Source organism: Psychroflexus sediminis (genome assembly GCF_900099815.1).
GTDB lineage: Bacteria > Bacteroidota > Bacteroidia > Flavobacteriales > Flavobacteriaceae > Psychroflexus > Psychroflexus sediminis.
On record NZ_FNCW01000009.1, the window covers coordinates 1 to 115,343 of the forward strand.

Here is a 115,343-nt window from a genome sequence, read left to right on the forward strand (position 1 = left end):
TGGACAATTTCTTTAGTTGTTTTGTCCAGCCATCTACGTCGTTTTAAGTGAAGATATACCGTATTTCCACGCAATGGGAAGTCTTGGATGGTTATCTCTTTGTGAAAGCCATGGGCTGTTAACACACGGGAGATCTGTTCTGTGGGTGGCGTTTTACGCTCTTCAAAATAAAGATGTATGACTTCTCCGTTTTTAGTATTCCTTACCAGATCAAAATGAGTAATCAAAAGTTCAGGTAGGATGAGTTTGAGTAGGTCTAGATATGTGTCCAATGATTCTTTTTATTGACAAAAATCTAAATTCTATTTCAATTCACACACAACTTTTGAGATTGATCCCTTTTAAAACGGTTGATTTTCCTGTACTTGGGCCTCCTATCAGCAAATTTTTGACGGGTTTTGATTTAGACATAGATTATTACTACTAGAATTTATAAAAATAGGTAATAACAGTATATTTGCATAAAACTATTGAGAATGAAGTCCGATAAATCTTCTGATGAATTTTATAAAACATTGCGCAAAAGGCTCAAAAAAACAAGCGATTGGCCGGCTCCTTACTTATATAAATTTATTGTTCCCTCTTCAGATCAAAAAAATCTAGATCAACTGATCTCAATTTTCGACAATCTTGGAGCTGTTATTTCAACTAAAAAATCTTCAAAAGGCAAATATACCAGCGTTTCTATAAATGTCACACTAAAATCTCCGGATATTGTCATAGAAAAATATAAACAAGTAGGTGAAGAAATTGATAATGTGATTTCTCTGTAATCAGAGTGAAATTAAATGCTTATTTTGCAATTCTTATAAAAAACAAAGACCATTGATAACTTATCTCGAGTATAATTCTGAAAGAAACGAATTAAAAATTCCTGAATACGGAAGACATATCCAGAAAATGGTGGAGTATGCCAAAACCATTGAGGATGACGAAAAAAGAAATAATATTGCTAAAGGCATTGTAGATGTCATGGGTAATATGAATCCTCACCTGAGGGATGTTCCCGATTTTCAGCATAAATTATGGGATCAACTTTTTATCATCAGTAATTTCGAATTGGAGGTAGACTCTCCATTTCCGAAACCATCTCGTGATGAACTTTATGCCCGACCTGAGCCTTTGGCCTATCCTCAGAACTTTCCCAAATATAGATTTTATGGTAATAACATCAAGCGAATGATTGATGAAGCCATCAAAATTGAAGATGGTGAACTGAAAGACGGACTTATGTTCAATATTGCAAACCATATGAAAAAATGTTATTTGAACTGGAATAAAGACTCCGTTTCAGATAAAATTATTTTTGATCATCTGAGAGATCTGAGTAACGGGGAATTGGATTTGAAAGCCGATACAGAAGAACTGAGCGATGCTAATGCTTTGGTTAGACAGGTCAAAAAATATTCAAAACCTCAAAAGAAAAGTTTTAAAGGCAACAACCGCAACCGTAAACGAAAATACTAAATGGCTACTTTCCAAATAGAAGGAGGTCACCAACTCAAAGGTGAAATCCACCCCCAGGGCGCAAAAAACGAAGCTTTACAAATTCTGTGTGCTGTTTTATTAACTCCCGATGAAATTGTAATTCACAATGTTCCGGACATTCTTGATGTCAATAAATTGATTGGAATCTTAGGGAATCTTGGCGTTAAAATTCAAAAACTAGGCAAGGGAAGTTTTTCTTTTAAATCGGATGAGCTCAACCTGGATTACCTAGAAAGTCAGAAATTCAAAGAGGAAGGAAGTAGCCTCAGGGGTTCAATTATGATTGTTGGTCCACTTTTAGGTCGTTTTGGAAAGGGCTATATTCCGAGACCTGGTGGAGATAAAATCGGCAGAAGACGTCTGGATACACATTTTGGTGGATTTATAAATCTTGGTGCCAAATTTCGATATAATAAAGAAGAACGTTTTTATGGGGTAGAAGCCCCTGAAGGATTGAAAGGAGCAGAAATGCTTCTTGAAGAAGCCTCTGTAACGGGAACAGCAAATATTTTGATGGCTGCTGTTTTGGCTGAAGGAACCACTACAATTTATAATGCTGCCTGTGAACCTTACATACAGCAATTGTCCAAAATGTTAGTTTCAATGGGAGCTAAAATTGATGGCATCGGTTCAAATTTATTAAAAATTGAAGGTGTAAAAGAATTAACTGGCTGTACGCACAGAGTGCTGCCAGACATGATTGAAATAGGCTCATGGATTGGTCTAGCTGCTATGTCTCAAAGTGAGATCACCATCAAAAATGTAAGCTGGGAAAATCTGGGAATTATTCCGGTGACCTTTAGAAAGTTGGGAATTCAGTTAGAGAAACGGGGGGATGATATCTATATCCCCGCGCACACCGATGGTTACGAAGTCGCTAATTTTATCGATGGATCTATCATGAATATCAGCGATGCGCCCTGGCCAGGATTTACGCCAGATTTACTGAGTATTATGCTGGTGGTAGCTACCCAGGCGAGAGGGAGTGTTTTGATTCATCAAAAGATGTTTGAAAGCAGGCTTTTCTTTGTAGACAAACTCATTGACATGGGCGCAAAAATTATCCTTTGCGATCCTCACAGAGCTACGGTTATAGGTCATGATTTTGAATCTCAGCTGAAAGCAACCACGATGACAAGTCCCGACATAAGGGCTGGTATTTCATTGCTTATTGCCGCCTTATCGGCCAAAGGTACTTCTACCATTCATAATATCGAACAGATTGATCGTGGGTATGAAGATATCGATGGTCGTTTGAAAGCGATTGGAGCAAAAATTTATCGCCATGATTAATGCGTAAATCTTTAAGTTCTAAATCTTCGGAGTCTCAAACCTGTTAAGCTGACTTTAGACAGAGATCCGGGTGATTTTTTTATCGCTTTTCTAAATGATATATTATTTGTGAGAAAATGGCCAGAACTTTTGTTTTGGTCTTTTTTTTATGCTCAGATTCTGTTTATGAAACAAGTCTTCCCACTGCGTTTCAGATTTATTGGTATGAGGTATGGCCTTTAAATTCCATATTGACTAAAGAATCCATGACCAGGATAAATGTTTCATTACCCAGGAGGGATACACATCTTCCAGGACTATGATTTTCTTTTTGGAAACGCGAACCGCTTCATCAAAAACCTGTTCAGGATTTGGGCAATGATGTAAAACAGTGATCAACATAGAGGCATCAAAACTTTCGTTCTCAAGAGGAAGGCGGTAACCATCATAGACAATGGGTGTGATGTCACGGTAAACCGTTTTATCTGTAATATCCACAGCAGTAATTTCAAAATTATGCTGTGATAAATAATTTGCCAAACCACCGCTTACTGTCCCAACATCCACAATAGTTTTACTTTGATTTAAAAAATCGCCTATCAGCTTTGCTTTAGAGGCATTTCTGTGCTTATGTTTTAGACGAATGAAAATATTGTTGAGAGGCATTCTAAATTTTTATGCGATCTAAAAAGACCGGGCATAAACGCAGCAAAAAGTTTACATTTAAATTTTAAACAGAAATTATGGGGAAAATAACGTTTTTATGGCAGGAACTCAAAGGCAGTTTTTGGTTTGTGCCCATACTCATTATTGTTTTTTCTATTGGATTGGCAACTTTGCTGATTTACATAGACCGAACCGTTAACGCCAGTTCCATCAAATACCTGAGTTATATCCTTACTGAAAGTGCAGATTCTGCAAGAAGTATTTTATCCACCATTTCTGGCGCTATGATTGGCGTAGCAGGAACTGTATTTTCCATTACACTTGTTGCCTTAACCCTTGCTTCGTCTCAGTTTGGTCCACGTTTGCTTAAAAACTTTATGCACGAGCGCCTCAATCAGGTGGTTTTAGGAACTTATGTGTCTACCTATGCCTACTGCCTCATCGTTTTAAATGTTGTGAAAGACAATGAAGCTCAGGTTTTCATTCCCTCCTTATCGATCTTATTAGCCATTTTGGCTGCTATTGGGAATATTATTCTTTTAATCATTTTTATACATTCGATTTCGATTAGCATACAGGCAGACCATGTGGTCTCTGATATTTCTGTGACCTTAATGAAAAATATAGAGCGGATTTTTTCTGAAGAACTAGAAGATGAGGATCCTTCTTTTGAAAAAAACACTAAACCTTTAGACTATTATCTAAAGGACTTTTCATATTCTAAAACTCTGAAATCTCCTGAAAGCGGTTATTTACAGTATCTTCAAAATATATCTCTTTTCGAAGCAGCCAAGGAACACGACTATCTAATTGTTTCGCATCATAGAGTTGGTGGCTACATCGTAAAAGGTGAGCCTATTATTAGCGTTCATTCCAAAACTGAATTTACGGATGAATCCTCTATAAATTTTGAAAGCAATTATGTCCTGGGAAGTTCCAGAACTACTCAGCAGGATGCAGAACATTCTATTCACCAAATGGTGGAGATCGCTTGCCGCGCTTTATCTCCCGGTATAAACGATCCTTTTACAGCTATTGCCTGTGTAGATAATCTTACATCTACCTTATGTTACCTCACTCGCGTCAAATTTCCATCCAAATATAAATTTGATGAGGATGATGAGCTTCGGTATGTGTTTGAACCTTTAACCTATCAGGGCATGCTGGATGCGGCGTTTTTACAAATCCGACAGTTTTCCAAGGGCAGTCCTGCTGTTGTGATAAGACTTATGGAAGCCATGATCAAAATACACGATTATACCTCCTATAAGGTTTACAAAGAAGCGGTAAAAAAGCATGCAGAAATGATTTTGAAAGTCGCCGAAGATTCTTTTGAAGACAGCCATGATCTTGAAGATATGCGCGAGCGAAGCCGATGCATTTTGGATACTAATGAGGATTAAAACAGATTATAGTGGGTGATTTTTTTCTGCTGAACCTGCCTGCCTGTCCATGACTCGCAGGCAAATTCACCTTTAATAAAACATCAATTCTACGAATGTTAATTAACTTGGATATATTCCAATATTATGGAATATATCCTAAATTTGTAGAAAAAATACTATGCTACATTTGGTTCATCAGGCACATCGCGCTTTGGAAATCTATCCTCCAGACTTATCCAAAAGTCTGGATTTGCCATTTGTAAACCAAGGCATTAGTGCGGGGTTCCCCAGTCCTGCCGATGATTTTCTGGACATTAAAATTGATCTGAACAGGGAGTTTATCAAAAACCCTAATTCCACCTTTTATGCTCGCGTGCGTGGGAGTAGTATGCTAGGTGCAGGGCTTCGGGATGGAGATTTACTGATTATTGACAGAAGCCTGGAACCCGAAAACAAAAAGATTGCCGTGTGTTTTATCGATGGAGAGTTTACCGTTAAGCGCATCAAAAAGGAAAAAGACAATATCTGGCTTATGCCGGAGAACAAAGACTATCCGCCTATAAAGGTCGATGAAAGCAACGACTTTGTCATTTGGGGGGTGGTGACTACTGTTATCAAAAAAGTAGACTGATGTTTGCTTTGGTAGATTGCAATAATTTCTATGCGTCCTGTGAGCGGGTTTTTAATCCCAGTCTTCGCGACAAGCCCGTGGTGATTCTATCCAATAACGACGGCTGTGTGATTGCGCGAAGTAACGAGGCTAAAGCTTTGGGAATCCCTATGGGAGCACCTACGCACAAGTTTGAAAAGATATTCAAGCAGCATAAGGTTCAGGTGTTTTCTTCCAATTATGCCCTGTACGGAGATATGAGTGCTAGAGTCATGAATATTTTGTCAACTTTTACACCAGACATTGAAATTTACAGTATCGATGAGTCGTTTTTGGAATTTACGGGCTTTGGGAATTACAACATGCAGGCCTACTGTGAAAAGATGAAGTATGTGGTCGAAAAATCAACAGGTATTCCCATAAGTATTGGCCTGGCGCCTACAAAAGCCTTGAGTAAAATAGCCAATCGCATTGCTAAAAAGTTTCCCGAACGTACCAAAGGTGTCTTTGTTATGAAAGATGATAGTGCCCGGATAAAAGCTTTGAAATGGCTGAAAATCGAAGACGTTTGGGGCATTGGTCGTCAGCATGCCCTGCGTCTTAAAAAACACAATATCCACACGGCCTATAGCTTTTCTGAACTCCCCGACGACTGGGTAAGAAAGCAAATGAGCGTCGTCGGTCTGCGACTCAAAAAAGAACTGCAGGGCCGACGGACGCTGGAGCTGGAAACCCCTGCCCATAAAAAAGCCATCGCTACTACGCGTTCATTTGATAAGCAGTACAAAGAATTTGGCTACATCCGGGAGCGGGTGAGTAGTTTTGCCATCAAATCGGCAGAGAAATTGAGAAGGCAGAGGAGTTGCTGCCAGATGGTGTACGTGTTTTTAAAAACCAATAAATTTCGGCAGGATTTACCGCAGTATCAAAACAGTATTGTCGTGCAAACGGGTTATCCGACTAATTCCAGTATAGATCTTGTCAAATTTGCCGTAGAAGGACTTAAGAAGATTTATCATCCTGATTACTACTATAAAAAAGCGGGAGTCATCGTAATGGGCCTGGTGCCTGAAGACCAACGACAACTGGCGTTTTTTACGGCAGAAAATCCAAAGCATAAAGAGCTGATGCAGAAGATCGACAGGCTAAATGGTGTCTATGGTACAGGCGCTGTACGCCTGGGGAGTCAGGATTTGGGCAGGGTCTGGAAAATGCGTAGAGAACGGCTTTCTCAGGCTTATACCACAAATCTAAACCATGTGATAGAAGTGAAAGTAGGCAAGGAAGAGAAGGACAAAGCCAAAAGCGATAACAATTCTGAAAGGTTTGTGGGTTTATTTTAAACTAAGAAATTATAAAATATTACTCAAATCTTGCTTGCCAATGATAGTCATTATCTCAACAGTATCATTATTTATTCTATAGTAGATACTATCAGATCCACAGACACAGCGTCTGTATCCTTTCTTGATGAAGTCAACAGATTCAAATGAAAAGGGGTGTTTGGAAATAATCTCAAAATACTCAAAGAAAGAATCAAAATATTTATCAGCTTGAGTCAATCCGAATTTTCGAACACCAAACTGATGAATTCTTATCAAATCATCTTTCGCAACACGACTTAATTTATAATTAGCCATTTAGCGAAGACTTAGATTCTGCTAATATTTGTGCCTTAGTAGCATTGGTAAATCCGCTATTTTCAGCTTTTTCAAGCTTGGCCTGAATCCAATTCACTTGAACTTGCTGATTTCTGGCTTGGCGAATCAAATCGTTAATGAGTTCACTTTTGCTAGAGTATTCCTTACTTTCTACTTGATTTTTTAACCAGTCATCGTTGGGTTCTGTAAGTGAAATACTTTGTCTGCTCATAATTAAAACATTTGATGCAAATTTACACCAAATTAGCACCAAATAAAAAGTTTTTTAACTATTTGATATACTTCAAGAATTTGATATTAATTTGAAACAGGATTGACTTGGGTTAGGCTAACAGCTCTTAAAACTTTCGTGATTTGAAATTCACCTTAAAGCCTTCAGTCAAAACCTTTACGGCCCGGACGGAGGAACAAATGAACGCCGTACTTCAAGCTAACCGGTATGTATCCTGAAGATTTTCAGTATCAAAATCAAAAGAAAAAATAATCCTGAATTTGCCAATTGCAAATCGAATGTAGTATGCTCAAAAAAGCTTAGCTTTGCAGCTTGAAAAAATTGAAGAATACTTGATATGAAAGCAGGAATTGTAGGCTTACCCAACGTAGGAAAATCGACTTTATTTAACTCGCTCTCCAATGCCAAGGCGCAGAGTGCGAACTTTCCATTTTGTACGATAGAGCCCAATATCGGGGTGGTAAACGTGCCGGATCCACGTCTTGAGATGCTGGAATCCCTTGTAAATCCTGAGCGTGTGGTGCCTGCAACTGTGGATATTGTGGATATTGCCGGCCTTGTAAAAGGAGCAAGTAAAGGTGAGGGCTTAGGCAATCAATTTCTTGGAAACATACGAGAAACCGATGCGATTTTGCACGTCTTGCGTTGTTTTGACGATGATAATGTGGTTCATGTGGATGGGAATATCGACCCGATACGGGATAAAGAAACCATCGATATTGAACTGCAGTTGAAAGATTTGGAATCGGTGGAGAAAAAAATGGATAAAACCAAGCGTGCCGCAAAAACCGGGAACAAGGAAGCGCAACGCGAATTTGCAGTTTTAGAACAATTGAAGACGGGTCTGGAAAGCGGAACTTCCGTACGAGCACTAACGATTACTGAGGAGGACAGAACTGATTTTGTTAAACCGATGCAGCTGATTACCGACAAACCTGTGATGTATGTATGCAATGTGGACGAAGGTTCTGCAGTGTCCGGAAATGCACATGTGGATCGTGTAAAAGAGGCTGTAAAGGATGAAAACGCCGAGGTTTTGGTACTTGCTGTTGGCATTGAAGCCGATATTGCTGAGCTGGATGATTATGAAGAGCGGCAACTATTTCTTGAGGATATTGGCCTTGAAGAAGCCGGGGCCGGAAAGTTGATCCGTTCGGCTTACAGGCTGCTAAATCAGCAAACCTATTTTACCGCCGGTAAAAAAGAAGTACGGGCCTGGACGGTGAGAGTGGGTGCAACTGCTCCACAGGCAGCAGGAGTGATCCATACGGATTTTGAACGTGGTTTTATTCGTGCAGAAGTCATTAAATATGACGATTTTGTGCATTACGGCAGTGAAGCTAAGGTGCGCGATGCAGGAAAACTGAATGTGGAAGGCAAAGAATATATCGTAAAAGACGGCGATATCATGAATTTTAGGTTTAATGTTTAATGAGTAGTCAGTATTAAGTAATAAGTATTGAGTAATTATTATGATGACAGTACTATCTTTACTTGCTATGTCATACTGTCCCTAAGCTTCGGGATCAGGGTCCAAGTTCTCTCTAATGAAGATGCTGACGTAAATTCAGCATGACAAGATTATAGATTCATAGGCACTGACTCAGTTCGTTAAACTCAATCTCAAGTGTAACTTCTGAAAAACAGAAAACCAATAACTGCCTCCTGCTTAGATTCATAATTAACCTGAAGGTTTTTTAAGACTTGCAAAGCCTTACCTTTGCAAAAATTTCCCCATGTCAAAGCAGTTTTCAGAATTAAACATAGATGAGTCCTTACTAAAAAGTTTAGCGGACTTACAGATCAGCATACCTACAGAGGTTCAGCAGAAAACCATACCCAGTATTTTACATCAAACCGAAGATCTCGTGGTTTTATCCAAAACGGGAACAGGGAAAACAGCGGCGTATGGTTTACCCTTACTTCACTTACTCAGGTTAAGAACTTCTGAGATGCAGGTGCTTATACTGGCTCCCACCAGAGAACTCGCTCAGCAGATTCATGAGCAGCTAATTGCATTTGCTCAGTATTCCGATCTATTGCATATGGTCTGTTTAACCGGCGGAACGCCTGTAAAACCTCAAGTAGAAGCGCTAAAGCAGGCACCCGCGCTTATTGTGGCTACACCTGGCCGTTTATTGGATCTTGTAAAACGAGAGGCTATAGATTTGAGCCGCATTACACATTTGGTTTTAGATGAAGCCGACGAAATGCTGAGTGCTCTGAAGACAGAAATGGATTCAATCCTTAAAATTCTGCCTAAAACGAGAAGAACTTTCCTGTTTACAGCTACGCTTCCGGGAAGCCTTAAGCAAATCGTACAAAACTCCATGTCCCCGGATGTACTCCAAATCAATTCAGAGATGTCCACCCTAGGTCATCAGGGGATTGAACATCATTATGTCGTTGTCGAACCCATAGAAAAGCTGGAGGTGTTATTGCATTTTTTAAATTCCAGAGCAGGGGAGAGAGGTATCATTTTTTGTAAGACTAAAGCGGCGGTCAATAAACTGGCGAAAAAACTGGCCATCAATAAATTTTCATCGGGAGCCATTCACGGGAGTCTTACCCAGGGGATAAGGGACCGTATTTTAGGACAGTTTAGGGAGGGTCATATTGATATATTGGTCGCTACCGATCTCGCCGCTCGGGGTATTGATGTAAAAGCGGTATCCTTTGTGGTCAATTACCACTTACCGGATACCTGCGAAGCCTATGTTCACAGGAGCGGGCGTACTGCCAGAGCAGGAGCAGAAGGACTATCATTTACGGTGTTACAGCAAGATGAAGTCGTGGAAGTGGCTAAATTTAAAAATGAATTAGGCATAACCTTTCATCAAGTGCCAAAAGCAGATCCTCAAAGTCTTGAAGAAAACAATGCCTTATTATGGGCTAAAAAGGTATTCAAAACCAAACCCAATCGGGAGGTCTCTTCCGAATTAAAATCAAAAATCCAAACGGTGTTTCATCATTTGACCAAAGAAGAGCTCATCGATAAAGTACTTGCCTATGAGTTGAAGCAGGCAAAGACTGAGCATACATCCACTGAACCTACTAAAAAACAATAAGCTTATGGCCAATTCTATAAAGTCACAGGAAGAGATTTTACAAAAACTAAATATACAGATATTGAACCCTATGCAGGCGGAAGCTATTCCTTTAATCGAAAGCAAAGCGAATACCCTGCTGTTGTCGCCAACAGGAACCGGCAAAACCTTAGCCTTTTCATTGCCTTTAATGAATATGCTGGATCCGGAATCTCCTGAAGTTCAGGCTTTAATTTTGGTGCCTTCCAGAGAACTGGCTATTCAAATTGAACAAGTGATACGTTCGATGGGATCCGGTTATAAAGTCAATGCGGTGTACGGGGGCAGACCTGTGTCCAAGGATAAAATAGAAATCAAACACAATCCTGCTATTCTTATTGGAACACCGGGAAGAATTTTAGATCATTTTAACCGCGATAACTTTTCTAAAGCAAGTATAAAAACCCTTGTTCTGGATGAGTTTGATAAATCTTTGGAAGTCGGCTTTGAAGAAGACATGAAGTCGATTTTAAGTCAGTTGCCCAACCTCTCCAGGCGGGTTTTGACCTCGGCTACCCAGGGGGTTAAAATTCCGAATTTCGTCAATTTGGATAAACCCACTATAGTTAACTATTTAGATCAAAAAAACAAGTCTAAATTAAGCCTTAGAACTGTGATTTCTCCAAGCCAAAACAAATTAAAAACCCTGGTAGAACTGGTCCGGCATTTGGGCAATAGTCAGGGCATTGTCTTTTGTAATTTGAGAGAAAGCATAGATAATGTGAGTGCTTATCTTAGTCAGCATCACATCAGCCACACCTGTTTTTCAGGGATGATGGAGCAGAAAGACCGGGAACGGGCGTTGATTAAATTTAGAAATGGAAGCGCACAGCTGTTGGTGGCTACCGACCTGGCTGCTCGAGGAATCGATATTCCGGAAATGCAATTCATTATCCACTACGAGCTCCCGCGTCATGAGGAAGAATTTATTCACAGAAATGGGAGAACAGCCAGAGTAGATGCTAAAGGAACGGCCTATATCTTAAAGTGGGAACGCGAGGCTTTACCTGAATTTATTGGTAAGGTGAGCAGTGCCGATATTTCCAAAAAAGCAGTCCTGAAACCCAGGCATTGGGAAACCCTGTTTATTTCCGGAGGCCGCAGAGATAAGATTTCAAAAGGAGATATTGCCGGATTGTTTTTTAAACAAGGCGGACTGCATCAGGATCAGCTAGGCACGATAGAACTAAAACCCGATTGTGCTTTTGTAGGGGTTCCTTCACATTTGGCCGATACGCTGGTTGATAAATTGAATAACTCCAGATTGAAAACTAAAAAAGTGCGCATCAGGGTTCTTGACTGATGGTAGAAATAGAGAGAAAAGAACCAGGAACTAAGAGAAAGGACTATTTGACAGTAGTGATAAATTCAAATAAACAGTCACTCAAAACTATTAATAAAGAACTGAAAACTGTCAACTATTTAACTTGAGACTATTCTCCTATCTTTGTTACCTTAAACTCAATACATGGCTAAAGCTCGCGAGAAAAAAAGCAATTTTGCATCTCTTAAATTTATTCCCCGATTTTTAAGCAAGGTGTATCACACGCACCCCGGGCTTTTTATAGCAAACGTCCTCCTAAGGCTCCTCAAATCCTTGATTCCAATTGCCTTGTTATGGGTGGGTAAGGAAATCATCGATGAAGTCATTCTGCAAGTGGATCTTGACAATAAGGACTTAACGGGTCTGTACTGGTTAATCGGTATCGAATTGGTTCTGGCGATTTTCAGTGATGTATTTAATCGATTGATTGCCCTTACCGACGGCCTTTTGGGCGATTTATATTCCAATTCATCTTCTATAGAACTCATCCAGAAAACAGCCAAAGTGGAACTGGCCAGTCTGGAAGATTCCGAGTTTTACGATAAACTCGAGCGTGCGCGACAGCAAACCACCAGTCGAGTCACGTTGATGTCCAATGTACTGGCACAGATTCAGGACCTTATTACCATCATTTCACTGGTTACAGGCTTGATTTACTTTTACCCTATTCTGATTGTGCTGCTGGTCATTTCTATTATTCCCTCTTTTATCAATGAATTGAAATACAGCCAGTCCAGCTATTCTCTGCAAAAGAGCTGGACCCCGGAACGGCGTGAGCTCGATTATATGCGAATGATTGGGGCAAGCGATGTGACTGCCAAGGAAATCAAATTGTTTGGTCTGGCAGATTTTATCAGTAATACCTTTAAACGGATTTCAGATAAATACTACAAAGCCAACAAAAAGCTCTCTATCAAAAAAAGCCTGTGGGGTGGTACGTTTCATGTTTTTGGAGACCTGGCTTATTACGGGGCCTATGTGTTTATCGTCCTGAAAGCCGTTGCCGGATTTGTGACTATCGGGGACTTAACATTCCTGGCCGGTTCTTTTAGCCGACTTCGAAGTCAGCTGCAAACTGTGTTTTCAAGATTTTCGAACATCACAGAAAGCGCGATGTATCTCCAGGATTATTTTGAGTTTATCGATATGGATTTCAGCGGTGATCATCCGGAGCAGTATCGCGAGGGACGAACCGAGTTTGAACACAGCATTCGGTTTGAAAATGTAAGCTTCCATTATCCAGGTTCAGAAAAAAATGTACTGACCAATATTTCTTTTGAATTGATCAAAGGCGAAAAACTTGCGCTGGTAGGGGAGAACGGTGCCGGAAAAACAACGCTGATCAAATTATTGCTGAGATTATACGATCCTACTAAAGGTCAGATATTGATGGATGGCGTTCCTGTTCAGGAGTATCGTAAACCGGATTACCAGAAGATGCTGGGTGCTATCTTTCAGGATTTTGTCAAGTATTACCTAACGGCTAAAATCAATATAGCGGTAGGAAATATCGATGAAGAGCATAATCTGGATAAAATCAAAAATGCCGCCGTGCAAAGTCTGGCCAACGATGTCATAGAAAGTCTGCCCGAAGGATATGATCAGGGACTAGGCAGGCGTTTTCGAAAAGGAGCAGAACTTTCCGGCGGGCAGTGGCAGAAAATAGCTCTCGCCAGAGCCTATATGTCGGATGCACCGATTATTATTCTAGATGAACCTACTTCTGCTTTGGATGCACGGGCGGAATCTGAAGTCTTTCAGCGGTTTATTGGTCTTACTGAAGACCGGACCAGTATTATTATTTCTCATCGCTTTTCTACGGTAAGAATGGCTGACCGAATTTTAGTCTTACAAAACGGTCAGATCCTGGAGATTGGAACACACGAAGAATTACTGGCCAAACCACAGTTGTATGCAGAACTGTTTGAGTTACAGGCTGAAGGTTATCGGGAGTAACTTGAAATGGGTTTTATTTGAAATTCACCCCTTGCTGCAGATTCCATTTTCTGTTTTCCGGCAAAAGATCCATTTTAAACTCGATTAAAATCATAATCATCTCATTTTCATTGATTTGAGTTCGCTGGCATTATTTCAATCTGGCCGTAAAGTTTATGTTTTTCGTCTGCTATTAAAGCCTACTTTTGCCAACTTATTTGATATAGAATTAAAATTTCCGAATGAAACGCATTGGTGAATACAAAAAACTCTTTGGAGTTGAAAAAGACATTGAATTAAAATCTTTGAAAAAGGCCTACCGTAACCTGGTAAAGGAATGGCATCCCGATAAATTTCAGGCAGGTGACGAACGTCAGGCTGAAGCTGAAATCCAAAGTAGAAAAATCATTGATGGCTATCACTTTTTAGTCAGTATTGCTCCAGAAACTATCTTAGCTAACGCCGATCAGTATGCAGAAAGCATAAGCTCTGGTATTGCAGATTTTCAGCATAAAGGCAATTTACTGGAAATCACTTTTATGGATGGAACAACTTATGAATACTTTGGTGTTACCAAACCTGTCTTCATCAAAATGATCAACAGCTCTAAGCTGAATCGCTTTGCCAAACGCTCTATTTATCCAAATTATACCTTCAGAATGGCTAAGCGAGAAAATGTGGAGGCTTAGATTTCTAATTTTTATTAAAGTAAAATAACCATAAAACCAGCCTGCGCTTCACTTTGGAAGGCAGGGGCCCTGAGTTCGCAAAGAAAAAAACTCTGCGTTCTCTGCGACTCCGCGGTTATCTCTTTTTCGGATTCTGAATTCATAAAAGCTCAATTATAGTTTATTTACTATTCTTTTTAAACCATTTTTCAACAGCACCTGATTGAAATTAATAAACAATCCTAATCTTAAATCTTTTAATTTTAGATAAGTAAGTAATTGAGCCGTGTGTATATCAGCTAAAGCATCAACACTTTTAATTTCTATGATAACTTTATTTTCTACTAATAGATCTATTCTATAGCCTGCATTAAGCTTAACTTCTTTATAGATAACTGGTAAAGCTAATTGATGTTGCACACTTAAACCCGCTTGTCTAAGTTCATAGGCTAAACAAGTTTCATAAGTGCTTTCTAAAAGACCAGGACCTAATTGCTTATGCACCTCCAGTGCTGCTCCTATTATTTTACTAGCAAAATCATTTTCGTGCATGGTTTAAAAATTTGAGAACTATCAAATTTATAGATAATATTTAAAAAATTTATTGTCTATTAAATGCACAAAAGATAATTTGCGCCGCAAACCTGCCTGTGTTTTACTTTAGAAGGCAGGGTCACAGAGGCCAATTAAGGAAAATATAATCCTTAAAACACTAATATTCAATAATTTAAGTCCTGTTTTTCATAAATTAGGGCTAATTCGAGTCCCTTAAGATGTAAAACGTACTAAGATTTCACAGGTCTTAAAGACCTGTGAGGTCTGGTGTTAATTCATTTAAAAGTGATAATTACTTCAATATGAAGGCATACCCTTTGCCTGCAGGCATTTCCCTCAAAGAGAAAACAGATGAAATGACTATTAGAATTTAAAATGGATTGCATTTAGACATAGTCCGCAAAATCTATCAGTCCCTAACTTTTATAGGCTTCAATTGTATAAGGCCTAAAGCATCCAGGACTCTTATAATTAAATACGTGATATCGATTTCATACCACTTTTCACCGAAATTGGCACGGCTTGCATATTTATGATGGTTGTTGTGGTAACCTTCACCCATCATTAAAAAATCAAAGCGAAAGAGGTTTTTGCTGGTGTTTTTCATTTGGTGGTTTACATAACCAAAAATATGACCAAACCAGTTGATAATGACGCCATGAATCGGCGCCATCATAAAGGTTACCGGCAATAATGCCCATTCCCACCAGGTCGTTGCAAAAAACGCAAAGAAAGCAATATAGGCTGAAACCCAAAACAGACGGGATAGTCTGGAACTGGCAAACAAGTCAAAGCTTTCCCATTGAGGTACATTTTTGGTAAATCGCTGATCTACAGCTGTCTTTTGCGTATTGATATCCTGGTAGATTTTTTTGGTCTTCCACATCATCGCAAACAAGTTAGGATCATGAGAAGGGGAATGGGGATCCTTTTCAGTATCGGTATAAGCATGGTGCATGCGGTGCATGATACCATAACCATAGGCACTCAAATAACTGGGGCCCTGAAAAATCCAGGTTAGTACATAGGTGAGACGTTCCATAAACTTAGACATCGTAAACACCTGATGAGCTGCATAGCGATGTAGAAAGAACGATTGAAAAAACAAACCGCTATACCAGAGTACGGCGACGAAAAGAATAATCCACATAATTTTTTATGCAAAGGTAGGGGCTTATCAACCTGAATACAATGAACCTAGATCAATAAATAAAGCTCAAAGCCGCTTTCTTATTCGGCTTAAGGCTTGTGAAGTCACCCCTATATAGGAGCTGATGTATTTCAAAGGGACTTCTTTCAAAAGTTCGGGACGTTCTTTGAATAAATTTAAATACCGCTCTTTTGCAGAAAGGTTGAGCAGGTTTTGCTCCCGTTTAGATTTAATCAAAAAAAGACGTTCTGCAGTGAGCCGACCGATGAGATTTCCAATCTGGGTGTGTTTATAAACTAGCTGCAAATCTTCGTAAGTGATGCTCATCATTTTCGTATCCGATAGGGTTTGCAACTGGTAGGCCGAGGGTTTCCGGGTTAGAAACGAATCATAGGCACTTACAAATTCGTCTTTAAAACAAAAACCAAAGGTGATTTCCTTATCGGGATCTTCTTTGGGAATGTACAAACGAACAACTCCCGATTCTATAAAGGAGATGTGATTTTCAACCTCGTTTAGCTTTAAAAAATCAGTCTTTTTGGGAAAGGAGCGGGCGTGTAGTTTTGAAGTGAAATAGTCCCAGTCCGCTGGGGAAATGTCAACAATTTGATTTAAAAAGGCTTTGATTTGTTCCACAGTATTGAATCCGAATTTGAAATATAAATATAATTCTTTGCGAATCATTCTAAAAAGGAATTAACAAATGTACTGTTTTGTTGGGAATTGTTTTTTCTCTTCAAATTAGACCGTCAACTTACCTGTGTTTCACTTTGGAAAGCAAGGCTGCAAAGTTCGCTAAGAGAAATCTCTGCGTTCACTGCGACACCGCGGTTATTTTCATTAAGTGATTTTATAAAACAAAAAATACAGAAGAATCCCTAAACTTCGTGATTACGGTGCCTTCTGAAAGGAAACGCAGGCAGATCCGCGGATAATTTTCAAATGATTTTTTTACCACAAAGGCACAAAGAACACAAAGAACACAAAGTAGAAAGTTCTCAGTGACCTCTGTGATTCCGTGGTGAATTTAACTCAGCGTCCTCTGCGACACTGCGGTGAATACTTTTGAATTTATATCAAACTTAATAATTTTTTACCTTCAGGACCTTAACTTAGTAACTCACTTAATTTTAAGACCATGATGATGAAAAAAGCACTATTTGTATTCTCCCTGTTGATCTTGATATGCCCACTCACTGAAGCTGAGGCTCAAACCAATTCAAAAAACTCCCCATACGAATTCAAAAATGGCGATCCTTCGGGGATTGGAAAGTGGTATAAAGGACGCGAAATCTCTCACGTTATGGGTTATCAGGGCATGAACTGGCTGGAACGTCCCGAACGCGAACAGGAAGAAAACACCGGCAAACTTTTGAAAAACATGAATTTGCAACCTACGGATGTAGTTGCCGATATTGGCGCCGGCTCGGGTTATCATGTGTTTAAAATAGCGCCGAAAGTCGATGAAGGTCTGGTCTATGCCGTGGATATCCAGCCCGAAATGCTGCAAGCCATAAAATCAAAAAAGCAGGAACTGAACCAGAACAACATAAAACTGATTAAAGGCAAAGAAAAAAGTGCCAGCCTGCCGGAAAATTCTGTAGATAAAATCCTGATGGTCGATGTCTATCACGAATTTGAATATCCCATAGAAATGCTGATGTCCATGAAAAAGGCCTTAAAATCTGGAGGAAAGATTTATCTTATCGAATACAGAGCCGAAGATCCTACGGTGCCCATCAAACGCCTGCATAAAATGAGCGAAGCCCAGGCTGTCAATGAGTTCAAAGCCAACGGATTTGAATTGATCGAGAATATCGATAATCTGCCCTGGCAGCATTGTATGGTGTTTGGAGTAGAATAGGAGTGCACCTATTTTTAATTTTTAAAATTTGACCATAAAGAAATTCTTAAACTTTGTGACCTCCATGACTCCGTGGTGAATCCAACTCTGCGGATCATATTAATGTTTCATATGAATTTTCACCGCCAAGACGCTAAGTTCCAAAGAGAAATCTCTACGCACTTTTCGACTCAGCGGTTTAATATTGGAGAGGCAATTCTTAGTAGATATTTAAAAATAGTTTTATTCACCGCGGTGGCGCTAAGAATGCTAAGACTAAAATTGATGTGAGTTTAAAATATAAGCTTTAAAACTCGTACTTGCATAAAATGTCATAAGCTTAGACCGTAAAGGAAGTGAAAGCCTTGGGTTTCAACAAAGACATCGATAATCTCCAGTAGCAGCACTGTATGGTGTTTGGAGTGGAGTAGGTGGGCCATATTTAAAAGTAACATCTGAATTTGCTTGAAAAATTTATTTTCAAATGTTTCTTCTGTAATGTTAGTGGAACACTTTTTATGATACGACGTAGGATGGAAACATTATGCTTGTAGAAAGGATGTTCTACTAAAATAAAAAGCGTAAAAAGTAATTTATCATTTTTCAAAATTCTATATTAATGATTTTAAATTTACACAATAATATTTTGCATGAATATTAATACAAGAAATAGGCACATTAGAAATGTATTATTTATAGAGGAAGATTATCCTTTTGATAAACTATATGATTTAATAATGAATTGCAATGGCCTTTGGGGCGGAAGATATACACCCATAATCCCTATTGTTGGTGGTCAAATTGAATCAAAATATCTTGATATAGTTCAATACTACGACCCTGACTATGTATATCATACTGAAAAGGTTTCCATTGACTATATAAAAGAACTGGATATGTTTTCACCTATTGATTATTTTAATATTGATTTAGCTATAAATAGATTTGAGGGACTTGGCTCCTTCTTTTTAATATCTAAAATACCTAAAGAACATTCAATTATTGATTTGGTATTAAGCAACGGTTTTAGGACTAGCTTGAAAAATTTTCTAGAGCTTAATTTGGGAATCACTAGAATGCATATGACGGAATCCAAATTAGCACAAGATTATGAAATAATAAAAGTTGATGACTCTAATTTTAATGATATACCTAAGCTTATACACACAAAAAAGGTGTTCAATAAGAGCTTACTCTCAACCCTAAATATTAATACCCAAGTTTTACGTAACAAGGGCAGGAGCCCCTTTGAGCACTTTCAATTGGTCATTTCAGAAGATAAAGGTAAAAATGAAGACTTACTATATTATTGGAATCGTCAACTTTTTATTTTCAATCATTGGGTTAGGCCATCTCAATTTTTTATAACAGAGACGGAATTTCAAGAATTAATTAATTTACCTGTTATTGATGGGTTACTTTATAGTATTTCTAGAGATAACGAGATTGAAGTAATCTCAAAATCAATTGAGGACAAAAAATTAGAAGAATTAAGAAAACAACTTCAAAGTAAAACTCTAAGTCATAGAATTTCAATATCCAAAAATGACTTCCCGTTTGATATTATGGACAATAATGGAATTGGTCCTTATCAAATTGGAGAACCGCTTGTTCAACAGCATTTTACTTCTATTAAAGATGATGTTTTTCTCAACATACCAGATGTTTCTTTTAATCAAAAGAAACATCCTCCATCAAATACTTGGTTTCTGGATATTGATGTTTATAATTCAGATAGCACTTCGTCAAATATGAGATTTTGTAAGACTGAAGACCCACAGTTTTTTCTACGTACCAAATCTAGGATTAATAAAAGGAATAGCATCTCCATGGAAGTTAATTTTGCCACCACCACAAATAATTTTGTTTCTTTTAAAATTCCAGATTTTTTCTCAAGAGTAAAAATGATGGTACAAAATCCAATTATTCAGACCCAAAGAGTTACCACGAAATATCAAAAAATAAAACTAAATGATGAAAGCTATCGATTGAAGTCATTAATCAAGCTATTCGGAAACAATTTTCATGAAATAAGCGATTTCATTGAGGATAAGTTTTGGTTTGAAATTATTAAAGAACTTTCAATCAATAACAGAGTAGAAGGTGATTCAATAACTTATTTAGAAGTTCTAGAAAGGTGTAAAAGATTACTACCCTCCTTAGGAATAAAATTAGACCCAGATAAAATAAAATATTACAGTGAAGAGGATTTGAAGAAAGGATTAAGAAATACTTTGTTTGAGTATTGTGAAAGGAAGATTTTTTTTAAAGGTTTTACTGCTAAATGTCCAAATTGTTCCTCTAAGTACTGGTTTTCTCTATCCGAAATAACAGATACAATAAAGTGTAAAGGATGTGAAGAAAAGTATTCTTTTCCAATCGAACACCCATACTCTTATAAATTAAATAGTTTAATTCAAAACAACTTTTTCCTAAATAATGGTACTAAAAAAGAATCTTTTGCAGGAAATTACACAGTATTAAAGACATTAAACTATTTAAAGAACATTTCTAGAGTTTCTTTTCAATATAATCCACAAATTGATATATATGATTCCTATTTAGCTAGTAAACCTATAACTGATATTGATATCATTTGTGAATCAGACGGTCATTTGATTATAGGAGAAGCTAAGCATGATAGCAAGCAATTACTTGAAGAAAAAGATAAAAAAAGTCTAAATAACCTCGTAAAAATTGCACAAGAGATTAAACCTTCGAAATTAATGCTGGCTTGCACAATAGACTCTCATTCCAAATTGGATAAATCAAAAAAATATTTGGAGCATCACATCAAAAAATGGGATTTTGAAGTTGAAGTCTTAACTTATATTTCTTCTGAGCCAGACTATTTTAGTCTTAGTGGGAACGCAATAAAATATTTCGGATATAATTAATGAGACCATCAAGAAATGCATTTATCGGCTATACATACCAAGAACAAATAACTTTTTTGTTTTTGGCACTTATGGATGCCGAAAGAAAAATTGACCGTTTAGAGATTGAGGCAGATGTAAAAAATAATTTTGACGATGTTAAAATTTCAATAGAGGACAATTTGATTTATAGTCAAATAAAAGATTTTGATGAAGTAGAACTTACCGATTTAAAATTTTCGGAAAAACAAGTATCAATTAAAGGAAAAAAACATAGTCTAGCCAATAACTGTCTAAACGTTCTCTTTTTTAAGAAAATTGATATTAACTCAAATTGTAATTTTCTAGGAATACCAGCTCTAAAAACAAATAACGTTCTTATTATATCATTATCTAGAATAGAAGCTAACGAAGCGATTGAAGATTTATATAAGAATAATGAAATAAGAAAAATTACAATAAATAAATTCTTCTCTGATTGCCTTGACAATCGAATACTAGCAATTAAAAGAGAAGATCTGCCCATTATAAATATATTTGAAACTAAGTTGTTAGAGGAAACCATAGATGTTGGAAAACGACATTTAGAATTTTCAAATATTCTACATATTGAAGGAAAACCGGGAATAGGGAAAAGCCATTATGTCAATAAACTTTCGACTATTCATAATAATAGTTTTGTCTATAGATTATGGATTTCAAATCAGGACAAAGACTACAAGAAACGGTTAGTATATTCAAACTTCATTTCTGATATCACTAAAAAATTGTTTGGAGATTATGTAAACAGAAATGAAACTGAAGTAATTGATAAACTACGAGAAAATGGACATGTATTCATAATTGATGGATTAGACCATGTAGAAAACTATAATAGCGAGGATTTAGAAAAATTTGTAGATTTTATAAACCAACTTATTCCTAATTGTAAAACTATTGTCCTATCAAGACCTTTAAAACTGAAGACAATTTGGAAAAAACAAATACTTAATAATTGGAATGAAAATGAAACCAAAAAGGTACTCGATGAGCTTTATCATATTAACAAATACTCTATCTGTAGTAGTATTTATAGTATAACCGATGGCTATCCAATATTAGTCAAGTTTTTTGGTGAGCACTATAAAGCCTTTAAGGAAATACCAAATCTTGAAAAATTAAAAGATGTTGAAGATTATTATAATCAAATTCTTGAAAGCGTAAATACTAAAACCGCATTAACTCTATTTCTGAGTTCTCAAAGTTTTTTTATGGAATCAGAATTAAAACTATTCCTTAAAGATGAACTTTTCGACAATTTGCAAGAATTTATTACTGCCTATCCTTACTTGTTTGAAAAAAGACTTAACAGAATTTCATTATTTCATGATAGTCTGAATAAGTATTTGAGAGAACAAGGCATAAATTATTTAAAAAGAAAAGATACTGTAGGTGAAATAGTGTCGTCCTCAATCCTAAAGAGGGAAAAGAGATTTATGTCCAGATTTGCTCATTTTGAGCTTAAAACTGAGATGAAATTGAAAATCATAAAACAATTCTCATCAATTGAGGTTTTTAAAGACATCATGAAGGATTGTATTGATTTTGAAGCGATAAGAGCATTCTATAATCAACTAAGAGAAGCATTAATGGAAATTTCTTGTGATGACTTGGAAATAACTCATTACTACGATTTATCTCTAATCATCAATATTGTAAATAGAGACCACATCTCTACATTAAATCAGTTTTTATATACTTATACTAAATGTCTTTTCTTCAATGGTTATACAGCAGAGGATGTAACTAGTTCTGAATATTTGTTCGGAATGCTAACTTATGTTATTGGGCAAGATTCTATTCCTCTCCATGATATAACAAGTGATTCGTTTTACAGCACAACTCGTTTTTTAGAAGAATTAGAGAATGATGTTTTAAACGAAGAGCAATTCTTTATAAGGTATAATGATTTACTTAATTTAATTAAACCTATTGACACCTACTTAAAAGATGATTTTCATTGGAGAGAATATTTAACCGAAATCCTTACCAATTTATATATTCATAAAACCGAGTACGAGTCATTACTCGAGTTACAAAACTGCGTAGATATTTTCATAGATATTGATGAAGGCCGAGGAATTGCGGAGTTAAAAAAAATATTGGATAGACAAAGTTCTGAAAGAAGATTTCCCCATTGGGTTTTAAATGATGTTAGGAAGAATCTTCTAGCATTGGGAAAACTTCCTGATAATAATCCATATTTGAATCTTAGCCTAAAGGACTATATAAACCAATATAGTTCAATTGGGTCTTTTGATATGTGGACTAATATTCTTAGTTATATACGTTTATCAGTTGAGCAGGAGAGAAGAATTGATATCGGAAGTATTGGATTTTTCTGGTCCATGTACTACCGAAGAAAGGACTACTCGGTTATCAATATATATGTTGCGCTAAAAGTTTTTGAGAAAAAGGAACTTATTGATGAGGAGACTGGAATTAAAACAATTGTTTTAGCCCAAGAAATGTCGGAGAAGGGAATTAGGAATTTATTAGCTGACTACATTAGTATTCATCCCCCTTCAATCATAAAGAAAGTTATAAAACTATATGATTTAGATGAATTGAATATTTCATGGTTTGATTTACCTCCAAATCATATTAGTGCATTTCCGGAAAAAGTATTTAATTATGCTGTGAATACATTGTGGAGGCAAAATAGATTTAACAATGAGATTGATTTCAATGGTATTTCGAACGTTTTTTATTCCTCAAAATGGACAGATTTATTAAAAAATTTAAATTTTTTCAGATTTAAAATTCGTATATCGGATAATGCAAAAGAATTGGAAACACTTGAAAAAAGTGGAATAACAGTTTTGAAACAGAAAGGAGAACATGAAAAGACAAATCCGAGTGGCTATAGATACAAACAAGGAATTTTAGACTCAAGGGATAAAAAATTTATAATCGAAAAAGGATTAAGTTCTACGGAGGTTTCCGGATATCTAAATGGTAATTATGCTGCTCTTGAAGATTTGAAAATTTATCAAATCTACCCTAAAGAAGATATTGCTCAAAATTTAAAAGAAATTATATACAATGCGGTCTTGGGAAAAATAAATAGTATTAATAGTTATGGGAGTTTGTATTATCTGGTAGGTAACTTACCTAAACTAATAAATGATTACGGTAGTGAGGAGGATATTCATGAGTTACACAAAAGCTTTGAAGGTTTCTTAGAGCTATCTTTGCTTAAAAAATGAGTTAAAATGGCTAGAGAATTATGGAATAAAATAATTCAACTGATTATAAAACAATTACATGCTATTATCTGCATCTATGTAAAATAGGCCTTTAAAAAGTTCTATTCGCTATATGGCGTAAATCATACTTTTGTCTTATAATTTATATTATGTAAAATAGAAATAAATTAAACTTAAGTGATATGGTGAATTATTTCTATCTACTTCTCCTCTGTAATTTTTAAATCGTTTAGATGTCCACGATAACTGATTGGATTTCTTTGGGAGCTCGAGATGTTAAGTGTTGATTTGAAGTTTGGATATACTATTAAAAGAATTTTGAAGTTTTCAGTGTTTTCAGTGATATTGAATTTAATGAGGTACTGATTTTTAGTCTTTTCTTTAAGGATCTCCAATTCTTCTGGCTTAGCCTCAAATTTAATTCCGGAACTGTTATTATAACCTCCGCCCATTTGTCGTTCTCCAAAATAGGGTAAATCTGCTATTACAGTAACCCCTTGGAATCTCAAGTGACTGGATTCGCCTGAAATATTAATTTGTGAAGCGTTATCCCCTGGAGCAAACAAACCAACATTATCCAGCTGAATTAATGCACTGGTCACTAAAGGCCTTGCCCATTCAGCTTCAATCTCAAAATAATGATCTTGAATGATTTGATCTAATTTTTTAAAATCATCGGAAGTATATTCACGCGAGTTCCCACATGAAGTAAAAATCATTACTCCTGTGAACATTAGTATAGAACTGATTTTTAAATATTTAAACATCATACTTAAAGTTAAGGTTTAATACTGACTTAAACTAATAGATCCATCCTTAATTTTGGAAATGACCGCCTGAGCTGCAGATTCTCCGTTGAGCATAGCGGCATTGATGGACCCGTTAGCCAGATAATCTCCTGCTAAAAACACCTGATCCTTTAGCTGTGTTTCCGTTTTAGGCAACATATAGCTGACTGTTTTAAGAATAGGCAGAGCTTTTTCGATATGGTAGAATTGTTTAAAATCAATGGTATCGATTTCGGCATAAGACTTCAAATCTTGAGTTATTGTTTCCTTAAGCTCCTCCTGTGATAAGACATGTGGTTTTACAATACTTACAGAAAGCACATGTTCTTCAGCATCGGGTTTAGAAACATAATATATATTGTTGACCAATGCGTTTTCATCTGCAATAAGCGCTATCATGGGTTCTTTAAAATTCCGCTGTTTAACGCTTACGTAATAATTATCGACGCTTTTCCAAAGCGTCTGCTGGTTCTTTAAATTTGAGATCAAATGTGATGCCTCAGTAGCAATAATGACAAAATCAAAAGTTTCTATCGATCCATTTTTAAAGGCGATCTCCTGATCTTGAATAGATTCTACAGGAGTATTAAAGTGAATTTTGGTATGCTTTAGCTGTGCCATTAATTGATTGGGTATGGCTTGAATGCCTTTTTTGGGAATGGCCGCACTCCCCTCGCCAAACATCTTATAGACGAATTCGAATTTTCTTGAAGAAGTTTTCAGTTCATGCTCCAAAAAAATGCCAGTAAAGAAGGGTTTAAAAAAGTTTTGAATGATTTTATTTGAAAACCCATAATCCTGAAGATACTGAAGCGTTGTTTTTTCTTCAGCTAAAAAAATATCATCAAAAGACTTTTTTTTAAGTTCAGTATTAAGTTTTAAAACCTTAAGCTTATCAGCAACACTGCCAATTTTGGAAATTAAGGTTGGCCATAGTAAACTGACCTGACGTAAAGGATCTCCGATTTTGTTTTGATGACCCTCCTTGTAAATGACAGCACCGGGATAGAAATCCTGCAATTCTAATAAATCATAATTTAAATATTTTTGAGTTGCCGGATATTGTTTCAGTAAGACTTGAAAACCATGGTCAAATATATGCCCATCCCTATAGTCAGTTTTTACGCGACCTCCTACTCGATCTGTTGCTTCAAAAATTTGAGGTTTAAATCCAGCCTGTTCCAGATTGATGGCAGCTACGAGTCCACTTAGGCCTGCACCAACTATAGCTATCTTTTGTTTTTGCATTAACATCGTATTTTGCTCTAAGGTCGAAAATCTTAATGTTTTTAAACCTCAAAATATTCCTAAAAATTTCTAAGACCCTAAATTAATTTATACTTTAGAAAAAAATATTAACCATGAGCAAAGAAGATAAAGAAGATATGGGAGTTATAGCCAAAAGTGATCATGAATTAAAATTATATTATCATCCTGGTAATAGAATAGCTAAGCAAAGTATTGCTGTGGCTGAAGCTTCAAAAGCTAAAAAAGTCTTGGTGAATCTTGCGGAAGAAAACCTTACTGAAACCCAGTGGGGAGAACTATCAAGATTACTGGATAAGGATCCTACCGAACTAATCGATACCTCACATCCTTTTATAAAAGAAACTTTAAGTAAAAATCCAGATTTAAATCCTAATCAAGCCGTAAAGATTCTTAAAATGAATCCCGAAGTTCTCAAGCATCCTATAGCTATGAGAGGAGATAAAGTGATTCAGGTGAAAGGTATTAATGATATAATGCACTTACAGGAAGCAGACTCTAAGGATGCTAAGTTACCTTAGGATACTTAAACTAAACCATACCAAAAGCGGCTCACTACAACAGTGAGCCGCTTTTGGTAATGCTTTTATGTTTTATAGACGCTCTTTAAAATCATTGATGATACCTCCTTTGATAAGAACATCAATTTGGCGCCCGCTTAATGTATGTTTTGTCTTGATAGATTTACGCTCTCCACTCGGTTTATGGATTACGACATCAATCGGTTCCTTTGACTTTACTGAATTGATGACATCTTTTAACTCAATGTCGTCTCCTTGTTCAATAAAGTCATAATCAGTTTCACTGATGAATTCAAGCGGCAAAATACCAAAATTGACTAAATTTTGCCAGGCAATTCTAGCGTAGCTTTTAGCGATAACCGCAACCTGTCCCAGGTATTTTGGTGCTAAAGCGGCATGTTCTCTACTCGATCCCTGGGCATAGTTTTCTGCGGCAACAACTACATGACCGCCCCTGGTGTCTTTGGTTTGCATGGCTCTGTCATAAAATGTTTCGTCAATAACCGAATAGGAATATTTGCTAATTTCAGGAAGGTTACTCCTAAAAGGTAAAACTTCTGCTCCTGCTTTTAAAATCTCATCTGTAGAAATATTATCTCCCATTTTTAGCAAAACAGGAACTCTATATGATTTTTTAAGCTTTGGAATGTGTGGAAGGGTTTTAATATTTGGTCCTTTTTCCAATTCTACAGATTTGTTATCCTCAACTGGAGCTACCAGCATATCTGTATTGATAATCTCATAAGTAGGATATTCAAATTTGGGATATTCCATATCGAATTCCTTTTCCATATCTCTTGGATCTGTAATTTTCCCCATCAGCGCAGATGCTGCAGCAGTTTCTGGACTACATAAATACACTTGATCATCTTTCGTTCCGCTTCTATCTGGAAAATTGCGAGGCATGGTTCGTAAACTTATAGTTCCACTTGCAGGCGCTTGCCCCATACCAATACAACCCATACAACCTGACTGGTGAAATCTTGCCCCGGATTTTATAAGATTTCCAAAGGTTTTATTTTCAATCATATTTTGCATGATTTGTCTTGAGGTTGGATTAATATCTAAACTGACCTCAGAACTCACACTTTTATCTTTTACAATTGCACTCGCTACCCAAAAGTCACGTAGACCTGGATTAGCAGAAGAGCCTATCACTACTTGACCAATGTTTTTTCCAGCGACTTCAGAAACAGGAACCACATTCCCAGGACTCGTTGGAAGTGCAATTAATGGAACTAATTCATCTAGAATGATTTCTTCATGAAAGTCATAATCACAAGCCTGATCTGCTACCAATTCCGTCCAGTCTTCTTCTCGATTTTGGGATTTTAGGAAGCGCTTGGTTTCCTCATCACTTGGGAATACGGAGGTGGTCGCCCCAAGTTCTGCCCCCATATTAGCAATAACATGACGGTCCATGGCGCTCAACTCTTTGAGACCGTCTCCATAATATTCAATTATCTTACCTACACCGCCTTTTACATCGTGACGTCTTAGCATTTCTAAAATCACATCTTTTGCGCTCACCCAGTCCGGAAGTTTTCCGGAGAGCTTCACTCCCATCACCTTTGGCATTTTTACAAAATAAGGTTGTCCAGCTATGGCTGCAGCTACATCTAATCCCCCGGTACCAATAGCTAGCATGCCAAGCGATCCAGCAGCACAAGTATGAGAATCTGAACCTACCATGGTTGTTCCAGGTTTTCCGAAACGTTCCATATGTACAGGATGACTAACCCCATTTCCAGGACGACTAAACCAAAGCCCAAAGCGCTGAGCAGCAGACTTTAGAAACTTATGGTCATCTGCATTCTTAAAGTCGGTTTGAAGTAAATTGTGGTCCACATATTGTACAGCCACGTCTGTTTTTGCTCTATCTAAACCCATTGCTTCAAGTTCAAGTTGCACTAAGGTACCTGTTGCATCCTGAAGTAAAGCTTGGTCTATTTTTATCCCAATTTCTTTTCCAGGCTTCATATCACCTTCTATTAAATGAGATTCAATTAATTTTTGAGTTACATTTCTTGCCATGGTTGTTTGTGTTGTTTAAGTTGATTTCAAAATACTAATAACAGGGGAGATTTTAAATTCAATTAACAAAGATTAAACTCTTAATTTCAGTTGTGTACAATCTTTAAAATCAATTACTTTTGAAAAAAAAATCTTATGACAATTCATAATTTAAGCAAAACCAATTCCATTTTAAATCATTTTCTACACCAAATTCGAGATGAGGACATTCAGAAGGATCGGATGAAATTCAGAAGAAATATTGAACGCATAGGCGAAGTTTTGAGTTATGAAATGAGTAAATCCTTAGACTTTGAAACACGTGATTTTAAGACTTCACTAAGTCCGGCAACATTTGATGAAGTAAGTGAAAATATAGTAATCTGTTCTATTTTAAGAGCTGGGATTCCACTTCATAATGGTGTGCTCAATTATTTTGACGAAGCCGATAGCGCCTTCGTATCTGCATTCCGAAAAGAATCTTCTGCTTCTGAAGTAGATTTTGAAATTGTGGTTGAATATTTATCTACTCCCAGTCTTGAAGGCAAGACACTTGTGCTTGTTGATCCCATGCTAGCTACCGGACTCTCTATGCTTAATGTTTTAAAAGCTCTGGAAAAAATCGGTCAACCCAAATCTATTCATATTATGTCTGTCATTGGAGCCCAACCAGGTGTAAGTTTGATCAAAAACTATCTTCCAGCAAGTGCTCATCTATGGATTGGAGAAATCGATGGAGAATTAAATGAAAAAGGATATATTATTCCGGGCTTAGGTGATGCAGGCGATTTAGCTTATGGAAAAAAATTGTAATTATTCTAATAAAAATATTTACATTTATCTCAAATCTAACCAGTTATGTATAAAATTGCTACTATTTCATTATTATTTACTATTTTATTAACTTCTTGTGTTTCAAAGAAAAAATTTAACCAAGTTGAAAATCAGAAAATAGCATTACAGGAAGAAATTTCTAACTTAAAATCTGAGCGGGAAGCCTGTAATGAAAATTATGCTGATCTTAAAGATGAAGTCCTGTCCTATAAACAAAAAATCGCGGAACTTCAAGGGGATTCAGAGGACAAAATAGAACTTACCAGTAATGGTCAGTTAGTTTCTGAAGATATGAAAACTAATATACGACGAGTTTTTTCAAAAATGCCTGTAGAGCAACGCTCTGACGCTAAAACCCTGGAAGACTCTATCAACTTAGCCGTAGCCTATAATATAAAGTCAAATCTTCTTAAGCAAATGAAAGAAGAAGACCGCATAGCAGACGAAGCTATTGAAGTCGATGTTTCAGAACCAATTGTAAGAATTACACTCACAGATAAAGTATTATTTAAAAGTGGCAGCTATTGGGTAGATAAAAAAGCCTACAATCTTTTGGCAAGAATTGCAGAAGTCATCAATTCTGAACCAAACATAGATGTTCGCGTGGAAGGTCATTCAGATAATATCAAAGTTGCTGAAGAATCTTACATAGTCGATAACTGGGATTTGAGTATTCGTAGAGCCGCCTCTGTCGTAAGAACTTTGGAAAACGAGTTTCAGGTAAGCGGAGACAGATTGATTGCATCTGGTAGATCTCATTATAAACCAGCTGCAGATAATTCTACAAGTGAAGGCAGAGCAAAAAACAGGAGGACTACGATTTTATTACTTCCTAAAATTGAGAGGTATCAAGAATTGTTAAATAAATAAATATTTTCATATCATTAAAAAAGCCTGCTTAAACTCATTTAAGCAGGCTTTTCGTTTTCAACAAACTTAACTAGTTACTATAAATCTTTTCAAAAAACATACTCATTTTTTCCCATGATTTTTCTGCTGCATCTTTGTCGTAAGCCAGCGGGAGATCATATTTTTTGGCAATGCTATCGGCATCTTTATTGGTAAATGAATGTTTCACCCCTTCATATGAGAGATACTGATAATCTGCGTCTACTGCATCTAGCTGGGCTTTAAAATTTTTAACCTGTTCCTCAGTTATCATAACATCCTCGGCTCCATTTTGAATTAAAAGTTTAGCTTTTAAATCTTCAGTGGGCATTACAGGTAATCCTAAACCACTGTGGAAAACCGCAACTGCATCAAGATTTATACCGGTATTTGCCATCGCCAAGGCAACACTTCCGCCAAAACAAAAACCAACAGCAGATATTTTTTCAGGATTCACATTTTCATTTGCTTTTAAAGTTTTCATAGCTGCCTTAAAGCGTTTTTTTGCAGTATCAAAATTATTCATAAGCGTACTGGAAAACGCCATAGCTTCTTCAGGATGTGCTGCTTGCTTACCCTGGCCATACATATCTACAGCTAACGCAACATAACCTAATTCAGCAAGCTTTTCAGCTTTATCTCTAGCAAATTCATTATGGCCCCACCATTCGTGAACTACAAGTATACCGGGCCTCTTGGCCTCTAAGTTCTCTTTATAAGCTATATAGCCCGTCATGGTTGTAGAGTCGGTTTCGTAAGAAATTTCTTTTCCAATTATTTTTATGTCGTTTGCTTCAGCAACAACATTAATCCCCTTTTCGGTTTTATCTTTTTTTTCCGATTTACATGCTGTTGAAATAACAACCAAGGCTAAAAGCATAAGTTTATAAATTTTCATAGCTTCTATTTTATAGATTTTTGATTTGCTTGCGCATCCAAACGGATCCACATTTTATCTTCATTTAACTTGAAACTACCCTTAAATTGAAAATTACATTCGTTAGGAGAAATGATGGATAAAAAAATATTCCCGTTCTTTTTCTTATACAAGTGATAGATTTGACCAACGATGGGTTCAAAACTAAATTCTGCACTGTAAATAAGGTTGTTGTATTCAAATTGAGCCATCAATTTTTCATATTGATGTTTAAGCTCTTCATATTCCGTTTTGATTTGATGATTGACTTTGCTTACATTTGAATTCTTCCAACCGGTCAAATCTGTTGGAGTAATTTTGGGAGCTCCAGAATTTGTTGCGTAGGGCAATAATCCGGCGTCATATTTATCGGTTTTTTCGTTATAAACGACTTGGTCTGGCTTTTTGGACTTCTCTCCCATTATTTGCAATTAGTTTTAGATCAACGAAATTAAATTCAATTCTTTCAATAATCCTCCTAGCTAAGGTTAAAATTCCTTTAAAATACCGAAATTGTTGCCTTTATAATTGGGTTTGGTGATGTAAATCATACCTTTGCAGTGAATTTAAGTAGAAATCTAATTAATTAGAAATCAATAAATTAATATTATGAGTCAAGTTAAAGAAAAAGACACAGTAAAAGTACATTATACTGGTAAGTTAGCTTCAACAGGTCAGGTTTTTGATAGTTCTTTGGAAAGAGAGCCAATCGAATTTACCCTCGGTGAAGGAACTATTATTCCAGGTTTTGAAACTGGTGTTCTCAATATGAAAGAAACTGAGAAAAAAACTATTGAAATACCAAAAGAAGAAGCTTACGGAGAAGTAAGAAAAGATCTCTTTCAAGAAGTACCAAAAGACCAACTTCCTGAAGAAATCAAACCAGAAGTTGGAATGGGTTTAGTATCTCAAAATCCAGATGGAACTGAGCGACAGTTAAGAGTTGCTGAAGTTAAAGATGACCACATCGTTGTAGATGCCAATCATCCACTTGCTGGGCATGATCTTACTTTTGAACTAGAACTGGTTGAAATCAAAAATTAATTCTGTCAAAACATAAAATACTGCTTAAAACCACTCAATCGAGTGGTTTTTTTGTAAGTAATACTTAGTTTTATCGACTACTCAAATGAATTAAAAACTATAACTATGAAACTTTTAGAAATAAACGAAGCCAAGAAAGAAGCCAAAGAAATTTTAGAAGCTACAAAATCAAAAATGGGAGCTATTCCTAATTTGTACAAAATGATGGCTAACAATCCGTCATTGTTGATAGCTTATACACAAGCAGACGATACCTTCAGGAATAACTCAGGCTTTACTTCACAGGAACAGGAGGTTATCTTGTTATCAGTTGCCATTTATAATAACTGTCATTATTGTGTGGCTGCACATAGTTTTATTGCAAAAAATCAAAGTCATGTATCTTCTGATGTCCTGGAAGCTCTGAGAAATCAGGAAAAATTACCTGATGATAAACTTAATGCCCTTTCAACATTTGCAAAGTCTGTGGCAAAAGAAAGAGGTTATCCTACAGATGAAGCCACAAAAGCACTCAAAGATAAAGGCTATGGAGATGAGCATATCGCTGGAGTCGTTACAGGTGTTGGTATGAAAACGATGAGTAATTATATCAATCATATTGGTAAAACTCCAGTTGACGACATGTTTTCAGAATTCAAATGGGAAAAATAGAATCAAAATTCATTTGCTTTTCAAAACGCTCAAAAATCTGTTGAGCGTTTTTTTTTGTTTAAAGTATTTAATTAAAATTTAAACTTGTTCATCTCCGCTTGAGTATTTTTGCTTTCATGAAATTAACCTTACAATTAGCATCTATTTACAATATACTTTGGGGAGCTTGGGTTGTCATTTTTCCTAATCACTTTTTTGAACTTGTAGGTATGGAACTCCCCTCCCAGCCTATGATCTGGCAAGGCATGGGCATGGTGATTGCTGTTTTTGGATTAGGATACTGGTGGGCCTCGTACGATGCTTTGAGACACTGGCCAATTGTTGCTGTTGGCTTTCTTGGAAAAGTTTTTGGCCCTCTGGGTTTTGTATTAAATTATCTAGAAGGAAAAGTTCCATTTGAATTTTTCTATACTTTGATCACTAATGATTTTATTTGGTGGATTCCTTTTTTTCTTATTTTAAAAAATGTACACCAGGACTATAATTGGAAACTTAAGGAGAAATGAATTCAGTCTTAGAACATATACATTCCATAAGAATAACCATAGATTTTGGCCTGGTGGTGCTCATTTGGATGGTTCAGCTTATCATTTATCCAGGATTTACTTTCTATAAAGATTCAGATCTTTTAAAATGGCACAAGTATTACTTACCCAGAATAAGCTTTGTTGTGGCTCCTTTGATGTTTATTCAACTGGCAATTGCCATTTATTTATCTGTTTTTGAATTTTCACTCTTAAACTTTATATATTCATTATTAGTCCTTTCAACCTGGATAAGCACATTTCTTTATTTTGTTCCGCTTCATCAAAAAATCGAAGATAATATAGACCTTAAAATATCTGCGACAAAATTGATCAGTATAAACTGGGTGAGAACTTTTCAATGGACTTTTATCTTCATTTATGGGTTATTTCTTTTTACTTCTTAATTATATAATAAAATACTGAGTTTGACTCACATATAAGTCTAATATACTTGACTTTGTTAGTTTTAAGTCGTATTATAGCAAGATTTCAGTTATTAACAATTATACTATTATATAAAAATTATATATGAGACAGCTTAAAATTACTAAACAAGTCACCAATCGTGAATCTAAATCATTAGACAAGTACCTTCAAGATATAAGTAAAGTTGACTTAATTACCGCTGAAGAAGAAGTGGAATTAGCACAACGAATCAGAGAAGGCGATCAGGCGGCTTTGGAGAAATTAACTAATGCAAATTTAAGGTTTGTCGTCTCAGTTGCAAAACAATATCAAAATCAAGGTTTAAAACTTCCTGATTTAATCAATGAAGGTAATGTTGGTCTGGTGAAAGCAGCCAAAAGATTTGATGAAACCCGTGGTTTCAAATTCATATCTTATGCGGTTTGGTGGATCAGACAATCTATTTTACAGGCTCTAGCAGAGCAATCCCGAGTGGTCAGGCTTCCTTTGAACAAGATTGGTGTGATCAATAAAATCAATAAAACATTTTCACACCTGGAGCAAGTTAATGAGCGCCCCCCTTCTGCAATTGAAATTGCAAAAGAATTGGATATGAGTGAATCTCAGGTAAAAGTCGCTCTTAAAAATTCCGGACGTCACCTTTCAATGGATGCTCCATTTAAAGAAGGAGAAAATGACTCTAATCTATATGATGTACTCAGTTCCGGAGATTCTCCTACCCCAGATGATCAGTTGATGAGGGATTCTTTGAGTATAGAAATTAACAGAGCTCTTGAAACCTTATCACAACGGGAAGCAGATGTCATTCGCCTTAATTATGGAATCGGAAATCAACCAGCGATGACGCTTCAGGAGATTGGAGACACCTTTGATTTGAGCAGAGAACGAGTCAGACAAATAAGAGAAAAAGGAATTAGACGTTTAAAGCATCAATCCAAAAATAAAATGCTTAAAAAGTATCTAGGTTAATACCTTATGTATAATAAAAGACCCCATAGGCAAGAAGCCTATGGGGTCTTTTATTAAACACTATTTATTATTTTTTTGAAGGCTGTGAGGGTCTTACTTCTATTTTGCTTGGTAATGTTCTTGGATGCATTTTAAACAAATCCACGACAATTTCACCTAAGTCTTCAGGTTGAATTTTCCAGGAATCGCTTTCATCCGGGGTATTTCCGTTAAAATGAGTCGCTACCGAGCCTGGCATAATCGTAGAAACATTGACGCCATGATCTCTTAAGTCTAACATTACAGCTTGTGTGAAGCCAGTTAATCCGAACTTACTTGCATTATAAGAAGAACCTTTCGCGAAAAAGTTGGTTCCAGCCAGACTAGAAATCGTTATAAAATAACCTTTGCTTTTCTTTAGGGCCTCTACACTAGCTTTTATAGAAAAAAATACCCCCGTCAGGTTGGTGTCAATGGTCTCATTCCACTGCTCTTCGGTTAAATCTTCAATGCTGTGGTAATGACCTATACCGGCATTAGCAATGACATAGTCAAGTTGGCCAAATTCTTTTAAAATCTTATCGACTGCTTCTTGTTGAGAAGACATACTTCTGACGTCGGCTTCAATTCCTATGGCTTTTGCTGCTGAATTGGAACTTTTGAGTAATTCTACGGCTTCGTCTGCAGAAGATTGAGATCGGCTCGTAATTGCAACGTTTACTCCTTCTTTCATCAGGGCATCTGCAATTCCAAATCCAATACCTTTGCTTCCTCCTGTAATATATGCTACTTTATTTTTCATGGTATATACTTTTTAATTCACTTTAAAGTTACATTCTATAAAATAAGTTAATCTCCATTTTAAATAGTTTTAACGCGAAGATTCCTACATTTAAAATTACTTTTGAATCAAATTTTAGTTCATGTCCAAATCCAAACCAAAAATAAGAAAGTTTAACCGAATCATTAGAGTTTCCATCATCGGGATTTCCTCTAGCCTACTTCTTTTTTTATTATTTTTTGGCAGCGTGTATTTGGGCTTTTGGGGGAAAGTTCAAAATAAAAAAGATTTAGCCAATATTCAACAATCTGAAGCTTCAGAGATTCTGGACCACACAGGAGAAATCATTGACAAACTATATAAGTACAACAGGCAGTCGATTTCTTATTCTGAAATTCCTAAGCATCTTATTCAGGCTTTGATAGCCACAGAAGATGCTAGATTTTATGAACACGATGGCGTGGATAAATATAGCCTGTTACGCGTATTTTTTAAAACCATACTCTCTGGGGATAAGACCTCTGGAGGCGGCAGTACGATCACTCAGCAATTAGTCAAAAACATATATGGCAGAGAATCTTACGGGATTTTTAGTTTGCCAGTGAACAAACTAAAAGAAAGCATAGTCGCCAAACGAATTGAAGATCTGTATTCAAAAGAAGAAATTTTGGAATTGTACCTGAATACAGTCCCTTTTAGCGGCAACACCTATGGGATAGAAAGCGCAGCTCGATTATTCTTCAATAAAAAAACTTCGGAATTAGATTTGAAAGAATCTGCAACCTTAGTAGGCACTTTGAAAGCTAACCACTCATATAACCCCAGGTTGTTTCCAGAGCGAAGTCAGTTAAGACGTGATGTTGTCATCTCACAAATGGAAAAATACGACTACTTGACATCGAGAGAGGCTAATAAAGCCATGTCTGAACCTATTCAGCTGAATATTTCAGAAAAAAATACATTTCAAAGGCAGTATTTTATCGACTTGGTAAAGGATAAAGCTGAAAAGATTTTAAGCGATTATGAGAAACCAGACGGAACAGCTTACAGTATTGATGAAGATGGATTACAGATTTACACCACTCTGGATTTAGACCAGCAAAAGCTTTTGGAAAATTCAGTTAACAATCAAATAGCCCACCTACAACCACTTTTTGAAGCAGAACATGGAAATACTCCTCCCTGGAAGAATGAAGAACTTCTCCTGAAATTGGCAAAAAAAACAAAGCAATATGACAGTTGGAAAACTCAAAACTTATCCTCTGAACAAATTCTAGATAGTTTGAAAACGACAAGACCTATAGAAATTGTTAAGAATGGAAAATCAACTGTTTTGCAGTTATCTATATTGGATAGCTTAAGCCATAACTTAAAGCAGATCAATGCGGCAAGTTTAAGTATTGATCCTGCTACAGGTAAGATTTTAGCTTATGTTGGCGGTGCAGATTACCGACTTTCAAAATTTGATATCATTGAAAATGCCGAACGTCAGGTTGGATCAATATTCAAGCCCGTGGTTTATGCAAGTGGTCTTAAACATGGATTGAGACCCTGCGATTATATTTCTGCTAAAGAAGTCACTTATACCAATTTAGACAATTGGAGTCCACAAAATTCAAGCAATGAGGAAAAAGATCCATATTTGAATTACTCTCTAAAATATGCTCTTACTAATTCCATCAATACTGTAAGTGTCAAAGTCTTGGAGAAAGTTGGAATCCAAAAGACTATAAGACTGGCGAAAAGCATGGGTATCACCTCTGAATTAGTAGAACAACCCTCCCTGGCCTTAGGAACAGCTGAATTGAATATGAAAGAGCTGGCAAAGGTTTATTCTAGTTTTGCCAATCAAAGCAAGGTCCCGGAGCTTTATTTCATCACCAAAATAACTTCAAAAACCGGAGAAACCATCGCTGAATTTAATGCTGAGCCTCCCCAGCCATCGAACTTGAGCCCTAAACAAAATCGACTTTTGTTAGCTATGCTGGAAAATGTGGTGAATAAAGGCACAGCTAAGCGATTGAGAACAACTTATGGGTTAACTCAAAATATCGCTGGTAAAACGGGTACAACACAAAACAATAAAGATGGCTGGTTTGCAGCAGTTACCCCTAAACTGGTTAATATCTCATGGGTTGGTCACAATAATCAAAGCATTGGATTTAAGTCCACCAGACTGGGTCAAGGGGCCAATACAGCTTTGCCTATTTTTGGCAGACTCTATCAAAAAATGACTAAAGATTCTCAATTTGATTCTGTTACTAAAGCTAAGTTTTCAAAATTAAGTCCGCAACAAGAAGAAGCTATGGATTGTGTCAACGAAAAAAGAGATGGCTTTTTTAAACGCCTGTTTTCCGATGATGACGATGAAAAAAAATTCGATAAAAAGAAAGAAAAAGAAAAGAAAGGTTTTTTTGAACGCTTATTTGGCAAGAATAAAAACTAGACTCCCTTATACTCCACCAACTGAATATTTTGCCGGTTAGAATTCCCCTCTTCATTAGATATATACATCCTACCCTTAGAATCAAAGGACAAGCCTTCGGGTTGCTGAAACTGTTTTGGGTTTAGTAAATGAAATTCTTTTGGCAAACCTTCTTTACTAATCACTAGTAATTGTGGAGGTTTCGAAGACAATATAAAAATTTCACTCGTGTGGGGATGAACACTAAGTTCTGAGGCATGGAAATCCGATGCCTTAAACTTGGGTCTGTGTGTTTTAAAAAAAGCCTGTTTGTTGGTTAAAGTCAAAAAACAATCCTCAGCAATTTTGAAATTTTTGGCATTCATCTTATAAATGCTAAAGGCCTTACATTGTTTTGACAGATTTTTTTCTTTGGGAATTGTCAAAAATGAATTTGTTATAGGATGAAAATCCAGGCTCTCCATGTCATTTGATGAATTAAATTCAGTTGTAAACTTTTCAATTTGTCTTCTATCCGATTCAAAATTCGAGACTTTATAAACACTACCCTTACTTTCCATGATAAACGCAGTAGAATCAATAACTCTAATGGATTCATAATCACCACGCAGTCCAAATTCAATTTCGTTAACGACCTGACCAAGGTTTAAATCATAGATAAAAATAATCCCGTCCTCATCTTGTATACAGGCCATTTTTGAATCGCCTAGGTAGCTTATTCCAGATATTTCCCGAAGTGAATCTGGCAGCTCCCAGGTTTTTAAAACGATAAGATCACTGGAATAGGTTTTACTGGGTTGAATATACATATACAGGGCTCCTGCTAAAAGGAGAATTCCACCGATTATAAAAATTACACGTAAATTTTCTTTCATGCTTCTAATGAGATGTCCTTTAAAGTTAATAAATGACGCTAAATGTGTAAATTTGCAAAAATTTCACCCATGAATAAAACGGAGATAGCTAAATATTTTTACGAAATTTTAAAGTCTTCAGATTACTTTGGAGAAACTGCCTCCATTTATCTCAATGCTGTATTGAATGCTCTAGTCCTGCTTATATTGAGTTATGTGGCTTTTAAAATTTTCAGATATATAGCTATACGGTTTGTTAAAAATCTCGCTAATAAAACCAAAACTACCTTTGACGATTATCTGGTCAAGAATAAAGTCTTCGTATACCTTGCCAATATTGCTGTATTATTTTGCATTCATGAGTTAATTCCACTTGTTTTAATCGATTTTCCAGAATCTGAAATTTATTTTGAAAAATTAATTGAAGTCCTTATCATCTTTGTCAGCATCTGGATCTTAAGGTCAATTTTTATGACTTTTAAAGATTACCTGAGAACATTTGATACGTTCAAAGACAAGCCGATAGAGAGTTATATCCAGGTTTTTATGATAATCATCTGGATTGTGGGTATTATCATTGTATTTTCAGCTATAACCGGTCAACCTCTGTTTAAATTTTTAACTGCCCTTGGTGCTTTTTCGGCTGTTTTACTTTTGATTTTTAAAGATACCATTTTAGGTTTTGTTGCCAGTATTCAAGTGACAGTGAATGATACAGTAAGGCTTGGAGATTGGATAACCATGGAAAAGTATGGGGCCGATGGAGATGTCTATGAAATAAACCTAGCCTCTGTAAAGGTTAGGAACTTTGATAATACCATCACTACCATTCCAACCTATTATCTAATTTCGGATTCCTTTAAGAACTGGCGAGGGATGAGTATCTCCGGGGGAAGACGAATCAAGCGCTCTATCTTGATAAAAGCAAATAGTATTAAATTTTTATCTGAAAGAGATATTGAAGAATTTAAAAAAATAGCACTGATTTCAAAGTACATACAAAATAAGCAACAGGAAGTCAATGAATACAACTTGAAGCATGAGGTGGATAAATCAGTTCAGATCAACGGCAGAAATCAAACCAATTTTGGAGCATTCAGAGTTTATATAGACCATTATTTGGATCAACATCCTGATATCAATAAAGATATGATGATGATGACAAGACAACTTGCCCCTACTGCCGAAGGTATTCCTTTGGAATTATATGCCTTTTCAAAAGACAAAGTCTGGGCCAATTATGAGCGTGTTATGGCTGGAATTTTCGATCACTTACTGGCTGCAATCCCATATTTTGATTTGGAATGTTTTGAATACCCCTCTGGAAGAGATCTCAAGTCACTTTCATCAACATTTGAACCTCAGAAAGATTCATGAGAGACTTCATCTCTTTTATAAAGGAAAATTTTAGGAAATTAAGCTTTGGATGGACGCTTACTTTTTTGTCTAGTTTTGGACAAACCTTTTTAATTTCCCTCTACGTCACTTCCATCTCTTCTGAATTCGCTATTACTGAAGGCAGTTTTGGAGCTATTTATGCCATCTGTACGGTTTTAGCGTCTTTCATCATGCTAACTGTCGGACATACTGTAGATCATGTTTCTGTCAAAAAAGTGACTGCATTTACGATTATATGCCTGGCTATTTCGTGTATTTTGATGGGTATTTCCTATCATATCGCTTTTGTATTTATAAGTCTCGTAGGCTTGCGGTTAACCGGTCAAGGTATGCTGACTCATATTAGCATGACAATTCTCTCAAAATTTTTTGATAAAAACCGGGGTAAAGCCTTAAGCTTTTCTTCGCTTGGCTTTTCTTCAGGAGAAATTGTTTTGCCGTTACTCCTCACTTTTTTTATCGCCTGGTTTGATTGGCGCTGGGTAATGATAGGTTCAGGTATCTTATTGCTTCTCTATTTAATAAGACTTTATTTTACAGATTTGGAGCATTTCAATAAGCAACTCAGCATTGGAAGACCATCGTCTTTGACCTTAGTGAAGGATTTTGGAAGTATTATAAACGATAGAAGATTTTTAATTTTAATGCCTACAAGTTTTGCGATTAGCTTTACAGTTACAGCCGTAATTTTTTATCAATATGTTTTTGTGGCACAAAAAGGATGGTCTCCACAACTTTATGCTGCTTTTTTTACGGGGTACGCCTTAACTCGATTAATTTTCTCTCTTGCTGGAGGACTTTGGGTAGATAAGTTTACGGCCAAAAGAATGTTTAGAATTTATCTTATTCCTATTACTTTGGGTTTGTTGGCATTTGCTTTTATCCACAGTATTTTTGGAGCGCTTGTATTTCTTTTGATGATGGGAATTACGGTAGGTATGTCCGGAACAATAAAATCTTCCATATTGGCAGAAGTATATGGAATAGAAAAATTAGGGGCCATACGTAGTCTTTTTACGATGTTTATGGTCGTCAGCACAGCTTTAGGACCCTTAATTGTAGGATGGATGATAGATGGTGGTTTGAGTATAGAAACCATAATGCTAAGTTTGTTCGGGTTTATGGCTTTATGCCTCTTGAATGCTCAGCGGATCAAAGGAGTTTCAACCAGGACCTAAGGGAGATAATTTAACAAATACTTAATTCATTTGATTGGTTAAAAATATGGCGAAATGGGAGTTTACCATTACTTTTGTTTTTTGCTATGAATGACAAAAATAAAAAACCAAATCGAAAATCTCATCTGAGATTACTGCATCAGTACTACACCTATACAGGCTTTTATAGCTTTCTGGGCAGGAGTTTGCTTAAAGCTGCGCCGCCTATTTTAATTTTTGTCGCCATCTTACTCGGAATTCACTTTTTTGTGATCGATGTCAATACCATGCTTCTGTACATCACAGAAAACTTTCACCCTGTTGCAGTCTTTGCTATATTTTTTGCTTCAGAATCAATTTTAGGTCTTATTCCTCCAGAAATTTTTATCGCCTGGTGTGGCAAGTCCGCTTCACCCTGGGGCTTCTTAGCAATCCTGGCCACCTTATCCTATTTAGGAGGTATCATTTCCTATTTTGTAGGAAGAGGTATAGCCAGCATTCCCTCAGTATTTGTATACCTTGAAGTGAAAATGGCAAAGCATATTAAGAATATGAGAAAATGGGGAGGGATTTTGATTCTCGTTGGTGCTTTACTCCCACTCCCTTTTGCCATCGCAAGTATCTCAGCTGGTATAATAAAATTTCCATTTGGGAGTTATTTGCTTTATGGTGCCTTAAGGTTTGTTCGATTTGCTATTTACGGAGCTTTGATATTTGGAGCGCTCTAAGGAATACCTCTACCCGTTTATAAGCTTATTGCGATTATGATATTTTCTAACTCAGTTTTCCTCAGACTGAAAGATTGATTTTTTCTCCCAAAAAATCCTGATAAAAATTATAAACTAAGGACTATAATTAAATAGTCCTTAGTTTAGATTTATCATTTAGTCCATAAAGTGTTCATTGATCTTTACCCTTAATTTTCTTACATAATCTTCATAAAGCCAATCCCTGTAATTTTTGGTATTATTGATGATACAGTTGGAATAGCGTTTTATTCTATCTTTGATATCATCTTTCAACTCTCTGGCAAGAATTCTTGCATCAAAAACATCTTCAGAATTTTCTGCACACATTTTGGCATGCTGTGCTATAGATTCTTCCAGTACCAATTTTGACTTATCACCATTATTGATGGTTTCATTATAACGTCTTCTTATGTCAAACTCTATGTCATCTGAGTTTTTGAAAAGTTCTCGAACTTCATCCGGCATTTCATATTTGAAGTTGAGCTCAATTTCTTCATCAGAAACCATATTATCTAAGAAGTAATCCGGATTTTCAAAAATCATTTGCCAATCTACAGAAGCATTCCATGGTCCAAATCTAGCGATGTTGTTACCAAGATCGATAACGTTGAAAGTATCTTTATCAGGAAGCTTACGGGAACCTCTTCCTATCATTTGGAAGTAAAGCGTCAGGGATTTCGTAGCTCTGTTTAAAATTATATTTTTTACAGTAGGTTCATCAAAACCTGTGGTAAGAATACTAACCGAAGTAAGAATAGCATCGGGTTTTTCTCTAAACCATTTCAGGATAGCTTTTCTTTCCTTTTTATTATGTGTGTTATCAAGATGCTTTATATCATAACCGGCATCTTTGAAGGTTTGATAAACATACCAGGAGGTGTTTATACCGTTATTGAAAATCAACGTTTTTTCACCTTTGCATTTTTCTTCATAAGCTTGAATTAGCTTTTCCTGCATATCCAGGTTAGTGTACAAATCTTCTGAAGATTTGACCGTATAATCTCCAGTGATCCCCACTTGAAGCGTTCCAAGCCCTACATCATAGCTGAACATTTTAGCTTCTGCTAAAAACCCCTTTTCAATCAATGATGATATTGAATTTCCAACGATAAGTTCCTCATAATTTCTATGCATGGGAAGCTTTATGTTAGAACTCAGCGGCGTTGCAGTCACCCCAAGAATAAACGCTTTATCAAGATATCCGAATAGTTTGGTAAAGGAATTGTAATGAGCTTCATCAATGATTGCCAAGCCAACATTTTTCATATTCAGCTTTTCTTCATTCAACCTATTGTTTAGGGTTTCAACCATCGCCACAAAACACATGTATTCATTATCATCCGGAAGTTCTTTCACTTTAGAGTTAATGATTTTATTGCGCACTCCAAAACCTTCAAGCATATCTGAAGTTTGCTTACAAAGTTCTATTCTATGCGTAAGCACGATGACTTTCTTCCCTGTTTTTTCAATATATCGTCTGACGATTTCAGAAAATACGACGGTCTTACCTCCTCCCGTTGGGAGTTGGTATAGTAGATTAAAATTATCTGGAGAATTCTCAATCTTATCAAAAATCTTGACTAAATCTTTTTCTTGATAATCGTAGAGGCTCTTTTCTGCAGTCTTTTCAGGCATAAACTTCCTTGAGTTGAATGGTGATTTACTATTTTAAGATTTGCAAAAATACGCAGATTAAAGGGTTTATTGAAATTATTTAAGAAATTATAAGCCAAAATCTATAACTTAGAACGTAATTAAAATTAGTTAATGCAAGTATATTTTAAAAAAACAGGAACAACTACGCATATATATAAACTAAAAATTATTTTTGCATAACATCTAAAAAATAAAACCTTGGAAAATAAGAAAGCATTAAAACTGATAGATTCTATAGTCAATACTCTTGAGTCAAACGAGATAGTCACCGACGATGTGGTAGGAATGGTGAAGGAATTGCGTCCTTACGCTGTAGAAGAAAATTTACCTGTTGTAGCTAAAACACTAAGGTTAGTGACAGAACATGTGGAAGAAAATGAAGTTTTCGCAATTCCGATTCCACAGGATGAGCCTCTCGTTGATGAAGAAACTGGTGAAGAAATAGAAGCAGAAAACACTGAAATTATTACAGGATCTGAAAGTCTTTTATATTTGATCAATTTGATTAAAAAATCAGAAAACCCAGTAAATAAGGCAGAAATAAGAGAATACAATCGCAAAATGGAAGCTTTTGCTGAATAGTTTAAAATATGGGAAGAGCATTTGAATTTAGAAAAGCAAGAAAAATGAAGCGTTGGTCCGCTATGGCCAAAACCTTTACGAGATTAGGAAAGGATATAGTGATGGCCGTGAAAGAAGGCGGTCCAGATCCAGAAACTAACGCTAAATTGAGGGCTGTAATTCAAAATGCGAAAGCAGCTAATATGCCAAAGGATAATGTAGAGAGAGCCATAAAGAGAGCCTCAGACAAAAGCCTTGGTGATTATAAAACTGTTTTATACGAGGGTTATGCTCCTCATGGTATTGCAATTCTTGTAGAAACAGCTACAGATAATACGAACCGAACGGTAGCTAACATAAGATCTTATTTTAATAAAAGCGATGGCAATCTGGGGACTTCCGGTTCAGTTGAATTTATGTTTGATCACACCTGTAATTTCAGAATTGCTTCCGAAGGAATTGACGTTGAGGAATTGGAGCTTGAAATGATTGATTTTGGAGCCGAAGAAGTATTCGAAGATGAAGATGGGATTATGATTTATGCACCATTTCAAAATTTTGGGGGAATTCAAAAATATTTGGAAGAGCATCATATAGTAATTGAATCCTCGGGCTTCGATAGAATTCCACAAGTCAGTAAAACCCTTTCTGATGAACAAAAGGAAGATGTTGAGAAACTTCTAGAGAAAATTGAAGAAGACGATGATGTTCAAAATGTCTACCATACGATGAATGAATAAATATAAAAGGCTGGATAACTTCCAGCCTTTTTATATTTTAAACAATGCTTATTACATATTTTCGAAAATCGATTTCATCAATCGCGTTTTATCGTTTAGGCTTTCCTCCATAGATATCATGGTTTCTGTTCTACTCACACCATCAATATCATCAATCAGGAATATAATGTTTTTAGCGTGCTCGGTGTTTTTAGCTCTTATTTTGCAAAACAGATTGAATTTTCCAGTAGTGACGTGAGCCACAGTAATGTTTGGTATTTCTTCTATTCTATTCAAAACAAACTGAGTTTGAGAGGTTTTTTCTAGAAAAATTCCGACATAAGCTATAAACGTGTAGCCTAGTTTCTTGTAATTCAAAGTTAGTGAAGAACCGATGATGATCCCACTTTCTTCCATTTTCTTAACTCGAACATGAACTGTACCGGCTGATATGTCTAATTTTTTAGCAATATCAGTAAATGGAGTTCTAGTGTTGTCAATAAGCATATTAAGAATTTGATGATCTGTCTCGTCAAGTTTAAGTTTTCCTTTCATGTGTAAAATCTTATTATATTATATAAAATTCAAAAATAATTAATATTTATGATTAAAAAAGAAAGATTCGTTTAAATCTTTATTAATTATATAACGAAAACGTTATCGTTCAGGATAAATGATGCTAAAACTTCCCCTTCTTTTAAATTTAGCGGATTTTCAAACTGCAAAGACTGACCTTCAAGGTTTATTTCCCGATGTCCATAACCCCTAGTTAAGTTTCCCATCTTTTCAATAATAGGAATAAACTCAATTTTATTTTCACTTAAGACCTCTTTGAATTGAATTGCGATGTCAAAAGTCTCATTGCTGTTATAATTCACATTCCTCAAAACAATGTCATAAAAGAGTTTTTCATTTTCAGGAATACTTAAATACTGTTCCACTGGATCTGTATTTTTTTGATTGGCAATGTCAATGATCATCTTTAACAAGGCTATAAATACATATTTTCGTGTTTGTTCCCGTTCATAATCACCCGGAAAATGACCAGCTTCAAACAAAACTGTAGGTGTTCCTTTCTTTTGAAAATAATCACCTATACAATTGATATTAAACCCATCATCATATCTGCCAATTTGCCCAGGTATAAATTCCTGAAGCAGGTGATTTGCAGAAGCAATCAAACCCATAGATTGGATTCTGGTTTCATTTATATCGCGCTCTTCATTAAAAGATGGTGATAAAAACGAAAGCGTAGCGGGCTTTTCCGTTTCTCCGGCACTAAAAATAGTTCTCTGGTCATGCATATTAAAGCAAAAATCAGGATTAAACTCAGCATAAAGGCTTTGCAAAATTTTACTTTCGGATTGGGTTTTTAAATAAGCATCTCTATTTAAATCAACAGCATTAGAATTCACACGGGTGTAGTTTACTGCGCCATCAGGATTTAAAACAGGAACAATAATAAAACGGCATTTTTCCAATATGGACTTTGATATCTCTGTGTGAATCAAAAAGTAATTTAATAAATCTAAAACCGCTTTAGTGGTAGTGCTTTCATTGCCGTGCATCTGAGACCAAATCAAAATCTTATGAGGTCCTTTTCCTAACCGAAATGAAGAAATAATTCGACCTTCCTCAGAATGGCCTTCATTTTTTATTTTAAACTTATGTGATAAAGTTTTAAAGACCTCTAAGAGGTCTTTCTCTCTTAAATATCTTCCATGAACAGAGGTTACTTTGAAATCTGAATAACTACTAAATAGGTCTGAAAAATTAGGCTGCTGTACATTCATGTTTACAAATGTATTAAAATAGAAATATACATTTGTAAACATAAGAAAAACTCACTTTGATTACATTTGTAAACATTGAATGCAAGCAATCACATCCTGATTCTCGATTGGGCTGGAATTCTTCCGTGTAGCTATTATTTACAATATAATAAACTGACATACAGCATGTTAAGTTACTTAACTTGTAGTTTTACTTTAATGGAAGTGTTCTTTTTTACGCATTGTTTTGGTCAATTCAGGCGTATTGTTTACATTAGTAATCTATAATAGATAATTATTATGTTTTATAATTTACAATGGTAAACAGTGAAGATTTTTCTAAGCGCCTCAAGGAAATTTTTGATTATTACGACTTATCGGCGTCCTCGTTTGCAGATAAAATAGATGTTGGAAGAGCTTCCATTTCTCATATTCTTTCTGGTAGAAATAAGCCGAGTTTAGATTTTGTGATGAAAGTAGTAGCTACTTTTGATGACGTAGAGCTCTATTGGCTTTTAAATGGAAAGGGACACTTTCCTCCTCCTGTTCATAAAGAAGGGGGAAAAAAAGAGCAAACCACTGAAGAATCATATGATTCTCATGAGGAGAATACTGAGCGTGCTAATCTTGACTCTGATGTGGCAGATACTCAACCTGGAAAACAGACTAATAAGGAAATTAATAAGGTCATTATATTCTATGCAGATGGAAGCTTTGAGTCTTATGAAAATTATCCTAAAAACTAAAGCAGTCAAATGAATTGAATTAATTTCGCATAAAAAACCAAATGCGCTATTTCATTTTATTATTGAGTTTATGTTTTATTTCATGTTATAATCCTCAACGCAAATGCGAAGATTTCAAAACAGGTACTTTTGAGTTTGAAACTTACTTAAACGGCGATTTGGTAAAGACGACCTTTATAAGAAATGACTCACTGGAAATTGAAATCTATAAAAACAAAAAAGACACGGCATCAATACGTTGGATTAACGACTGCGAATACGTTTTAAAATCTGTAAATCCTAAGAATATGGCTGAGGAAAAGCCTATTCATATGAAAATACTTTCCACCTCCAACAATTCATACACTTTTGAATATAACATCGTTGGAAAAAATAATAAGCAAAAAGGCCGTGTGACCAAGGTGGATTAATCGAATAATGAAGATTGCTTAGTACTTGGCTTATCATCATCAGTCTCTTCTTCTACTGCTTCTGTTTTTTCTTCATAAGGTATAGGGTCCAGCACATCTATTTGTTTTACATTTTCTGATGTCAGCTGATTTCCCTGAGCTTTAATACCTTTTACAGCGATAAATTCTTCGATGTTTATAATATCGTTTTCCTTTCTTTCCTTACCTCTGGCTTTTTTATATTCAAGTTCGATCCTAGGAATATAATCTGTAGAGACAACCTCGAGTTGAGAGTTTGGATGATCTGTGATGATCAACTCTTCTTTGTCAGGCTGATCTACCAAAAAGCGCTTAACATAATAACGTTCTTTTTCACCTTCCCAGTAAATTGCAGAGATTGGTTTATTTGGATTCCATTTCTCAATAACTATCACATCGTTCTCAAAACGCGTTGTGAGTTCTGGTATTATAGTTTTTATAATGCCATTCTGACGGATAATAAGCAGTCTATCCTTCCCTTTGAAAGCGCCAATCAACTCGCCGCGCTCGTCTACATTGAGACGTCTTACGCTTTCATCGAACCATATTTTGCGGGGTTTAAGCGTAGAAACCCCTTCTTCTTTCATCTCTACACTTTTGATAGGCATTTTGGAAACCAAATTCCCTTTTACGCTTCTGCCTTTAATAGCCAATTCAGAGAAATCAATATCAAATTTCAGACGTTTCAAGCCTTTTTTCTGTCTTAAGAAAACAGTAACTAATTCTGCTTCACCATTGGGATTTGCGGAAAAATATAAAACTTTGGTTCCTGGTTTATCCTTGCCTACGCTATAAGCTCTATCTCTTGTTATAGAAGTAACAGCAAATCGTTTCATATAATTATAACCTGCTTTACCATCTCTGTAAATCAAGTTGTAAATAGTACGCTTATCTTTCTTCTTAAAAATACCAACGTAGATAATGTTTTTACCAATAAAAGTCTTGCCTTCAACTTTAGTCACCATCATAGTGCCATCTTCAGTAAAACATATTATATCATCAATATCGCTGCAATCCGTTACGTATTCTTCTTTTTTCAAAGCTGTACCCACAAAACCCTCGCTCCTGTTGACATAAAGTTTTGTGTTCCTAATAATAACTTTGGTAGCTTCGATATCTTCAAAAAGCTGGATTTTTGTCTTTCGCTCTTTCCCGGTGCCGTATTTAGCTTTCAAATTTTTGAAGTAGGCAATAGCATATTCAATCAAATGGTCCAGATCGTGTTTTACACTTTCTATTTCTCCTTCTAAAGCTTCAATTTTCTGCTCAGCTTTATCAAGATCGAATTTGGATATTCTCTTGATTTTGATCTCGGTTAACCTGGTAATGTCGTCTTTGGTGATGTCGCGTTTGAGATGCTTTATATGTGGCTGCAAGCCTAAATCAATAGCTTCCAAAACACCTTCCCAGGTTTCCTCTTCTTCGATATCTCTATAAATCCTTTTTTCGATAAAAATCTTTTCTAAAGATGCAAAATGCCATTGTTCTTCAAGTTCTCCCAGTTTTATCTCTAATTCGGATTTTAATAACCGGACTGTATTCTCTGTACTTCTTCTCAAAAGCTCTGAAACTCCCAAAAAGTGAGGTTTATCGTCGATGATAACACAGCTCAGAGGTGAGATAGAAACTTCACAGTTAGTAAACGCAAACAAGGCGTCTATCGTCTTATCTGGTGAAATATTATTCGGTAAATGAATTAAAATTTCAACTTCAGAAGAGGTATTGTCTTCAATTTTTTTGATTTTGATCTTTCCTTTATCATTCGCTTTTAAAATAGAATCTATAAGGGTAGAAGTATTGGTGGTATAAGGGATTTCATTAACAACAAGTAAATTCTTATCTCTTATTTCGATATTAGCCCTCACCCGTAGTTTTCCTCCTCGCAGGCCGTCATTATAATTTGTAACATCAACAACCCCACCTGTAGCAAAATCGGGGAAGATGCTAAAACGTTTACCTTCCAGGTGCTTAATTGAAGCATCGATGAGTTCATTGAAATTATGAGGCAGTATTTTAGTGCTTAAACCCACCGCAATTCCTTCAGCGCCTTGGGCTAGAATCATTGGAAATTTGACCGGAAGGTTTACAGGTTCTTGTTTTCTTCCATCATAAGAAACCTGCCATTCTGTGGTTTTAGGATTGAAAACCACATCCAAGGCAAATTTAGACAAACGAGCTTCTATATATCTGGAAGCAGCGGCGCTGTCGCCTGTGAGAATATTACCCCAGTTTCCCTGAGTGTCAATAAGAATATCTTTTTGGCCTATTTGAACAATAGCATCTCCAATGCTTGCGTCTCCGTGAGGATGGTATTGCATGGTGTGGCCGACAATATTTGCTACTTTTGTATAACGCCCATCATCCAGGTCTTTCATGGAATGTAAAATGCGACGATGTACTGGTTTAAAACCATCTTCTATGGCGGGTACAGCTCTTTCCAATATGACATATGATGCATAATCTAAAAACCATTCCTGAAACATTCCTGTAACTTTGATGGATTCATCTCTGGCGGTAGGGTCAAAATTATCTTGGGAATCAGAAGTCAAATCTAAATCGTCACTCATAGGTTGATTTGGTTTTTTGCTATTATTTTATCGAGAGATAATTTTAAATATCTTGTTTTTTTTGCACTTAACATACTGATATTAGTGTAGATATATTTATCTAAACCATTTGTTGAATAAGCAATCATTAACCTTCTATAAAACAATAAATTATATATTTTATAATATTTTATTTTCTCCTTTTTAATTTCATAAACATTAGTCCTGTAATTGATAAATTCCGATAAAATGGCCCCTCTGTTTAAAAAAGAAACTAAACTGCCTTCACTGTCATATTCAAAATACTTCCCTGCAAAATATATATAGATTAACCATAAGCCTACCACTATATGTGAGGCGTAATAATATTTGGATGAAGGGAAAAGTTGCTTTCCTAGTTGTTGATTCAGGAAAATGAGCAGCAAAAAAAAGATCACCGAAAAGTAATAGATCCCAGGGATTTTTCTGACTAATTTATGATTACTTAACCTCATGTATTTCTTCTTCAACTTCCTCCACGAGGTCAATTTCTACTTTTAAATTATCGATAATAAAATTCTGTCTATCCGGGGTGTTTTTACCCATATAAAACTCTAAAATTTCAGGAATACTCTTGTATTTATCAAGCATTACCGGATCTAACCGAATATCATCCCCAATAAAATTTTTAAATTCATCAGGAGAGATTTCACCTAAGCCTTTAAAACGAGTTATTTCAGGCTTTCCTCTTAAAGCTTTGATGGCTTCCCTTTTTTCAGTTTCAGAATAACAATAAAAGGTTTGTTTTTTATCTCTTACTCTGAAAAGTGGTGTTTGCAAAATATATAAGTGTCCCTCTTTTATCAATTCTGGAAAAAATTGAAGAAAAAAGGTGATGATTAAAAGCCTGATATGCATCCCATCTACATCGGCATCTGTAGCAATAACGATATTATTATACCTTAAATCTTCCAGTGAATCTTCAATGTTTAGCGCAGCCTGTAAAAGATTAAATTCTTCATTTTCATACACTATTTTTTTACTCAATCCGTAGGAATTTAGTGGTTTACCTTTCAAACTAAATACTGCTTGCGTGTTGACATCTCTTGATTTAGTTATGCTACCACTCGCAGAATCTCCCTCGGTTATAAACAATGTAGTTTCCAAATAACCTTCTTTTTTGGTATCTTCCAGGTGAATTCTACAATCTCTCAGTTTTTTATTGTGTACACTAGCTTTTTTAGCTCTGTCCTTTGCAAGCTTTCTGATGCCAGAAAGATCTTTTCTCTCCTTTTCTGCTCTTAGAATTTTCTTATGAAGTAACTCTGCCGTTTCATTATTCTTGTGAAGAAAATTATCTAGCTTTTGTTTTAAAAAATCCAAAATATAGGTTCTCACCGTTGGTAAGTCCCCTCCCATATCTGTAGAGCCGAGTTTGGTTTTAGTCTGACTTTCAAAAACAGGTTCCATAACCTTAATACTGATCGCTGAAACTATTGATTTTCTGATGTCGCTGGGTTCAAAGTTCTTTTTATAAAACTCTCTTATTGTTTTTACAATAGCTTCTCTAAAAGCCGACTGGTGAGTCCCGCCTTGGGTTGTGTTTTGTCCGTTGACAAATGAATGGTATTCTTCTGAATATTGAGCTTTGCTAAAAGTTATTGCCACCTCAATATCGTTACCCCTCAGGTGTATGATCGGAAATAATCGGTCTTCCTGTCTTATCCTATCACTTAGCAGGTCTTTTAAACCTTCTTCTGAATAATATTTTTCTCCGTTAAAAAGTATGGTCAATCCCGGATTGAGATAAACATAATTTTTGAGCATTTTCTCAATATATTCATTTCTGAAATTATATTTTTTGAAAATCGCTTCATCAGGTATAAAAGTGACTTTAGTCCCTCTACGTCTCGAGGTTTCATCAAGGTCTTCTTTATTTATTAAATTACCTTGTTCAAATTCAGCAGAAACAGATTTGTTGTCTCTGGTAGATTCAACTCTGAAATAACTGGATAATGCATTGACGGCTTTGGTACCAACGCCATTGAGCCCCACAGATTTTTTGAAGGCATTGGTGTCATATTTTCCCCCTGTATTCATTTTGGAAACCACATCCACCACTTTACCCAGGGGAATTCCCCGACCATAATCCCTTACGATCACTTTTGAATTCTGAATGGAAACTTCAATGGTTTTGCCAGAGCCCATGACAAATTCATCTATGGAGTTATCTAATACCTCTTTCAATAAGATATAAACTCCATCATCTGCCCCGGAACCATCACCGAGTTTACCTATATACATCCCTGGTCGCATTCGTATATGCTGCTTCCAGTCTAAGGATTTTATATTGTCTTCTGTGTACTTTGTTTCTTCTGCCATAATTTTTCTGAACATCGAAATATACTACGATTTCTTTAAAATAAAAATCTGTAAACAAATTTAAAATCTAAGGCGAGTATAATTCATTTTTACCGTAATTTTTTTTTAAAAATAAAAAAACCTCTAAAGCTTCAAGCTAAGAGGTTTGATGAATTTAAGTGAGGGCCTTAAAACTAGTCCTTATGCATGAAAGATTGTTTGCCAAGGAGTTCTTCTTCAGTTTCTTCATGCTCTTCATCGGGAACACAACAATCTACAGGACAAACTGCAGCACATTGAGGCTCTTCATGAAAGCCTAGACACTCGGTACATTTATCTGCAACTATGTAATATAATTCATCACTTATCGGTTCCTGAGCCTCTTCAGCATTCACTTCTTTACCATCAGGAAGTACAATATCACCTTCGAGATCTGTGCCATCTGCATACCTCCAATCATCTGCTCCTTCATATATTGCAGTATTCGGACATTCGGGCTCACAAGCACCGCAATTGATACATTCGTCTGTTATTTTAATAGCCATTTGAGTAATATTTATGTAAGTTTGTTCAAAAATAGGAACACTATAAAGGTTAGCCAAATATATGACTTTAGATACCAGAATAGAAGCCTTCTCAGAACTTGGATTTTCATTACAAAACTACATAGAATCTAAAAACTCAAGCTCTAATTTTTCACAAAAATTGACTAATATCTTAAGAAGCGCTGAGTTACAAAATGCTTGGTTTACACAAGATCAAATCCATAGCTCATTAAAAGATTGGGCACAAGCTCTTACTAAATCCAACTTAAACAACTGGCTTGATCCTTACGTTTTTGAGAATTTATCAAAAAAAAGAGTAGCTGTTGTGATGGCTGGAAATATTCCCCTGGTAGGATTTCACGACTTTTTAAGTGTGCTCATTACTGGTCATACTTTTATTGGTAAATTGTCTTCAAACGACAGCTTGCTGGTCCCTTTCCTGGCTGAAGAACTTATAGCTATTGAACCAGGTTTTAAATCTAAAATTGAGTTTACAAAGGAGAAACTGCCGGAGTTTGATGCGGTTATTGCTACAGGAAGCAACAATACTGCCCGTTATTTTGAGTATTACTTTAAAGACAAACCTCATATCATTCGTAAAAACAGAAATTCTGCTGCTATTCTGGACGGAACAGAATCTAAAGAAGACCTGGAAGCTTTAGGGGATGATGTTTTCAAATATTTCGGCTTAGGATGCCGAAATGTGTCCAAATTGTTTGTTCCTGAAGCCTATGATTTTGATAAATTCTTTAAAGCAATGTTTCGGTATAAAGACGTTATAAATCATCATAAATACGCCAATAATTATGACTATAATAAGGCTGTCTATCTCATGAGTTCTGTAAAACTACTGGATAACGGCTTTCTATTGCTAAAGGAAGATCTGCAATTTTCTTCACCAATAGGTACGCTCTTTTATGAAACCTTTTCTGATGAAAGTCATTTGAAACAGCGACTCGAAGAAGAAAAAAAGAATATCCAGTGCATCGTTGGTGCTCACAAGTATGGCGAAGTTGACTTTGGTAAAGCGCAACATCCTAAGCTATCAGATTATGCTGATGGGGTTGACACCCTTGAGTTTTTGATTCAAACAAATTAATAAAACATGAATAGACCTCATAATTTTAGTGCAGGACCTTGCATATTGCCTTTAGAAGTCTTTGAAAAGGCCTCGCAAGCTGTGATAGATTTTGATGGCTCAGGGCTATCTATCTTAGAGATTTCACATAGAAGTACAGCTTTTGTAGAGGTTATGGAAAAGGCAAGATCCTTGGCATTAGAACATTTGAATTTGCAAGCCAAAGGTTACAAAGCCTTGTTTATGCAAGGTGGGGCAAGCATGCAGTTTTTGATGACAGCCTATAATCTGCTTGAAAAAAAGGCGGGTTATCTTGATACGGGAACTTGGTCTGCAAATGCTATAAAAGAAGCAGAGCGTTTTGGCGAAGTAAAGGTTTTGGCAAGTTCAAAAGAAAGCAATTATAATTTTATTCCAAAAAATTACAGTATACCAAATGGTCTTGATTATTTGCATTGCACGAGCAACAACACCATTTACGGAACTCAAATGAAAGCTTTCCCTAACACAGGAGAAACTCCACTCATTTGTGATATGAGTAGTGATATCTTCTCCAGAGAAATAGATTATTCTCAATTTGACCTCATTTACGCGGGAGCTCAAAAGAACATGGGACCTGCCGGAGCCACATTAGTTGTCGTAAAGGAAGATATTTTGGGCAAGGTTTCTCGAAAAATACCGTCTATGATGGATTATGAATTATTCATCAAAAAAGAAAGCATGTTCAATACCCCTCCTGTTTTTTCAGTCTATGTATCTATGCTTACATTGGAATGGTTATCACGTCATGGGGGTGTTTCGGCAATAGAAAAGAAAAATCGTGCAAAATCTGAATTGATCTATTCAGAAATTGATAGAAATTCACTTTTTGAGGGCTTTACAGCAAAAGATGACCGTTCAATGATGAATGCAACCTTTACCTTAAAAAACGAAAGACTAACTCCCCTATTTGATAAGCTTTGGCAATCAGCTAATTTAAACGGACTGAACGGTCACAGAAGTGTTGGTGGTTACAGAGCATCGATGTATAACGCTTTATCCATTGAAAGCGTAGAGGTCCTTGTCGACGTGATGAAGCATTTTGAAAAAACCATATAAACACCTTACAATGAAATTATTAGCAACCGATGGCTTTTCTGATGTCGGAATTCAACTACTGAAAGAAGCTGGCCATGAAGTGGTGATTAAAAACGTAGCCTCAAATCAGTTGACCAATTATATCAATACCAATCACATAGAAGGTCTCTTGGTTAAAGGTTCCACTCCTCTATCGAAATCGATTATTTCTGAAATGCCATCTCTAAAACTGATAGGAAATTGCGATAGAAACTCAAATCACATAGACCTGGATTTCGCAAACCAAAACAATATTAAAGTTTTCCATGCAGAACATGCTTGGACCAATAGCACTGCAGAACTCACCATCGCTCATCTTTTAAGCTGCATGAGACACCTAAAAGATTCCAATAGAGAAATGCCGCTGGAAGGAGATCAAAATTTTAATGTTCTCAGACGTTCATTTTCTGGAGGAATTGAAGTGAAAAATAAAATTTTGGGCATTATCGGTTTTGGAAAAGTGGGGCAAGAAGTCGCCAAAAAGGCTATTTCATTAGGAATGGAAGTTAAATTTTACGATAAAAACACAAAATCTACTGAATTAGAGATAAGTTTTTATGATAAGCAAACCTTAAAATTCGAAGTATCATCGTCCTCACTTGATGAGATCTTATCAACTTCAGATGTGGTTAGTCTTCATATTCCAGAAACTACTGATTACTTGATAGGAGCAAAAGAACTTCAAAAAATGAAATCTACTGCAGGTCTCATCAATACTTCTCATGGTAAATGTGTCGATGAAGTTGCCCTAGTTAAGTCACTTGATAACAATACATTAATGTTTGGGGCGTTAGATGTATTTGAAGAAGAGCCCCAACCTCCTGTTCAGTTACTGATGAATCCAAAATTATCATTAAGCCCTCATATTGGTGGAGCTACTCAGGAAACTCAGCATCGAATTGCGCAAGAGCTTAGTCAACAAATCATAACTTTTTTGAATTTAATAACATGAAGACATTTTTTCTAGGACTATTTATAATGACCTGCTTTACCGGACTTTCACAAACTCAGACAGGAAAAGCTTCATTTTATGCCGATAAATTTGAAGGAAGACCAACAGCAAGCGGTGAGGTTTACAGGCATTCTTTAGCTACAGCAGCCCATAGAAAACTACCTTTCGGAACAAAGGTAAAAGTGACAAATCTTGAAAACTACAGAACGGCTATTGTCAAGATCAATGACAGGGGGCCCTTTATAAGAGGAAGAATTATCGATTTATCAAGATCTGTAGCACAATCGCTTGGAATATTAGATAGCGGTGTTACAGAAGTGAGAATTGAAGTCTTAGGTAAGGATGCGGTGGTTTCAAATGATAAGGCAGAATACACTGCAAAGCCGGTTGACAATAACAAAAAACAGCAGTCTGAACAAGAGGCTCAGGTTAGCAAAAGAAAAGCCGAAAATTTTAAATCACTAGAAAAAGAGGTTTCAGAAGTTGAAGAATTCTACGAGCTCAACATAAATGAAGTAACTCCCGATTTTTACGGAGTTCAAGTGGCAAGTTTTCAAGAAAGTGATAATTTACTTAGACTAGCCAATAATTTAAAGATTAGTTATAACAGTGAAGTTCTGGTTCAAGTCAAAACGGTGAATAAAATAAAAGTTTACACTATAATTTTAGGTCAATATACTAATAGAAGGTCTGCAGAAAACTTTAAGGCTAAGCTTCAGGATAAATATCCTGGCTCATTTATTGTAGATATGACTACAAAGTAGAAAATTTAGATATGAAGTATTTATTACCAACTCTATTTTTGGCGATCATAATTGGTTGTTCTGTACAAAAAAAAGAGTCTGTTCCAAATAATTTGGATCCTCAGCTGGAAAACAACACTATACGTATTGCCAACGATAGCTTGGAATATGAAATTATAATCTTAGAACCTGGTTTTAATGCCTGGCTGGTAACTCAAAGGCCAAGGGGATATTACGGACAGACTTATTTGGAACAGAGAAATAGAATCTTTGTCGCAAATTATAATATCAGAGCTAATAACCCATCTCAATATGGCCCTGATTTGTATCCTATGCAGATAGATTATGAGTATGATGTCGATTACGGATACGAAGTCAATTACTTACTTTATAATTATTTCCTCTATTTTCAAGAGAAATATAGGCAAAGATTGCGATAAGCTTTTGTATTTTTGCCAAATGAAAAAATTAAAAGAACGCTGGGGTATTCAATCCAACTTTCAATTGGTTATCATTTTTATAGTTTTCGCTATTACCGGGTCCTTATCGGCTTATTTGGCCAAACCTGTTTTAGATTTTATAGGATTGTCCCGTGAAGCATTTCCAGAGCAATTTTTTGGTGGATTTTTTTACTACTTTTTAAGGCTTTTACTCATTTTCCCAATCTATCAAGTTCTACTGGTAGTTATAGGATCCTTATTTGGTCAAAATAAATTCTTCTGGGATTTTGAAAAGAAAATGCTTTCCAGGCTGGGACTTGGATTTTTATTTCAATGAAAGTTTTACTAGTTCTATTTTGAAAAAAAATATTACTTTCGTACAAATTAAATGATGTTGAACTTCAAACAAATATTAAGCTTACTGATGTTTACGGTATTTACGACAAGTGTCGTTAATGCTCATGCGCTGAGTCATCTGTTTGAAAGTGATACTTCTTCAGTAGAACAGTGCAATACCTGCGATGAATACGTTTTGAACACCCAAAAAGATGTCACGTTCATCACAACACATCTTCAAGAATTTTCCTTTCTCATATTTGAAATTAAACTTGAATCTTCTGTTTCATTTGATTTAACTTCCCCCATAGTAAGTCCCAGGTCTGGTAAATACTTTAATAAACCCCCTCCTTTTAAACTAGTCTAAAGTAGGTTACGTACTTCATTTATTTCTAGTTTAAATCATATTCTATGTTTCAAAAGTTTAGTCTTTTGTTTTTTATCTTATTTGTAAGTCCATATATTTTTGCCCAGGATTGCGATTTTTCAATTTCAGGTCAAATAATCGATATTCATGATAACACACCGCTTCAGGGTGCTGTAATTTCTATTGGAGGAACAAATACGGTATCCTACAGTAATGAAAACGGATATTATGAATTTAATGACCTTTGCAAGGGTGAACTCACTCTGAAAGTGACACATCCTTATTGCAAAACAGAAGCCAAAACCATTAGACTTAAAGAAGATCGTAAAATCAACTTCCGGCTAGAACATCATTTGGAAGAACTCAATGAGGTTTTACTTAAAGGTAAACTTTACAATACTAATCTTAACTCGTCGATTTCCAATCAAATAAAAACTGAAGAACTCGAAAGGTTCAGTAGTACCTCCCTTGGAGAAGCCCTGGAAAGTATAAGTGGAGTTTCAACTCTCAACACAGGCAGTTCCATTGTAAAACCAATTATACAGGGACTGCATAGTTCCAGAGTATTGATTATCAACGATAATGTACGACTACATGACCAGCAATGGGGAGAAGATCATGCACCCAATGTAGATATTAATTCTGCTGCGAACGTAATGGTGATTAAAGGCGCCTCAGCTCTAAAATATGGGGGTGACGCCATAGCTGGTGTTATCGTAGTAGAACCTCGAAAAGCTCCAATAAAGGATACCTTGATGGGTAAAACCATTTTAACTGGCGCTTCCAATGGTCGAGGTGGAACACTCTCTTCAAGCTTGATTAAATCCAACCTCAGTGGATTTAATTACAGAATTCAGGGCAGTCTTAAAAGACTCGGGGACTTAAAAGCTCCAGATTATCAATTGACAAATACCGGACAAAGAGAAAACAACCTAAGCTTAGGCCTGGGACTTAATAAAATTGATTACGGCATTGATTTCAGTTATAAATTAACCAATTCTGAAATCGGTATTCTTAGGGCTGCTCATATTGGAAATGCCAGGGATTTAGTCAATTCAATTAACAGACAAGAACCATTTTATATCGAAGATTTTTCTTACTCTATCGATAATCCAAAACAAGAGGTAACGCATCAAATCTTCAAACTCAATACGTTTAAAAAACTCAAAAACATCGGTGAAGCCAGTTTACAATATTCCTTCCAAAATAATGATAGATTAGAATTTGATGTAAGACGTGGTGGCCGAAGCAACATAGCTGCTATGGATATGAATCTAAAAACCCATACTTTACTTGCTCAGCTAGAATGGACTCAAATACGGGATTTTAATACAGAATTTGGAATAGAATTAAATGCTCAAACGAATTTTAGTGACCCCAGTACAGGCGTAAAGCGCCTGATTCCAGATTATGATATGTATTCGGCAGGCATATTTGCAACGTCTATATTTGAGCTCAATGAAAACTGGAAGATTGATGCAGGAATCAGGTATGATTTCAGCAAGATAAATGCCGATAAGTTTTATGCGTTATCTAGATGGCGTAATCTTAACTATAATCAACTATACCCACAGTTTGAGGTAGAAGAATTTGGCAATCAAATTCTTACAAATCCAATTTTCGATTATCATAATATTTCTGGAACAGTTGGAGCTACCCATATTTTTGAAAACGACTGGAAATTAATTTCAAACCTGAGTTCAGCCAGCAGAGCTCCAAATCCTTCTGAATTATTTAGTGAGGGTCTGCATCATAGTCTGGCAACGATAGAACTTGGAGATCTCCGGCTTGGTTCTGAACAGTCCTTAAAAGTGGGTATAGAGTTGCAAGGGGAAATAGACAATTTCGGTTTTAGCCTTCAACCCTATTATAATTACATCGATGACTTTATTATCCTCGAACCTGAGGGAATTGAAACGACGATAAGAGGATCATTTCCTGTTTATGCCTATAGACAAACCGATGCCAGATTATTCGGTATAGATGTGAGTGCCAGTTATACTTACCGAAATTTCGATTGGCTATCCAATTTTGCGTATGTCAACGGAACCGATATAGATAGAGATACAGCACTTATCAATATGCCTCCTTTAAATTTATCGAATACACTTACCTACAGAAAAGCAGAATGGAATAATTTTTATTTATCTGTCAACAGCAAATTTGTAGCTGAGCAACATCTGTTTCCCGATAATAATTTCACCACAGATATCGTAAACACCACCACAGGAAATTTTGAGGAGGTTTTGGTAGACATAAGTACTCCACCAGAGGCGTATCATCTTTTAAACTTTAGAAGTGGAGTACAATTCGATTTAAATTCAAACAAATTAAGTATAGATATCATTATAAATAATGTTTTAAATACAAGTTACAGAGACTACCTCAATAGATTAAGATTTTATGCCGATGAAGTTGGCACCAATGCTATGTTACAATTAAAATTCAACTATTAAATCGAAAAAACTATGAAAACTATCAAATTATTAAGTTTAAGCTTTATTGCTTTATTAACCTTTAGTGCGTGTTCCAATGATGATGATGCACCAGAACTAATCAATCAGGAAGAAGTAATCACGACCTTAAATGTGTATTTAACTCCTGAAGGAGGAACTGAAATACTAGCATTTTCATACAATGACCTCGATGCAGACGGGCTCAATCCTGAAAAAACCACTACCCCCCTATCTGCTAATACTACATATACCGGTCGGGTTGAATTTTTGAATAAGCTTGAAGACCCAGCAGAGGATATTACAGTAGAAGTAAGAGAAGAAGGTGATGAACATCAGGTCTTTTATCTTCCTTCTACTTCATTGGACTTAACCACTACCTATCTGGATAACGATGTTGATGGGAATCCCATTGGAATTGAATTTATGCTGGAAACCAGAAATGCAAGCAGCGGGATTTTAACCTTTATCCTTATTCATGATGGAAATAAATTCGCTGCCGGCGCCAGCGAAGGTATATTATCTGATTCAGTTGGTGGGGAAACTGATATAGAAACCACTTTCGATGTAAGCATCGAGTAAAAAAAGCATAGCAAGCCAACTTCAGTATTAAAAAAGCTATCCTTATTATTTCAAAGCTAATTACCGAATTAGTCTTTTTGCGAAAAAAATTTGGATGGCTTTTTTATGCGTATATATCAATCAAGCCTAAAAATATGTTTATATAATTGATTCGTAGAATTCCGGGAAAGATTTTCTTATTTTAGTAAAAATAATTTCTATGACTCCAAGAGATGAGCAGCTTCTATATATTCGCTTAGAAGTGCCAAATGCTAAAGTTGACCAATCTACACTCGGTTTAGAATCTTTTCAAAATTTAACTTTGAGACCCATTGCCAAATTTCAAAATGATCTGATTCTATCGCTGTTTGAAAATTATATCGCGAGGTATAAAAATGTATTTTATAAACTCGGGCGGGAAGAAAAACTGAACTATATAGAAAATACCGTAAAGAAAGATTCAAAGTTCAAAAACCTGATAAGAGGGGTTTTTATGGGACATTTCACTATTGCTGAGTACGAATTTTATCACGAAAATTCTTCAGAAGTCAATAAAAGAATTATCAATCTGACCAAAGAACGTTTACAATCTCAACTTCACTATTTTGAAAAACAAAGTGCATAATACCTTAAAACAATTACACTATCCTAAAGCTTTAAAGCTGAAGCGTAAACCCATTCAGAACCAAATACCTGGAAAAATCACGTATGTTGGTGAAGAGACTTCGGAAGAAACGGTCATCAACGTCATCAGTTATAACGAAGAAAAAGTGGTGTACCATAACAATTGTTCTCTTGAAAAAGTACTTGATCTGGTCACTCATGAAAAAGAATTCCAACACTGGATAAATTTTATAGGGGTTCATGATGTTAAAAAACTGGCCGACCTTGGAAACTTACTGCAGATACATCCCCTTGTTTTAGAGGACATTGCCAACACCAAACAAAGACCAAAACTCGATGAATTTGAGGATTACGTATTCTTTGCCCTCAAAATGATTTTTCATAATGATGCGGGCTTATTGATTAAAAATCACTTCGGGATTGTATTCAATAAATCGTATATCATTTCATTTCAACAGTCACAGGATAGCATTTTCAATTCCATTCGGGATCGAATTCACAACAAAGTGGGAAGAATTCGCATGCGAGGTACAGATTATCTATTTTACGCGCTTATTGATGCGGTGGTAGATAATTACTATAATGTGACTGAAACCATTGAGGAAAAAACCGAGAATCTTGAAGACAGGATTCTCAAGGACGCGCATAATGCCTCTACCTCAGAAATTCAATTGTTGAAACGCGAAATTCTAAGTGTCCGTAAAGCCATTTTTCCTGCCAAAGAACTTATAAGAAAGTTACAGATTTCAAAACACGAACTTTATGATCAGTCCACAAAAGCCTATTTAGCCGATTTATACGATCACATTTTGCAGGTTACCGAAAACGTTGATATATACAGGGAGATTGTCTGGGGATTGATGGATATGTATATGAGTAGCTTAAGTAACAAAATGAATCAGGTGATGAAAGTACTTACCATCATGTCATCCATTTTCATACCTCTCACCTTTATTGCCGGTGTTTACGGGATGAATTTCGAATTTATGCCTGAACTGGGTTATAGACCCGCGTATTTTATCGTGTGGGGCGTTATGCTAGTAATGACTTTAGCCTTAATCTACTTCTTCAAAAGAAAAAATTGGTTTTAAGAGGTTAAATCCACCCTATTCAAAATTAAGCCCGAAGCCTGAGCTATGTGTTCAAGTTTGATTTTATTTCGGCCATCGATTATTGTTCTGAGTTCTTCAAGATCATATTTATGTCGGCCAAGATCGATTAAAGCTCCCATCATCAGTCGAATTTGCTGGCGTTTAAAGCCTTCTCCCACTACCTTTAAAACATAGCTTAACTCCGGGAAAAAATTAGCGGTATAAATTGAATTCTCACTGAGCTCGCAAACATCAATTTTTCCTTCGGTTTGAGTCTCAGGATTAGGACGAAACGCAAAAGAATAAAAGTCATGCTCTCCTTCAAATAAAGCGGCCCCTTGTTTCATGAGCTCAATGTCCAGGTCTTCCTGAAGATTCACCATAAAGGGGGCGCAAAACGGATGCATTTTCTCCTGTGTACAAAAGAAATAAAGGTATTCTTTGACTTTAGGATGCTGAATAATATTAAAATCGGCTGTAGTCTCTTCAATGGAAAGGCATTTGATGTCCTGGGGGAGATTTTTATTGAAGAGGTCCAGAAAAGTGTCCAAATCCAGCTCGTCTTCATAGATAAATAGCTCGGCATAAGTTTGGTTCACAGAAACCATGGCATCGGTTCTGCCAGCTGCAATAACCTTGAAACGTTTACCTTCCAGGATATAATTCAAGGTCTTACTGAGCATATGCTCTACGGTGAGCACATCCGGCTGTTTTTGCCATCCATGGTAGCGAAACCCTAAATACTGAAGCTGAATAAGGTAATAAAAACGTTTATACTGCATACAGGCAGACTTTTTCTATTTCTTAATTCTAAACTTTAAAACATCTTCTACATCTTTAAGTTTGAAGCCTTTCTGCTGAAGTAAAATTAAGTAGTGAAACAACAAATCTGCGCTCTCATTCAAAAATAAATCATCGTTGTCATCTTTTGCTTCGATGACTACCTCTACAGCCTCTTCCCCTACTTTTTGAGCAATTTTGTTGATGCCCTTTTCAAAAAGACTGGCCACATAACTTTCGTCTGGTTTTCCTTCCGCTTTGCGTTGCTGGATCGTGTTTTCCAGGTGGGTTAAAAATCCAAACGTCGTTTCATTATCTTCTTTCCAGCAGGTATCTGTTCCGGTGTGACAGGTAGGTCCGTTGGGATGAGCCTGAACGAGCAAGGTATCATTATCACAATCCACCTGGATATCAACAAGGTCTAATGTATTTCCGCTTTCTTCTCCTTTAGTCCACAGTCTGTTTTTGCTGCGGCTGTAAAAAGTGACCAGCTTTGTATCCACTGTTTTTTTATAGGCTTCTTCATTCATATAGCCTAGCATGAGAACATTTTTCGTCACCGCATCCTGAATAATTGCCGGAACTAAATTGTCTTTGTTTTTATTGAAATCTATGGTCATAATTTTAATTTCTAGGATTTATTATTTATCGACTGCGCTACCACTGAAGTTTTTATGTAAATTTTTGATAATCAAGTTCTTGTTTCAAGTTCGAGCCTGCCTTCCTAAGCGGAACGCAGGCAGGCGGAGTCGAGAACCATCCACATCTCGACTTCGCTCGATGCTAAAACATATATAATCGTCACTTAACATTAAATTAAATCCCAAATTTCCTAAAGGTTGAAATGAATACATACCTATAATAAATATAGAAATTCATACTATTATATTCTGATTGAAATTCCGTTAGACTTCAATTCGTTTTTTAAGTCTGAAATTTCGATTTCCTTAAAGTGAAAAACACTTGCAGCCAGTGCTGCATCTGCCTTTCCAAGTTTAAACGTATCTTCAAAATGTTTTACATTTCCAGCACCCCCTGAAGCGATGATCGGAATGTGAAGTTCCTCTGATAATTTCGCCAGGGCTTCATTGGCAAAGCCGGCTTTGGTTCCGTCATGATCCATAGAGGTAAACAGGATTTCCCCTGCGCCCAGTTCCTGAACTTCTTTTGCCCATTCAAATAAGTCGATGTCTGTAGGCTGCTTCCCGCCTACCAGATGTACTTTCCAGTTGCCTTCTATCTGCTTAGCATCAATCGCTACCACCACACACTGAGATCCAAAACGCTTCGCCACTTCTGAAATTAATTTTGGATTTTTCACTGCCGCAGAATTAATGGACACCTTATCGGCCCCGGACTTCAAAAGCAGAGCTACATCTTCTACTGAAGAAATACCACCACCAACGGTAAAAGGAATATTGATATGCTTAGCGATCTCTTCAACTAATTTTGCCAGGGTTTTCCGACGTTCTTCAGTCGCAGAAATATCCAAAAACACCAATTCATCGGCATAATTGTCGGCATAGATTTTGGCTAATTCCACGGGATCACCTGCATCCCGAAGTTCAACAAAATTCACGCCCTTAACGGTACGGCCATTTTTGATATCCAAACAGGGTATAATTCTTTTTGTAAGCAAAGTCTTTTTTTTAGTGTTCTAAAATAAATGTTTCCAATTCCTTTAAGCTGATTCTATTTTCATAAATCGCTTTTCCTATGATAACGCCCTCACAGCCAATTTCGTAAACATCCTCTAAATCCTGTAAACCTGAAATTCCACCTGAGGCAATGAGTTTGAGATCAGGATTATTTTGAAGTATAGATGCATAAAGGTCTACCGAAGGTCCTTCTAACATGCCATCTTTAGAAATATCTGTTGAAATGACGTATTCAATACCTTCATCAACGAAGTCCCTAATAAACTCTTCTATTTGAAGATCTGAAGATTCTTTCCAGCCTCCAGTGGCAATTTTTCCGTCTTTAGCGTCGGCTCCGAGAATGATTTTATGTGAACCAAATCTGGCCAACCAATCCAGAAACAGAGATTTGTTGGTGACAGCAATACTTCCTCCAGTTATTTGCTGAGCCCCACTTTCAAATGCGATTTGAAGATCTTTATCGGACTTTAATCCACCCCCAAAATCAATTTTTAAGCTGGTATGCGTAGCAATCTTTTCAAGTATCTTATGATTCACGATGTGTTTTGACTTCGCGCCGTCCAGATCCACAAGATGTAAATATTCGATGCCGCTGTCCTCAAAAGCCTTGGCGACTTCCAGTGGGTTTTCATTATACACTTTCTTGGTATCGTAGTCACCCTTGGAAAGTCTCACACACTGGCCCTCTATAATATCTATCGCAGGAATTATTCTCATTTTCTCGTTGTTCGTTTATTGCTATTCGTTGTTAGTTTACAGTAAGTTTCAGCGCTTTTTCTATGCTATAATTTCTTGTACTACGCACATTTTACTTATTACTATTGACTATAAAATTCTCCAAAACCTGTTCCCCTATTTTTCCAGACTTTTCAGGATGGAACTGAACGCCATAAAAATTATCTTTATGAAGGGCCACGCTATAATCTAAACCATAATCTGAAGTGGCTATGCTGTTTTTGTGAATTGGAACATAATAACTGTGAACCAGGTACATATAGGAGTTTTCCTCAACGGTCTTAAACAAATCTGACTTTAAGTTAAAAATTGTGTTCCATCCCACCTGAGGAACTTTTAAGTCGGTATTGAATTTGACCACATTCACATCAAATATGCCTAAACCTTTCGTGTCGCCTTCTTCGCAATGGTTACACATCAGCTGCATACCAAGGCAAATGCCTAAAACTGGCTGCTTCAGACTAGGAATAAGCCTGTCCAGTCCTGTGCTTTGCAGCATATGCATAGCACTGCTTGCTTCGCCAACACCCGGAAATATAACCCGATCTGCAGCTTTAATCGTATTTGCATCACTGGTTAATTCAGATTCGAACCCTAAACGCTGTAATGCAAATTCAATGCTTTTTACATTTCCCGCTCCGTAATCTATAATGGCTATTTTCATTTAAAGTTGTCCTTTTGTACTTGGTAAAATCATTTTTTCAGCATCGCGCTTAACTGCCATTTTAATCGACTTGGCAAATGCTTTGAAAATAGCTTCAATTTTATGATGTTCATTATTGCCTTGAGCTTTTATGTTTAGATTACACTTCGCGCCATCAGTGAAGGATTTGAAAAAGTGCATAAACATTTCAGTAGGCATTTCACCGATTTTCTCTCGTTTAAATTCAGCATCCCAAACCAGCCAGCTTCTTCCGCCAAAGTCAATAGCCACCTGGGCTAAGCTGTCGTCCATCGGCAAGCAAAATCCGTAGCGCTCAATGCCGAGTTTGTTGCCTATAGCTTTGGCAAAAACTTCACCCAAAACAATAGCGACGTCTTCTATCGTGTGATGTTCATCCACTTCAAGATCACCTTTGGCGATGAGTTTAATATCTATATGCCCGTGTCTGGCGATTTGATCTATCATATGATCAAAAAAATGAATTCCGGTAGAAATATCACTTTTACCAGTACCATCCAGATTAATTCTGACCTTTATATCGGTTTCTTTGGTGGTTCGCTTTAGGCTTGCTGTCCTGGTTTCCAGTTTCAAAAAACTATAGATAGCCTTCCAGGAATCGGTTCTTAAAGCGATATAAGATTCCAGTTCAGATTGAGAATTTTCGGTTTCTCCTTCGCCTAAATTGGTTTTGTTATCGATAAAAATACCTTTAGCCCCAAGGTTTTTAGCCAATTCTACGTCGGTCATTCGATCGCCTATGACAAATGAATTTTTAAGATCATAGTTAGATTCGAAATACTTGGTCAGCAGTCCCGTTTTAGGCTTTCGTGTAGGCGCATTATCTTCAGGAAAGGTTTTATCAATATACACATCTTCAAAGTGAACTCCTTCATTCTCAAAGGTGTGCATGATAAAGTTTTGAACCGGCCAGAAGGTGTTTTCGGGATAGACATCAGTCCCCAGGCCATCCTGATTGGTAATCATTACCAGTTCATAATCCAGTTCAGCAGCGATTTTACTCATATAAGTAAATACCTCCGGGTAAAAATCTAACTTTTCAAAGCTGTCGATTTGCTCATCGGCCGGTTCTTTGATAAGCGTTCCATCTCTGTCTATAAATAAAACCTTTTTCATGTGTAATTTTTATTGTTTTTAATGCCCTCATGTGAACTTGAACACTACGAATCCAGCTGTTTTAAAACCTTGATCAAGGTTTGATTCTGCTCTGGCGTTCCAATTGTGAATCTCAAACAATTTTCACAAAGATGCTGATTTGTTCGATTCCTGACTACTATTTTTTGCTCTAATAGTTGTTTGTACCTGTAATTGGCATCATCAACTTTACAAAGCAAAAAGTTAGATTCTGAGGGATAAATATGTTGAATCCAGCTTATGGCTTCAAAGGCTTTAGAAAGCAGTTCTCGTTCAGATTTCACAATTTCTATCTGCAACAAGTAAGTTTCAAAGTTTTGAATAACCTCCAGGGCCTTACTTTGACTTAACTGATTGATATTGTAAGGGGGCTTTATTTTATTGAGTACGGAGATGATGCGTTCGCTGGCGAAGCACATTCCTACGCGTATACCAGCATGGGCAAGGGCTTTAGAAAACGTCTGCGTAATAATCAAATTGGGATAGTTGTTCAATTCTGAAATAAAAGAGCTATTCGCAGCAAAATCAATATAGGCTTCATCGATTACGACCAAACCTGAGAATTTACCAAGAATAGTTTTGACATCGTTGATCTGAAGTAGATTCCCGGAAGGATTGTTGGGCGAACAAATAAAAATCAATTTAGTCTGTTCAGTTATTGAAGAAAGAACAGAATCCACATCGATTTGAAAGCCTTTTTGCAGAGGTACTGAAACTGTTTTGATTGCATTTAGATTAGCCAGAACTTCATACATCCCATATGTTGGTGGCATAATAATAACTTCGTCCTCTTTCGGCTCACAAAAAGCTCTAAAAATTAGATCCAAAACTTCATCACTCCCATTCCCTAGGATAATATTCTCCTTTGGAATTTGTTTTATGTCAGAAATTGCGGTTTTAAGCTGATGTTGATAAGGATCGGGGTATCTGTTATAATCTGTATTGAAAGGATTTTCATTGGCATCCAAAAACAGATAATTATTTTCATCAGCGTTAAATTCGTCCCGGGCAGAAGAATAGGCCGACATATTCTTCACATTTTCTCTTATCAGGTTATCTAAAATCATAGTCTTGTATTATTTATTCTCAACCTCATTTCTTCGCAAGGTCATCGCGTTTTTGTGAGCCTGTAAACCTTCGGCTTCTGCCATCAGTTCAACCGCTTCACCTATATTCCTAATTCCTTCTTCTGTTATTTTTTGATAGGTAATCGCTTTGTTGAAACTATCCAGATTCACCCCGCTATATTGCTTTGCGTACCCATTAGTAGGCAAAGTATGGTTAGTACCCGAAGCGTAATCTCCGGCGCTTTCCGGTGTATACTTCCCTATAAACACAGAACCGGCATTATTGATATTTTCTACGTAATAATCATCGTTTTTTGTAGAAATGATAAAATGTTCTGGTCCATAAAAATCAATTAATTCCAAAGCTGAAGACTGATCTTTTACCAAAACAAATTTTGAATTTTCAATAGCTTTGGCAGCCATTTCCTTTCTGGGAAGCTCTTTCAATTGATTTTCAATGGCAACTTTTACTTTGTCAATCATAGGTTCATCAGTAGAGACTAAAACGACCTGAGAATCAAAACCGTGTTCTGCCTGACTCAAAAGATCTGAAGCTACAAATTCCGGATTTGCGGTTTCATCGGCAACGACCAAGAGTTCTGATGGTCCGGCGGGCATGTCAATAGCAACGTCAAAAGTAGTAGCCACTTGTTTCGCCACGGTCACATACTGGTTCCCCGGTCCGAAGATTTTATATACCTTGGGAATGGTTTCTGTTCCAAAAGTCATCGCACCAATGGCCTGTATACCGCCGACTTTAAATACTTTATCGATTCCACAAAGCTGAGCTGTATATAGAGTTACAGGATTGATTTTACCAAGTTTGTCTGGTGGAGTACACAATACAATTTCGCTACAACCCGCGATTTTGGCAGGAACAGCCAGCATAAGAATGGTGGAAAATAAAGGTGCCGTTCCTCCCGGGATATATAAGCCTACTTTTTGAATGGGTTTTTTGGCTTGCCAGCAGGTCACTCCCGGCTGCGTTTCCACTTTCACAGGCTCTGTTTTCTGAGCTTCATGAAATTTATGAATATTCGATTTAGCGAGTTGAATCGCCGACTTTAAGGGATCAGAAACCTGGCTTTGTGCCTGGTCGATTTCTTCAGCGCTAACTTCAAAGCTTTTTAAATCTACACCATCAAACATACTGGTGTACTTGAGGACAGCCTGATCTCCACCCTGCTGAATGTTTTTGAAAATATCATCTACAGTGGTTTCGATGTCTTTAAAGGTTCGGGTAGGTCTTTTCAGTAGTTCACCCCAGTCCTCCTTCTTCGGAAATTGTATAGTTTTCATCATAAAATCATTTTTTCAATTGGACTGACAAGAATACTCTCAGCTCCTGCTGACTTCAGCTCATCTATTATTTCCCAGAATTTTTCCTGCTGAAGAACCGTGTGCACAGAACTCCAGTTGGTCTCTGCCAGAGGCATCACCGTTGGACTCTTCATCCCTGGTAAAATTTTGATAATTTCATCAAGTTTGTCATTAGGCGCATTCAGAAGCACATATTTCGAATTTTCGGCTCTCAAAACCGCATCAATTCTAAACAGGAGTTTGTCTAAAATCTGTTGCTTTTCAGCAGTTAAGCTTGGTGAACTCGCCAAAACAGCTTCACTATTTAAAATAACATCAGACTCTTTTAGATTGTTTTTGAAAAGGGTACTCCCACTGGATACGATATCACAAATAGCATCTGCCAAACCGATATTTGGAGCAATCTCTACAGAACCTGTAATCAAATGAATGTTTGCCTTAACGCTGTGTTTGTCCAGATACTTCTGAAGCGTGTTGGGATATGAGGTAGCGATTTGCTTGCCTTCAAGGTCTTTAACGCTTTTCATATCAGATTGCTTTGGAATGGCAAGAGAGACTTTGCATTTTGAAAATCCCAGCCTTTTCTGAATGATCAGGTCCTCCCCTTTCTCTTGGAGCAGATTCTCACCTACTATAGCCAGGTCTGCAATACCATCTCTTAAATACTGAGGTATATCTCCGTTTCGCAAGTAGTAGATTTCAAGCGGAAAATTGGAAGCATCTACTTTCAATTGATCTCTCCCGTTATTGATAGAAATCCCGCAGTCTTTTAAAATCTTTAATGATTCCTCATTAAGTCGACCAGATTTTTGAATTGCAATTCTTAATTTTTCCATGTTAAATTCTTCAAATTTTTAAAATAAAAAACCCGTTAAAGCTTTTGGCTCAAACGGGTATTGTATATGTTCTAAATTCTACATATTACATTCCAACCGCTTTGAGCGAGCTAGGTAAATAATGATGTAGAGTATGTAACTTCATTGCAGTGCAAATTTAAACTAATTATTGAATTCTTAAAATGCTTTTAAGCTTTTAAGAGAAAATTAATTGTTGCCTAAGATGATGGGCATTCCCTCATCTCCGGAACCTATCACAATAACTTTTGCATTTTCAGATTTTGATAATTCAATAGTGGCTTGAATTCCTTTTTCTCTTAAAATCATATCCGTAAGAGAGGCATCTAAAATTTCATTAGCCCTGGCTTTACCTTCAGCTTCAATCTCCTGACGACGTTTCTCTTTGGTCGCTTTTTCCAGGCGGAATTCGTATTCTAAAGATTCCTGCTCCTGTTTCAGTTTTCTTTCAATGGCCTGCTTAATTGTAGGCGGCAATGAAACATCTCTGACAAGAATCCTGTTCACTTGAACGTACTGATTTTTCAACAACTGTTGAGTTTCATCATACATTTCATTTTGAATGGACTCTCTTTTTTGTGCATATAGTTCTTCAGGCTTGTAACGCCCAACAACAGTTCTTGTAGCAGATCTTACTGCAGGCTGAATCAACCTGGAGACATAATCTTCTCCTCTTTCCTTGTGTAATAAGCCTAGCTGGTCATAAGTTGGTTCAAACCAGATGGTAGCATCCAGTTTAATATCCAGTCCGTTTGAAGATAAGACTTGCATAGACTCATCTATGGTTTGCTGTCTTACAGAGTAAACAAAAACAGTATTCCAGGGGGCTACAATATGAAAGCCTTCTTTCATAGGTGCTTCATCGGTAACAACACCTCCACCAAAACGTTTAAATAAAACTCCAGCTTCACCCGAGTTGATATTTACAGTAGAGTTGGCAATAAAAATGATGGCGATAACAACAACTATTATAATTGGTACTATCGCTTTAGGTAATCTTTCCATGATAATAAAATTTAAATTAGGCCTTTATATTTTCTAAAGAACCATTCTAAACTCAAAGTTAAGGCTAATAAAAGGATAAGCCATTCAAAATCAATTAAACTCTGTGATTTTATAATAGATTTTTGAATTGGTTTAGGCTTCTGTGCTTTTAGAGTTGAAATCAATTTTGATCGGTTGGAAAAGGTAAATAACTTTTCAGCAGAAACCAGTTTTCTAAGGCTTTGTATATCAGCATTCTCCAGCTGCATTTCACTTGAATACTTTAAAACCTGAAAACTTCCTTCTTTTGTTAATTTTAGTTCCGGACTTTGAATTTTATACGAATAGTTTCCTGGCTCCAATTTTGACAGATCAAACATATAATCCTCCTCCCCTTTAAGTAATCTGAGAGCTTTAACTTCACCAGTTTCACTGTTTTCTAGTTTTATGTCAAAGTCAAATCGCGTATCACTTTCAAAGTTTTCATTGTAATACTTAACTTTCAAAAATTGGTTTTCTCCCGAATTTATGATGGGTTTCACATTAACTCTGATTGTATTTTTTGATTTTGACTGAGCTAAAAACTGAATAATTTTTTGAAAAGTTTGATCAAACTTGGTAAACGAGGAGTTTTCAACAAAATATTTTGCTCTCCATCTCCATATATTTTCACCAAATAAAATGGACTGCTTGGCGGTCTTGTCAATATTAAAAATCCATAAAGGAGATTCTATCTCAATTCCGTTGAGCTGTTTTTTTAATAAGACTGAATAGTTTTGATTTAGCTGCACATCACCAAACTTATCTTTAAGTGGTGGATAGGAATTAAAATTCAGATTATTGACGAGAAATAAACTAAAATCGGGGTTTAATATGGGAGTATAGGCTTCTGTTGACAAAATCAGTTCTTTTTGAAAACCAAGATTTAAGCTGTTCAGCACGCTGTAGTCTGTATGGGAACCACCAATGATGAAATGATTTATTGAATTGTCCTTAGCTTGATTAATTAAATTCAGAGATGAAGCCTGAGGCTGATAAAAAATAACTAAATCATACTCTGAAATCTCATCAATTTCATCTGTGGATTTATAATCAAATTCTAAAGCTTTACTGGTTTCCAAAACTCTGTTAAAAAATCCGATATCCGGATGCAGCAGATCTGAAAGCAAGAGTATTTTGGATCTAGAATCTATGACCTCTAAAGCTGCTTTTTTATGATTATTGCTTTTGTTTTTTTCTTCTGAAAGCGGTTCTAACTCCACTTTCAAAACCTTTATCCCAACAGCATCAGCACTAAGAAGAAATTCAGTTCTTACTGAGCCTTTTGAAGGGATTTCTAGTGTTTTTTCTTTTATAATTTTACCATCCTGACTTACTTTCAAAGTTTGATTAGTCGATTCAGAAGAATTTTGGCTAACGAAAACTTCTACTGGAAATTTATTTTTTAAATAGGCGTAATTATTGACATTCACCAGGTCAATTTTAGTGTCCTTAAAAGAAGTTGTATCTCCGACAACCAGAATATTTGAAGAAAGTTTAGAGTTGAACGATTTGAAATTATAATCTTCGCCTAAAGTCTGATTTCCATCAGTTATCAAAGCAAATGTGGTTTCAGGTTTTTCTAAAGTATTAGCGTAAGTTATGGCTTTAGAAATATTTGTGGAGGTTTCATTAAAAGACAAGGTGTCGGAAAGAGGCTTCAAATCCGAACCGAATTTGATAAAATCCATATCGTAACTCTCATTTAATTCTTTATCCTGTCTTAGTTGCTCAACAAATGAGTTGATTTCGGATGGATCTGATAAGTGTTTTATGGATTCTGAATTGTCGACAGCAAAAACCAATTTCGGTTTTTCGAGACTATAGCTGGTAACTTCTATTTCCGGATTGATGAGCAATAATCCTAACAAAAAAAAAGACAAAAATCTAAAGAGTGCGAGGACTCTTTGAATTTTGTCTTTGAGAATATTTCTATATAAAATAAGGGTCAAAGCTAATGCACATGCAAAATTTAGAAAAAGCAAGAGCAAAAGTTGACTGGTCATCATTTATTATTAGGTTAGCATTCCACCATCCACGCTTAAGGTTTGACCTGTGATATAAGAACTCATGTCACTTGCTAAGAATACACAAGCGTTAGCGATATCATCTGGCTGCCCACCGCGCTTTAAAGGGATGGCTTGTCTCCAGCTTTCTACAGTTTTTTCGTCAAGTTTTTCTGTCATTTCGGTTTCAATAAAACCAGGAGCGACCACATTGGAGCGAATATTTCTGGAACCCAGTTCTAAAGCAACAGATTTTGAAAACCCAATAATCCCAGCTTTAGAAGCAGAATAGTTCGCCTGGCCAGCATTACCTTTAATACCAACAACAGAACTTATATTTATAATGCTGCCGTGTCTTTGCTTCAGCATCGGTCTTAAAACAGCTTTGGTCAAGTTGAAAACGGAGTTCAAATTAACTTTGATCACTTGGTCAAAATCGTCTTCACTCATTCTCATCAACAAATTATCTTTGGTAATTCCTGCATTGTTTATCAATACATCGATGCTGCCAAAATCTTTGATAATATCATCGGCCAGTTTCTGAGCCTGATTAAAGTCTGAAGCGTCAGATTGGTAGGCTTTAGCTTTTACACCAAAGGTTTTTAAATGATCTTCTAGTTCATGTGCAGAACTGGAAGACGAATTATAAGTAAACGCAACATTAGCTCCGTGCTTTGCAAAAACTTCAGCAATACCTTTACCTATTCCACGGCTACCTCCTGTAATAATTACATTTTTTGAGTTTAATAATTTCATATAGCTTCAAATTTATATATAAAAAAAGCCCTTGATTTATAACCAAAGGCTTTTCAATAAAATATTATTTAGATAAAACTTCTGCTACTTTTTTTCCGATTTCAGCAGGTGAATCCACAACGTGTATTCCAGAATCTTTAAGAATTTTTTTCTTGGCCTGAGCAGTGTCTTCACTTCCCCCTACAATAGCACCAGCATGTCCCATAGTTCTTCCAGCAGGAGCAGTCTCGCCAGCGATAAAACCAATAACAGGCTTTTTGCTACCACTCTCCTTATACCACTTTGCAGCCTCGGCTTCCAATTGACCACCAATTTCTCCAATCATAACGACACATTCAGTATCTGGATCATTAACCAGCAATTCAACTGCATCTTTGGTTGTGGTTCCAATAATAGGATCTCCGCCAATTCCAATAGCTGTTGTGATGCCAAATCCTTCTTTCACCACCTGGTCAGCAGCTTCATAAGTCAATGTTCCGGATTTGGAAACAATACCTACTTTACCTTTTTTGAAAACAAAACCTGGCATAATACCAACTTTAGCTTCACCCGGAGTAATTACACCAGGACAGTTAGGGCCTATAAGTCTGCAGTCTTTGCTTTTAATGTAATTTGAAGCCTTGATCATGTCCTTCACTGGAATTCCTTCAGTAATGGTTATAATGACTTTGATACCAGCATCTGCAGCTTCCATAATGGCATCTGCAGCAAAAGCCGGTGGTACAAAAATAATCGTAGTATCTGCATCTACTTTTTCAACTGCATCTGCAACTGTATTGAAAACTGGCTTTCCTAAATGTTCAGTTCCACCTTTTCCTGGAGTTACACCACCAACGATGTTAGTTCCATAATCAATCATTTGTTCAGCATGAAAAGAGCCTTCACTCCCTGTAAATCCTTGAACAATTATTTTTGAATCTTTATTGACTAAAACGCTCATAAGTTTGTTTAATTTTTGTTGAACAAAAGTAATTTTTTAAGACGAGCCCTAAAAATTATTAAGTATTAAATTGTCTAATTATGGTCATTAATAAAGGATAATATTCCTTCCAAACCGTCATCACATGGTTGAGACATAATATATCCTCTGTAAAGTTGATTATCTTTTATCTCCCAAACACTAAAAAAATCGGCTAAACCGATAAGATCCTGAGATTCCATGGTCTCTACATTATAGGTGAATCTGGCACAGACCTTATTGTTTTCTTCTATAAGGTGAGAAAATTCCGGTGACATATTTTCAAAAGATTTACCCATTTCCTGGGACATCGATTTAAATTTATCATAATCAAACTGAAAAAAACCTTTACTGCTGTTCCAGTTAATCTTTATTTTAGGATGGATATATTTATCGAAATCAGCTGTATTTTTATAGTATTTTGACGTAAAAAAATTTGTAACTAATGTTTTATTATCGGGTATCATAAATTTTTCAATTTTTGGATAATGTCTGGTATTCTATTAATATAAGCTAATTCTCTATATTTCTTTTTAATATCATCTGCTGGAGTCCCAAAATAGGTTGTATTAGGTTTTAAGTTTTTGCTTATCCCGGATTGAGCATATATAATTGCCTTCTTACCTATCGTCAATCCGCTTGCAATACCAACCTGACCCCAAATTGTTACTTCATCTTCAATTACAACACAACCAGCAATACCAGTTTGAGAGGCAATAAGACATTTTTTTCCAATCACAGTATCATGACCCACCTGGACTTGATTATCAATTTTGGTTCCTTCACCTATCCTCGTTATACCCGATACACCTTTGTCAATAGTGCAGAGCGCACCGATTTCAACATGATCTTCAATCTTAATGCTACCGCCTGAAAGAAGCTTGTCATGATGGGTTGAGCGGTTTTTATAATAAAAGGCATCGGCTCCTAAAACAGTCCCAGCATGAATCTGAACATTATTTCCGATTTCAACGCCATCATAAATCGAAACATTGCTATGTATAATACAATTATCACCAATTTTCACATGATTACCTATAAACACATTAGGTTGTATAATTGTAGATTTACCAATTTTTGCTGAATTTGATTTCGCTTCAGCTGATGATTCAAACGGTGAAAAATGAGCGGTGATTTTATTAAAATCAGTAAAAGGATCTTCTGAAATCAAAAGTGCTTTGCCCTCGGGGCAATCCACTTTTTTATTGATCAGCACAACGCTAGCCTTGGATTTTAGAGCTTTATCGTAATATTTGGGATGATCTACAAATACAATATCGCCATGCTCTACCACATGAATCTCATTAATTCCTAAAATTTCAAAATCGGGTTTACCAACAAATTCAGCATCGATGAGCTGAGAAATCTGTCTAAGACTCTGTGGTTGTGGAAACTTCATTTATGTTAACTTATTCTTTGATTCGCTCCTTGTAAGTCCCCTTATCAGTTTCCACTTTTACCTTATCTCCTTCATTGATGAACAAAGGAACGTTAACTTCTGCACCAGTTTCAAGGGTTGCAGGTTTAGTTGCATTGGTAGCCGTATTACCTTTAACTCCAGGTTCAGTTTGAGTTACTTCCAAAACAACATGTGGAGGCATGTCTACCGATAGTGGTAAATTATCTTCAGTATTGATTAAGATGGTCACTACTTCACCTTCTTTCAGCAGATTGGGCATATCAAGAGCAGCTTCAAGAAGTCTGATCTGCGTGTAGTCATCGACGTTCATAAAGTGGTAAAATTCTCCTTCCTGATATAAAAACTGATATTTATGAGTTTCCACTCTAACTTCTTCAATTTTATGACCTGCAGAAAAGGTGTTGTCAATGACTTTTCCTGTGGTTACACTTTTGAGTTTCGTTCTCACGAAAGCTGGCCCTTTACCGGGTTTGACGTGTAAAAACTCAGTAACTTTAAATATATCGTGATTGTATCTTATACACAATCCATTCCTGATGTCGCTTGTTGTAGCCATAATTTTTTAATTTGAAAAATATCCTTTCATGATTCCTCTTTGTGAATCTTTAATAAACTGAAGTATTTCGTCACGTTCCGGAGTTGCTTCCATTTCAGCTTCTATAATTGAAACCGCCTGACTGTTGTTGTAATTTTTCTGATAAAGAATTCTATAAATATTCTGAATTTCACTTATTTTGTCGGTGTCAAAGCCCCTACGTCTCAATCCTACCGAATTTATTCCGACATAAGACAGGGGTTCCCTACCCGCTTTCACAAAGGGAGGAACATCTTTTCTAACCAAGGAACCCCCTGTTATAAAAGCGTGTCTTCCGATACTGCAAAATTGCTGAACAGCGGCCATTCCTGCAAGTACAGCATAATCTCCAACTACAATGTGACCTGCAAGAGTACTATTATTGGAAAACACACAATTGTCACCCACAATACAATCGTGAGCAATGTGACAATAAGCCATTATCCAGCAATTTCTCCCGACTTTGGTTTTCATTTTGTCACTTGTCCCTCTGTTGATAGTGACACATTCTCTAATCGTGGTATTATCCCCAATTTCGGTGATGGTGTCTTCGTCTTCAAATTTTTTATCTTGAGGAACAGCGGAAATTACTGAACCAGGAAAAATACTTACGTTTTTACCTATACGAGCACCTTCCATAATGGTAACATTAGAACCAATCCAAGTACCTTCTCCAATTTCAACATTGTTATGGATAGTCGTAAAAGGTTCTATCACCACATTTTTGGCAATTTTTGCACCAGGGTGAACGTATGCTAAGGGTTGATTCATGTTATTTTGATTTTACAATTTGCGCCATGAGTTCTGCTTCACAAGCTAATTTATCATTTGCATAAGCATAACCCTGCATATGACAAATTCCACGGCGTATTGGAGATATAAGTTCTAATTTAAATATAAGTGTATCTCCTGGAACCACTTGCTGTTTAAACTTAACATTATCGATTTTGATAAAATAGGTCAAATAATTTTCAGGATCTTCTACTGTGCTTAATGCTAAAATCCCTCCGGTTTGAGCCATAGCCTCAATCTGAAGAACACCAGGCATTACAGGCTTTCCAGGAAAATGCCCTACAAAAAAAGGTTCATTCATGGTCACGTTTTTTGTGCCGATAACCGAGCTATCCGTCAATTCAAATATCTTGTCCACAAGCAAAAAGGGAGGCCTGTGAGGCAATCTGTTCATGATTTCTGTTACATCATAAAGCGGAGGCTTATTGAGATCGAACTTAGGAACTTTATTTCGTTTTTCAGTTTTTATAATTTTTGCAAGTTTTTTTGCAAACTGGGTATTTATGGAATGCCCCGGCTTGTTTGCTATGACTTTCCCTCGGATGTGAGTTCCAACTAAAGCTAAATCTCCTATGACATCCAGTAATTTATGTCTTGCTGCCTCATTGGGATAATGCAAAGTAAGATTATCTAAAATTCCATTAGTTTTTACTGAGATTTCATTTTTACCAAAGGCCTTTTTTAAACTTTCCATTGTTTCAGGGGATAGTTCTTTATCCACATAAACAATAGCGTTATTTAAATCGCCTCCTTTTATAAGACCATTGGCAAGCATAGCTTCTAGCTCATGGAGAAAACTGAAGGTTCTAGAATCTGAAATTTCTTCCTTGAAATCGTCCATGGTGTTCAAATAGGCATTCTGAGTTCCCAGTACCTTAGTGCCAAAATCTACCATGGTAGTTACCTGATACTCATTAGCTGGCATGACAATGATTTCAGATCCAGTTTCTTCATCTTTAAAGGAAATTACATCCTTAACGATAAATTCATCCCTGGGAGCATCTTGTTCTTCCAGACCAGCTTTTTCTAGGGCTTCAACGAAAAATTTAGATGAACCATCCATTATTGGTGGTTCTGAAGCATTCAATTCTAAAAGTATATTGTCAATACCTAAGCCAACACATGCTGCAAGTACATGTTCTGAAGTTTGGATGACAACTCCATTTTTTTCAAGACTTGTTCCTCTATCCGTATTTGTAACTAAAGCTGCATCTGCTGGAATGAAAGGCTCTCCTTCCAAATCTATTCTTTTGAAAGCAAAACCATGATTTATTGGAGCAGGTTTGAAAGTCAGCGTTACATTCTGGCCAGTATGAAGTCCTACCCCATGCAGGGAAACTTCTTTCTTAATGGTAGTTTGATTATTTATTTTCATTCTTAGGAAGTTGTTTTTCAATATTGTCTATTCGACTTATAATTTTCGGGAAGTTTCTAAAATGAACATAAGACTTATTGAAATCACTATATCCAAAAGCTGGTGATCCCTGAATAGCTTCACCATCCTTTATATTTCTCCCTACACCAGTCTGAGCCTGTATTTTTACGCGGTCGCCTATTTTTATATGTCCTGCAATTCCTACCTGACCACCGATAAGGCAATTTTTACCGATCTTGGTAGATCCCGCAACACCGGTTTGTGCAGCTATTGCAGTATGTTCACCAATTTCAACATTATGAGCAATCTGAATCTGATTGTCCAATTTCACACCTTTCCTGATAATAGTTGAGCCTAAAGTTGCCCTGTCTATCGTTGTTGCAGCGCCAATATCTACATTATCTTCTATAATCACGTTACCAATTTGTGGGATTTTTGAATATTCACCCTTATCTGAGGGCGAAAAACCAAATCCATCGGCACCAATAATCACCCCGCTGTGGAATGTACAATGGTTTCCGATTTGTGTTTCAGAATAAATCTTACTGCCGGCAAATATGGTTACATGATCACCGATGATCACATTGTCACCTATATAAACGTTTGGATATATTTTTACATGGTCACCAATGATAACGTTTTCTCCAATATAAGCAAAAGCTCCGACATAAGGCTCTTTTCCCAGCTTAGCAGAATCTGATATTGAACTGGGAGTTTCGATTCCTTTTTTATCTAACTTAATCTGATTGTAAACTTCTAAAAGTTTGGAAAAAGCTTCGTAAGAATCTTCAACTTTAATCAAGGTTGTAGACAAGTTCTGATTTTTTTCAAAACTTTTATTCACTATACAAATACTAGCCTCAGTTTCATAAATATATGAAGTATACTTAGGATTAGATAAAAAAGTAAGTGACCCCGCTTTGCCTTCCTCTATCTTCGAAAGCTTATCGACTTCGGCATCAGGATTACCCACAATGTCTCCATCAAGTATGTCTGCAATTTGTTGCGCTGTAAATTTCATCGTGGCAAAAATAGAAAAAAACGGTTAATTATAGGATTTTGGATAACATATGTAATATTTGATAACTGTTTTAGACAGTGCCTTAAGGTTTAATTGATCTGAAGCCGAAGACACATCTTTAATCTTACCATTTTTATACCACATATTAATATGTTCTTTATCAGGTTGGTAAGCAAGATTTGAGGTGGATCCTTCAAAAACAAAATATTCTGCCTCAGACCTGGAAATCTTGAAACTCTCTTGAACTCTTTTCAAATACTCATCAATTTTTGAGGATTCGACAGGCTCGTTTTTTAACTTAACTTTTAGTAAATCTCTGTTCAAAATCATCTGGCTAAGTTTACTCAACACAAAATCTTCATGATGCTGCCAGACTTTCAAAGCAGAAATAATATCGTAATCATCTAACTTGGAAAACAGTTCTAAAGTGATTTCATCAAAATTTTCTGAATCAATTTTGTGTCTTAAAAAATAATTCAAAGTAGAATTTTCAATAATCTCTTCCGTAGTCTCGAAAACAAACTTCGCTCTAAGCAAAAGTCTAATTAAAATTTGCTCTGCACACAAACTTGTTTTATGCAAATAAACCTGCCAGTACATAAGCCTTCTGGCGACAAGAAACTTTTCGATGGAATAAATTCCCTTTTCTTCTACCACAAGTTCATCATCAACCACATTGAGCATATTGATGAGTCGCTCACTATTGATATTTCCTTCAGCAACGCCGGTGTAGAAACTATCCCGTTTCAAATAATCCAGCCGGTCTATATCCAACTGGCTTGAGATGAGCTGGCAGAGGAATTTTTTGTGATGATTCCCTCTAAAAATGTCAATTGCAAGATTTAATTGCCCCTCAAATTCTGAGTTTAATCTGTTCATAAATTCCAGGGACAAATATTCATGAGACAAATCATTTACTATGGAATGTTCTAAGGCATGGGAAAACGGACCGTGACCAATATCATGAAGTAAAATAGCAATAAGAACCGCTTCTTCTTCCTCCTCCGTAATTTCAATGCCTTTTGATTTTAAAATGTCTAAGGTTTTCTTCATGAGATGAAGACAACCTAAAGCATGATGAAATCTGGTATGGTTGGCTCCGGGATATACCAAATGAGAGAGTCCCATCTGAGTAATCCGCCTCAATCTTTGAAAATAAGGATGCTCAATAAGATCAAAAATTAAGGGACTGGGTATGGTAATAAATCCATAAATTGGATCGTTTATTATCTTAAGTTTGTTCCTTTGGTTCAATTTTAAAATTTTTAAAACACAAATATACAGCTATATATGTCAAAGATAAAAGTACTCTGGGTGGATGATGAGATAGATTTGCTAAAGCCGCATATTTTGTTTTTAGAGAAGAAATCCTATGAAGTGACCACTTGCCAAAGTGGTACAGAAGCGATAGATGAAGTTTCCAAAACAAATTTTGACATCGTTTTTTTAGATGAAAATATGCCCGGTCTTACGGGTTTGGAAACACTGAATGAATTAAAAGCTATCCGTAGTGATCTTCCTGTCATCATGATTACCAAAAGTGAAGAAGAATATATTATGGAGGAAGCCATCGGCTCTAAAATAGCAGATTACCTTATAAAGCCTGTCAATCCCAATCAAATCCTTCTGAGTCTAAAGAAGAATTTAGACCATTCTAGATTAATTTCTGAAAAAACAACTTTGAATTATCAGCAGGAGTTTAGTAAGATTTCTATGGAATTGACCAACGTGAATTCTTATCAGGAATGGGTAGATTTATATTTAAAATTGATTTATTGGGAAATAGAACTGGAAACCGTTGAAGATAGTGGGATGTTTGAAATCCTTGAATCTCAAAAAAACGAGGCTAATATTCAATTCTGTAAATTTATAGATAAACATTATCCCACATGGTTCGAAAAAAACTCAGACTCTCCTACTTTATCTCATACGCTTTTCAAATCCAAAATATTACCCGAACTTTCCAAAGAGCAGCCAACGCTACTAGTCGTGGTGGATAATTTAAGATACGACCAATGGAAATCCTTCGAATCTACTATAGCCAACCATTACAAAAAAAAGAAGGAAGAGCCCTATTTTAGCATTTTACCTACTGCAACTCAATACGCCAGAAATGCCATATTTTCAGGATTGACTCCTGCCGACATGGAAAAAATTTATCCAGAATATTGGTTAAACGACACCGATGAAGGGGGGAAAAATCAATTTGAAGAAGACTTTTTAAGATCTCAACTTAGCAGACTTGGGAAAGATTATAAAACCCAATATCATAAAATAACAAATGTTGCGAAGGGAAGAAAATTAGCTGAAAATTTCAGGAGCCAAAAAAACAATGACTTAACCGTTTTGGTTTACAACTTTGTGGATATGCTATCGCATTCCAAAACCGAACTGGAAGTGATTAAAGAGTTAGCTTCCAATGACAAATCCTACAGATCCTTAACCCAAAGCTGGTTTAAAAACTCGCCTTTGCTGGATATCATTCAGCAAGCTCAGAGTTTGGGTTTTAAACTGATTATGACCACAGACCATGGCACAATAAATGTAAAACATCCGTCTAAAGTGGTTGGAGATAAGAATACAAGTTTAAATCTGAGATACAAAACCGGCAAAAGCCTTACTTATAACGAAAAAGATGTGGTTGTGGCTAAAGATCCCAAAAAAATCCATTTGCCCAGTATCAATATGTCAAGTTCGTTTATTTTTGCCAAAGAAAATTATTTTCTAGCTTATCCCAATAATTACAACTATTACGTGAACTACTACAGAAACTCATACCAACACGGTGGAATATCTCTTGAAGAAATGATCATCCCCTTTGTCGTAATGGAACCCAGATAAAATCATGCAGTTAACTTATAAATTAGAGGATCTTGATAAGATAGCAGCTCAAATCTTAGAAAAAGCAAATTCAAAATATATGTTATTTTCTGGAGAAATGGGTGTTGGTAAAACGACACTCATCAAAGAACTTGTCAAACAATTAGGCAGTACGGATCAGGTTTCTAGCCCTACTTTTTCCCTGGTTAACGAATATGAAGCTGAAAATACAGCTATCTACCATTTTGATTTTTACAGGATTGAAGATGAAGCTGAAGCCTTTGATATGGGGTTTGAAGATTATCTGAATGATTCACATTATGTAGTTATAGAGTGGCCTGAAAAAATCTCAAATCTTTGGCCCGAACACTATACTTTAATTGAACTCAGTGAAGATGAAGACCAATTGCGCACATTGACTTTGACTGAGTTTTAATCAAATAAGAAGAGTTTCCGATTAATTTTAATTATTTTCGCTTAACTAATTTTTTCAATGAATCCACACTCTTCAAAATCACCTTTTTCAACTTCAGAATTACTTCCACAAGAAGAAATGCTTGAGATTCAGCGTTCTAAAGGAGAATTGTTTATTGGTCTTCCTAAAGAAACCTCCTATCAGGAAAAACGCGTTTGCCTTACTCCGGATGCAGTCAATGCCTTAAGTCAAAACGGTCATAGAGTTTTAATCGAAAGCGGTGCCGGACTTCAAGCCAATTTCAGTGATAAAGATTACAGTGAAGCCGGCGGAGAAGTTACAAAAGACACAAGCAAAGTTTTTTCTTGTCCTGTCATTTTAAAAGTTGCTCCTCCATCTGAAGAAGAGCTTACTTTAATAAAGCCTCAAGCTATATTAATATCGGCTTTACAGCTTAAAACAAGGAAAAAATCATATTTTGAAACGCTTTCCAAAAAAAGAATTACGGCGCTTGCCTTTGAGTTTATTAAAGATGAGTTTGGGGCTTATCCTGCCGTCAGAGCTTTAAGTGAAATCGCTGGGACTTCGTCAATTTTAATCGCTGCTGAACTTTTATCGAACATGTCCGGAGGAAATGGACTTATGTTTGGTAATATAAGTGGAGTTCCTCCGGTAGAGGTTGTCATTCTCGGTGCTGGAACTGTTGGTGAATTTGCGACGAGAAGTGCTTTAGGACTTGGAGCCGGCGTCAAAGTATTTGACAGTTCTCTTACCAAATTGCGCTGTTTGCAAAGCAATATTGGCCGTACTTTATTTACGTCTACACTGCAGCCAAAAATACTTTTAAAAGCTTTAAAAAGAGCCGATGTAATTGTAGGTGGAGCAAAAGGAAAAAACAGAGCCCCAGTAATTGTCTCTGAGGAAATGGTGAAGAAAATGAAAAAAGGGTCTGTTATCATCGATGTTAGCATAGATATGGGAGGTTGTATAGAGTCTTCTGTGATAACCACTCACGACAGCCCAACATTTATAAAACACGATGTGATTCATTATTGTGTTCCTAATATACCCTCCAGATATTCCAGAACGGCCTCTTTATCTTTAAGCAACATCTTCACTCCTTATTTACTTCACATTGGCGAGGAAGGCGGCCTGGAACCAGCCTTGAGAATTGATTCCGGGTTAAGAAATGGACTTTATTTTTACCATGGTATCCTGACCAATAAATCCGTTGCAGAATGGTTTGATCTCAATCACAGAGACCCTAATTTACTTATCTTTTAAAACTATTTCATGAAATTTATTCATAGACTCGGCTATTATCTGTCTGGATTTGTTGTAGGAATCATTATGCTCATGTTTTTTCTGGGTGGTAAAAAAACATCCTGTGACTGGGGCCTGGATGCCCGAGTTTTAAAAAACATCAGAAATAAAGAGCGTATCCTTTCTGAGGAAGCATTGGTTTTTTTTAAAGACAAACAAATAGACACCTCCTCTATTTCTTATATCTTGGAAGCAGGAGATGTCAATTTCAAAAAAAGTAATATTGAAGCAAAACCTTGTAAAACTTATCAGGTTGAAGGTGAAGCTGAGGAACAAAAGTTAGGCTTGATTTTTGAAAATTGTGATTCTACCGCAGTTTTGAAAAGAGTTTTTATTTTAAAATAAATTTGTTTTTTTATGTGAACTTTTATTTTATGTTTGTTAGAGACAAACACAATTTAGAATGAAACGCATCATTATTGATTACAAAAAACTTACTCCTGAAATACTTTCAATGCTTGTCCAAAAATATCCTGATGGTTACGATGATCGTGATGTTTTGGTCTTCAAAAATTCAAAAAATGAAACCGTTGAAGCCGTTGAAGTCAAAACAGAAGACACCATTTATCTTGTTAAAATTAGCACCAGACTGGAAGATACAATGACCAAATTCGACGTTGAAGACTTTGAAGATGAAGAAATGGACATGAATTATGTGGATTTGCCCCAAAGTAGTGATGAAGACAACCCGGAAGATTAAATAGTTAACAATCAAATCATTATAATTATAAAGCCAGCCAAGTCTGGCTTTTCTATTTTTAAAACCTTAAGAAATTCTTTCGATGCACTAAAGTAATTGCTATATTGAAAATTATAATATACCGATATGAAAAAAATTCTATTCCTATTTTCGATAATAATCCTGAGTTGTCAAACCAATACGAACACAGATAAAGGCGCTGATAAAAACGCCGAAAAGTTTTCCAGGGATTTAGATAAAATAAAAGAAAGCGGAGTTTTAAAAGCGCTAACCGTCTATTCTGGAACTACTTATTTTTTGTACAAAGGCAGACCCATGGGTTTTGAATATGAGTTATTGGAAAGACTTGCTGAAGACCTTGATGTAGAGCTTGAAATGATTGTTGCCAAAGATGAAAACAGGCTGATTGAATTGTTACAAGATGGTGAGGGTGACCTACTAGCTTATGGTTATACCATCACTGAATCTAGAAAAAAACGCATCAATTTCACAACCCCTCTTTACTTATCACATCAAGTTTTGATTCAAAGAAAACCTGAGAGTTGGAGACGCATGAAATTACATGAAATCAAAGATTATCTCGTAACTAATCCTATAGAATTAATTGGAGATACAATTTCAGTAAAACGAAATTCCTCGTATGCTTCACGAGTAGAAAATTTATCCAATGAGCTGGGGGGTAAAATTTTTATAGACACCCTCAAAGGCACACTTTCTACTGATAAAATTATTAAGAAGGTCGCCGATGGAGACATTAAATATACGATTGCCGATGAGAACATCGCTTTTATTAATTCATCCTACTATCCTATTCTAGATATAGGTACTTCTTTAAGTTTATCACAACGCATAGGATGGGCTGTAAGAAAAAGAGATACCCAACTGCTGGCTACCGTAAATCAATGGTTAGAAAACGCTAAAAAAACTACTGATTATCATGTTATTTACAACAAATATTTCAAGAATAAAAGACTGTATAAGAAAAGGGTAAAAAGCGATTTTTATAGCATTAATGAAAACAAAATTAGCCCCTACGATGCTATGATCAAAAAGAACGCAGCACTTATCAATTGGGATTGGAGACTATTAGCTTCAGTAACTTATCAAGAATCTCAATTTCAGCCACAAAGCAATTCCTGGGCAGGTGCTAGCGGACTTATGCAAATCATGCCGGCAACCGCAAGGGAACTGGGTGTTACAGATCCTTATAATCCTGAGCAAAGCCTGAAAGCTGGAGCAATATACCTGGATCAAATGATGAAAAGTCATGAGAACATAACCGATAGTATTCAACGAATAAAATTTGCACTTGGTTCTTACAATAGCGGACTCTACCATGTAAAAGATGCTCAAAAACTAGCTGAAAAACAAGGTTTAGATCCTCTGGTCTGGGATAATAACGTAGAACTTGCTTTACTTGACTTGAGTTTTCCAGAGCATTATAACAAATCATTTATAAAATATGGTTACGTAAGAGGAGAAGAACCTTTCAATTACGTAAGAGATATCTTTAAAAGATATGATCATTATAGACAGTTTATTGAATTTAAATAGACTGCTGTTGTTTAAGTATAGTCTTTAATTTAGATTTTATGTCTTCAGAAGCATCAATCAGCATTTGATTATCCGGAGGATATTTGACAGGTCTTCCTCTAAGCAGATAAATTTCATCCTTGTTTAAGATTCTTTGATCTCCTTCAAAACTTGCAAATCTATTTTCAAAAACAAAAGTGCTTTCTAATGGATATGAATTTATTTTTTGCTCTGTGTTTAAATCAAAATAATTCACTTCGGCAATTACACTAACTTCTTTACTTTGAACAGTCTCAGATAAAATACCTTCTTTTGAAATAATAATATCCTCTTTGATCTTGTTTCCGTTTTCATCTAAAACATAATTATTTCTGCTATCTGTTTTATATCTCCACCCGTCAAGGATTTCTCTTTCTATTGGAATTTGCCTTTCCAGAAGTCGTTCAGGTGAAAATTGAATTGATGTGAAATAAATTTCAATGGAATAATCATAGTTTACATTTTCTCTTTCGTTGATATGATACTCGGTCCAAAGATCATTTACATTGAAAATGCTAAAATTTAATAGCCTCTCCTCTACCTGAACCGGAATCACTTGCTTTGTATCATTATACAGTGAAACAAGAATCAGGTCAATTCCATTTAAATATGCTTCTCTTTTGAGCTCGGATGTATTTCTATATCCAGGTGCAAGTTTTTCTAACTCAACAAAGCTATTGTAGGCCAAGCGTTTATCAATTTTATCTTTTGATCTTAAGAATTCACTGGCTTTGGTGTATAAATAGTTTGCATAATTTTCTTTCTCAACCAAAAGATTATCGGTAACATCATAAAATTCAAAAGCAACAACTTCTCCGGTTTCAAGTTTTAGGGGTAAAAGTGGTTTTATTCTATTTTGAATGCTTTGAAGGCTTACATAAGACTCATATATGGCCTTGGAGTTATCCCTTAAGGTTTCTCTCTCCATAAAGCTGATCTGATTTATAGTTCGCTCTCTGTATTTATCATAAGATTGTTTGAGTAAATCAACGTAAATAGCACTTTTGTTACTGTATTTATTATTCTGAAGCTGTTCTACAGATTCATTTATAGCTTTTATATAATCTCCGGAATTAAGTGCTCGCTGAGTCTTCTTAACCGAACTACAGGATGTGAGTATTATTAAAGCAAGAAGACTTATAGATATTTTCATAATTATGATTTGATTTAGAGCTTTATTATTTTTTTGGTGATGGATTTTACTCCGTTATTGATTTTTAGAAAATACATGCCAGATGAAATTGCTTCAAGATCAATTGTTTTGTTTTCACTCATTTTTACTGAATAAATTTGTTTGCCTCTTATGTCAAACAAACTAAGATTGAGTTCATCAGTTGAGTTGGTCTCAACCGTCAAAGATGAAGAAACAGGGTTCGGATAGACACTTAATTCTGCAAAACTAGAGTCATCAGAAGATAAATTTTCAGAGGTCCTAAAACTTGAAACCTCTATGGAACCAAACGCGCCGTTTTCACTTATAATCTCACCGTTGCCGGTCTCCAGTTTATAAGAACCTGTCCCGAAATCACAGCAAATACCATCACCTGCAGAATCTAAAATAACAAATTCATAACAGCTATCCGGATTTAAATTAAAGACTTCAGTATAAGTCGTTTGATCGGTTAATGTGCCTTGAGATTCTTGAATTAGAGTGCCATTTTGATCGTAAAATTGCCAGGAAGTTTCATTGGCATAATCATCTGTTTTTAAAGTTAAAGTGACGGTTTCAGCTGTGTAGGTATCATTTTTGTAATTATCTATTGTTGAAGTAAATGTGTTATTGTCTGGAAAATCATCGGTTTTATCCTTAATTTCGATTGAAGCTGTCAACCTATTCTCAGTGCTAAGATCGAAAACGGGAGATGCGATTACTTCTCTTTCAAGATAAGTAAGTGAGCCTGTCCATTCAACTGTTTGAGGAGCCTGTGAGCCAAATTGATAGGTTAAAGTTGCAGCAGTTACTTGAGTATTACCTCTGTTTTGCAAACTAAATACAGGGGTCACCTCATCTCCACAAATCTGATTATCTATATTGTCTACTATAATTGCTATATCATCATTAAAAATTTGTGCAGGTGGATATTGATTTAATGTAAATCTGCCTGTAGCTGCAGGGTCTAACCATTCTTTCAAACGGGATGAAGGTGTATCTCCAAAATCCCAGGACACATCGAATCGTCCATAAAAATCAAAAGCACCATTATTTTCGGTACCGTTACATGCAGCAGCTCCACCGGCAAGCTGACCTATTATTCTTCCGTTCTCATCAAAGAGTGGTGAGCCTGAAGACCCTTCTTCAGTAACTCCCAATTCCCAGTTATACAGATACCAGTTTTCCATATTATCATTACCATTGAATATTCTTGAATTTTTCACTGGTGAATTATCATCTCTCGAAACTTTCATGATATCACCTCGGGGATGATGAATTCCAACGCTAAAGTCAGGAATAACACCAGATCTGTCCCACCCCGCCCAGACTAGGTCCCAGTCATCCGGGAGTGGAGCATCAATTTCCAGTAAGGCAAAATCTGATTTAGAATTATTCGCTAAAAGCGTTGCTCCACTTACAGTTTGATTGAAGCTAGCATCAGTTGAGTTGGAAGTAGTAGAACATGAGGGATTCTGACTTATCCAGTTAAACCGAAACGCCCAGGTAGAGGTTGAACTTGTCAAACAATGATTGGCTGTTAAGAAATACTGGCTGCGGTCATTGTTGGTGTTATTGATTAAAGAACCAGAGCAAAACCCACTTGACCCCACAACTATCATCGCTACAGCTTTCTTAAGCTGATCTTTTAAAGTATCAAAATCTGAACCTACAGGGCAATTTACATCTTGATTACATGAACCGGAGTCATTTAGTGCTTTTTTCAAAGCTGGTATATCGGAGACGCTTCTATACCCATGAACAACTTTTGAAATGTGTAATTGTCCATTAAATTCAGCCTGAGCAGGTTCAAAATATTCGATCCATACATTATCTCCGTTGATTAACCAAGTACCGAATTCCATATCATCTCGGTTTTGCGATGCTGTATAAGCGCCTAAAAGATCTGTTTTATCATTATTGTAAAAATATAATTTAGCACCCTCAGGTATATAAAACTCATCAAATAAGAAATTCAAGGTCTTAGCTCCTTTGGATCGGACATTAAGCAACCAGACTCTATCACCATTTTTCAGCCTGTTCCACTTTCCATCCTCAAAACTTAGACTTACCTGGTGCTCATAACCAAATCTATAGGGCTGATTCTCTTTTTTATCATTGATTATATCTTCCTTCTGTAAAGTCTTTAGATCAAAACTAGGCATCGAAATAGTTTCGACTGAATTTAGTGTTAATTGCCAGCTTTTAGGCTGCCCCTCATTTGTTACTTGTGCTCCTGCATAATAAAAAAAGAGTAGAAACGAGAAAATAAATGAATACCTGATCTTCATTTTAAAATGATTTTATCAAATATATGCTGAACTTTTTAAATAAATATTGAAACTCCTAAGAATTTGATATTAAAAACTGACAAAATGCTGGTTTTTTAGTTGCTTTAAGCTGTCATAATGGCATTTATGCAGTTGGGTATAAGAATTGAAATCTATTATAAAAAATAAATAATGGATTTTAAAAACTTTACTATAAAAACACAAGAAGCTGTCCAAAAGGCTCAGCTAATTGCTCAGGAAATGGGACATCAACACATAGAAAATGAGCATTTGTTTAAAGCTATTTCTGAAGTGGATGAAAATGTAACGCCCTTTATTCTTAAAAAATTAAACATTAATTCTCAACTCTTTCTTCAAATAGTAGATAAGAATCTTAAAAGCCTGCCTAAAGTTTCTGGAGGTGATATCATGCTATCAAGAGAAACGGGGAAGACTTTGAATGAAGCAAGTATTGTAGCCAAAAAAATGAAGGATGAATATGTTTCTATTGAACATCTTATCCTAGCGATCTTTAAAAGTAAGAGTAAAATCGCTCAAGTTTTAAAAGACCAAGGTGCAACTGAAAAGGCATTAGAGGCAGCAATTCAAGAATTAAGAAATGGAGATCGTGTAACTTCTCAAAGCGCAGAAGAAAATTACAACTCCTTAGATAAGTATGCCAATAACCTAAATAAAATGGCAGAAGAGGGAAAATTGGACCCTGTAATTGGAAGAGATGAAGAAATTAGAAGAATACTTCAAATTCTCTCTAGAAGAACTAAAAATAATCCTATGCTGGTCGGTGAACCTGGTACTGGTAAAACGGCCATTGCAGAAGGTCTTGCTCATAGGATAATTAGTGGAGACGTTCCTGAGAACCTAAAGTCTAAAAAGATATATAGTTTAGATATGGGTGCTCTGATTGCAGGAGCAAAATATAAAGGTGAATTTGAAGAGCGTTTAAAATCAGTAATTAAAGAAGTTACAACTAGCGATGGAAATATTGTTTTATTTATCGATGAAATTCATACACTTGTTGGCGCTGGTGGCGGAGAAGGTGCTATGGACGCCGCTAATATCTTAAAACCTGCACTGGCCAGAGGAGAACTGAGAGCTATAGGGGCAACCACTTTGGATGAATTTCAGAAATATTTTGAAAAGGATAAGGCTCTGGAAAGACGTTTTCAAAAAGTAACTGTCAATGAACCCGATACAGAAAGTGCCGTTTCGATTTTACGAGGAATCAAGGAAAAATATGAAACTCACCATAAAGTCAGAATTAAAGATGAAGCTATTATAGGGGCGGTAGAACTTTCACAGCGTTATATTACCAACCGATTTCTTCCAGATAAAGCCATCGACTTGATGGACGAAGCAGCCTCTAAGCTTAGAATGGAAATCAATTCTAAGCCTGAGGAACTCGATGTTTTAGATAGAAAAGTCATGCAGCTGGAAATTGAGATTGAAGCTATCAAACGAGAAAAAGATGATATTAAATTAAAATCATTACGAGCAGATTTGGCAGATCTTAAAGAAGAACGAAACACCTTACATGCACGCTGGAAAAATGAAAAGGATATTGTGGATAATATTCAAAAGATTAAAACTGATATCGAAAATTATAAACTCGAGGCAGAACGGGCAGAGCGAGAAGGTGATTACGGAAAAGTAGCTGAGATTCGATATGGCAAAATTAAGGAGGCACAGGAAAGCCTTGAAAAACTTCAAAATGAAGTAGAAAATCAGAAGTCTGAAAACACCCTGATTAAAGAAGAGGTGAATTATGAGGATATTGCTGAAGTTGTTGCCAAATGGACAGGAATTCCCGTAACCAAGATGTTACAGTCGGATCGCGAAAAACTTCTTAAGCTTGAGGATGAATTACATCATAGAGTTGTGGGTCAAGATGAGGCCATACAAGCTGTTTCTGATGCAGTAAGAAGGAGCCGGGCTGGATTACAAGACCAAAACAGGCCCATTGGTTCGTTCTTATTTCTTGGTACAACAGGAGTTGGTAAAACTGAATTGGCCAAGGCACTCGCGGAATATATGTTTGATGATGAAAGCTCAATGACCCGAATAGATATGAGTGAATATCAAGAACGGCATTCGGTAAGTCGCCTTGTTGGGGCACCTCCTGGATATGTAGGCTATGAAGAAGGGGGACAACTGACTGAAGCTGTGAGAAGAAAACCTTATTCTGTAATTTTACTTGATGAGATTGAAAAGGCGCATCCAGATACTTTCAATATTTTATTGCAGGTTCTGGATGAAGGCCGGTTAACTGATAATAAAGGAAGATTAGCTGACTTTAAAAATTCAATTATCGTGATGACATCCAATATTGGAAGTCATATCATTCAGGAGAAATATGATGCATCAACCGATGTTGAAACCACTATGGAAAGTGCTAAAGTTGAAGTGCTGGGACTTTTGAAGCAGAGTGTAAGACCTGAGTTTCTGAATAGAATTGATGATGTTGTGATGTTCACACCACTCTCTAAAGACGATATCAAAGAGATTGTAGAACTACAGCTCGACAACTTGAAAAAAATGTTGATGAAACAAGGCATTACTATAGATGCTACAGATGAAGCTATAGATTACTTAGCGAGAATAGGTTTTGATCCTCAATATGGAGCAAGACCTGTAAAGAGAACCATTCAAAAAGAAGTTTTAAACAGTCTTTCAAAACAGATTTTAGCTGAGAAAATAAAAACAGACAGCATCATTCTATTGGATCAGTTTGATGGAAAACTGGTTTTCAGAAATCAATAAGCAACTTATTATAAATCAAAAACCCCGTTTCGATATATTGAAACGGGGTTTTTGATTTACTCTACTGTTATAATTAATCGATCCAGGTTTTATAAAGCGTATAATTTTTTGCAGTTCGTTTTATCATTTCCAAATTCTCATTAGAAACAGCTTTCAGCCTTTTGGCTGGAATGCCAGCATAAATGGAATTAGCTTCAACCCGGGTACCCGCTGTAACTATTGCTCCCGCAGCTACTATACTTCCGCTCTCAATAACAGCATGATCCATGACAATGGCTCCCATCCCTATCAAGACATCATCCTGTATTGTACAGCCATGGATAATGGCTTTATGGCCTATAGAAACTCGGTTTCCAATTCTGGTAGCAGCCTTTTGATAGGTGCAATGAACAACTGCAGCATCTTGGATATTTGTATCATTTCCAATTTCTATGGAATTAACATCACCGCGAATCACTGCATTATACCAAACACTGCAATTTTCACCTAGCTTGACTTGACCTACAAGACTTGAATTTTCTGCCAAAAAGCAAGAAGAATGTACGCTCGGTGCTATTCCTTTTATAGATTGAATCAAAGCCATATTATTTGCTTAAATACATTTTACGTCTTCCGTACAACTCATAAAAAGTGTCATCCCTTAAACTATCGATAAATAAAATGCTTTCACCTGTACTCTTCATTTCAGGCCCCAACTGTTTGTTGACGTTATGAAACTTGTCAAAAGAGAATACCGGTTGTTTTATAGCATAACCTTCTAGTTGTGGATTAAAAGTGAAGTCATTTAATTTATTTTCACCAAGCATGATTTTGGTTGCATAATTTACATACGGTTCTTTATAAGCTTTAGCTATAAATGGAACTGTTCTAGAAGCTCTAGGATTGGCTTCAATGATATACACATGATCATCCTTTATAGCAAATTGAACGTTGAGTAAACCAACGGTATTTAGAGCCAAGGCAATTTTCCTGGTATGGTCTTTAATTTGTTCTAAAACCAGGTCTCCTAGATTAAAAGGAGGAAGCATCGCATTTGAATCTCCAGAATGAACCCCACAAGGCTCAATATGCTCCATAATCCCAACGATGTAAACATCTTCACCATCACATATAGCATCTGCTTCTGCTTCTATTGCACCGTCAAGATAATGATCCAATAGCAATTTATTGTTCGGTATTTTTCTCAACAAATCAACAACATGCGTTTCTAAGTCTTTCTTATTGATAACAATTTTCATCCCCTGTCCGCCAAGAACATAAGAGGGTCTTACAAGAAGTGGAAAATCCAACTTTTCTGCGAGCGCTAAAGCTTCATCGGCTGTTTCTGCAACTCCAAATTCTGGATAAGGAATATTATTGTCCTGTAATAATTTTGAAAAGCTTCCTCTGTCTTCTGCAAGATCAAGCGACTCGTAGCTGGTTCCTAAAATCTTAATCCCATATCTGTTTAGCTTTTCTGCAAGTTTTAAGGCCGTTTGTCCACCGAGCTGAACAATTACACCTTCGGGCTTCTCATGTTTGATGATATCGTAAATATGTTCCCAAAAGACAGGTTCAAAATAGAGTTTATCTGCTGTATCAAAATCAGTGGAAACCGTTTCAGGATTACAGTTGATCATGATGGTTTCATAACCACACTCCGCTGCTGCCAAAACTCCATGAACACAACAATAGTCAAATTCTATCCCTTGACCAATTCTGTTTGGTCCAGATCCCAGAACGATCACTTTTTTCTTTGAGGTAACTATGCTTTCATTTGTATTTATAATTTCCCCGTCTTTATTTTCTACATCAGCTTCAAAAGTAGAATAGTAATAAGGGGTGTGGGCCTCAAATTCTGCGGCACAGGTATCAACCAATTTGTAGATTCTGTTCACATTCAATTCTTCGCGCTTAGCATATACTTCACTTTCCAGACATTTCAACATATGCGCGATCTGACGATCAGCAAAACCTTTTTGTTTTGCTTCAAGCATCAAATCCTTACTGATGTTTTGAATTGAATACTTTGAAATTTCCTTTTCTAAATTGAAAAGCTCCTCATATTGCTTAAGGAACCACATGTCAATTTTGGTAATTTCGTGGATTCTGCTTAGCGGTATTCCAAGCTGAATGGCATCGTAAATTACAAAAACCCTGTCCCAGCTAGCAAATTCAAGCTTACTTAAAATCTGATTATAGTCTGTATAACTTTTACCGTCTGCCCCTAGCCCATTTCTTTTAATTTCTAAGGACTGAGTTGCTTTGTGCAGGGCTTCTTGAAAAGAACGGCCTATTCCCATGACCTCACCTACAGATTTCATCTGTAGCCCCAAGGTTCTGTCTGAACCTTCAAACTTATCGAAGTTCCATCTTGGAATTTTAACGATAACATAATCGAGAGTAGGTTCAAAAAATGCCGATGTAGTTTGGGTGATTTGGTTTTGAAGTTCATCTAGATGGTAACCGATTGCTAATTTAGATGCAATTTTGGCGATAGGGTAACCGGTGGCTTTAGAAGCCAGGGCTGAAGACCTGGACACTCTGGGATTTATCTCTATGGCGATAATATCTTCTTTTTCATCTGGACTTACAGCAAACTGAACATTACAGCCTCCTGCAAAATCTCCGATACTTCTCATCATTTTTATAGCCATGTCCCTCATCTTTTGATATGTTCGATCACTTAAAGTCATGGCAGGAGCCACGGTTATAGAGTCCCCTGTATGAATTCCCATGGGATCCATATTTTCGATACTACATATAATCGTCACGTTATCATTTCGATCTCTAAGCAATTCCAATTCAAATTCTTTCCAGCCTAACAGAGCTTTATCTATTATCACTTCATGAATTGGAGATGCTTCCAGACCTCTGGTGAGCAACTCTTCGAACTGATCTTCTGCATAAACTATAGAAGCTCCACTTCCACCCAGGGTAAAAGAGGCCCTGATTACCAAAGGAAATCCAAAAACCTGAGCGACTTCTTTTCCCTGTAAAAAAGAAGTCACCGTTTTGGAAGGAGCTACTCCTACTCCAATATCTTGCATCAGTTTTCTGAATTTCTCTCTGTCTTCTGTGATGTTAATAGCATCAATATCGACTCCAATAATGTTTACTTTAAAATCTTCCCAAATGCCTTTATCGTCTGCTTCAATACAAAGATTTAAAGCAGTTTGACCACCCATGGTTGGCAAAACAGCATCTATTTCTGGATGATCCGTGAGGATTTCAACAATCGACTTCGTTGTCAAGGGTTTTAAATACACGTGATCTGCCATGGAAGGATCGGTCATGATCGTTGCAGGATTACTGTTGATGAGAATTGTTTTAATTCCTTCTTCTCGAAGCGATCTCAAAGATTGAGAACCTGCATAATCAAACTCACAGGCCTGGCCTATAACAATAGGACCTGAACCGATGATAAGAATGGTTTTGATGGAGTTGTTTTTTGGCATACTAGGTTTTTTAAAAATGAAACTATTGGATATAAAAAAAGGCGTTGCAAAATGCAACACCTTAATATTTTGAAATTAATCAATCATTTTATCTTTTTCTTAAACTCATTTCAGAAGAAACACTCAATTTTTTTCTTCCTTTAGCTCTTCTTCTCTTAAGAACTTTACGACCGCTTACAGATGACATTCTCTCTCTGAATCCGTGTTTATTCTTTCTTTTTTTATTAGAAGGTTGAAAAGTTCTTTTCATTTTTTTATGACTTTAAATGTATTATCTCTTTTTAAAAACTGCGTGCAAATATACGATTCATTTTCAGTTTTACAAGCCTTGGGGCAAAGTTTTTTCCATTTGTTTTTGCTAGATTTGCAAGAAAAAAACGAACATGTTTAATAAAAACTTCAAACTCATTATCGCAGGGCTTATCATAGCTTTTGGGATTTATCAAATCATAGAAAGCAACCTTGGTAACGGTATAGCGCTTATACTGTTCTCTGGAATTTTTATTTTTCTTTATTTTAAAAATGAAATGATTTTATTAGCATTTCTTCGATTGAGAAAGCAAGACTTTGAGGGGGCCAAAAAATGGCTGGATAAAATTAAAAATCCTGAAACTGCACTTACTCAAAAACAACAGGGTTACTATAATTATATCCACGGATTATTACTGTCGCAAACCAACATGACCAAGGCCGAAAAATATTTTAAAAGAGCTATAAAGTTAGGATTATCCATGAAACAAGACCTTGCTATGGCTAAATTAAACTTGGCTGGAATAGCAATGACGAAAAGAAGAAAACGAGAGGCTCAACTTCTACTGAAGGAAGCTAAAACACTGGACAAGCACGGAATGCTAAACGAGCAAATACAGATGATGAAACAGCAAATGAAACGTTTTTAAGCTATTTATCTACAGTATTTTTTTCTGAAATGAGACGGAGATACTCCTGAGTGTTTAACAAAAGCATTTGTAAAACTTGAATTGGATGTGTATCCAAGGTCAAAAGCAATCTCCTTAACAGACTGGTACGTGTTTTTCAACTTTGAAGACGCCAATTTCATCTTTTGGTCGAATATATACTGGTAAGGCGTTACGCCTACTTCCTTTGCAAATTCTCTTATAAAATGAAACTTACTCCATCCGGAAACCCGTATTAACTCTTCCGTTTTAATCTCTTGATTGATGTTAGTGTCAATGTACTCCAAAGCTCTTTTAATAGGTTTGGAATACTTGCTTTCCTCAAGCTCAAGCTCTGCTGTAGTGCCATTACCGTTAATGCCATCCAATTTTGCCTTTTTATTATATAAAGCAAGCTCAATATTATTGATGATGTCTATTTCTCTAAAGGGCTTTGAGAGATAACCCACAGGCTTTGTTGTTTGTATGCGCTTTAAAGTTTCTATATCTGTATAACCGGTGATATAGATGAAGGGGAGATCGCATTTCGAGTTAAGGTAAGAACCTATCTGAATACCTTCATATTTTTTACTTAAGTCTATATCCAGTAAAATAAGTTCGGGTTTAAAAGTATCAAGGTTTTTAATGCAATTGGTATAGCTGTCGCATATATTGACATCAAACCCATTTTTATCCAAAATGGTTTTGATTTCATATGAAACAAGCTTGTCGTCTTCTACTACTAGTATTTTTGTTTTCATAGGATTGGGAATGATAGTCTTACAAATTTCTTTTTATAATCAAATTTACCTTTAAGCTGCATGACCATTAGATCAAAAATCTTGTATTGATCTTTAAAAAGCTCATGAAATTTTTGATGATCTTCTATACTTGAAAAAGAGAATTTCAAATGAACTTTTTTCTCTTTATGTTCAATTTCCAATAAAAGATTATCATCAAGACTTTTTCTGAAGTCATTGATCTCTATAATTATATAGCTTAAGAGTAATAAGTCATCAAGCTCTACATTTATTTCAGACATATCATGGAGTTCATAATCAATTTTCGTTGTTGAACTTTTGATATATTGAAAAAATTGAAGCAAAAATGATTGCAGAGATATTCGAGAATCTTTTGGAAAGTATTCGTCTTTATTGCTTCTGTAATACAAATCATAAATATGAGTAAGCGCAAAAACTCTATCAACGATCACCTTTTTGTCATCAAAATAAGACCGATTTGTAGAGGTCTGAATATTCATCAAACTAAGTTGAGTTTGTAAATTATTTTTAAATCTGTGAAGAGTTTTACCTAGGACTTCCCTTAATTGATCTTGACCTTCCTGGATTTCGCTTGACATATAATTAATTTCTAAATAGTTGGTTACAACAAATATAATATATTCTAATCAATCTATTTATAATTATTGCTAAATAGACAGAAAGATTGATTAAGTAATTCGCAATTAATTTACTTAATTTTAAAAATTAACAAATATTCATAGAATATTGAAGAATTTTTTGCTGTTTATTTTTTTATCTATTTCGGTTTTTTCTCAAGATAAGAAAGAAATCGACAGCATTCTTTTTTCTGAAAGTTTAGCAATAAACCATTCAGAATTCGAAAGAAAATCCTCTTTAAATTTTTATCGGGGTAATCGTAAGGCTTCCGAAAGATTTTTTGATTCATTGGTTGAACAAAAACTTGAAGGTTCAATCCTGGACAATTTTAAAGTGCATGGTCTTAATCAAAAAATAAATTTTATTTATGAGTTTGAAAAACCGATGTATCTGATGAGCTATGCCTCCTGGTGTGTTCCTAGTAATGGAGAATTAGAAGCCCTGCAAATCTTGGTTGAAGAACACTCTGATTGGATGAATTTTGTTTTGATTTTATGGGATAAAAAAGAAGACGCTGCAAAATTTGCAAGACAATTCCCTAATAAAATAAAGGTTTTATATGTAAACGAATTAGATAATACGGGAGCAAGAACTATAAAAATAATTAAGCATAAGCTGGGAGTACCCGTATCATTAACCGTCAGTAGTAATAAAATCATACTTAATATCAGGCAAAACACCCAAGTTCACCCTTCCATAGAAAAAGAGTTGGCTACTAAAAAATGCTATGAAGATATCGCAGGAGATATTGCTTTGCTACAGCAATATGAAAGCCTATGATTATTTATTAAGGAAGGCTTTGAAATCAAATAAGACAAATACCACCGCAAAAATTAGACGCAGTAATTTTTCATTCAAACTGACAGGTAATTTTAAACCTTACCTCCTTCTATATCAAACCTAAAGACTATGACCATAGCATTCTAACAAATAAGGCTGCTATCTCGATCATACTTATAAGCTGTTGCCAATGTGACTGGCAATGCTTAAACAGCTAAACCTTTTTCTAGGGCTTGATGCTGAGAAACTTTTAAAAAAGTATCGGATAACATAAGAGCACCCTCCTACTATATCTAACACCTCACTCAAAAATCCAGCAAATAATCCAATTACATCAAAGCTAATCGTAAAAGCAGAACTACAAAAGAAATTATTTTAAGACTTTAATGCTATAAACTTTTTTTGAATAGTTATCTAAATGTTTATCTCTAAGCCAGGGATTATGGATTTTAAGCGTCTTATAATTCATGTTGAATTTTTCAGCAAATCTCACAAAATCTGTTACGGCTGTATCCACCTCTACAGTCTTAAGGGGTTGGATTTCATAAAGATCTTTTTCTTCAAAGTGAAAACCAAACTCTTTAGGATTGGACAAAATATGTTTTAAGGCTATAATTCTGAACACATATCTGGATGTTTCAGGGTTAAGGAGTAAATCGTAATAATTTTCAACTTCTTGACGATTCATCTCCTTAGAAATACCATAATTGCCGGCATTATATGCTGCTGCAGCTAAGGTCCAACTGCCAAAACGCTCTTTAGATTTTTTCAAATATTCACAAGCCACTCTAGTAGCTTTTTCGATATGATATCGCTCATCTACATTGTCGTTTACTTCCAGACCATATTCTTGGGCTGTTGCTTCCATGATTTGCCAAAAGCCTGTAGCGCCTGCATGAGAAACGACCTGTTCCAAACCACTCTCAGCCACTGCCAGATATTTAAAATCCTCTGGAATTTCATACTCTTTCAGGATAGGCTCTATAATTGGAAAGTACTTATGAGATCTTTTAATCAATAATAAAGCATTGGACTGCCAATAGGTATTGACTAATAATTCTTTGTCCAACCGCTCTTTGATATCTGTAATTTCCAAAGGGGTGCGTTCTCCGGCAAAATCGACTTCCTCAGGCAGGTCTATGGCAAAAATATTATAATCATTTTTAAAGCTTTTCTCCGGAGTTATAGTTGTGTTTTCATTTTTTTCTGTAGCCATGAAACTAGAAATAGTAAAGTAAGTACCAAGGGTGAGGCTTACTATTCCCAGTGTAAATATTATCTTTTTAAAAAAAGTATCAAGTTTCATAGTTGTCTGTTATAATTGTGAGCTGATTTTTCCTTCTGATATCAATTCAGGTAAGTGTTTATTGAACCACTTGTATTTAACTAGAATCATTATATGAGTTCCTTTTGGAATAACAATGCTATTTTCAATATTTTTAATAGGAAATACTAAATCTTCATCTCCATGTATATGTATTATATTCTCAATGGGTTTATCCTGATTCCAACATAGCATTTCTTTTATTGCCCAATTCAAATATTCTTTATCATTAATGGATAAATATTGTTGATATAACTTCAAACGCTTTCTGATCAAATCCCCCAGAGGAAGTTTTTCGATGTGAGTGATGTAATCTAGCAAACCTGTGGGTAAAACTTTGTAAACCCCTGTGTCTCTGGCAAATTTCATTCGCTTAGGTAATTCGTGTTTGGTTTTTACACTCGAAATAATGATTAGCCGCTTAAGGTTTAAGTATTTGCTCATTTCTTGCACCAAAACCCCTCCAAAAGATACTCCAATTAGCACGACGGCCTCACGTGTTGTCACCTCTTCTGTCATGCGTTTAGCATAGTCAGTAAGAGACTCCTCTTTTTTGGGGATTTTCCAAGTTAACCAAATGATTTTAAATTCTTTTTCGGGTAATTCTATCCTCTCAAATACTGTTGGATTCGCCGCCATGCCTGGCATCATGTAAACCTTAATCACTTCCACTTAGATTTTCATATAACTTAAGTACAAAAATAGGTTTTAAATTTATTGTTTACCTTTGTTGTCCAATATATTAATTTACAAATCAGTTCATCTTTGTAAATTACCCTATACTTAAATTACAAATCTTTGAAATATGGAAAAAGACTTTGAAGTAACTAAAAATGAGTTTCAAAGACAATACGAAACCAAAATTGGTGGAGAACTTCTTGCTGTTGAATTTTCGGAACACGATAGAAAAGTATTTCTTACCAAACTTACAATTCCAGAAAAATTTATTGATTCTGAAACACAGAATCAGTTTATCTCTAAAATATTAGACAGTTTTAAAGATACCCGCTTCAAAGTAATGCCCACTTCTCCCGAAATTGCGAAGTTTTTTAGAAAAAACAGAATTAAATACAAGGATTTGCTTCCTGCTGGTATTAGTATTTAAGGCCTCTGTTTAATTTATAATTTGTATCTTTTTTTTGGCTTTCAACAATTGATAAGCAAATGGGATTATATCATATAATATCATTTAGATTACTTAAATTCGCGCGTTGAAATTGCTATGAGAAAAAAAGAAGAATTTATTGAAGTCCTAGGGGCTAGAGTCCATAATTTAAAAGATATTGACGTAAAAATACCCAGAAATAAGCTGGTGGTCATCACAGGTTTATCCGGCTCAGGTAAATCGTCTCTTGCCTTTGATACTGTTTATGCGGAAGGGCGACGCCGTTATATTGAAACCTTTTCTGCCTATGCCAGACAATTTCTTGGAGGTTTGGAGCGTCCCGATGTCGATAAAATTGACGGGCTTTCTCCAGTCATCGCTATAGAACAAAAAACAACATCCAAGAGTCCCAGAAGTACTGTGGGTACCATCACGGAGATTTACGATTTCCTCAGACTTCTCTATGCCAGAGTTGGAACTGCCTACAGTTATAAAACTGGTGAAAAAATGGTAAGTTTTACCGATGAGCAAATTCAGAATAAAATCAAAGAAGATTTTGAAGGAAAGAGAGTCAATATTTTAGCACCAGTCATACGCTCCAGAAAAGGACACTACCGGGAACTTTTTGAACAAATTGCTAAACAAGGCTTCCTCAAGGTAAGAATTGACGGCGAAATAAAAGACATTGAAAAAGGAATGAAAGTGGATCGCTATAAAATCCACGATATTGAAATTGTTGTAGATCGTCTTAAAATCAATGATGATATCAACACGAATAAGCGTCTTAGTGAAAGTATTGCTACCGCAATGAAGCAGGGCAATAACGTGATGATGATTCTGGAACAGGATAAAAAAGACCCTAAGTTTTTTAGTAGAAATTTAATGTGCCCTACGACGGGGATCTCCTACCCCAACCCCGAACCCAATAATTTTTCCTTCAATTCTCCAAAAGGAGCTTGTCCAAAATGCAATGGTCTTGGAGAAGTTTATGAAATCAATCTCGATCGAATCATCCCAGACCCTACTTTATCAATCAAAGCAGGTGGGATTGAACCTCACGGGAAAGAAAAGAAAAACAACTGGGTATTCAAACAACTTCGATCTATAGCCGAACATTTTGATTTTTCACTGACAGATCCGATTGAAAGCATTTCAAAAGAAGCGCTGGAAGTCATTCTTCATGGTGGGCAAGCTAGATTTGAGAAGTATAGCGAAACCTCTAAAGTAAATAAAAGCTTAAGCTATAACTTTGAAGGTGTTGCCAAATTCATCGAAGACACATTTCATCAAAAAGAATCTTCCGCTGCTCTTAAACGCTGGGCTAAAAAGTACATGGACAAGAAAGCCTGCGAAACCTGCGATGGTAGCCGTTTGAAAAAAGAATCTCTATATTATAAAATCGACGAGAAAAATATTGGGGATATTGTCAATATGGATGTGGATGAACTGGTCAATTTTTTTAAGGATTTGCTAAAAAGACTGGGGAAAAGCGAACAGAAAATTGCAGAAGGAATTATAAAAGAAATAAAAACCAGACTTTCGTTTTTAGAAGATGTTGGGCTTAATTACCTCAATTTGAATCGAGGTTCCAAAACCCTTTCTGGTGGCGAAGCTCAACGTATTCGCCTAGCGACTCAAATCGGTTCTCAGCTCGTTGGAGTTTTATATATTTTGGACGAACCTAGCATTGGCCTTCATCAGCGGGACAATGAAAAACTCATCAATTCATTAGTGGCTTTAAGAGATGTTGGGAATTCAATTATTGTTGTAGAACACGATAAAGACATGATAGAAAGAGCAGATCATGTCATAGATATTGGTCCGCATGCCGGAAAAAATGGAGGAAGAATCATAAGCGAAGGAGATCCTGAAACCATCTTGCAGCATGATACTTTAACGGCAGATTACCTTTCAGGAAAAAGAAAAATTGAAATTCCTGAGTCACGTAGAAAAGGAAATGGTAAGCATTTGCATCTGATGAATGCTACCGGGAACAATTTGAAAGATGTTTCCATCAAAATACCACTTGGAAAGCTCATTGTCGTTACCGGAGTTTCCGGAAGTGGTAAATCAACGCTTATAAACGACACGCTTTATCCCGTTCTGAATAATCATTTTTTCAACGGGAAAATGGAGGCCCTTCCCCACAAAACCGTGAGAGGTCTGAAGCATTTGGATAAAGTCATAGACATCAATCAATCTCCTATTGGAAGAACACCACGCTCCAATCCTGCGACTTATACTGGTGTTTTTGGTGAAATTCGGAGTTTATTTGCCAAGACGCCAGAAGCCCTTATCAGAGGGTATAAACCTGGCAGATTCAGTTTCAATGTAAAAGGTGGGCGTTGTGAAAGTTGTGGTGGAGCTGGAGTTAAAGTGATAGAAATGAATTTTTTACCTGACGTTTACGTAGAGTGTGAAACTTGTATGGGTAAACGCTTTAACCGTGAAACTTTAGAAATCCGTTACAAAGGAAAGTCTATAAGCGATGTTTTGGAAATGACTATAAATGAAGCCACTTCTTTTTTTGAGCCTATTCCGAAAATTTATAGAAAACTGAAAACCATACAGGATGTTGGTTTAGGATATATAACTTTGGGTCAGCAGAGTACAACTTTATCTGGTGGTGAAGCACAAAGAATTAAGCTTGCTACGGAATTATCAAAAATCAGTACCGGAAACACGTTTTATATTTTAGATGAGCCCACAACTGGCCTTCATTTTGAAGATATTCGCGTCTTGATGGAAGTGCTGCAAAAATTAGTTGATAAAGGAAATACAGTTTTGGTAATTGAACATAATATGGATGTGATTAAACTTGCAGACTATATTTTTGACATCGGTTATGAAGGAGGAAAAAAAGGAGGAGAACTGGTTGCTAAAGGAACTCCTGAACAACTCATTAAAAATAAAAAAAGCTACACGGCGGAGTATTTAAAGAAAGAATTAAAATAACAATTAAAGCATGGTAGATAAACATCCAAAAAACTGGAATGAGATAAAAACTAATGACAGCTGGGCCCTGTTCAAAATCATGAGTGAGTTTGTTTATGGTTATGAACGCCTAAGTGAAATAGGTCCCTGTGTCTCTATTTTTGGTTCTGCAAGAACAAAACCGGGCGAAAAATATTATGAACTTGCTGTTAAAGTAGCTCATAAAATTGTAGACCAAGGTTATGGCATTATTACTGGCGGCGGACCTGGCATCATGGAAGCGGGTAACAAAGGTGCTAATCTTGGAGGTGGCACCTCTGTCGGTCTCAATATTGATTTACCTTTTGAACAACACGATAACCCATATATCGATGCTAATAAAAGCCTTGATTTTGATTACTTTTTTGTTCGAAAAGTCATGTTTGTAAAGTATTCTCAGGGATTTGTGGTGATGCCAGGAGGTTTTGGAACATTAGACGAACTTTTTGAAGCCATAACACTCATCCAAACCCGGAAAATTGATAAATTTCCTATTATTTTAGTAGGGACTGAGTTTTGGGGAGGATTACTGGATTGGATCAAGAATACCCTGGCTGAAAGACTTAGAACGGTAAGTATTGAAGATCTTGATCTGATTGAACTGGTTGATACCGAGGATGAAGTCGTCGAGATTTTAGATAGATTTTATAATCAATATGATTTAAGTCCTAATTTTTAATTTTTAATTTATGAATAAACTAATACTTCTGTTTCTTGTTTTTTTAAGTTCACATTTTAGTTATGGACAAACAGAAATCAAAACCATGTTTTACAATGTCTTGAATTTTTCCAGCGCTCCGCCAAGAGAACGTTTAGATATTTTAAATTCCATATTGAATACTTATGAACCAGATCTGTTCATGGTAAGCGAAGTCGAATCCGCATCAGACGCTCAAAATATTCTAGACGAGTCATTTCGCTATACTACTGCAAATATAGTACAAGCTCCTTTCTTACCTAATCCAGGAGCTTATATCAATCAAACGGCTTATTATAATGCCGATAAATTCAAATTGAATTCTACAGCTCAGATAGAAACCAATTACAGGAGTATAAACCATTACAGCTTTGAGCTTAAGACAAATTCTAAAATTGCGTTTGAAGTTTTTGTCGCTCATTTTAAGGCTTCAAGCGGTCAATTCAATGAAAATGAACGCTTATATGAAGCCCAGCAGTTCATCAAATATATCGAGGGGTTTCCTTCAGGTACAAATATTATGCTTGCCGGTGATTTTAATATGTATTCTTCATCGGAGCCAGCTTTTCAGACTTTATTAAACGGGACAAACACTATAAACATGCTGGATCCTATCAATTCTTTAGGAGACTGGCACAACAACTTAAATTTTACTGGTATTCATACCCAAAGTACTCGCTTAAGCAATGTGGATTTTGCAGATTATGGAGCTGGAGGGGGTTTGGATGATAGATTCGATATGATGTTGATTTCAGACGCATTAAACTCACCAACAAACAGCATTAGTTTTATTCAGGGTTCTTATAAAGCCTGGGGAAACAACGGCAATTGCTTTAATGATAACATCAATAGTATAGATTGTGCTGGAACATTTGATCAGGAATTAAGAGGATGGCTTTATATGATGAGTGATCACCTGCCGGTAGTGATGAGTTTGAATGTAAAAGAAGAATTATTATCCACAAATGAATTTGTTGCGGAAAGCCCGGTAAAACTGACTAATGGAAACCTTGTTTCAGATCGCTTAGCCTTAAAATTTTCTCCGAATCTTCTTTCCGAAAAGGTCATCATTTACAATACCCTGGGACAAGAAATTTACTCTTTTAAGGTTTCAAGCTTAGAATTTGCAGTTGATGTTTCTACTTTATCCAGTGGATTGTATTTCTTAAAAGTAAATCAAACCCCTATTACTCAAAAATTTTACATAAACCATTGAATCAAAAATATTTTTACTTCAGCTTTTTTTTAATTTCTTTTTTGAGTTTTTCTCAAAACAGGATAACAGCTGATATTCTGACTTCAGATGATTTAAAAACGCTAAGCATCACCCAAACCATCCGTTTTAAAAACACAAGTGATCAGGCTTTGGAGTCGATATATTTATACAATTGGTTAAACGCCTTTTCCGATAAAGAGAGTCCTCTGGCAAAACGCTATGCGGAAGAATACGTACGCAGATTTCACTTCGCATCAGATTATGAAAGAGGTGGAACAACTATACATTCTTTATCTACAGAATTTACTGATTCCAATTGGAATCTCGTCCAGGGACATCCCGATTTAATTCAAGTTAAACTTGATAAAGCTTTACCCCAAGGTCAAAGCCTTGATATACATCTGAATTATACACTTGTTGTTCCTGATCAGAAATTTACCGGGTTTGGCTGGAATAACCGTGAGCTGAACTTGAAGCAATGGCTTATTTCTCCTGCTGTTTACAATGAAGGCTGGATTTTGTATAGCCATAAAGATCTCAACGATTATCCTTTACAGAGAATGGATTACGACCTATTTCTCGAATTTCCAAATACTTATATCATAAAATCAAGTTTTGAGCAATCAAATTCAGAAAGCCATCTGACGACTTATAGGAAAGTAGAGCTTAGAGGTGAGAATTTGGCAGGGACTACATTATACGTTAAGCAGGTAAATGATTTTGAATCTGTACAGACAGATCATGTTACTTTAATTACCAATCTAAAGGATAGTGAATTAAGACCTGAGATTGAAGCGCTTATTTTGGACAGAATTGTCTATTTTTTGGAAGGTCGTTTTGGTGATTTTGAATTCAAATCCATGGTAATTACTGAAGAAGATTACAACACCTCTCCAGTATACGGACTCAATCAATTACCTAGTTTTATAAGACCTTTTCCTGATGGATTTCAATATGACATAAAAGTTCTTAAAACCATTACAGACCAGTACTTAAGACGCTCTCTGCTTACAGATACAAGAGAAAACCAATGGTTTCTCGATGCCATACTGGTGAAAGTTATGATGGATTATGTTGAAACTTATTACCCTGATGTCAACTTACTTGGCTCGTTTTCAAATTTTATTGGAGTGCGGTGGTTTCATGCCGCAGATTTAAAGTTTAATGATAGGTATAACTTTATTCACCAAACGACAATCCGACAGAATTTAGGACAGCCCGTTGATTTTCCTCAAGATAGTCTCCTCAAGTTTAATCAAAAGCTCTCCAATCCCTATAAAGGGGGGTTGGGATTCAAATATTTAGAAGATTATTTAGGAAAAGACATCATTAATCAGAGCTTAAAAATTTACTTTAATAAACATAGGTCAAAACGCTCAAAACCAGATGATTATTTCAAAATACTAGCTTCATTAACAGATAAAGATATCTCCTGGTTTTACACAAATTATTTAGGAAGTTCAAAAGATATTGATTTTAAAATTAAGAAGGTAAAAAAAATATCAGACTCTCTGGAAATCAAAATTATCAATAAAACCAGGAATGCAATGCCGATTGCTGTTTACCAGTTAAAAGAGGATAACATACTTTCGAAGCAATGGGTGAATGCTTTTAAAAGGGATACCACAGTTTACCTTAAGGACCTAGGAAGTGATCAAATTGCAGTGAATTACGAGCAAGTAATTCCTGAGATAAATCCTAGAAACAACTACAAAAGCAGGGGTAAAATTCTAAATAAACCCTTTCAATTCAGACTTCTTGAAGATATAGAAGACCCCAAGTATAATCAGTTATTTATTACTCCTGAGTTTACTTACAACCTTTATGATGGACTAGCCTTAGGTCCAAAATTATATAACACCTCCCTTCTCCCGAAACAACTAAGTTTTAAAATCAATCCGAAGTATGGCCTTACAAGTAACGCCTTGGTTGGTGGAGCTTCTATAGATTATACTCATTTTTTGAAAGAAGAAGATCTGTTTCAAGTGCGATATGGATTGACAGGCTCCAGGTTTTCATATAATGTAGATTTGTTTTATAGGCGTTATTCCGGTTATATAGGGATGACCTATAGGCCTCAGGATTTACGAGATAATGCCAGACACAACCTCTTTGTGAGGACAGTCAATGTCGATCAAGATATAAATGAATTTGTAGAAACAGAAGAGCCCAATTATAATATTTTCAACATACGGTATAATTTTTCAAATAAAAATCTGGATCGATTTTTTACGACGTCAATTGATTATCAAATTTCACAAAAATTCTCTAAGGTTTCTTCTACCTTTAGTTTTAGAAAACTTTTCAATAATAACCGGCAAATAAATGCAAGGTTTTATGGTGGTTTGTTTTTATATAATGACGCCAAAGATTCAGATTTCTTCAGCTTTGCTCTGGATAGACCTACCGATTATTTATTTGATTACAATTACTATGGGAGAAGTGAAGAAAGCGGCTTATTTAGTCAGCAGTTTATTATGGCAGAAGGCGGTTTCAAGTCTCAATTTGATCAAAGATTTGCAGACAGTTGGATAGCTTCTACCAATGTAAGCACAACCATATGGAACTGGATTTTTGCTTATGGAGATGCAGGTTTTTTTAAAAATAGTGGCGCAAATCCACAGTTCGTTTACGACTCTGGAATAAGACTAAGTTTCGTCGAGGATTATTTTGAGCTTTATCTACCAGTTTATTCAAGTAAAGGCTGGGAAATAGGTCAAGATAACTATGACCAGCGCGTAAGATTTATAGTTTCCCTGGATTTATCAACTATTTTCAAGTTATTTACGAGAAAATGGTATTAATGCCAAATAACCATTTAATGACGTATTTAATTAGTTCATTTGCCGCTCTATGTCGTCCTAATTAATTCTATACCAAATCTTTGGCTTGGTAATCCTTGGCTTAGTCTGAACTCTTAGTTTTAAGAGTTGGATTCAAGTTTGAAAAGATGAGAAATAAATTTAATGGTTTATGGTCGTTATTCGATCCTTATATTGTTTCCCTGTTTTCATCTTATATGTATAAAAAGATAAAAAGGTTAAATTTTAATTTAACCCCATTTCTGAAATTTTCATTTCGAGACTTTTTACCATCTCATAGTACATGATGTACAATCACCAGCAACACAAGAATAGCCAACTGTTATTAAATTTCTTTTAATTTTCTTGAGAGAACATCCTGAAGATCCACTACTACAACTACATGAAATATCATCACCTTCCTCTAAAACTTCAGTTGATTTTTTTATAATTTTCAAGTGGAATTAAAAGAGATATTGTTTGTCCATAAAAATCAACTAAAACTGCTTTTGAATTTTTATTGTTAGGGGAATTTCCATCCCATAATTTATCGTAAAACCTTTTAAATTCAGATTCAAATTTTGGGAGTTTCATTAAAACATCAAAGCTGGGAACATTTTTATTTGAATTTTCCCTTTTTGAAGAATCTGTCATAAAATTAATGCCACTTTCAAGATTAATTAAACCTCCTCTTTGCCCATCTCCAATTTGATGAGTAAAAGAAGACTTGTTCTCTTCGATTGTTTCTTTTCCTCTGGAACCGGTACAAGATTCTGTACTACCTTCAGGACAGGCAGAACAACCAACAACTTTTCCTAATTTTACAACATCACAACCACCACTACAAGTGCTTTCGCATGTGTAACTACCACGATTTGCTATAAATGCTTTCCCATTAGCATCTGTTGCAATATAAATATAATTTTCAGGTAACTTAAAATCTAATCTCGAGCCATTATCACTAATTCGAGATTTTGTTCCTCTTGGTAAAACAATAGAACCAAATTTAATTCCTCCCATATCATAAGGTATCTTGGTAGATTCTAATAATTCATTTTGATTATCACCATTATTTAAATTATTTTCATCATTCGTACAAGCAACAAATGAAAAACTAAAAAACAAAATAATTAGCGCGAATAAAAGCTTAAATTTTTTCATAACAAATATTTTATAAATTAATGTATGTAAATTAATTAATATTTAATTATACTTAAGGTTTTACTTTTATTTTATATTCTTTTTAAGAAATAAATTGTGAATTTCTCAAGGATTGCTCAATTAATTTATGATCCTAGGATGAGGCTTACTTTTGTTGAAGAATTTTTGAACTCTACCAGCCCGTATATTTTAGTAATGGCTGAGAAATTGGCGAAGAAAATTATGATAAACGCATTCGCTTCATTGTTTTACTGGATCTATCTATACTCTTTAAGTTATTCACTATAAAATGGTATTAAAAAAGCATATCCTATTTTGAATATGCTTTTTTAAAATATCAGTTTAGATTTTAACTTATCAGCTTAAGAAATTCATTTCGGGTTTCCTGATTTCTAAAAGCACCTCTAAATCCTGAAGTCGTGGTGGCAGAATTTTGCTTCTGCACACCTCTCATCATCATACACATATGCTGAGCTTCAATAACTATCGCCACTCCTTTAGGTTGTAAGGTGTTGTTAATACATTCCAGAATATCACGGGTCAATCGCTCCTGAACCTGCAGACGTCTAGCGAAAACATCTACCACTCTAGGAATTTTACTGAGACCAACAATTTTGCCATTTGGAATGTATGCAATATGGACTTTACCAAAAAAAGGAAGCATATGGTGTTCACAAAGGGAATACAGTTCAATATCTTTTATCAAGACCATATCATCATAATCTTCTTCAAACATAGCTCCCAGCAAAATTTTCTGAGGATCCATCTCATAACCTTGAGTCAAAAACTGCATGGCTTTCGCAGCCCGTTCCGGTGTTTTTAAAATACCGCTTCTTGAAGGATCTTCTCCAATATTTTCTAAAATCGATAAATAATTTGATTTTATTTCCCCAACAAAAGGTTGGGTATATTCTTCGTAAGTTTTGTAAGACATGAGTTATGATTTGAGTTGATGGCTAAACTTTTTTCTTAAGGTGGCTAGTTTTGGTTCAATAACCAATTGACAATACCTGTTTTCAGTAAAATTGTTATAAAAATTCTGGTGTTCTTCTTCAGCTGAATAAAACTCTGAAGCCTGAGATAGCTTAGTCACAATTTTATCTTCAAATATTTTTTCGTACTCCAGTTCTTGAATGACAGCAATTGCCGTTTCTTTTTGTGATTCTGTATGGTAGAATATTTCACTTCTATATTGTTCCCCTACATCGTAACCTTGCCTGTTTAATGTTGTAGGATCATGAGTGGAAAAGAATACATATAACAGGGTTTTATAATCCACAACTTCTGGATTATAAGAAATTTGTATCGCTTCTGCATGACCTGTTCTACCCATCACCACTTCTCTATACGGTGGGTTTTTGATACGTCCGCCCGTAAAACCGGATTTTACCTCCTCTACGCCTTCAAGTCTTTGAAAAACAGCCTCCGTACACCAAAAACATCCGTTGGCAAACGTGGCTAATTGTAAATTTTGTTCTGACATAAATTATATTTTGTTGAACAAATCTACGTATATATTAAACATTATATTTTGATTTAAGGAAATATTAGTAGCTGATGACTTTTTTTTAATTCAGATTTTATTCTGACTTTTGAAGTTCAATTCCAATTCATGATAAAGGCCAGGCACATCAGCAAACATTACGGAGAGCTGAAAGTACTAAACAACATAAATCTAGAGATTCAACAGAAAGAAATTATTTCTATTGTTGGTCCCTCAGGAGTAGGAAAAACAACCTTGCTTCAAATTTTAGGTACTCTGGAACAACCGGATACCGAGAATAATTCAAGTATAGAGATTGCTGGTCAACAAATAAACGGGCTCAAGAAAAAGGCATTAGCCAGGTTTAGAAATCAAAATATCGGCTTTATATTTCAATTTCATCAATTGCTTCCAGAATTTTCTGCTTTAGAAAATATCTGTATACCCGCTTTTATTCATGGCACCTCGAGATGTGAAGCTGAAAAGCGAGCCAAAGAATTGCTTGGTTATTTAGATCTTGGCCACAGAGCAAATCACAAACCCAATGAACTCAGCGGAGGAGAACAACAGCGTGTAGCAGTGGCAAGAGCACTCATCAACCAGCCAAAAGTCATTTTTGCCGATGAACCTTCAGGAAATTTAGATTCTGCTTCTGCAGATAAACTTCATCAATTGTTTTTGAATTTAAGAGATGAATTTGATCAAACCTTTGTGATTGTCACTCACAACGATGAATTAGCAGACATGGCCGATCGAAAATTAGAGATGAGAGATGGCCAATTCGTCTAAAATCTTAGATTTAAAATCCTTTTTAGATGAAAAAGCTGAATTGTATAATCAGTTTAAGTTTATAGCTACCGATCCCATCTCCATACCCCATAAATTTCAGAAAAAAAAAGACATTGAAATTATCGGATTTTTAATAGCCACTATTGCCTGGGGTAATCGAAAAAGCATCCTCAATAACGGGGAAAAGCTATGTAAGATTTTACAATTTGAACCTTTTGACTTCATTCTAAACCACTCGGAAAAAGACCTTAAAGCCTGTGAAGGATTTGTACATAGAACCTTTAATGCCGAAGATTTAAAATATTTTATCAGAGCCTTAAAGTTTATTTACGTACAATATAATGGCTTAGAGTCTGTTTTTTCTACCTATCAAACTCAAAATTCTTTACAGCCAGCTATTCATCACTTTAAGTCTATTTTTTTTCAACTTGATCATAAAAAAAGAACCGAAAAGCATGTAAGCGACCCCGAAAAAAATTCAGCGGCAAAACGCATTAATATGTTTCTGCGCTGGATGGTGAGAAAGGATCAAAATGGTGTAGATTTTGGAATATGGGAGGCTTTGTCGCCATCCCTTTTATCTTGTCCGCTGGATGTGCATTCAGGAAGAATAGCCAGGGAACTCGGACTTCTTCACAGGAAACAAAACGATGCGAAAGCAGTGAAAGAACTGGATGAAAATTTAAGACTTCTGGACCCTAATGACCCTGTCAAGTATGATTTTGCGCTCTTTGGATTAGGTGCTTTTGAAAGTTTTTAAGAGTAAGCCTTCAGCTTTAATTTTTTGTATATTGCAGGTCGAATATATTTAGAATTAGTTTTATAAAATAAAACTTGAA

The 115,343-nt window shown here is 35.9% G+C and carries 110 protein-coding genes (1 of these 110 running past the window's edge); 58 read left to right on the forward strand and 52 right to left on the reverse strand.

Going from position 1 to position 115,343, the window contains the following annotated elements:
* The coding region (locus tag BLP81_RS09430) for an ISAon1 family transposase N-terminal region protein (RefSeq protein WP_093368221.1) at positions 1-272 on the reverse strand (272 nt) is incomplete at its 3' end.
* 204 nt (positions 273-476) lie between these two features.
* Here BLP81_RS09430 and BLP81_RS09435 point away from each other — a divergent pair.
* The 3 genes from BLP81_RS09435 to murA are packed head-to-tail and all read left to right on the forward strand — an operon-like array spanning position 477 to position 2,781.
* A complete protein-coding gene (locus tag BLP81_RS09435; protein ID WP_093368222.1) occupies positions 477-773 on the forward strand; it encodes a DUF493 family protein in 297 nt (98 codons plus the stop codon).
* A gap of 52 nt (positions 774-825) precedes the next feature.
* A complete protein-coding gene (locus BLP81_RS09440) occupies positions 826-1,467 on the forward strand; it encodes a DUF4290 domain-containing protein (protein ID WP_093368223.1) in 642 nt (213 codons plus the stop codon).
* Positions 1,468-2,781 carry a UDP-N-acetylglucosamine 1-carboxyvinyltransferase gene (gene murA, locus BLP81_RS09445; RefSeq protein ID WP_093368224.1) on the forward strand — a complete coding sequence of 438 codons (1,314 nt, stop codon included), beginning with the start codon at positions 1,468-1,470 and terminating at the stop codon, positions 2,779-2,781.
* Between the two features lie 234 nt (positions 2,782-3,015).
* Here murA and BLP81_RS09450 read toward each other — a convergent pair whose 3' ends face one another.
* Positions 3,016-3,426: a class I SAM-dependent methyltransferase gene (locus BLP81_RS09450; protein ID WP_093368225.1), complete on the reverse strand. Its 411-nt coding sequence runs from the start codon at positions 3,424-3,426 to the stop codon at positions 3,016-3,018.
* A 77-nt stretch (positions 3,427-3,503) separates the two neighbouring features.
* Here BLP81_RS09450 and BLP81_RS09455 point away from each other — a divergent pair, with 77 nt between their 5' ends.
* From BLP81_RS09455 to BLP81_RS09465, 3 genes are all read left to right on the forward strand, one after another.
* On the forward strand, positions 3,504-4,829 hold the full coding sequence (locus BLP81_RS09455) for a DUF2254 domain-containing protein (protein ID WP_093368226.1): 1,326 nt from the start codon (positions 3,504-3,506) through the stop codon (positions 4,827-4,829).
* A 160-nt stretch (positions 4,830-4,989) separates the two neighbouring features.
* The gene (locus BLP81_RS09460) at positions 4,990-5,442 is read left to right on the forward strand and encodes a LexA family protein (protein WP_093368227.1); all 453 of its coding nucleotides are present in this window, start codon (positions 4,990-4,992) and stop codon (positions 5,440-5,442) included.
* On the forward strand, positions 5,442-6,764 hold the full coding sequence (locus tag BLP81_RS09465) for a Y-family DNA polymerase (protein ID WP_093368228.1): 1,323 nt from the start codon (positions 5,442-5,444) through the stop codon (positions 6,762-6,764). The genes BLP81_RS09460 and BLP81_RS09465 overlap by 1 nt, the downstream gene beginning before the upstream one ends.
* Before the next feature lie 9 nt (positions 6,765-6,773).
* On the opposite strand, the gene BLP81_RS09470 is transcribed toward BLP81_RS09465, so the two are convergent.
* Positions 6,774-7,061: a type II toxin-antitoxin system RelE/ParE family toxin gene (locus tag BLP81_RS09470; RefSeq protein ID WP_093368229.1), complete on the reverse strand. Its 288-nt coding sequence runs from the start codon at positions 7,059-7,061 to the stop codon at positions 6,774-6,776.
* Complete coding sequence (locus tag BLP81_RS09475) at positions 7,054-7,293, reverse strand: ribbon-helix-helix domain-containing protein (RefSeq protein ID WP_093368230.1); 240 nt, start codon at positions 7,291-7,293, stop codon at positions 7,054-7,056. Before BLP81_RS09475 ends, BLP81_RS09470 begins: the two co-directional genes overlap by 8 nt.
* 358 nt (positions 7,294-7,651) lie before the next feature.
* Between BLP81_RS09475 and ychF the strand changes: the two genes are divergently transcribed.
* The 5 genes from ychF (at position 7,652) to BLP81_RS09500 (ending at position 14,348) form a co-directional block, all read left to right on the forward strand.
* Entirely contained in the window at positions 7,652-8,746 is a 1,095-nt protein-coding gene (gene ychF / locus BLP81_RS09480) for a redox-regulated ATPase YchF (RefSeq protein ID WP_093368231.1), read from the forward strand.
* Between the two features lie 304 nt (positions 8,747-9,050).
* Positions 9,051-10,382, forward strand: a complete 1,332-nt coding sequence (locus BLP81_RS09485; protein ID WP_093368232.1) for a DEAD/DEAH box helicase — start codon at positions 9,051-9,053, stop codon at positions 10,380-10,382.
* A gap of 4 nt (positions 10,383-10,386) precedes the next feature.
* Positions 10,387-11,703, forward strand: a complete 1,317-nt coding sequence (locus BLP81_RS09490; RefSeq protein WP_093368233.1) for a DEAD/DEAH box helicase — start codon at positions 10,387-10,389, stop codon at positions 11,701-11,703.
* Between the two features lie 165 nt (positions 11,704-11,868).
* Positions 11,869-13,680 (forward strand): ABC transporter ATP-binding protein, encoded by a 1,812-nt coding sequence (locus BLP81_RS09495; RefSeq protein ID WP_093368234.1) that lies wholly within the window; start codon positions 11,869-11,871, stop codon positions 13,678-13,680.
* A 221-nt stretch (positions 13,681-13,901) separates the two neighbouring features.
* Positions 13,902-14,348 carry a KTSC domain-containing protein gene (locus BLP81_RS09500; protein ID WP_093368235.1) on the forward strand — a complete coding sequence of 149 codons (447 nt, stop codon included), beginning with the start codon at positions 13,902-13,904 and terminating at the stop codon, positions 14,346-14,348.
* A 153-nt stretch (positions 14,349-14,501) separates the two neighbouring features.
* Here BLP81_RS09500 and BLP81_RS09505 read toward each other — a convergent pair whose 3' ends face one another.
* The 3 genes from BLP81_RS09505 to BLP81_RS09515 all read right to left on the reverse strand — a co-directional run bounded on the left by BLP81_RS09505 (position 14,502) and on the right by BLP81_RS09515 (position 16,668).
* Positions 14,502-14,879: a GxxExxY protein gene (locus tag BLP81_RS09505; RefSeq protein WP_093368236.1), complete on the reverse strand. Its 378-nt coding sequence runs from the start codon at positions 14,877-14,879 to the stop codon at positions 14,502-14,504.
* Positions 14,880-15,291: 412 nt separating this feature from the next.
* Positions 15,292-16,032 (reverse strand): acyl-CoA desaturase, encoded by a 741-nt coding sequence (locus BLP81_RS09510; protein WP_093368237.1) that lies wholly within the window; start codon positions 16,030-16,032, stop codon positions 15,292-15,294.
* A gap of 66 nt (positions 16,033-16,098) precedes the next feature.
* Complete coding sequence (locus BLP81_RS09515; protein ID WP_093368349.1) at positions 16,099-16,668, reverse strand: Crp/Fnr family transcriptional regulator; 570 nt, start codon at positions 16,666-16,668, stop codon at positions 16,099-16,101.
* 508 nt (positions 16,669-17,176) lie between these two features.
* On the opposite strand from BLP81_RS09515, the gene BLP81_RS09520 reads away from it, so the two are divergent.
* The 3 genes from BLP81_RS09520 (at position 17,177) to BLP81_RS09530 (ending at position 23,999) form a co-directional block, all read left to right on the forward strand.
* Positions 17,177-17,896 carry a class I SAM-dependent methyltransferase gene (locus BLP81_RS09520; RefSeq protein ID WP_176752706.1) on the forward strand — a complete coding sequence of 240 codons (720 nt, stop codon included), beginning with the start codon at positions 17,177-17,179 and terminating at the stop codon, positions 17,894-17,896.
* Positions 17,897-18,525: 629 nt separating this feature from the next.
* Positions 18,526-20,772, forward strand: coding sequence for a hypothetical protein (locus BLP81_RS09525; RefSeq protein ID WP_093368239.1), 2,247 nt, complete (start codon positions 18,526-18,528; stop codon positions 20,770-20,772).
* On the forward strand, positions 20,772-23,999 hold the full coding sequence (locus BLP81_RS09530; protein ID WP_093368240.1) for an NACHT domain-containing protein: 3,228 nt from the start codon (positions 20,772-20,774) through the stop codon (positions 23,997-23,999). Before BLP81_RS09525 ends, BLP81_RS09530 begins: the two co-directional genes overlap by 1 nt.
* 200 nt (positions 24,000-24,199) lie before the next feature.
* Here BLP81_RS09530 and BLP81_RS09535 read toward each other — a convergent pair whose 3' ends face one another.
* Both BLP81_RS09535 and BLP81_RS09540 read right to left on the reverse strand, forming a co-directional pair.
* A complete protein-coding gene (locus BLP81_RS09535) occupies positions 24,200-24,733 on the reverse strand; it encodes a DUF4251 domain-containing protein (protein WP_245686445.1) in 534 nt (177 codons plus the stop codon).
* Between the two features lie 51 nt (positions 24,734-24,784).
* A complete protein-coding gene (locus BLP81_RS09540; RefSeq protein WP_093368242.1) occupies positions 24,785-26,035 on the reverse strand; it encodes an NAD(P)/FAD-dependent oxidoreductase in 1,251 nt (416 codons plus the stop codon).
* A gap of 113 nt (positions 26,036-26,148) precedes the next feature.
* Here BLP81_RS09540 and BLP81_RS09545 point away from each other — a divergent pair, with 113 nt between their 5' ends.
* Positions 26,149-26,574, forward strand: coding sequence for an arsenate reductase family protein (locus tag BLP81_RS09545; protein ID WP_093368243.1), 426 nt, complete (start codon positions 26,149-26,151; stop codon positions 26,572-26,574).
* 72 nt (positions 26,575-26,646) lie between these two features.
* On the opposite strand, the gene BLP81_RS09550 is transcribed toward BLP81_RS09545, so the two are convergent.
* Positions 26,647-28,608, reverse strand: coding sequence for an aconitate hydratase (locus tag BLP81_RS09550; protein ID WP_093368244.1), 1,962 nt, complete (start codon positions 28,606-28,608; stop codon positions 26,647-26,649).
* A 135-nt stretch (positions 28,609-28,743) separates the two neighbouring features.
* Between BLP81_RS09550 and upp the strand changes: the two genes are divergently transcribed.
* Together upp and BLP81_RS09560 are read left to right on the forward strand one after the other, a co-directional pair.
* Positions 28,744-29,400, forward strand: coding sequence for a uracil phosphoribosyltransferase (gene upp / locus BLP81_RS09555; RefSeq protein WP_093368245.1), 657 nt, complete (start codon positions 28,744-28,746; stop codon positions 29,398-29,400).
* Positions 29,401-29,445: 45 nt separating this feature from the next.
* On the forward strand, positions 29,446-30,291 hold the full coding sequence (locus BLP81_RS09560; RefSeq protein WP_093368246.1) for an OmpA/MotB family protein: 846 nt from the start codon (positions 29,446-29,448) through the stop codon (positions 30,289-30,291).
* Positions 30,292-30,361: 70 nt separating this feature from the next.
* On the opposite strand, the gene BLP81_RS09565 is transcribed toward BLP81_RS09560, so the two are convergent.
* Positions 30,362-31,207, reverse strand: coding sequence for a dienelactone hydrolase family protein (locus BLP81_RS09565; RefSeq protein WP_093368350.1), 846 nt, complete (start codon positions 31,205-31,207; stop codon positions 30,362-30,364).
* A gap of 5 nt (positions 31,208-31,212) precedes the next feature.
* On the reverse strand, positions 31,213-31,647 hold the full coding sequence (locus BLP81_RS09570) for a DUF2452 domain-containing protein (protein ID WP_093368247.1): 435 nt from the start codon (positions 31,645-31,647) through the stop codon (positions 31,213-31,215).
* Between the two features lie 187 nt (positions 31,648-31,834).
* On the opposite strand from BLP81_RS09570, the gene BLP81_RS09575 reads away from it, so the two are divergent.
* The 5 genes from BLP81_RS09575 to BLP81_RS09595 all read left to right on the forward strand — a co-directional run bounded on the left by BLP81_RS09575 (position 31,835) and on the right by BLP81_RS09595 (position 34,842).
* Positions 31,835-32,269, forward strand: coding sequence for an FKBP-type peptidyl-prolyl cis-trans isomerase (locus BLP81_RS09575; protein WP_093368248.1), 435 nt, complete (start codon positions 31,835-31,837; stop codon positions 32,267-32,269).
* Between the two features lie 105 nt (positions 32,270-32,374).
* Positions 32,375-32,920, forward strand: a complete 546-nt coding sequence (locus BLP81_RS09580; RefSeq protein ID WP_093368249.1) for a carboxymuconolactone decarboxylase family protein — start codon at positions 32,375-32,377, stop codon at positions 32,918-32,920.
* Positions 32,921-33,036: 116 nt separating this feature from the next.
* Positions 33,037-33,426, forward strand: coding sequence for an alkyl hydroperoxide reductase (locus tag BLP81_RS09585; protein ID WP_093368250.1), 390 nt, complete (start codon positions 33,037-33,039; stop codon positions 33,424-33,426).
* Complete coding sequence (locus BLP81_RS09590; protein ID WP_245686446.1) at positions 33,423-33,851, forward strand: hypothetical protein; 429 nt, start codon at positions 33,423-33,425, stop codon at positions 33,849-33,851. Before BLP81_RS09585 ends, BLP81_RS09590 begins: the two co-directional genes overlap by 4 nt.
* Positions 33,852-33,975: 124 nt before the next feature.
* On the forward strand, positions 33,976-34,842 hold the full coding sequence (locus BLP81_RS09595) for a sigma-70 family RNA polymerase sigma factor (protein ID WP_093368251.1): 867 nt from the start codon (positions 33,976-33,978) through the stop codon (positions 34,840-34,842).
* A gap of 67 nt (positions 34,843-34,909) precedes the next feature.
* On the opposite strand, the gene BLP81_RS09600 is transcribed toward BLP81_RS09595, so the two are convergent.
* The gene (locus tag BLP81_RS09600; protein ID WP_093368252.1) at positions 34,910-35,623 is read right to left on the reverse strand and encodes an SDR family oxidoreductase; all 714 of its coding nucleotides are present in this window, start codon (positions 35,621-35,623) and stop codon (positions 34,910-34,912) included.
* A 121-nt stretch (positions 35,624-35,744) separates the two neighbouring features.
* On the opposite strand from BLP81_RS09600, the gene BLP81_RS09605 reads away from it, so the two are divergent.
* Entirely contained in the window at positions 35,745-38,048 is a 2,304-nt protein-coding gene (locus BLP81_RS09605; RefSeq protein ID WP_093368253.1) for a transglycosylase domain-containing protein, read from the forward strand.
* Here the strand turns inward: BLP81_RS09605 and BLP81_RS09610 are convergent.
* Positions 38,045-38,902 (reverse strand): SdiA-regulated domain-containing protein, encoded by an 858-nt coding sequence (locus BLP81_RS09610; protein WP_093368254.1) that lies wholly within the window; start codon positions 38,900-38,902, stop codon positions 38,045-38,047. The two genes, BLP81_RS09605 and BLP81_RS09610, sit on opposite strands and share 4 nt — an antisense overlap.
* A gap of 69 nt (positions 38,903-38,971) precedes the next feature.
* Here BLP81_RS09610 and BLP81_RS09615 point away from each other — a divergent pair, with 69 nt between their 5' ends.
* The 3 genes from BLP81_RS09615 (at position 38,972) to BLP81_RS09625 (ending at position 42,164) form a co-directional block, all read left to right on the forward strand.
* Entirely contained in the window at positions 38,972-40,258 is a 1,287-nt protein-coding gene (locus BLP81_RS09615) for a mechanosensitive ion channel family protein (protein ID WP_093368255.1), read from the forward strand.
* A complete protein-coding gene (locus BLP81_RS09620; protein WP_093368256.1) occupies positions 40,255-41,457 on the forward strand; it encodes an MFS transporter in 1,203 nt (400 codons plus the stop codon). The genes BLP81_RS09615 and BLP81_RS09620 overlap by 4 nt, the downstream gene beginning before the upstream one ends.
* A gap of 86 nt (positions 41,458-41,543) precedes the next feature.
* Positions 41,544-42,164, forward strand: coding sequence for a YqaA family protein (locus BLP81_RS09625; RefSeq protein ID WP_093368257.1), 621 nt, complete (start codon positions 41,544-41,546; stop codon positions 42,162-42,164).
* A 156-nt stretch (positions 42,165-42,320) separates the two neighbouring features.
* On the opposite strand, the gene BLP81_RS09630 is transcribed toward BLP81_RS09625, so the two are convergent.
* The gene (locus BLP81_RS09630) at positions 42,321-43,820 is read right to left on the reverse strand and encodes a DEAD/DEAH box helicase (RefSeq protein WP_093368258.1); all 1,500 of its coding nucleotides are present in this window, start codon (positions 43,818-43,820) and stop codon (positions 42,321-42,323) included.
* A 219-nt stretch (positions 43,821-44,039) separates the two neighbouring features.
* Here BLP81_RS09630 and BLP81_RS09635 point away from each other — a divergent pair, with 219 nt between their 5' ends.
* Entirely contained in the window at positions 44,040-44,423 is a 384-nt protein-coding gene (locus BLP81_RS09635) for a hypothetical protein (protein WP_093368259.1), read from the forward strand.
* 8 nt (positions 44,424-44,431) lie between these two features.
* Positions 44,432-45,142 carry a YebC/PmpR family DNA-binding transcriptional regulator gene (locus BLP81_RS09640; protein ID WP_093368260.1) on the forward strand — a complete coding sequence of 237 codons (711 nt, stop codon included), beginning with the start codon at positions 44,432-44,434 and terminating at the stop codon, positions 45,140-45,142.
* Between the two features lie 51 nt (positions 45,143-45,193).
* On the opposite strand, the gene BLP81_RS09645 is transcribed toward BLP81_RS09640, so the two are convergent.
* Both BLP81_RS09645 and BLP81_RS09650 read right to left on the reverse strand, forming a co-directional pair.
* Complete coding sequence (locus tag BLP81_RS09645; protein ID WP_093368261.1) at positions 45,194-45,676, reverse strand: Lrp/AsnC family transcriptional regulator; 483 nt, start codon at positions 45,674-45,676, stop codon at positions 45,194-45,196.
* An 86-nt stretch (positions 45,677-45,762) separates the two neighbouring features.
* Entirely contained in the window at positions 45,763-46,914 is a 1,152-nt protein-coding gene (locus BLP81_RS09650; protein WP_245686447.1) for a M14 family zinc carboxypeptidase, read from the reverse strand.
* Between the two features lie 296 nt (positions 46,915-47,210).
* Between BLP81_RS09650 and BLP81_RS09655 the strand changes: the two genes are divergently transcribed.
* Entirely contained in the window at positions 47,211-47,639 is a 429-nt protein-coding gene (locus tag BLP81_RS09655; protein ID WP_093368263.1) for a helix-turn-helix transcriptional regulator, read from the forward strand.
* A gap of 41 nt (positions 47,640-47,680) precedes the next feature.
* Positions 47,681-48,049: a DNA topoisomerase IV gene (locus tag BLP81_RS09660; RefSeq protein ID WP_093368264.1), complete on the forward strand. Its 369-nt coding sequence runs from the start codon at positions 47,681-47,683 to the stop codon at positions 48,047-48,049.
* Here the strand turns inward: BLP81_RS09660 and BLP81_RS09665 are convergent.
* The 3 genes from BLP81_RS09665 to BLP81_RS09680 form a co-directional block, all read right to left on the reverse strand.
* Positions 48,046-50,634 carry a DNA gyrase/topoisomerase IV subunit A gene (locus BLP81_RS09665; RefSeq protein ID WP_093368265.1) on the reverse strand — a complete coding sequence of 863 codons (2,589 nt, stop codon included), beginning with the start codon at positions 50,632-50,634 and terminating at the stop codon, positions 48,046-48,048. The genes BLP81_RS09660 and BLP81_RS09665 overlap by 4 nt on opposite strands.
* 459 nt (positions 50,635-51,093) lie before the next feature.
* Positions 51,094-52,974, reverse strand: a complete 1,881-nt coding sequence (locus BLP81_RS09675) for a DNA topoisomerase IV subunit B (RefSeq protein ID WP_093368352.1) — start codon at positions 52,972-52,974, stop codon at positions 51,094-51,096.
* A 173-nt stretch (positions 52,975-53,147) separates the two neighbouring features.
* Positions 53,148-53,498 carry a 4Fe-4S dicluster domain-containing protein gene (locus tag BLP81_RS09680; RefSeq protein ID WP_093368267.1) on the reverse strand — a complete coding sequence of 117 codons (351 nt, stop codon included), beginning with the start codon at positions 53,496-53,498 and terminating at the stop codon, positions 53,148-53,150.
* Positions 53,499-53,559: 61 nt separating this feature from the next.
* On the opposite strand from BLP81_RS09680, the gene BLP81_RS09685 reads away from it, so the two are divergent.
* The 11 genes from BLP81_RS09685 to corA all read left to right on the forward strand — a co-directional run bounded on the left by BLP81_RS09685 (position 53,560) and on the right by corA (position 63,259).
* A complete protein-coding gene (locus tag BLP81_RS09685; protein ID WP_093368268.1) occupies positions 53,560-54,597 on the forward strand; it encodes an acyl-CoA reductase in 1,038 nt (345 codons plus the stop codon).
* 6 nt (positions 54,598-54,603) lie between these two features.
* The gene (serC, locus tag BLP81_RS09690; protein WP_093368269.1) at positions 54,604-55,674 is read left to right on the forward strand and encodes a 3-phosphoserine/phosphohydroxythreonine transaminase; all 1,071 of its coding nucleotides are present in this window, start codon (positions 54,604-54,606) and stop codon (positions 55,672-55,674) included.
* 10 nt (positions 55,675-55,684) lie between these two features.
* Positions 55,685-56,644 carry an NAD(P)-dependent oxidoreductase gene (locus tag BLP81_RS09695; protein WP_093368270.1) on the forward strand — a complete coding sequence of 320 codons (960 nt, stop codon included), beginning with the start codon at positions 55,685-55,687 and terminating at the stop codon, positions 56,642-56,644.
* Complete coding sequence (locus BLP81_RS09700; RefSeq protein ID WP_093368271.1) at positions 56,641-57,408, forward strand: septal ring lytic transglycosylase RlpA family protein; 768 nt, start codon at positions 56,641-56,643, stop codon at positions 57,406-57,408. The genes BLP81_RS09695 and BLP81_RS09700 overlap by 4 nt, the downstream gene beginning before the upstream one ends.
* An 11-nt stretch (positions 57,409-57,419) precedes the next feature.
* Positions 57,420-57,827: a DUF6146 family protein gene (locus tag BLP81_RS09705; protein ID WP_093368272.1), complete on the forward strand. Its 408-nt coding sequence runs from the start codon at positions 57,420-57,422 to the stop codon at positions 57,825-57,827.
* Between the two features lie 19 nt (positions 57,828-57,846).
* Complete coding sequence (locus BLP81_RS09710; RefSeq protein WP_093368273.1) at positions 57,847-58,164, forward strand: DUF6787 family protein; 318 nt, start codon at positions 57,847-57,849, stop codon at positions 58,162-58,164.
* Positions 58,165-58,215: 51 nt separating this feature from the next.
* A complete protein-coding gene (locus BLP81_RS09715; RefSeq protein ID WP_143002825.1) occupies positions 58,216-58,530 on the forward strand; it encodes a hypothetical protein in 315 nt (104 codons plus the stop codon).
* A 44-nt stretch (positions 58,531-58,574) separates the two neighbouring features.
* Positions 58,575-60,986, forward strand: coding sequence for a TonB-dependent receptor (locus BLP81_RS09720; RefSeq protein WP_093368275.1), 2,412 nt, complete (start codon positions 58,575-58,577; stop codon positions 60,984-60,986).
* A gap of 12 nt (positions 60,987-60,998) precedes the next feature.
* On the forward strand, positions 60,999-61,565 hold the full coding sequence (locus tag BLP81_RS09725; RefSeq protein WP_093368276.1) for a type 1 periplasmic binding fold superfamily protein: 567 nt from the start codon (positions 60,999-61,001) through the stop codon (positions 61,563-61,565).
* Positions 61,566-61,764: 199 nt separating this feature from the next.
* Entirely contained in the window at positions 61,765-62,169 is a 405-nt protein-coding gene (locus BLP81_RS09730) for a glyoxalase (protein ID WP_093368277.1), read from the forward strand.
* Complete coding sequence (corA, locus tag BLP81_RS09735) at positions 62,150-63,259, forward strand: magnesium/cobalt transporter CorA (RefSeq protein ID WP_093368278.1); 1,110 nt, start codon at positions 62,150-62,152, stop codon at positions 63,257-63,259. Before BLP81_RS09730 ends, corA begins: the two co-directional genes overlap by 20 nt.
* On the opposite strand, the gene BLP81_RS09740 is transcribed toward corA, so the two are convergent.
* The 20 genes from BLP81_RS09740 to BLP81_RS09835 form a co-directional block, all read right to left on the reverse strand.
* Complete coding sequence (locus tag BLP81_RS09740; protein ID WP_093368279.1) at positions 63,256-64,041, reverse strand: tRNA pseudouridine synthase A; 786 nt, start codon at positions 64,039-64,041, stop codon at positions 63,256-63,258. The two genes, corA and BLP81_RS09740, sit on opposite strands and share 4 nt — an antisense overlap.
* A 15-nt stretch (positions 64,042-64,056) precedes the next feature.
* The gene (hisIE, locus tag BLP81_RS09745) at positions 64,057-64,659 is read right to left on the reverse strand and encodes a bifunctional phosphoribosyl-AMP cyclohydrolase/phosphoribosyl-ATP diphosphatase HisIE (RefSeq protein ID WP_093368280.1); all 603 of its coding nucleotides are present in this window, start codon (positions 64,657-64,659) and stop codon (positions 64,057-64,059) included.
* A 263-nt stretch (positions 64,660-64,922) separates the two neighbouring features.
* Entirely contained in the window at positions 64,923-65,678 is a 756-nt protein-coding gene (gene hisF / locus BLP81_RS09750) for an imidazole glycerol phosphate synthase subunit HisF (protein ID WP_093368281.1), read from the reverse strand.
* Positions 65,679-65,688: 10 nt separating this feature from the next.
* Entirely contained in the window at positions 65,689-66,414 is a 726-nt protein-coding gene (gene hisA / locus BLP81_RS09755) for a 1-(5-phosphoribosyl)-5-[(5-phosphoribosylamino)methylideneamino]imidazole-4-carboxamide isomerase (protein WP_093368282.1), read from the reverse strand.
* Positions 66,415-66,505: 91 nt separating this feature from the next.
* Positions 66,506-67,096: an imidazole glycerol phosphate synthase subunit HisH gene (gene hisH, locus BLP81_RS09760; RefSeq protein WP_093368283.1), complete on the reverse strand. Its 591-nt coding sequence runs from the start codon at positions 67,094-67,096 to the stop codon at positions 66,506-66,508.
* Positions 67,097-68,230 (reverse strand): bifunctional histidinol-phosphatase/imidazoleglycerol-phosphate dehydratase HisB, encoded by a 1,134-nt coding sequence (gene hisB / locus BLP81_RS09765; protein ID WP_093368284.1) that lies wholly within the window; start codon positions 68,228-68,230, stop codon positions 67,097-67,099.
* A 44-nt stretch (positions 68,231-68,274) separates the two neighbouring features.
* The gene (gene hisC, locus BLP81_RS09770) at positions 68,275-69,315 is read right to left on the reverse strand and encodes a histidinol-phosphate transaminase (protein WP_093368285.1); all 1,041 of its coding nucleotides are present in this window, start codon (positions 69,313-69,315) and stop codon (positions 68,275-68,277) included.
* Between the two features lie 9 nt (positions 69,316-69,324).
* Positions 69,325-70,614, reverse strand: a complete 1,290-nt coding sequence (hisD, locus tag BLP81_RS09775) for a histidinol dehydrogenase (protein WP_093368286.1) — start codon at positions 70,612-70,614, stop codon at positions 69,325-69,327.
* Positions 70,614-71,471, reverse strand: a complete 858-nt coding sequence (gene hisG, locus BLP81_RS09780; protein WP_093368287.1) for an ATP phosphoribosyltransferase — start codon at positions 71,469-71,471, stop codon at positions 70,614-70,616. Before hisG ends, hisD begins: the two co-directional genes overlap by 1 nt.
* 207 nt (positions 71,472-71,678) lie before the next feature.
* Positions 71,679-72,494: a prohibitin family protein gene (locus BLP81_RS09785; protein WP_093368288.1), complete on the reverse strand. Its 816-nt coding sequence runs from the start codon at positions 72,492-72,494 to the stop codon at positions 71,679-71,681.
* Positions 72,495-72,505: 11 nt separating this feature from the next.
* The gene (locus tag BLP81_RS09790) at positions 72,506-74,383 is read right to left on the reverse strand and encodes a hypothetical protein (protein ID WP_245686448.1); all 1,878 of its coding nucleotides are present in this window, start codon (positions 74,381-74,383) and stop codon (positions 72,506-72,508) included.
* A gap of 144 nt (positions 74,384-74,527) precedes the next feature.
* Positions 74,528-75,274 (reverse strand): 3-oxoacyl-[acyl-carrier-protein] reductase, encoded by a 747-nt coding sequence (gene fabG / locus BLP81_RS09795; protein ID WP_093368289.1) that lies wholly within the window; start codon positions 75,272-75,274, stop codon positions 74,528-74,530.
* A gap of 64 nt (positions 75,275-75,338) precedes the next feature.
* Entirely contained in the window at positions 75,339-76,214 is an 876-nt protein-coding gene (gene sucD / locus BLP81_RS09800; protein ID WP_093368290.1) for a succinate--CoA ligase subunit alpha, read from the reverse strand.
* A gap of 74 nt (positions 76,215-76,288) precedes the next feature.
* Positions 76,289-76,699: a hypothetical protein gene (locus BLP81_RS09805; RefSeq protein WP_093368291.1), complete on the reverse strand. Its 411-nt coding sequence runs from the start codon at positions 76,697-76,699 to the stop codon at positions 76,289-76,291.
* Positions 76,696-77,631 (reverse strand): UDP-3-O-(3-hydroxymyristoyl)glucosamine N-acyltransferase, encoded by a 936-nt coding sequence (locus tag BLP81_RS09810; protein WP_093368292.1) that lies wholly within the window; start codon positions 77,629-77,631, stop codon positions 76,696-76,698. The genes BLP81_RS09805 and BLP81_RS09810 overlap by 4 nt, the downstream gene beginning before the upstream one ends.
* Positions 77,632-77,641: 10 nt before the next feature.
* A complete protein-coding gene (gene efp / locus BLP81_RS09815; protein ID WP_093368293.1) occupies positions 77,642-78,208 on the reverse strand; it encodes an elongation factor P in 567 nt (188 codons plus the stop codon).
* A 6-nt stretch (positions 78,209-78,214) separates the two neighbouring features.
* A complete protein-coding gene (gene lpxA, locus BLP81_RS09820) occupies positions 78,215-78,997 on the reverse strand; it encodes an acyl-ACP--UDP-N-acetylglucosamine O-acyltransferase (protein ID WP_093368294.1) in 783 nt (260 codons plus the stop codon).
* 1 nt (position 78,998) lies between these two features.
* Complete coding sequence (locus BLP81_RS09825) at positions 78,999-80,393, reverse strand: bifunctional UDP-3-O-[3-hydroxymyristoyl] N-acetylglucosamine deacetylase/3-hydroxyacyl-ACP dehydratase (protein WP_093368295.1); 1,395 nt, start codon at positions 80,391-80,393, stop codon at positions 78,999-79,001.
* Entirely contained in the window at positions 80,380-81,414 is a 1,035-nt protein-coding gene (lpxD, locus tag BLP81_RS09830) for a UDP-3-O-(3-hydroxymyristoyl)glucosamine N-acyltransferase (protein WP_093368296.1), read from the reverse strand. Before lpxD ends, BLP81_RS09825 begins: the two co-directional genes overlap by 14 nt.
* 24 nt (positions 81,415-81,438) lie before the next feature.
* Positions 81,439-82,668, reverse strand: a complete 1,230-nt coding sequence (locus BLP81_RS09835) for an HD domain-containing protein (protein WP_093368297.1) — start codon at positions 82,666-82,668, stop codon at positions 81,439-81,441.
* A 36-nt stretch (positions 82,669-82,704) separates the two neighbouring features.
* On the opposite strand from BLP81_RS09835, the gene porX reads away from it, so the two are divergent.
* The 6 genes from porX to BLP81_RS09865 all read left to right on the forward strand — a co-directional run bounded on the left by porX (position 82,705) and on the right by BLP81_RS09865 (position 88,226).
* The gene (porX, locus tag BLP81_RS09840; RefSeq protein WP_093368298.1) at positions 82,705-84,255 is read left to right on the forward strand and encodes a T9SS response regulator signal transducer PorX; all 1,551 of its coding nucleotides are present in this window, start codon (positions 82,705-82,707) and stop codon (positions 84,253-84,255) included.
* Between the two features lie 4 nt (positions 84,256-84,259).
* On the forward strand, positions 84,260-84,670 hold the full coding sequence (tsaE, locus tag BLP81_RS09845) for a tRNA (adenosine(37)-N6)-threonylcarbamoyltransferase complex ATPase subunit type 1 TsaE (RefSeq protein ID WP_093368299.1): 411 nt from the start codon (positions 84,260-84,262) through the stop codon (positions 84,668-84,670).
* Between the two features lie 57 nt (positions 84,671-84,727).
* On the forward strand, positions 84,728-85,933 hold the full coding sequence (locus BLP81_RS09850) for an alanine dehydrogenase (protein ID WP_093368300.1): 1,206 nt from the start codon (positions 84,728-84,730) through the stop codon (positions 85,931-85,933).
* Between the two features lie 9 nt (positions 85,934-85,942).
* On the forward strand, positions 85,943-86,317 hold the full coding sequence (locus BLP81_RS09855; RefSeq protein WP_093368301.1) for a DUF4258 domain-containing protein: 375 nt from the start codon (positions 85,943-85,945) through the stop codon (positions 86,315-86,317).
* Between the two features lie 58 nt (positions 86,318-86,375).
* Positions 86,376-86,672, forward strand: a complete 297-nt coding sequence (locus tag BLP81_RS09860) for a hypothetical protein (RefSeq protein ID WP_093368302.1) — start codon at positions 86,376-86,378, stop codon at positions 86,670-86,672.
* Between the two features lie 126 nt (positions 86,673-86,798).
* On the forward strand, positions 86,799-88,226 hold the full coding sequence (locus BLP81_RS09865) for an MltF family protein (protein WP_093368303.1): 1,428 nt from the start codon (positions 86,799-86,801) through the stop codon (positions 88,224-88,226).
* Here BLP81_RS09865 and BLP81_RS09870 read toward each other — a convergent pair.
* Together BLP81_RS09870 and BLP81_RS09875 are read right to left on the reverse strand one after the other, a co-directional pair.
* Positions 88,219-89,397: a hypothetical protein gene (locus BLP81_RS09870; protein WP_093368304.1), complete on the reverse strand. Its 1,179-nt coding sequence runs from the start codon at positions 89,395-89,397 to the stop codon at positions 88,219-88,221. The two genes, BLP81_RS09865 and BLP81_RS09870, sit on opposite strands and share 8 nt — an antisense overlap.
* Before the next feature lie 14 nt (positions 89,398-89,411).
* Positions 89,412-91,559 carry a T9SS type A sorting domain-containing protein gene (locus BLP81_RS09875; protein WP_245686449.1) on the reverse strand — a complete coding sequence of 716 codons (2,148 nt, stop codon included), beginning with the start codon at positions 91,557-91,559 and terminating at the stop codon, positions 89,412-89,414.
* A gap of 297 nt (positions 91,560-91,856) precedes the next feature.
* Here BLP81_RS09875 and clpB point away from each other — a divergent pair, with 297 nt between their 5' ends.
* On the forward strand, positions 91,857-94,442 hold the full coding sequence (gene clpB / locus BLP81_RS09880; RefSeq protein WP_093368306.1) for an ATP-dependent chaperone ClpB: 2,586 nt from the start codon (positions 91,857-91,859) through the stop codon (positions 94,440-94,442).
* 73 nt (positions 94,443-94,515) lie between these two features.
* Here clpB and BLP81_RS09885 read toward each other — a convergent pair whose 3' ends face one another.
* From BLP81_RS09885 to rpmH, 3 genes are all read right to left on the reverse strand, one after another.
* On the reverse strand, positions 94,516-95,025 hold the full coding sequence (locus BLP81_RS09885) for a gamma carbonic anhydrase family protein (RefSeq protein WP_093368307.1): 510 nt from the start codon (positions 95,023-95,025) through the stop codon (positions 94,516-94,518).
* A 1-nt stretch (position 95,026) separates the two neighbouring features.
* Positions 95,027-97,879 (reverse strand): carbamoyl-phosphate synthase large subunit, encoded by a 2,853-nt coding sequence (carB, locus tag BLP81_RS09890; RefSeq protein ID WP_093368308.1) that lies wholly within the window; start codon positions 97,877-97,879, stop codon positions 95,027-95,029.
* Positions 97,880-97,967: 88 nt separating this feature from the next.
* Positions 97,968-98,129: a 50S ribosomal protein L34 gene (rpmH, locus tag BLP81_RS09895; RefSeq protein WP_093368309.1), complete on the reverse strand. Its 162-nt coding sequence runs from the start codon at positions 98,127-98,129 to the stop codon at positions 97,968-97,970.
* A gap of 133 nt (positions 98,130-98,262) precedes the next feature.
* Between rpmH and BLP81_RS09900 the strand changes: the two genes are divergently transcribed.
* Positions 98,263-98,778 carry a hypothetical protein gene (locus BLP81_RS09900; protein ID WP_093368310.1) on the forward strand — a complete coding sequence of 172 codons (516 nt, stop codon included), beginning with the start codon at positions 98,263-98,265 and terminating at the stop codon, positions 98,776-98,778.
* A gap of 5 nt (positions 98,779-98,783) precedes the next feature.
* Here the strand turns inward: BLP81_RS09900 and BLP81_RS09905 are convergent, their stop codons facing one another.
* Together BLP81_RS09905 and BLP81_RS09910 are read right to left on the reverse strand one after the other, a co-directional pair.
* Positions 98,784-99,536 carry a response regulator transcription factor gene (locus BLP81_RS09905; RefSeq protein ID WP_093368311.1) on the reverse strand — a complete coding sequence of 251 codons (753 nt, stop codon included), beginning with the start codon at positions 99,534-99,536 and terminating at the stop codon, positions 98,784-98,786.
* Positions 99,533-100,135: a histidine kinase dimerization/phosphoacceptor domain -containing protein gene (locus tag BLP81_RS09910; RefSeq protein ID WP_093368312.1), complete on the reverse strand. Its 603-nt coding sequence runs from the start codon at positions 100,133-100,135 to the stop codon at positions 99,533-99,535. The genes BLP81_RS09905 and BLP81_RS09910 overlap by 4 nt, the downstream gene beginning before the upstream one ends.
* 148 nt (positions 100,136-100,283) lie before the next feature.
* On the opposite strand from BLP81_RS09910, the gene BLP81_RS09915 reads away from it, so the two are divergent.
* Entirely contained in the window at positions 100,284-100,955 is a 672-nt protein-coding gene (locus tag BLP81_RS09915) for a TlpA family protein disulfide reductase (RefSeq protein WP_093368313.1), read from the forward strand.
* Between the two features lie 370 nt (positions 100,956-101,325).
* Here the strand turns inward: BLP81_RS09915 and BLP81_RS09920 are convergent, their stop codons facing one another.
* Both BLP81_RS09920 and BLP81_RS09925 read right to left on the reverse strand, forming a co-directional pair.
* Positions 101,326-102,261: a lytic transglycosylase domain-containing protein gene (locus tag BLP81_RS09920; protein WP_093368314.1), complete on the reverse strand. Its 936-nt coding sequence runs from the start codon at positions 102,259-102,261 to the stop codon at positions 101,326-101,328.
* Between the two features lie 9 nt (positions 102,262-102,270).
* Positions 102,271-102,927: an alpha/beta hydrolase family protein gene (locus BLP81_RS09925; protein ID WP_176752707.1), complete on the reverse strand. Its 657-nt coding sequence runs from the start codon at positions 102,925-102,927 to the stop codon at positions 102,271-102,273.
* A gap of 157 nt (positions 102,928-103,084) precedes the next feature.
* Between BLP81_RS09925 and BLP81_RS09930 the strand changes: the two genes are divergently transcribed.
* The 5 genes from BLP81_RS09930 to BLP81_RS09950 all read left to right on the forward strand — a co-directional run bounded on the left by BLP81_RS09930 (position 103,085) and on the right by BLP81_RS09950 (position 111,074).
* Positions 103,085-103,384: a GNAT family protein gene (locus BLP81_RS09930; protein WP_093368315.1), complete on the forward strand. Its 300-nt coding sequence runs from the start codon at positions 103,085-103,087 to the stop codon at positions 103,382-103,384.
* Positions 103,385-103,501: 117 nt separating this feature from the next.
* On the forward strand, positions 103,502-106,339 hold the full coding sequence (uvrA, locus tag BLP81_RS09935) for an excinuclease ABC subunit UvrA (RefSeq protein WP_093368316.1): 2,838 nt from the start codon (positions 103,502-103,504) through the stop codon (positions 106,337-106,339).
* A 10-nt stretch (positions 106,340-106,349) separates the two neighbouring features.
* Positions 106,350-107,036: an LOG family protein gene (locus tag BLP81_RS09940; protein ID WP_093368317.1), complete on the forward strand. Its 687-nt coding sequence runs from the start codon at positions 106,350-106,352 to the stop codon at positions 107,034-107,036.
* 10 nt (positions 107,037-107,046) lie between these two features.
* Positions 107,047-108,270 (forward strand): T9SS type A sorting domain-containing protein, encoded by a 1,224-nt coding sequence (locus BLP81_RS09945; protein WP_093368318.1) that lies wholly within the window; start codon positions 107,047-107,049, stop codon positions 108,268-108,270.
* Between the two features lie 41 nt (positions 108,271-108,311).
* A complete protein-coding gene (locus BLP81_RS09950) occupies positions 108,312-111,074 on the forward strand; it encodes a gluzincin family metallopeptidase (protein ID WP_245686450.1) in 2,763 nt (920 codons plus the stop codon).
* A 429-nt stretch (positions 111,075-111,503) separates the two neighbouring features.
* Here BLP81_RS09950 and BLP81_RS09955 read toward each other — a convergent pair whose 3' ends face one another.
* From BLP81_RS09955 to msrA, 3 genes are all read right to left on the reverse strand, one after another.
* Positions 111,504-112,232, reverse strand: coding sequence for a hypothetical protein (locus tag BLP81_RS09955; RefSeq protein WP_093368320.1), 729 nt, complete (start codon positions 112,230-112,232; stop codon positions 111,504-111,506).
* Between the two features lie 349 nt (positions 112,233-112,581).
* The gene (gene folE, locus BLP81_RS09960; protein WP_093368321.1) at positions 112,582-113,166 is read right to left on the reverse strand and encodes a GTP cyclohydrolase I FolE; all 585 of its coding nucleotides are present in this window, start codon (positions 113,164-113,166) and stop codon (positions 112,582-112,584) included.
* A gap of 3 nt (positions 113,167-113,169) precedes the next feature.
* Positions 113,170-113,715 (reverse strand): peptide-methionine (S)-S-oxide reductase MsrA, encoded by a 546-nt coding sequence (gene msrA, locus BLP81_RS09965; protein ID WP_093368322.1) that lies wholly within the window; start codon positions 113,713-113,715, stop codon positions 113,170-113,172.
* A gap of 129 nt (positions 113,716-113,844) precedes the next feature.
* Here msrA and BLP81_RS09970 point away from each other — a divergent pair, with 129 nt between their 5' ends.
* From BLP81_RS09970 to BLP81_RS09980, 3 genes are all read left to right on the forward strand, one after another.
* Positions 113,845-114,504, forward strand: a complete 660-nt coding sequence (locus tag BLP81_RS09970; protein WP_093368323.1) for an ABC transporter ATP-binding protein — start codon at positions 113,845-113,847, stop codon at positions 114,502-114,504.
* A complete protein-coding gene (locus BLP81_RS09975; RefSeq protein WP_093368324.1) occupies positions 114,488-115,264 on the forward strand; it encodes a TIGR02757 family protein in 777 nt (258 codons plus the stop codon). Before BLP81_RS09970 ends, BLP81_RS09975 begins: the two co-directional genes overlap by 17 nt.
* 78 nt (positions 115,265-115,342) lie before the next feature.
* Position 115,343: a 1-nt sliver of a sensor histidine kinase gene (locus BLP81_RS09980; protein ID WP_093368325.1), read on the forward strand. The gene runs 1,217 nt beyond the window's last position; only 1 of the gene's 1,218 nt is visible here; its start codon straddles the right edge of the window (only 1 of its three bases is visible, at position 115,343); the stop codon falls past the right edge of the window.

Bases quoted from the DNA above. Each gene is read 5' to 3' on its own strand.
- BLP81_RS09435 (WP_093368222.1), top strand. From the start codon at position 477: ATGAAGTCCGATAAATCTTCTGATGAATTTTATAAAACATTGCGCAAA.
- murA (WP_093368224.1), top strand. From the start codon at position 1,468: ATGGCTACTTTCCAAATAGAAGGAGGTCACCAACTCAAAGGTGAAATC.
- BLP81_RS09450 (WP_093368225.1), bottom strand. From the start codon at position 3,426: ATGCCTCTCAACAATATTTTCATTCGTCTAAAACATAAGCACAGAAAT.
- BLP81_RS09455 (WP_093368226.1), top strand. From the start codon at position 3,504: ATGGGGAAAATAACGTTTTTATGGCAGGAACTCAAAGGCAGTTTTTGG.
- BLP81_RS09460 (WP_093368227.1), top strand. From the start codon at position 4,990: ATGCTACATTTGGTTCATCAGGCACATCGCGCTTTGGAAATCTATCCT.
- BLP81_RS09465 (WP_093368228.1), top strand. From the start codon at position 5,442: ATGTTTGCTTTGGTAGATTGCAATAATTTCTATGCGTCCTGTGAGCGG.
- BLP81_RS09470 (WP_093368229.1), bottom strand. From the start codon at position 7,061: ATGGCTAATTATAAATTAAGTCGTGTTGCGAAAGATGATTTGATAAGA.
- BLP81_RS09475 (WP_093368230.1), bottom strand. From the start codon at position 7,293: ATGAGCAGACAAAGTATTTCACTTACAGAACCCAACGATGACTGGTTA.
- ychF (WP_093368231.1), top strand. From the start codon at position 7,652: ATGAAAGCAGGAATTGTAGGCTTACCCAACGTAGGAAAATCGACTTTA.
- BLP81_RS09485 (WP_093368232.1), top strand. From the start codon at position 9,051: ATGTCAAAGCAGTTTTCAGAATTAAACATAGATGAGTCCTTACTAAAA.
- BLP81_RS09490 (WP_093368233.1), top strand. From the start codon at position 10,387: ATGGCCAATTCTATAAAGTCACAGGAAGAGATTTTACAAAAACTAAAT.
- BLP81_RS09495 (WP_093368234.1), top strand. From the start codon at position 11,869: ATGGCTAAAGCTCGCGAGAAAAAAAGCAATTTTGCATCTCTTAAATTT.
- BLP81_RS09500 (WP_093368235.1), top strand. From the start codon at position 13,902: ATGAAACGCATTGGTGAATACAAAAAACTCTTTGGAGTTGAAAAAGAC.
- BLP81_RS09505 (WP_093368236.1), bottom strand. From the start codon at position 14,879: ATGCACGAAAATGATTTTGCTAGTAAAATAATAGGAGCAGCACTGGAG.
- BLP81_RS09510 (WP_093368237.1), bottom strand. From the start codon at position 16,032: ATGTGGATTATTCTTTTCGTCGCCGTACTCTGGTATAGCGGTTTGTTT.
- BLP81_RS09520 (WP_176752706.1), top strand. From the start codon at position 17,177: ATGAAAAAAGCACTATTTGTATTCTCCCTGTTGATCTTGATATGCCCA.
- BLP81_RS09525 (WP_093368239.1), top strand. From the start codon at position 18,526: ATGAATATTAATACAAGAAATAGGCACATTAGAAATGTATTATTTATA.
- BLP81_RS09530 (WP_093368240.1), top strand. From the start codon at position 20,772: ATGAGACCATCAAGAAATGCATTTATCGGCTATACATACCAAGAACAA.
- BLP81_RS09535 (WP_245686445.1), bottom strand. From the start codon at position 24,733: ATGTTCACAGGAGTAATGATTTTTACTTCATGTGGGAACTCGCGTGAA.
- BLP81_RS09540 (WP_093368242.1), bottom strand. From the start codon at position 26,035: ATGCAAAAACAAAAGATAGCTATAGTTGGTGCAGGCCTAAGTGGACTC.
- BLP81_RS09545 (WP_093368243.1), top strand. From the start codon at position 26,149: ATGAGCAAAGAAGATAAAGAAGATATGGGAGTTATAGCCAAAAGTGAT.
- BLP81_RS09550 (WP_093368244.1), bottom strand. From the start codon at position 28,608: ATGGCAAGAAATGTAACTCAAAAATTAATTGAATCTCATTTAATAGAA.
- upp (WP_093368245.1), top strand. From the start codon at position 28,744: ATGACAATTCATAATTTAAGCAAAACCAATTCCATTTTAAATCATTTT.
- BLP81_RS09560 (WP_093368246.1), top strand. From the start codon at position 29,446: ATGTATAAAATTGCTACTATTTCATTATTATTTACTATTTTATTAACT.
- BLP81_RS09565 (WP_093368350.1), bottom strand. From the start codon at position 31,207: ATGAAAATTTATAAACTTATGCTTTTAGCCTTGGTTGTTATTTCAACA.
- BLP81_RS09570 (WP_093368247.1), bottom strand. From the start codon at position 31,647: ATGGGAGAGAAGTCCAAAAAGCCAGACCAAGTCGTTTATAACGAAAAA.
- BLP81_RS09575 (WP_093368248.1), top strand. From the start codon at position 31,835: ATGAGTCAAGTTAAAGAAAAAGACACAGTAAAAGTACATTATACTGGT.
- BLP81_RS09580 (WP_093368249.1), top strand. From the start codon at position 32,375: ATGAAACTTTTAGAAATAAACGAAGCCAAGAAAGAAGCCAAAGAAATT.
- BLP81_RS09585 (WP_093368250.1), top strand. From the start codon at position 33,037: ATGAAATTAACCTTACAATTAGCATCTATTTACAATATACTTTGGGGA.
- BLP81_RS09590 (WP_245686446.1), top strand. From the start codon at position 33,423: ATGAATTCAGTCTTAGAACATATACATTCCATAAGAATAACCATAGAT.
- BLP81_RS09595 (WP_093368251.1), top strand. From the start codon at position 33,976: ATGAGACAGCTTAAAATTACTAAACAAGTCACCAATCGTGAATCTAAA.
- BLP81_RS09600 (WP_093368252.1), bottom strand. From the start codon at position 35,623: ATGAAAAATAAAGTAGCATATATTACAGGAGGAAGCAAAGGTATTGGA.
- BLP81_RS09605 (WP_093368253.1), top strand. From the start codon at position 35,745: ATGTCCAAATCCAAACCAAAAATAAGAAAGTTTAACCGAATCATTAGA.
- BLP81_RS09610 (WP_093368254.1), bottom strand. From the start codon at position 38,902: ATGAAAGAAAATTTACGTGTAATTTTTATAATCGGTGGAATTCTCCTT.
- BLP81_RS09615 (WP_093368255.1), top strand. From the start codon at position 38,972: ATGAATAAAACGGAGATAGCTAAATATTTTTACGAAATTTTAAAGTCT.
- BLP81_RS09620 (WP_093368256.1), top strand. From the start codon at position 40,255: ATGAGAGACTTCATCTCTTTTATAAAGGAAAATTTTAGGAAATTAAGC.
- BLP81_RS09625 (WP_093368257.1), top strand. From the start codon at position 41,544: ATGAATGACAAAAATAAAAAACCAAATCGAAAATCTCATCTGAGATTA.
- BLP81_RS09630 (WP_093368258.1), bottom strand. From the start codon at position 43,820: ATGCCTGAAAAGACTGCAGAAAAGAGCCTCTACGATTATCAAGAAAAA.
- BLP81_RS09640 (WP_093368260.1), top strand. From the start codon at position 44,432: ATGGGAAGAGCATTTGAATTTAGAAAAGCAAGAAAAATGAAGCGTTGG.
- BLP81_RS09645 (WP_093368261.1), bottom strand. From the start codon at position 45,676: ATGAAAGGAAAACTTAAACTTGACGAGACAGATCATCAAATTCTTAAT.
- BLP81_RS09650 (WP_245686447.1), bottom strand. From the start codon at position 46,914: ATGAATGTACAGCAGCCTAATTTTTCAGACCTATTTAGTAGTTATTCA.
- BLP81_RS09655 (WP_093368263.1), top strand. From the start codon at position 47,211: ATGGTAAACAGTGAAGATTTTTCTAAGCGCCTCAAGGAAATTTTTGAT.
- BLP81_RS09660 (WP_093368264.1), top strand. From the start codon at position 47,681: ATGCGCTATTTCATTTTATTATTGAGTTTATGTTTTATTTCATGTTAT.
- BLP81_RS09665 (WP_093368265.1), bottom strand. From the start codon at position 50,634: ATGAGTGACGATTTAGATTTGACTTCTGATTCCCAAGATAATTTTGAC.
- BLP81_RS09675 (WP_093368352.1), bottom strand. From the start codon at position 52,974: ATGGCAGAAGAAACAAAGTACACAGAAGACAATATAAAATCCTTAGAC.
- BLP81_RS09680 (WP_093368267.1), bottom strand. From the start codon at position 53,498: ATGGCTATTAAAATAACAGACGAATGTATCAATTGCGGTGCTTGTGAG.
- BLP81_RS09685 (WP_093368268.1), top strand. From the start codon at position 53,560: ATGACTTTAGATACCAGAATAGAAGCCTTCTCAGAACTTGGATTTTCA.
- serC (WP_093368269.1), top strand. From the start codon at position 54,604: ATGAATAGACCTCATAATTTTAGTGCAGGACCTTGCATATTGCCTTTA.
- BLP81_RS09695 (WP_093368270.1), top strand. From the start codon at position 55,685: ATGAAATTATTAGCAACCGATGGCTTTTCTGATGTCGGAATTCAACTA.
- BLP81_RS09700 (WP_093368271.1), top strand. From the start codon at position 56,641: ATGAAGACATTTTTTCTAGGACTATTTATAATGACCTGCTTTACCGGA.
- BLP81_RS09705 (WP_093368272.1), top strand. From the start codon at position 57,420: ATGAAGTATTTATTACCAACTCTATTTTTGGCGATCATAATTGGTTGT.
- BLP81_RS09710 (WP_093368273.1), top strand. From the start codon at position 57,847: ATGAAAAAATTAAAAGAACGCTGGGGTATTCAATCCAACTTTCAATTG.
- BLP81_RS09715 (WP_143002825.1), top strand. From the start codon at position 58,216: ATGATGTTGAACTTCAAACAAATATTAAGCTTACTGATGTTTACGGTA.
- BLP81_RS09720 (WP_093368275.1), top strand. From the start codon at position 58,575: ATGTTTCAAAAGTTTAGTCTTTTGTTTTTTATCTTATTTGTAAGTCCA.
- BLP81_RS09725 (WP_093368276.1), top strand. From the start codon at position 60,999: ATGAAAACTATCAAATTATTAAGTTTAAGCTTTATTGCTTTATTAACC.
- BLP81_RS09730 (WP_093368277.1), top strand. From the start codon at position 61,765: ATGACTCCAAGAGATGAGCAGCTTCTATATATTCGCTTAGAAGTGCCA.
- BLP81_RS09740 (WP_093368279.1), bottom strand. From the start codon at position 64,041: ATGCAGTATAAACGTTTTTATTACCTTATTCAGCTTCAGTATTTAGGG.
- hisIE (WP_093368280.1), bottom strand. From the start codon at position 64,659: ATGACCATAGATTTCAATAAAAACAAAGACAATTTAGTTCCGGCAATT.
- hisA (WP_093368282.1), bottom strand. From the start codon at position 66,414: ATGAGAATAATTCCTGCGATAGATATTATAGAGGGCCAGTGTGTGAGA.
- hisH (WP_093368283.1), bottom strand. From the start codon at position 67,096: ATGAAAATAGCCATTATAGATTACGGAGCGGGAAATGTAAAAAGCATT.
- hisB (WP_093368284.1), bottom strand. From the start codon at position 68,230: ATGAAAAAGGTTTTATTTATAGACAGAGATGGAACGCTTATCAAAGAA.
- hisC (WP_093368285.1), bottom strand. From the start codon at position 69,315: ATGATTTTAGATAACCTGATAAGAGAAAATGTGAAGAATATGTCGGCC.
- hisD (WP_093368286.1), bottom strand. From the start codon at position 70,614: ATGAAAACTATACAATTTCCGAAGAAGGAGGACTGGGGTGAACTACTG.
- hisG (WP_093368287.1), bottom strand. From the start codon at position 71,471: ATGGAAAAATTAAGAATTGCAATTCAAAAATCTGGTCGACTTAATGAG.
- BLP81_RS09785 (WP_093368288.1), bottom strand. From the start codon at position 72,494: ATGGAAAGATTACCTAAAGCGATAGTACCAATTATAATAGTTGTTGTT.
- fabG (WP_093368289.1), bottom strand. From the start codon at position 75,274: ATGAAATTATTAAACTCAAAAAATGTAATTATTACAGGAGGTAGCCGT.
- sucD (WP_093368290.1), bottom strand. From the start codon at position 76,214: ATGAGCGTTTTAGTCAATAAAGATTCAAAAATAATTGTTCAAGGATTT.
- BLP81_RS09805 (WP_093368291.1), bottom strand. From the start codon at position 76,699: ATGATACCCGATAATAAAACATTAGTTACAAATTTTTTTACGTCAAAA.
- BLP81_RS09810 (WP_093368292.1), bottom strand. From the start codon at position 77,631: ATGAAGTTTCCACAACCACAGAGTCTTAGACAGATTTCTCAGCTCATC.
- efp (WP_093368293.1), bottom strand. From the start codon at position 78,208: ATGGCTACAACAAGCGACATCAGGAATGGATTGTGTATAAGATACAAT.
- lpxA (WP_093368294.1), bottom strand. From the start codon at position 78,997: ATGAATCAACCCTTAGCATACGTTCACCCTGGTGCAAAAATTGCCAAA.
- BLP81_RS09825 (WP_093368295.1), bottom strand. From the start codon at position 80,393: ATGAAAATAAATAATCAAACTACCATTAAGAAAGAAGTTTCCCTGCAT.
- lpxD (WP_093368296.1), bottom strand. From the start codon at position 81,414: ATGAAATTTACAGCGCAACAAATTGCAGACATACTTGATGGAGACATT.
- porX (WP_093368298.1), top strand. From the start codon at position 82,705: ATGTCAAAGATAAAAGTACTCTGGGTGGATGATGAGATAGATTTGCTA.
- tsaE (WP_093368299.1), top strand. From the start codon at position 84,260: ATGCAGTTAACTTATAAATTAGAGGATCTTGATAAGATAGCAGCTCAA.
- BLP81_RS09850 (WP_093368300.1), top strand. From the start codon at position 84,728: ATGAATCCACACTCTTCAAAATCACCTTTTTCAACTTCAGAATTACTT.
- BLP81_RS09855 (WP_093368301.1), top strand. From the start codon at position 85,943: ATGAAATTTATTCATAGACTCGGCTATTATCTGTCTGGATTTGTTGTA.
- BLP81_RS09860 (WP_093368302.1), top strand. From the start codon at position 86,376: ATGAAACGCATCATTATTGATTACAAAAAACTTACTCCTGAAATACTT.
- BLP81_RS09865 (WP_093368303.1), top strand. From the start codon at position 86,799: ATGAAAAAAATTCTATTCCTATTTTCGATAATAATCCTGAGTTGTCAA.
- BLP81_RS09870 (WP_093368304.1), bottom strand. From the start codon at position 89,397: ATGAAAATATCTATAAGTCTTCTTGCTTTAATAATACTCACATCCTGT.
- BLP81_RS09875 (WP_245686449.1), bottom strand. From the start codon at position 91,559: ATGCCTAGTTTTGATCTAAAGACTTTACAGAAGGAAGATATAATCAAT.
- clpB (WP_093368306.1), top strand. From the start codon at position 91,857: ATGGATTTTAAAAACTTTACTATAAAAACACAAGAAGCTGTCCAAAAG.
- BLP81_RS09885 (WP_093368307.1), bottom strand. From the start codon at position 95,025: ATGGCTTTGATTCAATCTATAAAAGGAATAGCACCGAGCGTACATTCT.
- carB (WP_093368308.1), bottom strand. From the start codon at position 97,879: ATGCCAAAAAACAACTCCATCAAAACCATTCTTATCATCGGTTCAGGT.
- rpmH (WP_093368309.1), bottom strand. From the start codon at position 98,129: ATGAAAAGAACTTTTCAACCTTCTAATAAAAAAAGAAAGAATAAACAC.
- BLP81_RS09900 (WP_093368310.1), top strand. From the start codon at position 98,263: ATGTTTAATAAAAACTTCAAACTCATTATCGCAGGGCTTATCATAGCT.
- BLP81_RS09905 (WP_093368311.1), bottom strand. From the start codon at position 99,536: ATGAAAACAAAAATACTAGTAGTAGAAGACGACAAGCTTGTTTCATAT.
- BLP81_RS09910 (WP_093368312.1), bottom strand. From the start codon at position 100,135: ATGTCAAGCGAAATCCAGGAAGGTCAAGATCAATTAAGGGAAGTCCTA.
- BLP81_RS09920 (WP_093368314.1), bottom strand. From the start codon at position 102,261: ATGAAACTTGATACTTTTTTTAAAAAGATAATATTTACACTGGGAATA.
- BLP81_RS09925 (WP_176752707.1), bottom strand. From the start codon at position 102,927: ATGCCAGGCATGGCGGCGAATCCAACAGTATTTGAGAGGATAGAATTA.
- BLP81_RS09930 (WP_093368315.1), top strand. From the start codon at position 103,085: ATGGAAAAAGACTTTGAAGTAACTAAAAATGAGTTTCAAAGACAATAC.
- uvrA (WP_093368316.1), top strand. From the start codon at position 103,502: ATGAGAAAAAAAGAAGAATTTATTGAAGTCCTAGGGGCTAGAGTCCAT.
- BLP81_RS09940 (WP_093368317.1), top strand. From the start codon at position 106,350: ATGGTAGATAAACATCCAAAAAACTGGAATGAGATAAAAACTAATGAC.
- BLP81_RS09945 (WP_093368318.1), top strand. From the start codon at position 107,047: ATGAATAAACTAATACTTCTGTTTCTTGTTTTTTTAAGTTCACATTTT.
- BLP81_RS09955 (WP_093368320.1), bottom strand. From the start codon at position 112,232: ATGAAAAAATTTAAGCTTTTATTCGCGCTAATTATTTTGTTTTTTAGT.
- folE (WP_093368321.1), bottom strand. From the start codon at position 113,166: ATGTCTTACAAAACTTACGAAGAATATACCCAACCTTTTGTTGGGGAA.
- msrA (WP_093368322.1), bottom strand. From the start codon at position 113,715: ATGTCAGAACAAAATTTACAATTAGCCACGTTTGCCAACGGATGTTTT.
- BLP81_RS09970 (WP_093368323.1), top strand. From the start codon at position 113,845: ATGATAAAGGCCAGGCACATCAGCAAACATTACGGAGAGCTGAAAGTA.
- BLP81_RS09975 (WP_093368324.1), top strand. From the start codon at position 114,488: ATGGCCAATTCGTCTAAAATCTTAGATTTAAAATCCTTTTTAGATGAA.